Source organism: Terrilactibacillus tamarindi (assembly GCF_009718825.1).
GTDB lineage: Bacteria > Bacillota > Bacilli > Bacillales > Sporolactobacillaceae > Terrilactibacillus > Terrilactibacillus tamarindi.
This window is the reverse complement of the sequence record NZ_WNHB01000016.1, coordinates 1-95,854: the sequence shown is the minus strand read 5'-3', so window position 1 is coordinate 95,854 and position 95,854 is coordinate 1. Positions and strand designations below refer to the sequence as shown.

The window sequence follows — 95,854 nt, the reverse complement described above, 5'->3', positions numbered from 1 at the left end:
TGGCGTATCTGTTGTTCTGTATTTTCACTTACGGTTGCGACAAAGTAACTAGGATTCCACAAATGACCACCCTGCAGTTTCTTTTTTAAGTTCGGAAACTCTTTAAATAATAATCTTGCAGAGACGCCCTTTAATGCTTTGATCATTGTTGGAATGGAATGTTGTGGCGTGCAATCAATAAGAAGATGAATATGGTCACAATCGGTTTCGATTTCTGAAATGGTAAAACCATTATCTGTGGCTATTTGATGCAGCCTCTCTTTTAATCTTACATCTATATCACCCACTAATACTTTATGGCGATATTTTACGCACCAAACAATATGGTACTGAATGGAGTAAACATATCCTCTACCATACTTAACATCTGTCAACGTTTCCACCTCATGTTAACGATAACACATGTTAAGGAATTTTAGTAGAATAAGAGCATTATATCAGTACTTTTTTGTACATATTGACTAAGCATATGTCGGATAGTTAACGTGACATAAGCCACGCCCTATCCGAAGCCGATTCATCTCATGACTAAAGTCACGAGTGTTCTCGGCTATTTCATAAAGAAATGCCCTTTCAAATTATATAGCATTATACTCTATTCGTCATTATCTAAAAAAATATGTACATCTACAAAGTTCCGTCTATATTCTTTTAAAATTCCTTGTTCAAAAAGGGGACATACTAAAAGCAAGAAGATAAGCGCGCACAGTTCCTGAGGACCGACCTTCCACAGGATGTAGTGGCTTTAGGCACCAGCCACAGGACGTGAGCGATTTTAGTTGAAGATCCTCTTAGCCAACACCGAGCATTTGGTGGCTTTTGAACTACCTCTTAATGAATGAAAAAACCAGGAGCTATTATCTCCTGGTTTCAATTAAGATTTTCTTAGTGCCTTGTGGGGGCGATAGGCGCGCGGTTTTGCAATACATTCTGCCAAAATAAAAGATTCAGCAAATTTCTTTTGATTCATAACAAATGGTCGATCTGATCGCACCCTTCGACTTTGTTTAACAGATAATCCTTTTAAAGATCCTATAGGTCTCTCTCTAAGATTTTTCTGTTTCATTTTTTCATATTGTTCTAATAAAGCCTGCCCAGAAGAGTGCTCCTCCATGACGACGGTCATTGCGGGTTGTTCTTGTTGAGGAGCTGTTTCGGAACTAATCGTCGTTACGGGCTTATCACCGGCATCTCTTGTCGTTTGACTTTCATATGTTGAGTCATAACGTTGTCTTTGCCGATTTTGTCTTTCTTTTATTCGTTTCTGCTTTTCCATACGCTGACGTTGCTCTTTATTTTGTTTATCGACTGACCTTGCCACATAACCCACAAGTGAGATAACAGCAAATATAATAAACATCGCAATTTCCATTAAATCACCTTCTTCACATAGGATGTTTATTCATCTAGAATAGGTGGTTATACCGCTGAATTGAAAGTAAAGCCCCCACCTAAAAGGGATTAAGCAATATCCATAGGTGGGGAATAACTGTTTTTAAAAGTTCGTATGATTCAATTACCTAACAGTTGTGTTGAAAAATGACCACCAATTGTTGTTTCACATGTCTCATTCAAAACTTTATTCATTGTTTTCATCGGAATTTTCTAAATTAGCTTTGCCAACCGAATTTCTCATATCTGTATCAGCTTTAATATTGTTGTAGTTCATATAATCTAGGACGCCCATTTTTCCTTCTCGTAGAGCCTGTGCCATAGCAATTGGGACTTCAGCTTCCGATTCTACAACTTTTGCCCTCATTTCTTGAACTCTAGCACGCATTTCTTGTTCTCTCGCCACCGCCATGGCTCTTCGTTCCTCCGCCTTTGCCTGCGCAATATTTTTATCAGCTTCGGCTTGTTCTGTTTGAAGATTGGCACCAATATTGTCACCAATATCAACATCAGCTATGTCTATAGAAAGAATTTCAAAGGCTGTACCTGCATCTAAACCTTTTTTTAGAACCGTTTGTGAGATGAGTTCCGGATTTTCAAGAACCACTTTATGATCCTTTGAAGAACCGATGGTTGAAACAATTCCTTCACCAACACGAGCCACAATGGTATTCTCTCCAGCACCACCAACAAGACGATCTATATTGGCTCTAACGGTAATTCTTGCCTTTGCCTTTACTTCTATCCCATTCATTGCAACCCCAGCTATATAAGGCGATTCAATGACCTTTGGATTTACACTCATTTGAACAGCTTCTAATACATCACGACCAGCTAAATCAATCGCAGCGGCTCTTTCAAACGTTAATTCAATATTTGCCCTGTGTGCAGCAATAAGGGCATTAACGACACGATCGACATTCCCTCCAGCTAGGTAATGGCTTTCAAGCTGATTTGTATTTAAATTAAGACCTGCTTTAACGGCTTTTATCAATGGGTTAATCACACGTCTTGGAACAACCCGTCGTAATCTCATCCCAATTAGCGTAAAGATACCAATTTTTACACCAGATGAAAGGGCTGATATCCAAAGTGTTACCGGTACAAACGTAAATAAAATCGCTAAGACAATAATAATGATGGCCGCTACAATTAATATACCTATGGCACTTGCGTCCATGACATCTCCTCCTCGTAATTATCTTTCGTCGTACTAAGTTTATCCTTCTTGTATACGTCAATAACCATGAAAAGGTTTCAAAGCAAAATGGTTAATCTGTGTATACCTTAATATGTAAAGTAAAATTTGTTTTATGCTTATGAAAAAATGAGCCTTGTTATATACAAGGCTCATTTCACACGAAGCAAATTCTATTATTATAATCTACTCTGAACAAGGCTACTGACTAGTTTACCGTCTGCTTTACCTTTGACTTTAGGCATAAGAGCACTCATGACTTTACCCATATCGGATTTAGACACAGCACCTATTTCAGAAATGGTTTCATCTATGATAGTCTGAAGATCGTCTTTCGACAATTGTTCAGGCATATATAAATTTACAACCTCAATTTCTTTCTGTACACCTTCAATTAAGTCTTGGCGGCCTGCATTTTCAAACTCTTGGAGGGAGTCTTTCCTCTGTTTGAGTTCACGGGATAGCACTGTCAATACATCGTCATCCGAAAGTTCTTTACCGTGTTTGATCGACTCATTAGTGATGGAAGTCTTGATCATACGAATAACAGAAAGCTTGACTTTGTCGCGATCCCTCATCGCTTGCTTTAAATCCTGGTTCAGACGATCCAAAAGGCTCATCGGAACACCCCTTTTTTAGAACTTACGTTTTTTACGTGCCGCTTCAGATTTTTTCTTGCGACGCACGCTTGGTTTTTCATAATGTTTACGTTTCTTAACTTCAGCTAATGTACCTGATTTAGAAACTGAACGTTTAAAACGTCTTAGAGCGTCTTCGATTGATTCATTTTTGCGTACTTTTGTTTCGACCATCTATGTTTCCCTCCCTCCAAAACGCAACAGCTTTAAGAGAGACATAATAATATGTCTTTTGTTATTATATCTGATTCCGCACCTTTTGTAAACTAAATGATTCCTCAATGCAGAGTCAACTCAACGTTCTGATTGAAAAAGTCTATCATTCTTAGTTTTCAATCTTAAAAACCTCGTCTACTAGAATAAACCAAAATTTTTTATTAAATCTATTAATTTGTCATGTTTTGATTCTTTACCTAATAGAATAGAACAAATCGAATAAGTACAAGTCATGGAAAGACATATTCTATTCTATGGAATTAGAGGTGACGTTTTTGACCTTCATTATCCTTACCTTTTTAGCTTACCTTTGCATTTTTTTATTTGGAATGACAATGATGAAAGTGGGTTTTCGCCATTTAGCGGGAAAATTCATTGAAGGGATTATAGAGAAATTAACGAAGCAGCCGATTAACGGATTAATTATTGGAGCCATTGCAACTATGATGTTACAAAGTAGTTCTGCTGTGACAGTTATTGCTATCGGTTTAACGGCTTCTGGATTACTCCGTTTCCCAAATACAGTAGGGATCATTCTAGGAGCGAATATTGGGACAACTGCAACCATTGAAATTGCTTCGTTCCACGTAGGATATATTCAATATATCTTTCTCGTCTTAGGCTTACTCTTAATGATTCATCCAATAAAGAAATGCTTTGCCGTTGGGGCCTGTTTATTTGGCATCGGATGTCTATTCACTTCTATGCACGGTTTTAACCAGATGGCTGAACCTCTATTTAAACTATCGTCTGTTCAGCATATCTTAATCCTATCAGATCAAAACTATCTCATTGCTATTCTAACTGGAACACTTCTTTCCGCTGTATTACAATCTAGTTCCGCTACGACATTAATTACCATGGCCTTTCTTAATCATGGTGCCCTATCGATAGGATCGGCTATTGCTGTTACATTTGGTGCCAATATAGGAACATGTGTCACGGCGTATATTGCTAGTCTAGGCAATCCTTGGGAAGCAAAATGGACGGCTTATACACACTTTCTTTTTAATGTGCTTGGCGTGATTCTTTTTTATCCTTTTATTGATTTACTTGCTGACATCACGATGAAATTAAGTCCTTCAACCGAATTTCAACTTGCTCATAGCGGGGTTTTGTTTAATTTAATAACAGCCCTTCTCGCACTACCTTTTGCTAATGTCTATGGTAGATGGGTCGAAAACAAACAGAAAACGAAGCACGTCATAGAATAATTGTTACATCTTATTGTTTATGCCATTCACTTAGTCTAATCATCAAAAACAGATCTGAGCTTATCCACTCAGATCTTTGTTTTAACAATATTAACACTACTACTTGCACCAATTCGAGATGCACCCGCTGCTACCATCGCTTCCGCCGTTTCTTTATCTCGAATTCCACCTGAAGCCTTCACGCCTTTGGATTCTCCAACAACTTCGCGCATTAATCGAACATCTTCAACCGTAGCTCCACCGCTAGAAAACCCAGTTGATGTTTTGATAAAGTCTGCCCCTGCATCGATAGCTAGTTTACTTGCTCTTTTTATTTCTTCCTTTGTTAATAGACACGTCTCTAAAATAACTTTGACAAGATTATTTTTAGCTGCTTGAACAACTGCTTGGATGTCCTCTTTTACAAGGTCATCTTGTCCATCTTTCATAGCACCAATGTTAATGACCATATCTACCTCAGTTGCTCCATCTTCAATCGCACAAGTTGTTTCAAATGCTTTGACTTTTGAAATAGACGCACCTAATGGGAATCCAATAACCGTACAGACTTTCACATCTGTTCCTTCAAGTAATGATGAAGCTTTACTTACCCATACTGGGTTAACGCAAACTGACGCAAAATGGTGTTCCTTCGCTTCATTGCATAACTTTTGAATTTGATCCAATGTGGTTTCTGGTTTAAGTGCTGTATGGTCGATCAGGTGAGCTAAATTTGTCACGATACTCCCTCTTTTCATGAAGTTTCTGTACATAGATAAGGGAATCTCCGTGAGATTCCCTTTTTTTGTTTCGTTATCCTTGAGCAATTGCTTTTGCTTCCTCAATTTGCTCATCATCCATAACTCGAACAAATTGTCCTTGATTGTATGGGTAACCCGCTTGAGTAATTTTAACTCTAACTAATTTCCCCTCTAATTCAGATGAAGCCGGGAATTTTACTTTTAAGTAATTGTCCGTGTAACCGACATATTCACCCGTGTTAGAATCCTTATTGAAAGGCTCTTCAGGGATAACTTCTAATACTTCGTTCTCATATCTCGACGCATATTCTTTAGAAAGTTGATTCGATAATGAGATAAGACGTGTGACTCGGGCGTGTTTAATTTCATCAGGAACTTGGTTTTCCATTCTAGCAGCAGGTGTTCCTGTTCGTTTTGAATATGGGAAAACGTGTAATTCGGAGAATCTAAGGTCGCGAATAAAAGCATACGTTTCTTCGAATTCTTCATCCGTTTCACCAGGAAATCCAACAATGACATCCGATGTTAAAGCAAAATCAGGTAGGGCTTTCCGTAAACGTTCAATTTTTTCCGCAAAAAAGGCCGTTGTATATTTTCTTCTCATTCGTTTCAAAATAGAATCAGATCCAGATTGCAAAGGAATATGAAGATGTCTTGCAATCACTTTGGACTTATCTATGACTTCAATCACTTCATCCGTAATTTGACTTGCTTCAATAGAGGAGATACGGATGCGTTTGAGTCCTTTTACTTTGGCTTCTAAATCCCGAAGAAGCGCAGCAAAATTATAATCTTTCATATCTTCGCCATATCCTGCTGTGTGGATACCCGTTAAAACAATCTCTTTATAACCAGCGTCAACGAGTTTTTGAGCTTGTTCAATGACAGCCTCAGGTTTACGAGATCTTAATAAACCCCTTGCCCATGGAATAATACAGAAGGTACAAAAATTGTTACATCCCTCTTGAATTTTTAGAGATGCTCGTGTTCGATCTGTGAAAGAGGGGACTTCAAGCTCTTCATAGACTCTAGCTTTCATAATGTCACTAACACCATTAATAGGTTCTCTTTCCTTTTGGTACTGTTCGATGTATCCGATCATTTTCTCTCTGTCTTGTGTGCCGACAACGATATCAACACCCGGTATGGCCATAACCTCAGCTGGTGATGTTTGTGCATAACAACCTGTTACACAAATAACGGCCGTTGGGTTTTTTCGTATAGCACGCCTGATCACTTGTCTACTTTTTTTATCACCGGTATTTGTTACTGTGCATGTATTAATCACATAGACATCTGCAGTCGATTCAAATTCTTTTCTTTCATAACCATTCTTTTCAAAAAGCTGCCAAATGGCTTCAGTTTCATAGTGATTAACTTTACAACCTAAAGTATGGAATGCAACAGATGGCATTTATTTGTTCACCTCATATAATAATTCAAAATGATAAGAAACACATGATAAGAAATAAATAGGTGCAGTCTCAGTTCTTAAAATTCGCTTACCTAAACCACAGCAAATAAAACCTGCCTGTTTGAATTGCTGAACTTCGGCAGTTGACAATCCGCCTTCAGGACCAATTACGATTAATAACTTGTCCTCAACACTTGGCGAAATTGACTTTAACAAGGTTGGCAAACCTTGTTGCTCACCTAACTTAGCCGTTTCTTCATAAGCAATGAGTTTGTTAGAAAATTTTTGACCATAGGCAATCAATTCTTTTAAATCCATTGGCTCACTGATATAGGGCACGATATCCCGATGAGACTGTTCAGCTGCTTCTTTTGCGATTTTCTCAAATCGTGTTTTCTTTTTATCCCATTTAGATGTCCATTTAGCAATCGAGCGCTCAGCTGAAAAAGGAACAAACGCATATGCCCCACATTCTGTCCCCTTTTGTACGATTGTATCAAATTTATCACCTTTTGGAATACCTTGTGCAAGGGTGATTCGGATAGGTAACTCAGCATTGTTACTCTTTTCTTCAACGAGTTTTAGAATCACATTTTGCCCCTCAAACGATTCTACCATACAATTGAATACATGACCGTCTCGATCTGCACATTGGCATAAATCGCCTATTTTCATACGCATCACTTTTTGCATATGCTTGGCATCTTCACCCATTACCGTAACATGTGTTTCTGTAAATTGTTCAGTCGGGATGAAATATTGTTGCATTAGTCTTCCCCTTTTTTGGCAATCAAAGCGACCCAATCTTCTTGCTCGATGACCTCAACAAGTGTAAAGCCTACTTTTTCTAGACATTGTCTAACTTCAAGTTCTTTTTGCTTAATAATTCCTGAAGAAATGAGAATGCCACCATTTGTTAACTTATCATAGGCATCTTCCGCTAATCGTATAACAATCTCAGCCAAAAGATTAGCAACGACAATATCATATTGTCTATCTATTCCATCTGCTAAATTATTTTGTTTTACTGACACCTTGTCTTGAACATGATTTAATTTGACATTAATTTTAGCTGATTTAACCGCCACTTCATCCAGATCAACGGCAAGAACAGACTCTACACCAAGCTTAGCCGCCGCAATAGACAGTACACCAGTTCCGGTACCTACGTCCAAGACATGATCAGAGTCTTTCAAGTACTTCTCTAGGGCTTGAATGCAAAGCACCGTCGTCGGATGAGTTCCTGTACCAAAGGCCATACCCGGGTCTAGTTCTATAATCTTCTCACCTTCAAATTGTGGCTTGTACTCTTCCCATGTTGGTGTAATCGTGATGTGATCAGTTAGCCGCACAGGTTTGTAGTATTTTTTCCAAGCTGTTGCCCACTCTTCTTCATTCACTTCACTGATCGTGATGGTGTTGTCACCTAGGTCAATATCATAGACAAACAAGTTGTTAATCGATTGTTTTATTTCTTCAACCGTTTCTCCTAAAAAACTATTAACAGGCAAATAGGCCTTTATATTAACACCTTCTTCAGGATAATCGGACGGATTAAGATCATACACCTCTGAAAACTCTTGCGGCCAATCTTTTACTAAATCAAGCGGATCTTCAATCACTACTCCGCTTGATCCAGCTTCATGAAGGATATTGGTAATGGCTTCAACAGCTTCCTGTGTTGTATGAATGCAAATTTCTGACCACTTCATGACATCCCCCACATTCTATTCTGCTTTAAATGCACGTTTGACTTTTGAAAAGAAAGTATCGTTGTTTGCATCATCTAATGGTTTTCCACTTAAATCTGCTAACTTTTTATAAAGCTCTCGTTCTTCATCAGAAAGGTTTTTAGGCGTGACAACTTTTACTGTCACATGTTGATCCCCTTGACCATACCCTCTAACATTCTTAATTCCTTTACCTTTTAATCTAAAATGCGTACCGGTTTGTGTACCAGCCGGAATTTTCAGTTTGACTTTTCCACGGAGTGTAGGGACTTCAATTTCATCCCCAAGTGTCACTTGTGCAAAGTTAAGTGGAATGTCAATATGAATATCATCGCCGTCCCGCTCAAAGAATTTATGTGCTTTTACGCGGAATACAACATATAAGTCTCCTGCAGGACCCCCATTGACACCTGGCTCTCCTTGACCTGATAAACGAATTTGTTGACCATCATCAATACCTTCTGGGATCGTTACATGTATTTTACGTCTCTTTTTCACTTTACCCGTGCCGCCGCATGTCGCACATTTATTTTTAATAATTTTACCTGTTCCATGACAATAGTTACATACTCTTCGATTCACAACTCGGCCAAAAGGTGTGGTCTGTTCAACATTTAATTGACCTGAACCGTGACAGTGTGAACATGTTTCTGGTTTGGTACCTGGTTTAGCTCCAGAACCATGACAGGTTTTACACTCTTCTTCTTTTGGTACTTCGATATCCGTTTCTTTACCAAAAGCAGCTTCTTCAAATTCAAGAGTCATTGTATATTGAAGATCTGAACCTTGCTGAGGTGCGTTTGGATCGCGTTGACGACCGCCGCCACCGAAAAACATATCGAAAATATCACCGAATCCACCAAAATCTGCTCCGCCAAAGCCTTGACCACCAAAGCCTTGATTTGGATCCGTATGTCCAAATTGATCATAATGGGCTTTTTTCTGAGGATCACTTAATGTTTCATAGGCTTCTTTGACTTCCTTAAACTTTTCTGGTGCATCTTTATCTTTATTTACGTCTGGATGGTATTTTCGAGCTAGTTTTCGATAAGCTTTTTTTATCTCATCTTTTCCAGCGTTTTTATCTACGCCAAGAACGTCATAATAATCCCGTTTACTCATCAAATCACTCCCGAAATAGCTTTCACATAAATTAAATCATAACATCAATGACTTCATATAAGCAAGAAAAAGCCAAAGCCAAGAATATCTGCCTGACTTTGACTTTTCCCGTCGTTCTACCTATCTTTTTGGGTTAAATAACATCCCACTTCCCAGCTACTAGGACGTGTACTTATTTACCCTCTTTATCGTCTTTTACTTCTTCATATTCAGCGTCAACGACATCATCTGCTTTATTTGATGCTGAATCACCCGTACCTTTTGCTGCCTCGGCATCTTTTGCTGCTTGTTCATATAATTTTACAGAAAGTTGTTGAACAACTTCTTGGAGTTCATCTTTTGCTGATTTAATCGCTTCAGTGTCAGAACCCTCAAGTGCTTTTTTCAATTTATCTTTTGCTTCTTCCGCTTTGGCTTTTTCAGATTGGTCAACTTTATCACCGAGATCTTTGATTGTTTTTTCTGTAGTGAAGATAAGTTGATCAGCTTCGTTACGAAGATCCACTTCTTCCCGGCGAGCTTTATCTGCTTCAGCGTTCTCTTCAGCATCTTTAACCATTTTTTCAATTTCTTCATCACTTAAACCTGAAGATGATTTGATGGTAATGGATTGTTCTTTATTTGTTCCTTTATCGACAGCTTTTACATTTACGATACCGTTAGCATCAATTTCAAATGATACTTCGATTTGTGGGATACCTCGTGGAGCTGGTGGAATATCCGTAAGTTGGAAACGGCCCAATGTTTTGTTATCTGCTGCCATTTCACGTTCACCTTGAAGAACGTGGATATCAACAGCCGTTTGATTATCCGCTGCTGTTGAGAAAACTTGAGATTTACTTGTTGGGATCGTCGTATTACGATCAATCAATCGTGTGAATACGCCGCCCATTGTTTCAATACCAAGAGACAACGGTGTTACATCTAGAAGAACGACGTCTTTTACATCACCAGCAAGTACCCCACCTTGAATAGCTGCCCCAAGAGCAACAACTTCATCAGGATTGACACCTTTATGTGGTTCTTTACCTGTTAAGTTTTTAATTGCTTCTTGTACAGCTGGAATACGAGTTGATCCACCTACAAGGATAACTTTATCGATTTCACTCGACGTAAGATCTGCATCAGATAAAGCTTGACGAACAGGACCCATTGTTCTTTCCACAAGATCACTTGTTAATTCTTCAAATTTAGCACGAGTTAAAGTGACTTCAAGGTGTTTTGGACCCGTTGCATCAGCTGAAATAAATGGCAATGAAATTTGTGTTTGTGTTACACCAGAAAGATCTTTTTTCGCTTTTTCAGCAGCATCTTTCAAGCGTTGAAGAGCCATTTTATCATTTGAAAGATCTATGCCATTTTCATTTTTGAATTCTTGAACAAGATAGTCGATGATGGCTTGGTCAAAGTCATCGCCACCTAAGTGGTTATCTCCAGCTGTGGATTTAACTTCAAAGATGCCATCGCCAAGTTCGAGTACGGATACGTCAAATGTACCACCACCAAGGTCAAAAACAAGGATGGTTTGATCTTCGCCTTTTTCTAGACCATAAGCAAGCGCTGCTGCCGTAGGTTCGTTGATAATACGAAGGACATCAAGACCTGCAATCTTACCTGCGTCTTTCGTAGCTTGTCTTTGAGCATCATTAAAGTAAGCTGGTACTGTGATAACAGCTTGATCTACCGTGTCACCAAGATAAGCTTCTGCGTCAGCTTTTAATTTTTGTAAGATAATAGCTGAAATTTCTTGAGGCGTGTATTTTTTGCCTTCAACTTCAACTTTGTAATCGGTACCCATGTGTCTTTTGATTGAAATAATGGTATTAGGATTGGTTACCGCTTGACGTTTTGCCACCTCACCGACTTGGCGTTCACCATTTTTAAACGCAACGACAGATGGTGTCGTACGATTTCCCTCTGGGTTTGGAATGACGGTCGATTCGCCGCCTTCCATAACTGCTACACATGAATTTGTGGTTCCTAAGTCAATACCAATAATTTTTCCCATGATAAGTTTTCCTCCTATATCCTTATTCTGATCAACTATGAGCTTTCCGAAATCCTATGATACTGCTTCACTTTATTATAAATACCGTATCTTCGAGTATTCTCGAGCGCAGCGCCAAATATGTAGTAGAACTGGCGCTGCGATAGGACTTCGCGTCATAGCCAGTAGTCGTTAAATATTTAATACTCTATAAAATATAAAATTAAGAACTTACCTTGACCATTGCAGGTCGAACAACTCGACCATTTAACGTATAACCTGCTTGGAGCACTTCTACAACGGTATTTGACTCGTGTTCGCTGCTTTCTACTTGCATCACAGCTTGGTGTAAGTTGGGATCAAACGGTTGGTTTGCCGCTTCAATCTCTTCAACACCTTCTTTTTTCAATGCTTCTTGGAGTTGACGTAAAACCATCTCCATTCCTTGCTTAAGGTTTTCTGCGTCAGCTGATTCAGCCTGCACAGACAAGGCACGCTGAAAATTGTCAATAACCGGCAATACCTCTGTAACGAGATCTTGAGAGCGAAATTTTCGAGCTTGTATTTTTTCTTCATTTGATCGACGTTTGAAGTTTTCAAAGTCAGCCTGAGCTCTCAAGTATCGACTATTTAACTCTTCTTTCTCTTTGGCTAAGTTTTCTAATTGTGCTTGTTGTTCAGCTAGTTTTGCTTGCAGAGCCTCTGCATCTTCTTCAACAGTTTCTACTGGCTCCTCTTGGGCAGCGTTCGTTTCCTCATTTTTTACTTCTTCATTGTTTTCTTCAATGATTTCTTCTTTGATATCTTCTGCATTATTTTGGTTAGCCATGTGTTCACCTCCTATAAGGATACAGACAAATTCTAGTTTTAAAAACAACCCTAATAATTTGAATTCAAATTATTAGTTAAGCTTTTTGAAATAATATCGAGCAACGTAACGACTCTTGGATAAGCCATACGTTTTGGCCCAATGACGGCTACTGTACCAACATGTTCAGAATCAACTGAATAGGTCGTCGTAATCACACTGCAATCTTCAATAGCAACAAGTTTATTTTCTTTACCTATCTTAATTTGAATACCCGATTTAGGTGATCTTAACAACCCATGGATGAGGTCTTTTTTCTCTAAAACGTTGAGAAGCGGGATCACTTTATTGATATCACGAAATTCGGGTTGCGATAGAATATTATTTTTCCCACCATAATAAATTTGATCTGGTCCATTTACTGAAAGCGCATGTTCAATTTCTATCATCATGCGTTCATAATGGTGGATGTGTTCATTTAATACAGCATGAATTTCTTGTTGCAGGCGAACTTTCAACTGATACAACGGTACTCCGATTAAGCGTTCATTTAAAATGTTAACCATTCTTTCGATTTCTGATCCATTAACCTCATCTGGAAGTGCTACAACACGATTTTCGACATGTCCTGTATCAGTGACAATGATTAACACCGCGCGATTCTCTGATAGACGAATCATTTGGATATGCTTTAACTTCGTATCAAGCAGTTCTGGACCAAGAACAATGGCCGTACAGTTCGTAAAGTCTGATAAAATTTGAGCTGTCGTTTCAATCAATTTCTCAGCTTCATAATATCGTTCAGTATAGGCTTTCCTAATGTTTCGCATTTCATCGTCGGAAAGCAGAATGGGCGATAATAGATGATCGACGTAGAAACGGTAGCCTTTCTCAGACGGAATCCGTCCAGAGGATAAATGGGTTTTTTCAAGGAACCCCATCTCTTCCAGATCAGCTAGTTCATTACGTATCGTCGCTGGGCTAAAATGGATATCCTCACGCTTAGATATCGATCTGGAACCAATTGGTTCAGCAGAGAGTATATAGTCATCAACAAGAACTTGCAACAAAAACAACTGACGTTCTGTTAACATCTTTATCACCTCTGTTAGCACTCCTTGTTAACGAGTGCTAATTCTACAATAAAATTTATCAATTATTGAACCGTTTGTCAAACGGTTTACCCTATTAAAAATGAACTAAATACATCATTACCTAAAAATAATCCCTCATGGGTCAATGCCACTCTATCTTCATCTTCTTCAAGGAGGCCTTTTTGCTTCAAATCTTTGATCGTTCCATTATAAATACTATTCAATTGACGACCAAACTTTTCATAAAAGTGTTGTTTATTAACGCCTTGTTTCATTCTTAAACCAAGAAACATCTCTTCTTCAATGGCTTCAGTAATGGATACTTGATGTGTCGCTGTACACGCATGTCCGCGTTTATTAACGCGTTGTATATATTTATTGATAGGTCCGCTATTTACCACACGCTGACCATATATATAACCATGAGAACCTGCTCCAAACCCATAATAGGGTTCATTCTGCCAATATATGGAGTTATGTCTGCTTTCAAATCCTGGTTTTGCGAAGTTGCTAATTTCATAATGAGAAAAGCCTTTTTCTTCAAGTGTTCGGATCAATGTTTCAAACATCTGAGCTTCCAACTCTTGGCCAGGCAACGTTAACTTCCCTTTTTTCAACCGGTTAAAAAAAATGGTTTTGGGTTCAATTTGAAGAGAATAAATCGAAATATGTTCCGTTTGTAACTTAAGAGCTTCCTGAATCGACGATATAAGCATATCTTCCGTTTGATTGGGTAAACCAAACATGAGGTCAATGGAGATATTTTCAAATCCGGCCTTTTTTGCCTCTTCAACCGCTTTTGCAGCGTCATCAGGATGATGTATGCGTCCTATGTTTTCTAGTATCTCATCCTGAAAGGTTTGAACACCAATACTTAATCTTGTAACCCCGTTTTCTTTCATCAAATGAAGTTTTTCTGGTGTAACGTTTTCAGGGTTTGCTTCGACTGTATATTCTATAATACTTTCATTTAACAAGTATTTTTTCACTATCTTTAACAATCGATTAAATTGTTGAGTATCTAATGCTGTTGGAGTCCCGCCACCGATGTAAATCGTTTCAAGATTTGGGTGACTCCCAGACCGTGCTATTTCCTTTTCAAGAGCATCTAAATAATCATCGACGGGCTGATTTTTTATAAAAACTTTATTAAAATCGCAGTAATAACAAATGTGTTCACAAAATGGTATATGAATATAAGCGCCTTTAATCATGCAAGACTCCTTCTCTATAAGCCGTGCCATTACAACATAACAGGCTCCCTACTAAAGATACCCGGCGGTAACACTCACCGTCGGGATTTGTGATCGTCTATATCATTCTATCATCAATCAATCCTCATTAATACGAAGGACGGCCATAAAGGCTTCTTGAGGAACCTCAACTCGACCAACTGTTTTCATTCTTTTTTTGCCTTCTTTTTGTTTTTCAAGTAACTTTCTTTTCCTTGAAATGTCACCGCCATAACATTTTGCAAGGACATTTTTTCTTAAAGCTTTAATAGTAGATCTGGCTATTATTTTTTGCCCAATAGCCGCTTGGATAGGAACCTCAAATTGTTGTCGTGGGATCAGTTCTTTCAATTTTTCAACAATCGCTTTTCCTCGCTCATAAGCAAAATCTTGGTGAACAATAAGGGATAAAGCATCGATTTTTTCATTATTTAACAAGATATCCATTTTGACTAATTTCGATGGTCTATTACCTAAAAACTCATAATCAAGCGAAGCATACCCTTTTGTACTTGACTTCAATTGATCAAAGAAATCATAGACAATTTCTGACAATGGCAAATGGTAAATGATATTAACCCGATTTTCACTTAAGTAAACCATATCAATGAAGTCACCCCGTTTTCCTTGACAGAGCTCCATCACTGGGCCTACAAAATCATTTGGCGTCATGATCGTGGCTTTAACAAACGGTTCTTCAATTGATTCTATCTCTTTTTTTTCTGGCATTTTTGAAGGATTGTCGACGCGATGAGACTCTCCATCTACCGTTTCAATTTGATAAATAACACTCGGAGCTGTGGTGATTAAATCGATGCCAAATTCACGTTCAATCCGTTCTTGAATGATTTCCATGTGCAGCAAGCCAAGAAACCCACATCTAAACCCAAATCCTAGCGCTTCAGATGTTTCTGGCTCATATTGAAGAGCCGAATCGTTTAATTCTAAGCGTTCCAATGCCTCACGTAAATCATTATATTTACTCGAATCGATGGGATATAAACCGCAATACACCATTGGGTTCATTTTCCGATACCCAGGTAGCTGTTCAGCTGCCGGTTTTATTGCATTGGTAATCGTGTCACCAACATGAACGTCTTTTACATTTTTGATGGATGCCGTTAGAAAACCTACATCCCCTACCGATAGTTCATCTCTCATCACTATTTTCGGAGTCGATACGCCAAGCTCTATGACTTCAAAGGTTTTATCTGTTGCCATCATCTTAATTTTATCTCCGACCCTAACCGTTCCTTCGACAATTCGAATGTAGGCAACAACACCACGGTATGGATCATACATGGAATCAAAAATAAGGGCTTTTAAAGGTGCATTTGGATCCCCTTGGGGAGATGGAACCTTTTCAACAATTTGTTCCAATATATCTTTAATGCCAATCCCTGCTTTTGCCGAGGCTAAGACACTGTCTGATGCATCAAGGCCAATAACATCCTCGATTTCTTGTCTCACTCGTTCAGGTTCAGCATTAGGTAAGTCAATCTTATTTATAACTGGGATAATTTCCAAATCATTTTCAAGAGCAAGGTATACATTGGCTAGTGTCTGGGCTTCAATGCCTTGCGCAGCGTCTACAATAAGAAGAGCGCCTTCACAAGCAGCCAAACTTCGAGACACTTCATATGTAAAATCGACATGGCCCGGTGTATCAATCAAATGAAAAGTATACGTTTCTCCATCTTTCGCTTTATAAGCCAATTGAACAGCATTTAATTTTATCGTAATGCCACGTTCTCTTTCAAGATCCATTGCATCCAGCATTTGTGCTTTCATTTCCCTTTTTGTTAGGGCACTTGTCTCTTCTAAAATGCGATCAGCCAAGGTAGACTTTCCATGATCAATATGCGCAATAATTGAAAAGTTTCTAATTCTAGATTGGCGGTTATTTGTATTCTCTGACATCTCTATCACTCCTACTGGTATGCAAAACACAATACATAATCGATTATATCAAGGGACATGATTCGTTTCAATATTGGGCTGATCTTTGGTTAATGAGGAATTAAGAAAATGACCTAAGACTACCTAACTTTATTAAACGTCAGTTTTTGTAGAAACTCCTATCTACGTGATGCAAATGCCCCACCATTTTTTCGTTTTTTATTAACATGGTTTTCTGCCTTACATTAACAAATTGGAAATGAAAAAGCTCCCTTTTCATTTGGGAGCTTTACAAGAATAGCTGTGAAAATAAGTGAACCGTACTGCTTGCCACGTTCATCCCTTTCTTTGTAACAGTTGAGATACTATTTGATAGATGATCCCCTAAATGGGGAGATTGATTTCCCTCTTTTTTCTCCAATTGTTTCATTCGATCTGTGACTGATTCACCATTGGCATTTTGAGTCGATGTTGGTAGAGTTGTTGGTATCGTTAGATCTAGATTTATAGGACGCTGATTTTCAGGGACTTTTATTTCTTTCGTTGTGACGCCTTGTTTTGCCGTTACCATACCGTACACAATGCAAAAACTAAGGACCATAGCAGTGAGCATTATTTTAACAAAAAAATGTTTCATGAGCCTCTCCTCTTTAGACATTTTTTATTTTTATTTTATTAAAAATTAAACGTTGGTTAACACATCAAATCAATCATTTCCAAACAGCTTGTCCCACTTACACGTTTGTCTATATCTATGCATAAAACTAAAATTTAATGCGTATAATGGCCCATATTTTCTTGATTTACATCCGTATGCAAAGACGTATTTAATCCGCCAGCAATAATATTAGCCATATCTTCTATAAAATCATCCACTTCTTTTGGTGTGACCATAAGATTATGTCCAGTTGGGCCGAGAACTTCTCGAATAAGTTGCACTTTTTCCTCATCTGGCAATGTCCCAACAACACCTAAAAAAGAGGCTCGGTGTTCTGGACTAGGTAAATCTTCTTCCGTATATTTCTTCTTTTCACCAAAATTAAGCCAAGATGGTGTTAAAGCTTTTGATGGTTTTTGGTTTTTCATTTCATGTCCCAGATGTTTTAATATCAAATCTAGGGCATCACTTGTAATCGTGACCGCATCGACAACTGTCGGTATTCCGATAGCTATGACGGGAATCCCCAGTGTATCTTTGTTCAATTCCTTCCGATTATTTCCGACTCCTGAACCCGGGTGAATACCTGCATCAGATATTTGAATCGTTGTATTTACACGTTCGATTGATCTTGATGCCAAAGAATCAACGGCGATGACAAAATCTGGTTTTGACTTTTCAATAATCCCTAAAATGATGTCGCTTGTTTCAATACCTGTAATCCCCATAACTCCAGGTGATATGGCACTTACGGAACGAAACCCTTCTTTTACATTTTGTGGCTGCAAATCAAATAGGTGTTTTGTTATTAGTATGTTTTCGACCGTACTCGGACCTAGTGCGTCAGGTGTTACGTTCCAGTTTCCTAACCCAACGACAAGACAACTCATTTCTTTGGTAACGTTAATATCTTGTAAAAATTGAGCAAACTCTTTAGCAAATGTTTTTTCCACTTTTTCTTGAAATTCGGTATCTTGATTTCGTAAATTATGAGCTTCCAATGTGAGATATCGGCCAGGTTTTTTACCTAATGTTTTTGAAGCATCTGAATCAATTGTCATATGTGTGATTCGAATGCCTTCAATTTCATTCTCTTTGATCGTCAATCCGTGAATAGGATGTGCGGGTTCTTGTTCAGTGACCATTTCACGAGCTTCAACGGCTAAATCCGTTCTTACTTTATATTGGCTTAAATCAAGTTTTTCAGGCATAATCATTCCCCTTTCGAATAAAACGTGCTATATTTACAACGATCATTTTTATAAAAAAAAGACAATGAGAATTCAGGTTAAACAATCAATCTTAAACTAGTATCATTTTTGCCTTTTTTAACTTTTTTCATTCATATTGCAAAACCCCTATGTGTTTGGTACAATATTCATTGTCAATTAATGTGCCTCAAGGAGGTGAAAGTATGCCTAATATTAAATCCGCAATCAAACGTGTGAAAAAAAGCGATGCTAATCGTCAACATAATATCATGTTCAAATCTGCCATGCGTACATCAATTAAAAACTTTAACGCATCTATAGATGCTAAAGATGTTGAAGCTGCAAAAGAAACTTATCTCGTAGCAACAAAAAAAATTGATAAAGCAGCAACAAAAGGTTTGATTCACAAAAATAAAGCATCACGTGAAAAATCACGTTTAACCAAAAAATTAAACGAATTAACGGCTTAATATGCGTATTTGTTTTCTTAATACAAAAAAGAGGTTTCCCCTTAAATGGAAACCTCTTTTTTGTATTTTAAGTAAGGATAAATGGAACTAGGCCTTTGCCTGCGCCTTATACGCGAGTTTTCTTTATATGTTAAGCACCTTTTGCCGTGCTGTGAATAAACAATTCCAGAGCAAGACGTTTATCCATGCCCCCCGTTTTCATTTGATAATCTGTCTCTGTACACTTCGTAAGTACATATTCTAGCCATTTTAAATCAAAGTGCTTTGCTTGTTGGCTGGCCAGTTTGACAGCGTAAGGATGGACGCCAATTTTAGATGCAATATTTTGTTGTGTGTAACCATCTTTTTGATAAAGACCCACTTGATAGACGATCCTTATTTGTCTGGTTATTAAAGCGAGAAGCTTGATAGGATCTTCTTTTTGTTTGATTAAATCGGATAATAATTGAAGGGCTTCTCTTCTTTTATTTGCAAGGACTTGATCCACAAGAAGGAAAACGTTACTTTCTAGAGATCTAGATGCAAGAGATAAGACCACTCCTTGATCAATCTCCTGATCTGTTCCGTAGCAATAAAAAGCACATTTTTTCACTTCATTTGCTAGTTGCATTAGGTTAGGGCCAATAAAAGCCATCAATTGATCATGACCTTCTTTTGTGTACCTAACACCTAATTTAGATGCTATCGACGACAATAAATCATAGATGAATCGATCTCCAAGTTGGGATAATTCAACGATTTGTCCCTTTTTTTCAATCATTTTAACGATTTTTTTTCGTTTATCCAGTTTTTCATGAAATAGTGGAATAATCATAACTGTATCAGGTGATGGTAATTCAAGGTAAGCTTCAAATCGTTTAAGATCATGCTCTACTTTTACTTTTGGTTTTGAACCTGTTAAGAAATAGGCATTCTCCAAAATAACCACTCGTTTTTCACCAAAAAAAGGGAGAGTTTCGGCGTCTTCAATACCAACTTGTACGGAAGTCTCTAACATATCGTAACTCGATAAGTTAACTTCCATTTCTTCTTCAGATAAAGCTTCCTTTATGATTGTTTTTTTCATATGTTGTATAAGATACTCTTGGCTTCCGAATAATAAGTAAATTGGAGCAAGAGGCTTTTGTATGGATAAATCTTTCTTTGTTATAGACACTCACATTCGCTCCCCTCTTCCCATTCACTTTATCGCAAATTGTCTTAGTGAACAAGGGGCAGTTACGTTAGTTTAAGAAGGGGTTAGCCAGAAAATGGCTAACCCCTACACTTTCATCTATGTTAAACGACATCCTCATATACCCCGGGTCAAATGCGGTGTCGGAAATGGGTTTGTACTCATTATCATAACCTAAAGATACTAAAGTATTGATAGATAGAGCAGGTTCCTCCGTTTAAAATATTGGCAATGCATGAAATAATTAAGCTGACATCTTTTGGATATCCATTCGACATTTATTGCATAACAGCAAAGTCAACTCGAGTAATTTGGTCATTTGTAAAAGTCCATCGTATGGCACCTAGCTGATCTGTCCTCATTATCTTTATATGTGAGCTACTGAGTCTTTGTAGAACTTCTTGATTAGGATGTCCATATCGATTGTTTTTCCCAACTGAAATCATCGCATAGTTTGGTTTTATGACATTCAGAAATTGTTCTGAAGTTGAAGATTGGCTTCCATGATGACCGACTTTTAATACATCAATCGAAAGCCTAGGGTAGTTTTTGATAAGTTGGTTCTCCCCTTCTTCTTCAAGATCACCAGTAAATAGCCAATTAAGTCCACCAAGACGTGTGTGAAGGACAATCGAATTGTTATTTGAATCCTGATTTGTTGTAGGTGATAAGACGTGAAACGCATACGTACTAAAGTTAATGGTGTCTCCTTTTTGGACTTTTTGTATTTTTGTTCCTTGACTAACTGCTTGTTTTAACATGTTCATATCTGCAGGTGATGGATTAAACCATGAACTTATAATTAGTTTGCGAATTGGTATTTGTCCGATAAGATCTTTCACTCCCCCGATATGATCATAATCGGAGTGCGTCAAAATCAACATATCAATTTGACGTATTCCACTACCGCGCAATTCATGTAAAACAACATCTCGTCCCACTTTAAATGGATCTTTTCTCTTTTTCCAAGCTTCTGTCTTATAAGGCACAATCCCGCCCGTATCGATTAAGATCGTGCCTTTTTGATGAGGGAGTTTAATTAAAATACTATCCCCTTGTCCAACATCCAGAAAAACAACATGTCCTTGTGAAAACCATGTTCCGCTTAAAACAACTATCATATACATGAAAACGAACGGAATAATAAGTAAGTACTCCACTCTTTTCAAATGATATTCCCATAAACACAAACAACCATAGATCAATAAGATCATACCAAAAAGTTTTACAGGTGTTAATGAACCATAGGTCATAATAAAATGTGGATGATGATAAAAATAGAGTAAAACTCGATGAGGATAAATTAACAAGGAAGACATAAATTGAGATAAAACGAGGGATAAAGGTGAATAAATATAGCTAACAATATAAGTCGTCATCGACAACGGTAAAATAACGTTGGTCATTAATGGAACGAAGATCATATTCATAACGAAACTAATAAAAGAAAATTGATAGAACGATGGAATGAGGATGGAAAATGTGGCTAGCTCACAAATAACGGATAACCAAAGTAGTTGTTCAAGATAGGAGAAGCCTTTTTTGTAAATGGTATGGGCTGACAATAATATAGCAGATGTAGCTAGAAATGACAGCTGAAATCCCATCTGAAATAAGACCTCTGGATCATAAAAGATCATCACCAAAAATACAATACTAATCAGATCTACCGACGTTAGATGTATTTTTTTTATTAGTGTATAACCTAAAACGAACATACCGGTCAATCCGGCCCGAATAACAGAAGCTTCTGCCCCTGTTAAAATGACATACATGGGGATGAAAAGTAACAATAGAACCAGAACATGTTCTCGTATCATGCCGAGTCGTAAACAAATAAAGTTCACCATGGCTAATAACAGGACAACATGAAGACCAGAAACGGCTAAAATATGGACAATACCAAGGGTTTGGTAGGCTTTCTGAAGTTCTACGGGCATATGGGACTGATCTCCAAAAATGAGGGCTGACATTAAACCATCTATTGGCTCAGGAAACATGTGTTGAATCCTATAAATTTGCTTTTCTCGCCACTGCATGATCTGTTCAATGAACGTTATCGAAGATGGAAGTGAATGGGGCGGCTTTTCTGCTGTTAATATCCAATAAATATGTTTATGATCTAGATATTGTCGATAATTGAAAGAATGAAAATTAGTTGGAAAGTTGGGCTTTTCAAGCTGTCCTATGATCTGATAAGAATTTCCTACATGGAGGTTTTTTTGAAGGGATCGTTTCTCACTAATTGAGGATTGTGTGTACCGAGCAACCACCAACTCACCTTCATCCGTCTTAAATTGAAAACTGACGATATCCCCATCAAAATCTGGAATAGTTATGATTTTACCATGAAACACCGTCTTCTTTGGAGAAAGCTTTGTTTCTTGTTGCGTCACCCATAGGATGTTCATACCAAAAACAACACTTACCACAAGACACCCTATAAACAAGCTGTATGTAGATCTCATGTAGATATATCCCAAGTAGACAATAAGAATGATCAGTGGAATCCATAGATTAGTCCCATAAAACATCCACATGACAAGGCATGAGGCAAAAACAAGATGATGACACTTGCCATACATCATTTAGTTAACCCCAATTAAAAATAATTTACGTAATTGATCATATAAACGGTTAACCTCATCACTATCCACTCCTCGTTCCTCAAGTTGGGCAAACAAATGATCTATAAACGCCTTTTGCTCGTCATTAAAGTCTTTTTTAACATTTAAAAAGTCATTAAAAGGAACTTTTTCGACCTCGACATGCGCTTCTTCAAAGAGCTGAATGGCATATGGGTGATTCTTATAGTCCGTCGCATACAGAACTTTCTTCATTCCACTTTGAATAATGGCCTTACAACAATGCAAACATGGGAAATGCGTCACGTAGATTTCTGCATTATCTGTCGGAACACCAAATTTTGAACATTGCAAAATGGCATTCATTTCAGCATGTATCGTTCTGATGCAATGCCCGTCAACAACATAACATCCATCATCGATGCAATGTGTACCTCCCGAAATAGAGCCATTATAACCGCCAGCTATGATACGTTTGTCTCTTACGATCGTCGCTCCAACAGCAAGTCTAGGACATGTGCTGCGGTTAGCTAATAAATGGCTTTGTGCCATAAAATATTGGTCCCATGATAGTCTTTTCAATTTCACTCATCACCTTTTTAAATATCGTTTATCCAAAAAAACTAACCTCGTGTGGTTCTAAAAAACTACGTTCTATTTTAACACAATCAATGAATGAACTTCTGCCCTTTTCCTTAAAGTCATAATAATTTGCCCATCGTAAGATTTTTAGCTTATTCCACACAAATGTCTGATTTTAACTTTTCAAATGACTTTTCACCTATTCCAGTGACATTCGTCAATTCCTCTGGAGTTTTAAACAGCCCATGCTCCTCTCGGTACGAAATGATCGCCTCTGCCTTTGAAGGACCGATGCCATTTAAATTCTGTAATTCATCCATCGTAGCAGTATTAATGTTAATCAATTTACTATCCTCTGTAGAAGCGGATGAATCACTATTTGCTGTGGAGTTACTTGTTGTCATCACAGCGGAGGAATCCCCTTTTTTTGGAACCAATATCACCATTTCATCCTTAAGTTTTTGTGCAAGATTAATTTTATTTTGATCTGCCTGATTGGTATACCCACCTGATTTTTGAATCACATCACTCACACGACTCCCATTTTCCATTTTATAAACGCCTGGATGTTTGACTTCACCCTTTAAGTCAACGACCAAACTTGTATCGGTCGCTTTAGTTTCTTGACGATTATCTTGCGCTTTGGCCACATTTTTCGTCGTCTCCACAGATTGAAAGGTTTCTTCTTTCAAAGAATCCGATTCAATCGATGATTCGGGATGTTTATTAATAAATAAGATGACGACAAGAATGGCTATCGCAAGACAGGCTCCAATGACTATTTTTAGCTTATTCATGGTTTTACACCTCAATTTTTTACGTATAGATTTTTAAATAAACACATACAGTGGTATAAGGTTTTAGGATTGGGGGAAGAAAAAGTGACAATTGGAGTTATTGGAACAGGCAATATGGGGACATTACTTATTGAATCCTTTATTCGTTCTAAAGCCATACAGCCATCTGAATTTGTTATTACCAATCGTACGTTATCGAAAGCGGAATCATTAGGTAAGAAATATGAGGGTATTCAAGTCGTCCCCAACGCTGAATCTGTATTTAGAGAGGCTAAAACAATATTTATATGTGTTAAGCCATTATCCATTTATCCATTATTAAAAAAAGTAGGCGACGTAACTGAGCAGGATCATCTCGTCATTTCCATAACTAGTCCAATCAGTGTGGAGCAATTAGAAAGTTCCTTGCCATGTCCTGCTGCACGTGTTATTCCAAGTATCGTTAATCAAACATTAAGCGGGTCTACGTTGTTAACATTCGGCAACCGCTGTACAGAGGAAATAAAAACCTCTTTAATCCAATTATTTCAATCAATATCAAATCCGATTGAAATTGACGAAGAGATTACGCGAGTTTCATCAGATTTATCAAGCTGTGGTCCGGCCTTTCTTTCATATCTCTTTGAACGAATGATATCTGCTGCCGTGTCTACAACAGAGATAACAGAAGAAAAAGCAACTCAATTATTGACGGATATGGTGATAGGGGTTGGTAAGTTATTCGAAGAAAAAGCCTACACTCTCGATACCTTAAAGAAAAAAGTCATGGTTAAAGGCGGGGTAACTGGCGTTGGAATTCAAATCTTAGAAGATGAAATAGGTGAAGTATTTGAACATTTATTTGAAGCGACTCAAATGAAGTTTATTGAGGATCACAAGAAAGTTGATCCACAGTTCAGCGTTTAGCCATCATCGAATGTACCTCCTTTTTCATTTTAAGAGGTTGTCATTTTAAGAGCATTAACCTAAAAATAGACTTACTAAAAAAGAGGGATATACCCTCTTTTAACTATTCGATGCTTTATGAATTTTTCCTTCAACTATTCTTCTTTGCAATGAAAAAAATTCGCTCAGAAGTCTTTGTTGGGGGATCATTTGTGAAATCGGCACAAACCCTGAGACATTGAAAACCGGTTTCCTTTAGAAGCATTGAATATGTCTCAATATCAAACGTTCTTTGGTAATGTGTTTCATCATGTCTAGTGAATAGATCATCACCTGTTTTTGTAAAGAACGTAAGATCATGATAAACACTATGTTCTTCTTCCCCAGGAAATGATTCCCATATATAAGCTATATTTTCGTCATTTAAAGCAAAGGTATGATTTATAAAAATTGAATGTATTTTATATAGTGAATGAACATCAAATAAAAGGGCTCCCCCTTCATTTAAATGTTCATAGACACGCTGAAATGTTTGCTTAACATCATCTAAAGTTTCTAGGTAATTTAATGAATCACAAAAAATAAGGACCAGATCAAACGTACTTCCCAGTTCAAGTTCTCGCATATCTTGCTGGAAAAGAGGAAAAGACAGATTCGCATGCTCTGCCTTTTCCTTAGCCATGGCTAACATGTTTTCAGACAAATCGACACCAGTGACATCAAACTTATCTCTTATTAATTTAAGTGCAAGTTCTCCTGTTCCACAGCCGACATCTAATATTTTAGCTGAGGGCAATTGATTATCATTTAATGTTCTATAGAAAAAATCCAGCCATTGATCATAAGGTGCATCATTCATTAACTCGTCATATAATTGAGCAAAATAATCGTAAGCCATAAATATGCCTATAATGGGCGTTTTTCAAGAGAAAATACGGGTGCATCTCCCCAAAGTTTTTCCAATTGATAGTAGTTTCTTTCATCTTTATGGAAAACATGAGCGATAATATCCCCCAGATCAACAAGCACCCATCTTGCTTTGTCAAAACCTTCCATACGTTTAACTTCAATATTTTTCTCTTGAGCAGCTTCTTTTAATGCACGGGCAATAGCTTGGACTTGTTTTTCAGAATTTCCGTGACAGATGATGAAGTAATCAGACATAATTGAAATTCCACTCATTTTTAGCATCACAAGATCTTGCGCTTTTTTATCATCTGCAACTTCAGCGAAATATTTTACAAGTTCTTCATTGTTCATTCAAACAACTCCTTAAGTATTTGATATAAGTATTATATGCATAAATTGTGTCAGGATAGACTTGTTGATGACGTTCAACTAAAAAAGTCACCGTGTTTTGCAAAGACTTCCCAACTGCAGCATCTAAATTTTTTTCAGCTAGATCCCGCACTTCATCTACTCCAGGAAACTCACGACCAGGTTCAATATAATCCGCTAAGAAGACGATCTTATCTAGAAGCGTCATATTCTGTCTCCCAGTCGTATGATAACGTATAGCATCCAATACTTCTTTGTCCGTAATATGATACTCCTCTTCAATATAAGCAGCACCAACAGGGGCATGCCATAATGAATGATGAAAGGTGAGAATATCGTTTGTTATATCATGCCTTCTTTTTATTATGTCTGATAATTCTTCTTTTGAAAAATATTTTGCGATATCATGTAACATCGCAGCAAGTTTCGCTTGCTCAATATTCGCATGATATTGCTCGGCTAATTTCTCTGCCGTTGCTACAACTCCAAGAGTATGACGGTATCGTTTCTCTGGTAAGATCGTTTTCACAGCCTCATTTGCTTCTTCAATCCTCATATAAATGGTTCTCCTTTATATAATCCTTGACTTCCTCATTTAATAAATACATACATGAACGATAATGTTTCAAGCGATTTCGTATGTCACTTGATGAGATTTCTATTTGAGGCATATCAATCATGTGAACTTGAGCCTGCAATGGATGTTTAGCTATATATCCAGGCCTTCTAAATCCAATAAATGATGTCAATTGACATAATTCATCTATTTTATGCCAATTGGGTAGATCACGTATCATGTCAGCCCCAATAATAAAGAAAAATTCGTATTCAGGATAAGCGTGTTTCAGCTGCCTCAAGGTATCTACCGTATATGACTTTCCCCTTCGTTCAATTTCAATTAGTGAAATTTGAAAGGAAGGATTTGTATGAATCGCTTTTCTTACCATTTCAATACGATGATGACTGTCTGTCACCTTTCGATTTTTATGCGGTGGAATGTAACTTGGAAGAAACCATATTTGATCAAGTTCACATCTTTCAAGTGCTTCTTGTGCTATAAGCAGGTGACCAAGATGTGGTGGATCAAACGTTCCGCCTAATAGTCCAATTCTTTTCATTCTATCTTTAGTCCTATCCTATGCTCTAGGTAATTCAATTTTCTTATTATTTTCAGATTCTTTATATAATACAAGAACATTGCCGATCACTTGAACGATTTCAGCACCTATTTTTTCAGCAATTTGTTCACCGGCTTCTTTTGGATCTTCAAGCGTATTTTGCAAGAAATGAACTTTAATTAATTCTCTTGCTTCCAATACAGCATTTAATTCATCGATGACTGTATGATGCAAACCACTCTTACCAATTTGAAATACAGGTTTAAGATGATGGGCTTCCTTTTTTAAAAATTTCTTTTGTTTACTCGTTAGCATGTCTTTCCTCCAATTTATTCCTTAAAAATGCGTCCATGTCATTTAGTTTCGGCAAATGACCTAACCAATGTTTGTAGCTAATCGCTCCTTGAAAAATTAACATGGGTAATCCATCTAACGTTCTCTTTCCTTGTTGTTTGGCTAGACGAAGCCACTTTGTTTCAAAATTATAGATAATATCAACAAAAATGGCACTTGATTTACTGTTTTCAATTGGTATTGGAATTAATGAATCGTGTTCTGATAAACCAATTGAAGTTGCATTGACAATCACGTCATATTTTTCTAATCCATTTTCTGCTTCAGTAAGACTGATGCCATTTGATTCACAAAAGACTTGACATGAGCGACTTAACTTAACAGCTTTTTCTATGGTCCGATTCGTAATGTCTACACATCTTGCTCCATACTTTGCCATTGTTAAAGCGATCGCTTGTCCAGCGCCACCGGCACCAATAACCAAAACCTGGGGATGGTCAGGTAGGTGGTATTTTTGATGATGTTCCAAACTTCTTAAAAAGCCAAGACCATCTGTATTATAACCGATCAATTTTCCATTTTTATTAACAACTGTGTTAACAGCCCCCAGCATTCTTGCTTCATCATCGAGGTCGTCAAGAAATGGAATAATCGCCACCTTGTGCGGTATGGTGACATTACAGCCACTGATGCCCAGTGCTTTAATACCTTGAACGGCCGTTTCAAGTTGATCTTTCGTCACATGAAACACGTGATAATGGTGAGCGACGTGATCCTGATGGTACCAAAATTGATGCATATCAGGTGAAAGAGTGTGTTCGATTGGATCCCCTATTATGCCATACAAACGCTTCATTTCTCATTCTCCTTCTCCAAAAATGCTTCTTTAATTCATGATTATTGGATAATCGTCTTTCTAATCATAACACCGATGCCATCTGGGGCGTATGCAGTTACATGGGCATCTGTGCCTTTAACCGTTATCCATCCTAGACCGGAAAAAACAATATCCATTTCATCATCTTTGATCACAAAGTCGTGTCGTTTCATTTCTGGTAATTTATATGACGGATCACTCGGGGGTTTTAGAAGTTCCCCATATTGGTTTTCATATAATTCATCTGCATTCTCTTGTTTTGTTCGGTGAATATAGAGGTCATTTGAAACGTAGACAACCAGGGATCTTCTCCCACCACGAACATAATCCAAACGAGCCAAACCACCAAGAAATAATGTTTGTGCTTCATTTAGTTGGAATACTTTTGGTTTTATTTCTTTTTTAGGCATGACAATCTTATATTCCCGATCCTGAATATAGTGAGCGACTTGATGGTGATTAACAACACCTGGTGTGTCATAAAGTGAATGACCGTCCTCCAATGGAATATCAATAAAGTTTAAGGTTGTTCCTGGAAAATTAGATGTTGTTATAACTTCTTCCTCGCCCGTTACTTGATGAATAAGTTGATTGATAAACGTTGATTTTCCAACATTTGTACAACCAACAATGTAGACATCTTGTCCCTTTCGATAATAGTCAATCGCTTCAGCGACTTCTTGAATTCCGATCTTTTTTTCGGCACTCATCAATAAAACATCTAAAGGCTTTAAACCTAACTCTTTTACCTCATGCTGCATCCAATTTTTTAATTTATTTTTATTTGTTGATTTCGGTAATAAGTCGACTTTATTGCCCACCAAAAGAATTGGGTTCTTACCAACTAGACGTTGAAGTCCAGGAACCCAACTTCCGCTGAAGTCAAAAATATCAATAATATTAACTACAAGAGCTTTTGTTTGTCCAATCTTGGATAACATCTTTAAAAAATCATCATCTGTGAGCGAAACATCTTGGATCTCATGATAATGTTTTAATCGAAAACAGCGTTGACAAATGACCGTTTCACGCTCGAGAGCCGATGGCGGAGCATAGCCTAATTGCTTTTTATCCAATGTTTGAATGGGTATTCCACAACCTGCACAAAAAATAGCATCTGACATTATTTTTCCTCCCAAGTAATCCAACCTCTACGCCGCATCTTCGTTAGTATAAATCGTTCAATAAGACGGTTAAATCGCGTGGCAATTCCATCTGACTTTGCAACAGGTACAACAAGGATGGTATAAATCCCGAGTCGATTTCCACCAAGAATATCCGTGAGTAATTGGTCTCCTACAACAACAACCTCATCATTTCTTAGATTCATGGCATGAATAGCTCGTGTAAATGAATGAGTCATTGGTTTTCGCGCACGGAATATATAAGGTGTGGTAATAGGATCGGCAAATGCTTTTACACGAAGTTCACTATTATTGGATACGATGGTAATTTTAATTCCACATTCTTCCATATCTTTAAACCATTTAATGAGTTCAGGCGTTGCACCAGGTGTATCCCAAGACACCAAGGTATTATCTAAATCCGTAATAATACCTTTTATTCCACGTTTCTTCAATTCATTAGGGTGAATATCAAAAACACTGTTTACATGTTCATTCGGTAGAAATTGTTTTAACAATAAAGACACCTCATATCTTCATCTATTTTCTCATATAACCATAATTTTACCAAGTCAAATAATTTAAAGTACATAACCTTCTTTTGTAGTATAACCGATCACTCAATTTTTGCCGAAATAGGTTTATGACAAATTATAGTTATCTATACACCCTTTAGAATGACGTGAAACTTTTAACAAGTTCTCACTTGACTATTTGGAAATACAGCATGTGTTGTAGGTTCGTATCTGTTATGTAAAAAGAGGTTGATCGAAAATCAACCTCTACAATACCTTCTCCAAAAATTCTTTTGCCCGATCTGTTTCTGGATGATTAAAAAATTCATTTGGTGAAGCAACTTCGAGAATTTGACCATGATCCATGAAGATCACTTTATCTGCAACCTTATTTGCAAATCCCATTTCGTGAGTGACCACAGCCATCGTCATTCCTTGTTTAGCTAATGACATCATAACATCAAGCACTTCTTTAACCATTTCTGGATCAAGCGCAGAGGTAGGCTCGTCAAAAAGTAAATACTCCGGATCCATGGCTAAAGCTCTCGCAATCGCCACGCGTTGCTTTTGTCCACCTGATAGACGGCTTGGATAACTATCGACTTTATCAGATAAACCGACTCGGTTAAGTAGCTTAATCGCTTTTTCTTGAGCTTCACTTTTTGTAGTCTGTTTTACCTTTATAGGTGCATACGTCAAATTATCCATGACCGTTTTATGAGGGAATAAATGAAAGTGTTGAAATACCATACCCACTTTTTCCCTGATTTTTATGACATTCCGTTGATTGAATGTTGTGATATCATCATTATCAATATAAATCTTTCCTTTGGATGGGAGTTCTAATAAATTAATACACCTTAAAAGCGTTGATTTCCCGGAACCAGAAGGACCAATAATAGCCACAACATCGCCTTTTTTTATTTCTAATGAAATATCTGATAACACTTCATTGTTACCAAAAGATTTATATAAATGATCAACTTTAATCACTTCGGCTCATCCTCCTCTCAAACAGACGTCCCAGTATGGTTAGAATCATAACAAGCACGTAGTACACGGCGAATGAAACGATGAGCGGCGGGAAATAGAGACTATTTTCTGCAGCTACAACTTGAGCACGACGCATGAGATCGAGTACCCCAATGGTTGAAACGATCGCCGATTCCTTTGTGAGTGTAATAAATTCATTCATCATAGCGGGAAGAATTTTCTTAATGGCTTGAGGTAAGATGATATCCTTCATCATTGACCAATATGGAACTCCTAGTGCCCCAGCTGCTTCAAATTGACCTTTGTCTACTGCATTTATACCAGACCGAATGATTTCAGACATATAAGCTCCAGAGTTAAAACCAAAGGTTATTATAGCAGCTAAGAAAGCTGAAATATCATAGCCTATAAGCTGAGGTGTCGCGAAATAAACAAGCGTTAATTGTAAAATTAAGGGCGTTCCTCTGAAAATAGACGTGTAAAAATCAGACAGCCAAGCTAAAATTTTTATATTTCCAATTTTGAACAAAGACAAAATAACCCCAAGGACAAACCCTATAATTGCTGAGACAAGCGCAATCTCTAAGGTTGTCCATACACCATTAATAATGTATGGGATTGAGGAGGCAATTAATGAAAACCCACTAAATATGCCCAAAACCTACATCCTTTCTATTAAAAACCATTCATTATTTATTGTTCTCAAACCATTTTTTCTCAAGCTCAGCCATTTTTCCATTTTCTTTCATTTTTTTAATTTCTTTATCAAATTGTGCCCTTAGTTTACTGTCTTTTGGAAAGGCAATAGCCACATCCGTTGGAGCTTCAAAAGGAACATCGAATTCTACTAAGTTGGGATTATTAGCTACATAACCTCTAGCTACCGTATTTTCAGATAGAACGGCGTTGACACGATTTGATTTTAATAACTCAACAAGCTCATTTAATTTATTCAATTGTTTTTGCTCAATCTTTGTTTTTTTATTAATTTCATCAGCTATTTTTTGTTGGACTGAACCTAGTTGAACACCAATTGTTTTTCCCTTTAAATCCTCAATTGTTTTTATATTACTTTTTTTCGTCGTGAGCACAACTTGTTTTGTACTGTAATAAGGTACTGAAAAGTCCACGACTTTTTTTCGTTTTTCATTCGGTGTCATTCCTGAAATGACGAAATCTGTACGATTCGTATTTAAAGAGGCAACAAGACCATCGAAATCCATATTTTTAATTTCTAATTTGTAACCCAGTTGCTTCGTTATATACTTGGCAACATCAACATCAAAGCCTTGAACGCCGTTTTTACCTTCCTTTGAATTAACAAATTCAAATGGTGGATAATCTGCACTCGTCCCCATTGTTAATGTTTTCTTTTTTGTTGCATCTGTATTTGATTGACCACAAGCACTTAATACAAGAAGCATCATGATTAGTGCAAAAACCATTGTTTTTTTCATGTTGTTAGATTCTCCTTTGGTTTTACTATTAATATGGTTTCATAAAATAATATTATGACGAATTTCGAGTAATATTTCAATGATTATTTGATAAAAATAGCAAAAGATGTCGCTATCCCCCTTAACTCTCTCTTGCTTAATAAAAATTTGTTAGCTTATTATTCCCTTCCCCTTATAAAACTTTCTAACTTTTAGAACAAAAATCGTTCGACAATATTAGACACCACTTTTTCTGTGGATAACTTTATACACATATCCTTTAGTCATTTTTCATTCTTTTTATCAACTTATCAACAAAATAATCACATGATATCCACTTCCCCTGTGGATATCAGAACGGTTGTTCTATATTCTAATTCGTGATAAAGTCAAAGAGTAATAAATAACAAAAGCAAGTTTGATCATTGCCTAGGCAATATCAAAACCATTTTAGCCTTAATTTTTCTTAGAGTGAAAAATAAAAGGAGGTGCGGCTGGAAACAGCATATGTATGGAAAAATTATCAGATGATCTCCTTATTGAATCTTATTGGAAAGCTATTGAACTTGAACTTAGTGCAGAATTTATAAAGCTTATTGAACTAGAAATCCAAAGACGCTCAATTGAACAGAAAATTAAATTCATGAACTGAATATTAAACAGTATAAAAATAAAGTCATCCTTCTCTTTTTGAACAAGTTCCCTCTATTTTTATACTGCTTAGCTGTTAAGTTTAAAAACAAGAAAAACACGTATAGGTTGTTCTTGTTTCAAACTCTATCTAGTCATCTCACCATCACACTGACTACCCTATCCAGTTGATAGAAAAAGGCCCTTCTAAATGAAGGGCCCTTCTTAACCTATTAAAATTAAATCTTAGTAAACGTACGCTGCACCAACAATAATTAAGAGGATAAACAAGACAACGATTAACGCGAAGCCTGATCCATATCCGCCTGCTCCGTAACCCATGATATCAGCTCCTTAAGTTTATTTCTAACTTACATGATTAATATATGAGTCAGTTTCCTAAATGACTGGGCTAACGTATAAAATGAGATAAAAATTCCATTAAATAGTTAATAGTTCTTGATATAACCTAGCTTGCCTAACCAGATGTGTCACTTCTATTTCTCCCCCCTATTTGACAGGACATCGTTGATAAAAATTCACTGGGACAGACACCGTACAGCCCCTCTGGTACATATGATTAAAGAGAAGTGCCTAAGCCCAGAAAAAGGGGGGAGAACATGCTATCCTTATTTGGAGGTATAGTGTACTTATTTAAAGAATTTTGGTTGTTTGTATCTTATGTGAAGAACAATGCCTTTCCTCAGCCTCTTTCAGGACAGGAGGAGCGAGAGTGCCTTGAAAAAATGGCACAAGGGGATCCTGAGGCAAGAAATAAGCTCATTGAACATAATCTTCGTCTCGTCGCTCATATAGTTAAGAAATTCGAGAATACAAAGGAAGACAGCGAAGACCTCATCTCCATTGGCACTATTGGCTTAATTAAAGCGATTGAAAGTTACTCTTCTGGTAAAGGCACAAAACTGGCCACTTATGCTGCTCGTTGTATTGAAAATGAGATACTCATGCATCTTCGAGGTTTAAAGAAAACAAGAAAAGATGTTTCTTTAAATGATCCAATTGGACAGGATAAAGAAGGTAATGAGATATCACTCATTGATATCCTAAAATCCCAAAGCAAAGATATTGTAGATGAAATCACCCTGAATATGGAAAAGAAAAAAGTATATGAATATCTTCATATACTAGATGAAAGAGAAAAGGAAGTTGTGATTGCTAGATTTGGTCTTGACCACCAAGATGAACTTACCCAACGCGAAATTGCTAAAAAATTAAACATCTCAAGAAGTTATGTTTCACGTATCGAGAAAAGAGCCTTGATGAAGCTATTTAATGAATTCTATCGTCAACCACATAAAAGATCGAAAACATAAATAAATCCTGGGATTGACTTGAGTCTACATTTCAAGCAATCCCTATTTTAATGCTGTTTCTTAAATTTGACTTGTCATGCATCATCATTATATTTGGAACATCTTTTTATTAATAGAAGATATGGATTTCACAAATTACACACAGGAAACATTTCTTTTCATGAGCATATTGAGAGATGAATACGATCATCTTCGTTATGATAGATTTAGACCTAAAAAACAGATGATTTCAGGAGGGGTAAACTTATGTATGACATTATTATTGTAGGTGGAGGGCCTGCTGGACAAAGTGCTGCTTTATTTACAAGTAAGGCAGGACAAAAAACACTTTTGTTAGATAATGAAAAAGGATTGACACAACGAGCCCTATTAAAAAATCACTATGGTGCAAAAGAGCTAAGTGGCAAAGAATTGGTCTCAATAGGAAAAGAACAAGCCCAATCTTTTGGAACTAAGATTCAAAAAGCACAGGTCATCTCAATTGAAAACAATAAAGGTGCTTTCCTTCTTCAAACGGAAGACGGAGAAACATTTGAAGGCAAACAGGTAATTCTGGCTACCGGCTCGAATTCAAAACTTGCTGAAAACAGCGGATTAAAGACTATGCCAGGAAAAGAACCTTATGTAAAAACGATTATTGAAGTCGATCAGGATGGACACACCAATATACCAGGAATATGGGCGTGTGGAGTAGCCGCCGGTGTTAGTGTTCATACTATTATTACGAGTGGTGATGGAGCTCGAGTGGCCGTCAATTTACTCAGTGAAATAAAAGGAGAACGTTTTGTTGATCATGACAAACTTTGATCATGAAATATGTTAATAAAGTGATCCTTCCATCAGTGGGGTGCTTACTGCCCGGATAAATTACTTAAGAGACTGATTATTGGCCAATGAAGGTCATAATTAGTCTCTTTATTTAATCTATTATAAAGTCTTACTGTACAACTTCTGTACAAAAAGACTTTCTTTATTCGGCTACGTTATGCACGATTAGTAAAAATTGTGGAAACCATTTTTCAATTGTTTCTGAATAACTTCTTCTTTCAATTCTTTCATTCTTTTATCATCTTCATATCGCTCTGCAGCGTTACGGTGCTTAATAGAAACGGTAAGGGTAACGATAAATAAGTGAAGTTTAAACATACCGATCCCTCCCTTCTTTACTTGAATTTAGTTATAAAAAACTTGTATCCTCTACAAACCATGCTTTCATCCCTTTGGTTAGTTCTTTTATTTTCATCATTTCATTATTTCCTCCTTTATATTTGCTCGATCGGACACGAGTTAAATTAAATATGTGGCATTTGTTTTAAACGTTTTTGAAGCATTTCTTCTTTTAACTGTTTGACACGCTGGTCATGATGATACTTCTTCGTTAGATCCGTCTTTTGTTTATTTACTGTTATCGTGAGGGTTATCGCAAATAGTTGAATTTTGAACACCGAGATCCCCTCCCTTCTTATTAATTTGTCACAAGAATGATTGTTTACCTTTTTTTACTGCAGTTGATAGTCTTGTTACAATTGGTTCCATAGTTATATCCGCTCCTTTATGAAGATTTATATATTTATATAAAAGGAAGGCCGGCTAGGGCTACTTCACTTTATATACTTGGGTAAGAAAAAAACGATCAACGAGAAGTACAACCTCATTGATCGTCTTTTATTAAAATTAGGCATAAAAAGACCACAGGTGTACAACACGACCTGCGGTTATTATATAACAGTTAAATGACTGTATGATTACCGTTCAGTTTGATCACTAATAGTAGCCATCCGCGAGGTCAATGAAAAATGATATTCAGTTGCTAAAAATATAGACATATGGTTTACATTAGTTAATAACATTTTCATTACCTCCTTTAGATGTATTGGTGACCTTTCAATTAAAGTATACCTTTGTCAATTCCGAATGTAAAGCCTATAAATCCACTTTTTCCATTTTTTTCTGAAACCCTTTTTATAATAACATCATGTTGGTTAATACCTAAAGAAATCTTGTCGATTGCAGGACCTATAAGGCGCAGACAGAGGCGTAGTTGCACAAATACTTTATAACTTAAAGTGCAAAAAAGCACTTACTCTAGGGAAAAAGTAAGTGCTTTTATATTTCATTTAATTTATTTTTAGCGACTCTCATACGCCAATATGTGAAAAGGGCCAATATAATGCCGGCTAGACTGATAACCAATAGTATTTCAACTTTACCTTGGGTTTTCCCCTCAAATGGGATAACCGTTCCCGAATATAAAAACGTGCTAAGAAAGGTAAAGATAAAGCTTAGACGTTGGTAATCTAATACTTTTAATTCTAAATTTCGACGCTCTATATTCATGTCTCCACCCCTCCAGTCCTACTTTAACATGATTTTGAAAAGGTTAAAACTAGTAAATGTTACTAGCTTATGTTTCAAACTTTTTAATATCATGGTAACATTAGGTTGGAGTTCAATAATTCGCATACATAACATATGAATAGGTCATAGGTCATTTTATCCCGCCTAAACGGGCAGTAAAGTACCCCCACTGAGGAAGTTTCACTTTATAAGGAGGTTTATCATTTGATCAAGAGAACAGGTGAATTGACGCTCACGATACTAGGTATGGTGATCGCCCTTATGGTCTTTGCTTTTGGAATCTTTGCTAAAACACTTAAAAACACACAAGAATTACAAGACCTGATCAAACAGAGTAATGCGACAAACAATGCATCCATTACAGCTGATGATATGGTTCAAGCTGTACACATGCTAGGCACCTCATTAATTCTATCAGGTATTATCGGGTTTATTATCGCACTTGTTGCTAGTTTCTTTATTAAAGGTAATAAAAAACCCAAACTTGCAGGAACACTACTTATCATCGCTGCTCTTATTACCGTCATCTTATCTGTTGGTATTGGGTTACTGGTTGGAATATTATTTTTGATTGCTGCTATTATGTGCTTTGTTCGGAAACCAAAGACAACCTAAATTTAATCCCTCCTTCAAATGAAGGAGGGATTGCTTTCTACAGAGAGATTAATTTAATGCCTTGGCGAGATCTTCAATTAAATCATCGACATCTTCAATTCCGACGGATATCCGTATGAGGCCATCGGTAATTCCGAGTTTATGACGAATATTCTTTGGGATCGAGGCATGTGTCATTTTTGCTGGTACCGATATTAAACTCTCAACGGCACCTAGACTTTCAGCTAATGTGAAATATTTGAGTTTTTTTAAAACCTGATTAACACGCTCCTCGGATCCAACATCGAAACTGATCATACCGCCATACCCTTGGGCCTGTTTAATCTGGATATCATGACCGATATGATTTTCTAAACCTGGATAATAGACTTTTCTCACTCGGGGATGTTGGTTAAGGTAGGTGGCCAATTTTTTTGCATTCGCTTCAATGGCTTCCATTCGAATACCTAGTGTTTTGATACCTCGAATAAGAAGCCAAGCATCTTGAGGCCCTAAGATACCTCCAACCGAATTTTGAATAAAATGAAGATCCTTACTAAGTTTCTCTGAATTGACGACGACTAATCCTGCAACAACGTCACTATGTCCTCCAATGTATTTAGTCGCACTGTGAACAACAATATCTGCACCATGAACGAGCGGTTGCTGCCAGTATGGTGTACTAAATGTGTTGTCGACAATTAATAGTAAATCTCGTTTATGAGCGAGATTAGAGACAGCCTTTATATCTGTAATTTTTAGTAACGGATTCGTCGGTGTTTCAAGATATATAGCCTTCGTATTTTCTTGAATGGCTGAAACAATAGCTTCTATATCACTTGTATTAACAAATGTTGCATCGATGCCAAATTGACTAAACACTTTTGAAATGACCCTATAGGTTCCTCCATAAACATCATCCGTTAAAATAATATGGTCGCCACTCTTAAAAAGCATCATCACGGCACTTATTGCAGCCATACCAGATGCAAATGCATATCCGGCTTTACCACCTTCAAGGTCTTTTATTAAGGTTTCTAAAGCATACCGTGTGGGATTTCCCGTTCGAGAATAGTCATAACCTTTATGCTTTCCAACTGCTTCTTGTTCGTACGTACTCGCTTGATAAATAGGCACGGATACAGCTCCAGTGTACTCATCTCCCGTTATTCCTGAATGAATCATTCTCGTTTTAGGCCTCATATGATTAGTCTCCTCGGTAAATATTTTGACTTAAATAGCGTTCACTTGAGTCTGGAAAAACAGTGACAATGTTTGTTCCTTTAGGCGATACTTGTGCTTCTTTCCAAGCAGCGTGAAATGCAGCCCCCGAGGAACTTCCCACGAGTAATCCCTCTTTCTTAGCTAATTCATGGACCCGTTTGAATGCATCATCGTCTTTAATCGTATAAATTTTATCGAAATAGTTGGTTTTAAGGTATGAAGGAATAAATTCCATACCAATACCTTCTGTTCGGTGGCTACCTTTTGGTCCACCATTCAATATAGACCCTTCTGGTTCGACGATCATCGTCTTAATGCTTGGATTTCTCTCTTTAAGATATTCAGCAGTACCCATAAATGTACCACCGGTTCCACCACCAGCTATAAAAATATTTATTTTTCCATTAAGATCGTTCCATAACTCTGGACCTAAAGTATTGTAATAGGCTTTTGGATTAGCGGGATTTGAGAATTGCTGCGGAGAATAAGAATTAGGTATTTCTTTCAATAATTCATTTACTTTGTTAATGGCACCTTGCATGCCTTCTGAGGTAGGAGTATGAACAATTTTTGCACCAAGAGCTCGCATAAGTTCTTGCTTTTCAACACTGAATTTCTCTGGAACACAGAAGATAACATTAAGACCTTGACCAATGGCGGCTAGTGCAATACCGATGCCTGTATTTCCAGCGGTAGGTTCGATTATTGTACCTCCAGGTTTTACTTTACCATTCTTTATCGCATCTTTTATAAATGCCAAACCAAGACGATCTTTAATACTACCACCGGGGTTAAACATTTCCAGTTTCGCATAAATATGAACATCTTTTGGAAGTGGAAACGCCGTTATTTCAAGCAACGGCGTATGTCCAATCAGCTCATGTACACGATGATAGACTGTCATTTTCCCTCATCCTACTTTTTTAAGCGAACACTTCCGTCCACTCAGATTTATGTTCAAGCATTTTTTTCGCAATGGCTTGTGCTCCTTCTAAACTATGACTCGCAGCCCAGCCGCATTGAATTTCATTACAAGCAGGTACCTCTGTAGCCGTTAGAACGTCATTTAACGTTTTCTCTATAGCTTGAAGGATAGCTTCATAACTATCATTATTTAGAATTGAAACATAGAATCCTGTTTGACATCCCATTGGACCCACATCGAATATATTATCAATATGATTACGAATAAACTCAGCCATTAAATGTTCAAGAGAATGGAGTCCTGGCATATCCATGTGCTCTTTATTCGGTTGGCAAAAGCGAACGTCGTACTTATAAATCTTATCCCCATGTTCACCTTGAGTAACGCCAACAAGCCGAACATAAGGTGCTTTAACTTTTGTATGATCTAAATTGAAACTTTCTACATTCATTTTTTTAGGCATGTTCTTTCAACTCCTCTAACATAGATAATATCAATTCTGCTGAATGTTTAGCTGCCGTTACTAAATATTGATCAAACGAGATATTAGCCTCTTTTCCCGCAATATCCGAAAGGGATCGAATAATAACAAAAGGAACATGAAACTGGTAACAAACTTGAGCTATAGCTGCTGCCTCCATTTCACAAGCCTGAATCGATGGAAATTTTGATTTTACAAAGTCTACGCGTTCGCCATCAGACATGAATGAATCTCCAGTTGCGATTAATCCTTTAACAACTTGAATAGTGTGATTGTTTTTCGCGGCTTTCTCTGCTATCGAAACGAGTAAAGGATTGGGTTCAAAGCTAGGTGGCATTTGAGGTATCTGCCCATATTCATAACCGAAGACTGTCGCATCAGCATCATGATAACGAACTTCTGAGGAGATGACAACATCACCAACATTTAGGTCTGGATTGAAACCCCCAGCTGAACCCGTATTAATAATGTAATCTGGCTTCTCTTCGTGTATAAGTAATGTTGTACCAATGGCTGCGTTTACCTTGCCGATACCTGATTGTATTAATACAATATCAAAAGGTCCGATCTGGCCTGTATATCGTTTGCTACCTAATAGCTCTTTCTCCGTTCGATTTTGTAGTTTTTGTTTTAGTATTTCAACTTCTTCTTCCATTGCTCCAATAAGTCCTAATTTCATTACAAACCTCTTTTCCATGATTATTATATTACTATGATTTATTCATTATATGGTTACATCTACCTAACATCAAGTCGTAGGATTAAAACATACTTTTTTAAAAGTCCGTGTGTCTCATTCAATGGAAAGGATACAGTGAAACTTCCATCAGTGGGGTCTTTACTTGCCGTTAAGGCGGGATAAAGGATAGATTCATAACTATCTTGATAGCTCATTTTAAAATTAATTAAGCCTTAGCAAAATAAAAATGCCCTCCAAAAGAAGGCATCTTTTCACTTATTCAGAAGGTTTTTTTACACTTTCAGCTTCCCATTTTCCATTTTTATACTCAAGGTGTACAACATATTTTTGACTTGGGGCATCTTTAGGTGCCACGCGACCAAGTGAACTATTTGGGCCTCCTCCGTTACCAAGCCAGTACACCGTCATATTTGATTCAGGTATTCCAGTAGCCTCTGACATGGCTTTAATCTGAGCATTCCAGTCCGCCGTTCCTTTATCATATGATGTGACATGGTCTTCTGTAGATGGATCATTTGATTCATTTGATTCTTCATCGCTGGTGTCTGAACTATTATCTGTCGTTTCATCTGGATTATTTGGTGCTCGATTATCATCATTTTTACTTGACGGATCATTTTTTGTATCTTTAGTATTAGAACTAATGTGTTTATCATTCACTTGTTGGTGTGTAGGAGCAGATTCTTCACTTGATGTTTTTAATAACATGGCTACGAATATACACCCTACAGCTAGAATTAAGATTGAAACAATGGAAATCGACCATTTTAATGCTCGATCAGACGTTCTTTTATGTCTAGAAGAACGCGATGGAGACTTGTCCGTTCTCATAAACGATGTCCTCCTTGAATCATAATAACCTTATTGTACCACTTCTTAAGGCGTACAGACTTAAGATTAATAGTTTAGAATATTAAAGAAACTTTTACTCGATGATTAATTATCGAGGAAATACTTATAAGTTTTTCGTCTCATTTGTATGAATAATGACCGCCAATCATTAAAAACTTCTTTTAATTCCATATGAATCTTTGCTATTACTTTTAATATATGCAGATGAGTTCACTACATTCAAGTTTCTGTTCAAAAAGGTGACAAATTAGAAGCAAGAAAAATTATAAAGTTATTGTCTAAAAAACACTTTTTTTGGCATATAGCAGGAAATAAAGCATATGATCTATAATATGTTATGTACAGGGAGGGAAAATGGTTATGAATTATACCACTTTTAATCGAGCACTTTCCGAATTGACGAGCTTTGATACCATTGGTTACGATCGGAAAACGATGCAATTAAAGGTTTTATTTTTCGATGGGTCAACAAAGATTTTCACAGAAGTCGCAGAGAAAATCATCTATGAATTTCTATTAACAGACGATAAAGAAAACTACTATCAAACTACCCTGAGACAGTTTCCAACGTTATAATTTGTGGTGACTAAATTCATTTACTTTTTCATACAGAGGTTAAACTCTTATGAGACTATTTCGACAACTATATACTGAATTAAAAAAGATCCGTTTAGACTGAATGACCTCCTTTCATCATTCAATGTTAACGGATCTTATTTATTTATAAGCTATAATGGAAAAATCTCCATTTTTGGCTCATCATGTAAAGTAAGATTTACTCGGCTTTTAGCTGAGCTAAAAGGTTGGCTCCATATCAGGTAATGGAATGAGTTAGCTTGCTACCATCCCAAAAACTCGACATGGATAGTTTATCCCGCCTTAACGGGCAGTAAGACCCCCACTGATGGAAGTTTCACTTTATTTGACTGAAACAATTTTCACTCGGATGTCGCCACCAGGAGTGGCTACACTAACTTCTTCACCGACAGAAAGTCCAATTAAACTTCTTGCCATTGGTGAATCATTAGAAATTTTTCCTTCAAAAGGATCAGATTCAGCACTACCGACGATCATGTATGTTTCTTCATCACCATCAGGTAATTCTTTAAATGTCACTGATTTACCAATTTTCACAACATCTGTTGATTCATCATCCTCAATAATAACCGAATCACGAATCATTTGTTCAAGTTGTGAGATCCGTGATTCAACAAAAGCTTGTTCATCTTTTGCGGCATCATATTCAGAGTTCTCTGAGAGATCACCAAAACTACGAGCAATTTTAATTCTTTCAACAACTTCTTTTCTTTTTTCAGTAATTAAATGTTCCAATTCTTGTTCAAGTTTCGCTTTACCTTCAGCTGTCATATAGTGCATTTTTTTTTCAGCCATAATGAAATCCCCTCCTCAGTCTTCTAAGTAACACAGTCTTATCGTTAATTTTTTTAAAAAATGAACCTCTTCTTTGAGTAAAATGTATGTCTGTTTAGTGTAAATCCTTTATGAAAAGGAATCAACTGATTCAAGCACAGATCTTATTTTAGTCACCATTAAATCAATGGCAACCAAATTTTGGCCACCTTCTGGAATGATAATATCTGCATAACGCTTGGTTGGCTCAACAAATTGAAGATGCATCGGTCTAACGACGTTTAAATACTGATCGATAACCGATTGTACGGTACGCCCACGCTCCTCCGTATCACGAAGAATTCGCCTCACAATCCGTATGTCTGAATCCGTATCAACAAAAACTTTGATATCCATTAAGTTACGGAGTCTCTCATCTTCAAGAATGAGAAAGCCCTCCAAAATGATGACATCTTTTGGTTCGACAGGAATAATTTTATCAGATCTTGTGTGTACTGTATAGTCATATATAGGCTTTTCAATGGACTTGAATCGAAGGAGGTTCTGAACATGTTCAATAAGTAGGTCATTGTCGAAGGCAAAGGGATGATCATAATTGGTTAGAAGACGTTCCTCCATGGATTTTTCATCCTGTGCTTTATAATATGCGTCCTGCTCTAGAACAGCGACGGATTGCTCTGGAAAGCTTCGGCATATCTCCCTTGCTACGGTTGTTTTACCTGAACCAGATCCTCCAGCAACACCTATAATAATCGGCTTTCTATCCATTCCGTCCCTTCCTTTCTAATTAATCTTTAAAATCTTTGTCCCTCTTTTTTGTACTGAGAGCAAGTCCATCCCCTAATGTAAGAAAAACAGTTGAATACTCATGCTGTTTGCTTAACCATTGATTAAATTGATTCATCTTTCGCCCAAGCCGTTTTGCACGTCTATTTTCCAAGTTGTCAGGATCAATCACAAGACCATGAAATAAGATATTATCGGAAACAATGGTTCCTCCATCAGCTAAAAGTGGGGAATATAAATCAAAAAACTTTTGGTACTGAACTTTTGCGGCATCAATAAAGATTAAATCGAAAGGTCCGTTATTTTTTATTTCACTGATTAACTCACCTGCATCACCTAAAATAGGGTATATGGCTTCTTCAAGTTTTAAATTCTTTACATTTTCACAAGCTTCTTGATACATAGCCTCATCTCGCTCAATTGTGTAGATCAAGGGCTCTCGATTAGATAAATGCATTTTAATGGCTGAGAATCCTACCGCAGTCCCAATTTCCAAAATACGTTTTGGTTGTAACCAACGAATCAACTGCTGCAAAAAAGCCATGGATTCACGCTGCATAATCGGGATGCCACGTTCTCTGGCCTCTTTCTCAATTCTTTCAATGGATTCATCGTCCTCTGGTACAAAGGAGGCGATGTATCTTGACAACACTTCATAATCCAGTTTTCACTCACCCCTTTCAGGCACAATGGTTATTTTATCCCGCTAAAAGCGGCTAGATAGACCACACACCCTCTAATTAAAATTTCACTTTATTGAGATTCCCATTCATGTTTATACTTATTAACTATGGCTTCATGGTCTTTGTAAGAATTAGCAAATAGAATTTGACCATTCGGTCTAGCATAAAAGAATAATGCCTTTGTATTTACAGGATTTAGAACAGCTTTCAATGAATTTTCACTTGGATTATTGATAGGACCAATAGGAAGGCCTTTAACGTGATACGTGTTATAAGGAGACTCTATTTCTAATTGATGATAAAACACTCGATTCAGGTGCTCTTGGAATGCATAGGCTACGGTTACATCACTCTGTAAATGCATATTTTTTTTGATCCGATTTTCAAAAACACTAGAAATTTGTTGTTGCGCTTTATAATCTCCAGCTTCTGCTTCGACGACAGATGCAAGAGTTAGGGCTTTATGCAAGGAACCTAGATCGCTTTTCTTAATTTGGTCTATGTATGGTTCATAAACAGACTTCGATGCTGATAGCATTTTATTAATGACATCATCGAGTGTGACATTATCTTTCTGAAACCGATAAGTCGCAGGAAATAGGTATCCTTCAAGTGGATATTTAATCCCCTTTTGTAGGATATCTTGTGATAAGAAAGGATACTTCGTCATGTAATGTGTCTTAATATATGTCTTATCACTCATTAAATGAAGAATCTGTTCGCTGCTCTCACCTGTGATTTGAGCAATTTTGGGTGCAATATCTTTTAACCATAAACCTTCAGGAATAGTCAAAACGTACTTGTATTTTTGCTTCCCTTGATGGATATCTGAAATGATTTGTCTAGATGTCATGGAAGGTGACAGAAAATAAGAACCTGCAATAAAACCGTTCACATGTTCATATTTTACATAATATTTGAATAACCACGCATGACGGATAAGCCCCTCCTTCTCAAGGATTTTACCAATATCTTGCGTTGTTGCGCCAGATGGAATGGTGATTAATTTTTCTTTTTTATTAGCCACTTGCATAGGTTTCATGGAATGAAAAAAATAGGCCACCCCAGATCCGATAAGGACCGCAATAACAAAGAAACACGAAAGAATGACTATAATACGTCTTTTACGAAATACTTTTTTTGAATTTTGATCGGCATTCAACAAAACGTGAACTCCTTTCAGCCATACAAGGTAACGAATAGCTCAAATAAAGTGAAACTTCCATCAGTGGGGGTTTTCTTCATCCCCCACTGATGGTTTTAGTTGAACCAATCGGACCTTTACGGGCAGTTGATCCACCACCTATCTTCTTTAAATACTCAGAATCTTGAGGTGGGGATCTCTACTTGGCCGTTAAGGCGGGATAAAAATTAAATGAAACCATAGGAAAAGGCTCCTGTGAGTTCCACAAGGAGGCCTTTCCCTAGCATAAAAAATGTTTAATAGGTCTTGTAACCCACATGTGATGTGATTCTATTCGTCCTCTTCAGAAAATGTATTGATCATTTCTTCGACCATTTCCCATTCAGCGTCCGTTTCTATTGGGAAAAGTTTAAAATTACCATCATTGTCTTCATATCTAAAACCAAAAACTTCTTGTTCGTCATCTTCTTCATCTGTTTCAACAGGGGTAACAACCATGTAAGATTTATCCGTCTCAGTTACGTCAAATGTAAAGAGAATATCAAAGAGATGGTCTTCTCCTGTATCAGGATCTGGAATAATAATTCTTTCCTGTTCTTCTTCGTGTCCATGTTCATGATCATGGTGTTCATGCATATTATTTCATCCTTTCATGCCATGCCGATCGAGATAACTTTGTAGAATCAAGACCGCCGCCATTTTGTCAATTACTTTTTTTCTTTTTTTTCGACTCACGTCTGCTGATATTAACATCCGCTCAGCTGCCATCGTCGTTAAACGTTCATCCCAAAGCTCAACTGGTAAACGGTATTTTTTTTTGATTCGTTCCGCAAAAGTTTGACAAGCTTCACCAGTGGGACCAATCGTTCCATTCATATTTTTTGGTAATCCAACAATCACCTTGTTGACGTCATATGTTTTGATTAAACTCGTTAATCTTTCATCAATGACGTGTTTATTATGTTGTTCATAATGTATTGTTTCAATTCCTTGAGCTGTAAAACCAAGAGCATCACTAATCGCTACACCTATGGTTTTACTGCCGAAATCAAGACCCATCGTTCTCATTGGTTTATCTAAAGTCCTCTCATTTTTCATTAAGGTAAGCTGTAACCAGTTCCTCTATGATCTCATCCCTTTCAATCAAACGGATAAGTTTTCTTGCATCTTTATGCCTTGGGATATAGGCTGGATCACCAGAAAGTAAATAACCTACAATTTGATTAATTGGATTGTATCCTTTTTCTTGAAGGGCATTGTACACTTGAAATAATACGTCACGTGCATCATGTTTATCTTCTTCATTAAAATTGAACTTCATGGTTTTGTCCAATTCATCATCCCCCAGGTGAAACTAATTTTAATTACTGTATCCTAACCTAATCATGTTTTATCATGATCTTGGTTTCCGTCACAATGACTTGGATACTATTACTTAATTTTGGCCGCATCCTTAATGAATTCTGAGACACTATTTAAAGCCTCTTGTATTTTATCCGGGTTTTTACCCCCTGCTTGTGCCATATCAGGACGGCCGCCACCTCCACCGCCGCAACGGGAAGCTGCTTCTTTTATAATTTTACCCGCATGGAAGCCTTTATCAATTAAATCTTTAGATACCCCGCATACAAGACTAACTTTACCTTCGTTGCTTGCAGCAAGCAGGATAATACCCGATTGTAATTTATTTTTTAATTGATCCACCATCGCTCTAAGTTGGTTCATGTCTGATACCGAAACTTTCTTGGCAATATATGGAATACCATCTTGCTCAGTTACAGAATGAATTAAATCACCAGCTTGAGATTGACTGATTTTTGCTGATAAAGCATTATTTTCTTTTTCCAGTTCTTTCACTTGTTTTTGAAGAAGTGTGATCTTATCAGGTACATGCTCTCGATTCGTTTTCAAAAGCTCGGCACCTTCATCAAGCGTGTGAATCTCCTTATTGACAAATTCATAGGCAGCTTGTCCTGTTACAGCTTCAATTCTTCGAGTTCCTGCACCAATGCCGCTTTCAGATACGATCTTAAATTGACCGATGAAGGCTGTATTTCTAACATGACAGCCTCCACATAGTTCTAAGCTGTAATCCCCTACTTGTACGACTCGAACTATGTCCCCATATTTTTCACCAAAGAGAGCCATCGCCCCCATGGCCTTTGCTTCGTCAATCGGTTTCTCAGAAATGTTAACCTGAAGTTGATCCCAAATTTTCTCATTAACAATTCGTTCAATCGTTTGTAGTTCTTCCTCAGTAATTTGTCCAAAATGAGAGAAGTCAAAACGAAGGCGATCAGGTGTCACAAGAGATCCCGCTTGATTGACATGCGTTCCTAACGTATCTTTCAATGCTTGGTGAAGCAAATGTGTGGATGTATGATTTTTTTCTGTATTCATCCGTTTTTTTCGGTCAACGACAGCCTTAAATACATCCCCCGTGTGAACAGAACCTTGTTTCACAATGACCATATGCATATTTTGACCATTAGGTGCTTTGTGCACAGATTTAACTTCTAATATCGCTGAATCATTGACAAATTGACCTTGATCCGCAACTTGGCCACCACTTTCTGCATAAAACGGTGTTTGATCGAAGAAGGCAAGAACTTCCTCACCTTGCTTAGCTGAGTCTACTTTCTGATCACCTTGAATAAGAACATTTAAGGTAGATGAAGCAGTCAAATGATCATATCCTACAAATTGGCTAGGGACATTAATGGACCCAAGAAGTTCATTTTGGACATGCATAGACCCTTGATCTTGTCTAGCTTCTCTGGCACGAGATCTTTGTTGTGCCATTTCATTTTCAAATCCTTCATGATCCACCTCTAGACCTTTTTCTTCTGCATATTCTTCCGTAAGCTCAACAGGAAATCCAAAGGTATCATATAAACGAAAGATATCTTTTCCAGAAAGTTTCGTTTCGTTATTTGCTTTTGCTGTATCAATCATGCCTTCTAAAATAGCTATACCTTCAGTTAGTGTTTCATGGAAGCGTTCCTCTTCAGTACGGACCACTTTTTGAATGAACTCGGTGTTTTTTTCGACTTCAGGGTAGAATGAATTCATGATACGACCAACAATAGCGACTAGTTTATACATAAACGGATCCTTAATATTCAACTGAAGGGCATATCGCACCGCTCTTCGAAGTAACCGGCGGAGTACATATCCTCTTCCTTCATTGGATGGAAGCGCCCCATCACTAATTGCAAATGTCACGGTTCGAATATGGTCAGCAATCACTTTGAAGGCCATGTCATCCGCTTTATTTCCAGCACGATATTTTTTTTTCGACAGACGTTCAACTTCATGAATTATGGGCATGAATAAATCACTGTCATAGTTGGTATCTGCTTCTTGAAGAACACATACCATACGTTCAAATCCCATTCCCGTATCAATATTCTTTTTAGGCAATTCAGGGTACTCACTTCTTGAAAGAGATGGAATGGCATTAAATTGAGATAATACAATATTCCAAATTTCGATATAGCGATCGTTTTCAATATCTTCTTGTAACAGTTTCAATCCTAAATTCTCTGGATCGTAAGCGGGTCCACGATCGAAAAAGATTTCGGTATCCGGTCCAGAGGGGCCTTCTCCAATTTCCCAAAAATTATCTTCCAAGAGAACAATATGATCCGGTGAGACACCAAGTTTAATCCAACAATTATACGAATCTTTATCTTCTGGATAGACCGTCACAAAAAGTTTGTCTTTTGGCATGCTAAACCATTGATCTGATGTTAACAATTCCCAAGCCCAAGTAATGGCTTCTTCACGGAAATAATCACCGATAGAAAAGTTTCCAAGCATTTCAAAAAACGTATGGTGTCTAGCCGTCTTTCCGACGTTTTCAATATCATTTGTTCTAATCGCTTTTTGAGCGTTTACGATTCTTGGATTTTCGGGTATAACAGTTCCATCAAAATACTTTTTCAAGGTTGCAACACCACTATTAATCCAAAGTAGGGTTGGATCATTTACAGGAATCAAAGATGCACTCGGTTCAACTTTATGACCTTTTTGTTTAAAAAAATCGAGATACATTTGTCTAATCTCTGTCGAACTAAAATGTTTCATATTAAAAATACCTCCAAAACCTATTTAACACTACATGATGTAGTCAGTCTTCAAATTTATAATCAAAGGATGATAGTAAAAAAGCCTTCATCCCGTTCTCCAATGAAGGGACGAAAGCATTCTGCTTACGCCTTATCACCTTAAATGTCGTTCACCAAACAGAGAATTTTGATCCTCTTAGTTCTGTTTGGACCCTATGTAGTCATTCCCCGCAAGTATCTATGAAATGCTAATAGATCCTCTATATATAGTGTTATTCTAACATAATTCAACAAGAGTATCCAAACGATATTATAGGTGAGTTGGATTTATTTTGTCAACGCTCTCGTTTGCCTGTAACTCTTAATTATGACACGAAGAACAATGAAAGCTGGAACTGCAAACAGCATTCCAACAACGCCACCTATTTCCCCTCCAATAATTAGCGAAAGTACAATCAGTAACGGATGGACTTCGACACTCTTCCCAACAACGAGAGGTTCAATCACATTCCCTTCTAATAACTGAATGATACCGATTAATAGTAAAACAAAGATCACTTTCTTAACCGAAATCGTAGCAGCCATAAAAACAAGTGGAATAGCGCCTATTAATGGACCAAAATACGGAATGACATCGGTTATACCAACAAACGCTCCAAAAACAATGGGATACGGTATTTTTAAAATCCATAAACCAAAGAACGCAATCCCCGCAAGAATGGCACAAACATAAAGTTGTCCCCGTATGTACTTTCCTAAAGAATCATCAATCTCAAACAGTACTTTTTTTGAAGAATGTACCAATCGTTCAGGTAATAGTGCCTGACAAGTTTCACCAATCCGTTCTATATCTTTTAGAAAATAGAAAGATAAAAAAGGAATAATCAATAACGTAAGAAATGAATGAAAAAACCAAGATAATGCCGATAACGCTTTTTTAACAAAACCATCGAGTTCATGTTCGAGGTTAGCCACAAAATGGTTAACATGATCATGAACAGCTTCTGGCGTTGAGTCATAGACGTGATCCACTTGGTGATGGTACATCGTTCCGTATTGGGATAATTCGTAATCAAAGCCCCTTAATTCTTTAATGAATATGGGAACGCCTTTGTATAATCCAATACCTACTAAACCAAAAAAAACCACATATATTAAAAGAATCGCTATTGTCTTTGGTATGCCATTCCTTTGTAGTAATTTAACAATGGGGTGCAATAAATAACTAATTAAGGCTGCTACGACAAATGGAAAGAGTATTTTAGTTACAAAGTGCAAAATATCGGATAAAAAGGGTATTAAACGATAAAATACATAACAGTTTAAAAATATAAATAGTAAAATAGCGAGACGTTTGAGCCACTCTAGCGATGACCACTTGACCATAGTTGATCCCCTCCATAGCTTATTTTTGCCAAATGACGTCTTTATATGCACGATGACAAAAACGTTTTCACTCATATATGGAGGAAACGCCCAACTACAAAAAGATAGGTTAACTAAGGTAGGTATCGACAAAGCAGCCCTTAACAAAGATATGAACGGTGAATAAACAAAAAATCGGTGTACACACACCGATTTTTCCATCCTAGCTATGTTATTCTTTTTTTAAAAACCATTATTCTCTGCTTTCAATTGATTCTCATCAAACAAATCGTTAAGTGTGGTAAGAGATCCATCCTCTTCGACTTGGTTGAGTGATAGATTTCCTTCGACTAGTGTTAATTCTATGAAACAATTCCAGCAGTAATATTGGTTCATGCCTATTTTTCCAAGATTAGAACTTGAACAGTTTGGACATTTCATCTTGTGATCCACCTCTTTATCTACGTTCCGAATGATAGTAATCACAGGATGTCCAATTTGCTCAAATTTATACATGTTTTGGATTTACATCAGGGGATGAAACGGAAGGTTCAATGTCTTCTATTTTGGATGATAATGGTTCTTTCCTATTTTCATCAGGAAGTGGAAAGGGAATATTATCTTCTTCCAAAGGAAAAGGTAGGTCATCGTCTCCTTTAACGGCCATGTCTGTGTCTACTGATACGTTTAATCTTTCTTTTAATTTATCGGCCAGATGGGAGTTTCTATTCTCATCGGTTCGTTTTTCTATGGCATACGTAAATGCACCGATATCTCCACAAAGAATTAAAAATTCTTTACTTCGTGTGACTGCCGTATAAAGTAAATTTCTTTTCAACATACGTCGATAACTATTAACAACAGGAAGAATGACGATTGGAAACTCACTACCTTGTGATTTATGAATTGAACAACAATAGGCAAGAGTCAATTGACCAAGATCTCGTTTTAAATACGAAACCTCAATGCCATCAAACGAAACAACCACCGTTTCCTCATGATCAGTGGTTTCCTTTGCTGTGAAAATAGCAACAATCTCACCAATATCGCCATTAAAAACTTGGTCATCTGGATTATTCACGAGTTGAAGCACTTTATCACCGATACGAAATAGTCGGTCCCCAAATTGAAGCGTTCGTTTTTGCTCTGATGGAGGATTAAATAATTCTTGAAGCGACTCATTTATTGCTTCAATACCCGCATTTCCCCGATACATGGGCGCTAAAACTTGGATATCTTTTGTCGTATATCCTTTTTTAATCGCACTATCACAAACTTGACGAATGGCGTTGACGATTTGAGATGGTGGACATGAGAAAAAGCTTCTGTCCTCCATTTGTTTTGCTAGATCTTTTGGTACGTGTCCTTGTTTAATTGTATGTGCAAGATCGATAATGGAAGATCCTTCAGATTGACGATAAATGTCGGTTAACCGAACAATTGGAATGGCTTCTGATTTTAATAAATCCTTTAAAACTTGACCGGGTCCCACGGATGGCAACTGATCTTCGTCTCCTACAATGACAAGTTGAATTTTATCTGGCAATGATTTTAACAGTTGATTAGCAAGCCAAATATCAACCATGGACATTTCGTCAACAATAATGAGTTTACCTTGGATGGGGTTATTTTCATCTCGCTCATATCCAGATCCACCTTTCCATCCTAACAATCGGTGAATCGTAACGGCAGGTAATTGTGTCGATTCACTCATGCGTTTTGCTGCACGGCCTGTTGGAGCGACTAATAATACAGGAAATGGATTCTCCTCATCGTAATCTTTTGGATTTAAAGAAATACCATGTAAATCGGCATAAGTATCGACAATACCTTGAATGACAGTTGTTTTTCCCGTACCCGGACCACCAGTTAATAGCAAAATGGGGGATTGAATCGCTTTTTGGATGGCATCCTTTTGGCTAGATGCATATTGCATGCCTAATTTTTCTTCAATGCGACCTAAAGCAGAGAAAAATTCAGCTTCCGAAAATTCATTTTGATAATCGGTTTGTTCCGAGAGACGTTTTATATTTGATACAATACCTTTTTCAGCATAATATAATTCTGGCAAATAGACATTTCCATCCTCTAATACGAGTCGATCTTCTTCTTCTAAGACGCGAATTTCATGCATAAGCTCTGAATCTTCAATTTGATGACCTTGTGTTGAAAGTAATCCTTTTACTGAATCAACTATATCATTTTCGTTTAAGAAAACGTGTCCCTCATTCATCGCATTTTCATTCAGCCAGTATAAACATCCAGCTTGTAAACGATAGGGATGCTTTCCAGAAATACCAAGACTTTTCGCTAATTCATCTGCCCGTTGAAACCCAATTCCTTCAACATCTTGAATGAGTTGATATGGATTATCTTGAACAATGTCTAACGTAACGTCTCCATATGCTTGATATATTTTCATGGCCAGTTGTGAACCAAAACCGTAATCTGAGAGAGCAATAAGGATTTTTTCAAGTCCTTGATTTTTCATTAATGTTTCATAGATAAACATCGCTTTATCTTCAGGCAATTTAGGCACTTGTCTCAAACAATCTGGATTATCTAAGATCATCGATATGGTATTTTCACCGAGTGTATCGACGACCTTTTCGGCTGTTTTTGTGCCTATTCCTGGAAAAAGATCACTGGATAGATATTGAATGATTCCCGCTTTTGTTTGAGGCAGACATTTTCGGAATTGCTGAATTTCATATTGTTTCCCATATCGAGGATGATTCTTTATTTTTCCAACGAATTGATATCGTTCATAGAGGTGGACAGACGGAAAATATCCAACGACACCTATCTCTTTTTCTTGAATCGATTCATTTGTCTCAATAATTTTAACAAGAAGTACAGTGTAACCATTGTCACTATTTTGAAAGATTATGCGTATCGGTTCACCGATAATATATTTTTGATCTTCGGAGAATAGATCCAATGCGGGTTGATTATTATTTTCTACCTTCATGAAAAGCCGTCTATCCCTTCTTCATCTCATTCTCTAATTGTTTCAATCCGTATGATGCAAGCATATGGTCTTTATTATTTTCTAAAGCTTGTCTAAAATGAGTCATCGCCTCTAGATGACTTCCCTTTCGAACGGCTATAACACCAAGGTTATAGTAAGCATCTGAATGAGTGGAATCTTCATGAATCACTTGTTCAAATTGCTCCCTTGCTAAATCAAGTTGATTCATTTGAGCGAGCAGCAGGCCATACTGAAATCTAGCATCAGTGTCTTTTGGATTAAGTTCTGTTGCACGCAGAAACGCAGCTAAGGCTTTTCCATCCTGATCAATATGGTGATATGAAAGACCCAGCATATAATAGAGGTCCCCTTCATGGATGCCATTTTGATTTGCACGTTCGAACAAGAGGGTCGCTTCACGATACTTTTCTAATTCAAATAAAGCATTTCCCAACCCAAAAGCCGCAGAAGCATAATTTTCGTCTAATAATAAAGCTTTATGGAAAAAAGATACAGATTGTTCTGGCTGCTTTGCGGCAAGTAACAGATTTCCAAAATTAGTATAACCAATCGGGTCTTCTGGGTTTTTTTCAATAAAATCATTAAATGTAGAAGCAGCCGCTTCGAATTGATGATTTTTCATCAATTCAATTCCCTCTAAAATTTTATTTTCCATTCGTTGAACCTCCTCACTTACCGTTCAAGTGTCTTTCTTCAGTATAACAAATATAGGGTTAAGATTTCATGGAATTTAATGCAAATCGTGTCGGTTAAAAGAAAAAATTGAGGCGATTTTGCCCCTTAATTGATTCGAATAGTTGGGTTTCTTCGTTTCTGCTGATTGTTAGTTGAAGTAGGCAGTTATCCCCCAACACGCATTACCTTGAGGTGGGTTCAATCTTCGCCGTTAATGCGGGAGAAAAAATGATATATTATGTCATTTTGAATTTTGAATGCTGGCGATAAATGAATAGTTAAAGAAAACTTGCCGATTGCGGGGCTATAAGGCACAGACAAAGGCGTATACTTTATACTTAATACCTAATTTTTCTTAAAGTGTTAAAAAACTCAACAATCAAATGACTGTTGAGTTCACAAAATCAATATCAACTTTTGTTTCTTGATTTAATACTGTGCTAATTGTTCCACCACCGAGACATTTTTCCCCATCATAGAATACAACGGCTTGGCCCGGTGTAATCGCCCACTCTGGTTGATCAAAAATAACTTTAGCCTCTGTATCCGATGTTATGACGACTCGTACTGGATGATCTTCTTGCCTGTAACGGAACTTAGCTGTACAGTTTAATTCCTTCTCTTTTGGAATGCCATTAATCCAGTTTATTTGTTCGGCAAGCAGCCCTTCTGATTTCAATGAAGGGTGATCAATTCCTGGAGCCACATATAATATATTATTTTTTAAATCCTTACCGGAAACAAACCATGGTCCTCCGGGGCCTCCAATACCAAGACCTTGCCGTTGACCGTTCGTGTAATACATTAAACCATCATGCATGCCCTTGTATTCCCCGTCAACGGTCCGAATTTCACCTTTTTGTGCTGGGAAGTATTGGCTCAAGAATTCTTTAAAATTACGTTCGCCAATAAAACAAATCCCTGTGCTATCTTTTTTACCTGCCGTAGCAAGATGGTGTTCTCTCGCAATTTCTCGTACTTCAGGTTTTGTTAAACCGCCTAAGGGGAAGAGAGTTTTCGATAGTTGTTTTTGTGTTAATTGATTAAGAAAATAGGTTTGATCCTTGTTTCGATCAATTCCTCTTAACATATTTACACCATTTTCAGTACGTTCAACTCGCGCATAATGACCTGTTGCAACATAATCCGCACCTAAGTTCATCGCATGGTCAAGAAAAGCTTTGAACTTAATTTCCTTATTACACATGACATCGGGATTCGGCGTTCTACCTGCTTTGTATTCATCTAAAAAGTACGTAAATACTTTATCCCAATACTCTTTTTCGAAGTTAACCGAGTAATACGGAATATCTAGTTGGCTCGCTACTTTGGCCACATCTTCATAATCTTCAGTGGCTGTACATACCCCATTTTCATCCGTATCATCCCAATTTTTCATAAAGATACCAACTACATCGTATCCTTGTTGTTTCAGTAAGAGGGCAGTGACAGAAGAATCAACGCCGCCAGACATCCCTACAATAACCCTTGTTTCACTGGGTGACTTTTCCAAAAGTTAAGCACCACCTTTACTCTTAATTAGTTACAAGATCTTTCACTGATTTGGCAATAATTTGTCCTGCTTCTTCTACTTGATCTGCTGATAAGTCACGACCGAAACTAATTCTAATCGAATGACGACTTTCATCAGCGTCTTTTCCAAACATAGCACTTAATACATGTGAAGGTTCTATTGAACCTGCCGTACATGCCGATCCGCTTGATACAGCGACACCTGCAAGATCAAGTTTTGTTAATAGCGTCTCCACATTAGCACCAGGAAAGTAGACGTTCATGATATGCGGGAGAAAATATTTCGGATGCCCATTTACTTTATATATTATGCCGGATTCGTCGAATATATCTAAAAGACATTGACGAAACTGCATGTATTTCTCTGTACGACGTCCTAAATCCTCTTTAGATAAGAGAACGGCTTTAGCTAAGCCCACAATTCCAGGTACATTTTGCGTCCCAGCACGTCGTTTGCGCTCCTGTTCACCGCCATGCTGATAGACATCAAGTTGAACACCTTTTCGAATATATAAGAATCCAATTCCTTTTGGACCATTAATCTTATGTGCTGTCATGGAAAGTAAGTCTATTGGTGTGTCTTGAACATCAATATCTATTGATCCATACGCTTGTACGGCGTCCGTATGGAAAACCGCTTGATGGGATTCTAATAAATGAGCAATATCACGTATTGGCTGAATAGATCCAACTTCATTGTTACCATACATGATGGAAACTAAAATGGTATCATCTCTGAGCTTTTTCTTCAAATCTTCCATACTGATAACGCCCTGTTCATTGACGTCCAAATAATCAACTTCAAATCCTAACGTCTCCAAATACTCGCACGTTTTTAATACAGCATGATGTTCAATCTTTGTTGTAATTATATGCTTTCCTTTATCTTTTCTCGAAAAGGCTGTACCAATAATCGCCATATTATCCGCTTCTGTTCCCCCACTAGTAAAGACAATTTGTTTACTTTCTGTACCTAGATCTTTTGCAACAAGATCACGAGACCGCTCAATTAATTTTCTTGCATCTCGACCAAATCGATGAATACTTGATGGATTACCTGGCGTTGTTTCATAGACGCGGATCATTTCTTCAAGTACCTTCGGATGAATGGGGGTTGTAGCTGCATGATCAAGATAAATGGGTTCCATTTCGACACTTCCTTATGATAAGCCATATCAAATTGACTGCCTGCTAACTATGATTCATTATTCGTATATTTCATTAAATTGAAATAAGCTAACAACAGATGTTTAATATAGGCATGATTAATTAATTTAACCAGAACTAAGCTAAATACTATATCAAGTCGAATTTTTTCTCAACTTAAAGAATTTTAACCTGCCATTTCATACAATGACAGGTTTCATGGTTTGCTTAATTATATATTGTATATGGATACATTTTGATAATCCAGTGACCCGACTTTTGATGTTTAAATATAAAACATGTAAGGATCTTGAACATGGGGATCATCATCAAAATGAATTAAATCATCTAAAGACGTTCCTTCAAGGACACCTTTAACCGCATCTCTGATTCGAACCCACAGCTCTTTCTTAGCAGGATCATCATCGTCCATAACTTCAACAGGTTGTATCGGTCCTTCAAGAACACGAATCACATCAGCCGCTGTGATTTCTTTAGGATCTTTTGTCAGTACATACCCACCATAGGCACCTCGAATACTTTTTACTAAACCCGCATTTCTAAGCGGTGCGATGAGTTGTTCTAAATAATGTTCTGATAAATGATTAGCCTCTGCGATAGCTTTGAGAGAAAGGGGGCCCTGACCTACATTTCTACCTAAAGCCATCATAATGGTTAGCCCGTATCGGCCTTTTGTGGATATTTTCAATGTGTGCACCTCTTCTCAAGATATGTTTCACTATATTTTCGCATATCGGAAGAATTTTTCCTACTACCGACCCAATAAACAAACCGAAAAGAATCGTTCCTACAGATACTGGGCCACCTAAAAACCACCCGATAATTAATACTAAGAGTTCCATTAATCTACGCGTTGTTGAAAGCTTCAGACCTGTAACCTCTGTTAAGTATAACATTAAAGTATCTCTAGGACCCGCACCGCGCTTAGCCGATATATAAATACTAATACCAATACCATTAAACGCTAATGCTATGCTAAGCATAATTATTTGATCACTTAAGAGAGACGGGGTTTTCATAAAAGGTAAAGATAGGAAGAAATCTAGCATGACCCCTCCTATAAACATATTTGCAAAAGCCCCTATTTGTGGTCTCTCTTTTTTTAATATGGCTGTAAGTCCAAGAATAAACAAACCGACGATAATCGACCATGTGCCAATAGTAAGACCTAATTTCTGAAATAACCCAATATGAAAAACATCCCATGGGGCGCTTCCTAAGCTCGCAGTGATCATAAGTGCAATTCCAAAGTTCATAATAACAATACCGATAAAGAAAACTGTCCAATAGACCAATTGTTCATACAAAAAACGATGACGTGCAATAAAACGAGCTTCCAATTAAAGATGCGCCTCCATTAATAATGTTATAGAATGAAATAATGAGTGAGCTTTGATCAGTTAGAAAATTTATTATTTTTTAATCAACAAAGAGCTCAATTTTATACCTGATTGCAGCTGTTAACCTCACATTAATGCCGTTGTTTTTTAGAAATTTTGAGATTGACTTTTTCTTTCTAGGATAAACTTTTGCTATTATAGCACGAAAGAATAGGAACGTATATGGGAAAAGAAAACTTTAACAAAAAAGTTTGATCATCATCTATTGAATTAAAAAAGTTGATTATATTCACACAATAATCAGGCGAATTTTTAAACAAAGGATGACTAATTTTTATAATAACTTTAGATAAAAGTGGCAAATGGTAGATAATATCTAACTTCACTATGAATTCCCATAAAAAATTAACTCTGCTAAAAAACAGATTGAAAGGTTGATAATATGGATTTATTTGATTTCTCTGATAGATCAAAAACGAATCGTGGACCTAGACCACTTGCTAGCCGTATGCGTCCAAGGTCCTTAGATGAATTTATTGGACAAGAGCATATCATTGGTCATGGGCGGTTACTTCGTCGGGCGATACAAGCCGACAAGCTCACACCGATGATTTTCTTTGGACCACCTGGAACGGGAAAAACGACACTCGCTCAAATTATTGCCGCATCAACTAAAGCGTATTTCACTAAATTAAACGCTGTGACGTCGGGAGTCAATGATATCCGAAAAATAATTAATGAGGCAAAAGATCGACTTAAATATGACGAGCAACGGACCATCTTATTTATAGATGAAATACACCGTTTTAATAAAAGTCAGCAAGATGCCCTCCTCCCTTCTGTAGAAGAAGGCACCATCATCCTAATTGGTGCGACGACAGAGAGCCCGATGTTTGAAATTAATGCTGCGTTACTCTCGAGATCACGATTATTTCGTTTTTTACCTTTAAGTCATGACGATATAAAACAAATACTTAAGAATACCCTTGAAGACAAAGAAAGAGGCTATGGCCATTATCATATCAAAGTGGATGAGGATGCGATGGAGCATATTGTTCAAGTTGCGAGTGGTGATAGTCGGACGGCGCTACATGCCCTAGAATTAGCTGTATTAACGACTCCACCTGACTCTGACGGAACCATTCATATCAATAAAGAAGTAGCCGAAGAATCGATTCAAGAGAAAATGCTTCAATATGATAAAAATGGTGATAATCATTATGATACCGTTTCTGCTTTTATTAAAAGCATGCGTGGATCAGATCCTGATGCAACGTTATATTGGCTTGCAAAAATGATCGTTGCCGGCGAGGATCCTAATTTTATTGCGAGAAGAATTTATGTCCATGCCGCCGAAGATGTTGGACTTGCTGATCCAAATGCTCTTCTCATTGCACAAGCCGCTGCGTACGCAGTTCAATATGTCGGTTTTCCAGAAGCTCGCATCCCTCTTAGTGAAGCCGCTCTTTACATTGCTACTGCCCCAAAAAGTAACAGTGTGATCACGGGGATAGACCAAGCTATACAAACCGTAAAAAATGAAAAAAATGGTGAAGTGCCTCGTCATTTACGAGATGCTCACTACAAAGGGGCGAAAAAGTTAGGTCATGGGATTGACTACCAATATCCTCATAACTTTAAAGATGGGTATGTTCCACAAGACTATTTACCTCGGCATCTTAAGAATCGAAGCTTTTATAAACCTGTCAATAGAGGTTATGAGAAATCGATACAAAAACGACTTGACTATTTTACCCAACGAAAAAACGAAAAAAAGTGAGGAATAAAGTGCGTGTTCAAAAAGGGGACAAATTAGAAGCAAGAAGGTCAAGGCGGCGCCGTTTTGAGGACCGGAATGTAGGTGTTTACTACATGAGGACCGGAAAAACAAGCCAACGCCGAGATTCGCAACTTATCATTTGGTAGCTTTTTGAACAACCTCTAAATCTTGTTTATAAACTCTTTTAAACACCAAATTTACCAATACAGTGTATAAAACTCTCTTCTTTTGTCAATATTTCTAGCAAAGACAACAGAAGGAGCGGTCAGAATGACAAAAGTAAGACAAGATGCATGGTCACATGAGGATGACCTCCTATTAGCAGAAACCGTATTAAGACATATCCGAGAAGGTGGGACCCAACTTGAAGCTTTTGAAGAAGTTGGCGACCATCTTAATCGTACTGGAGCCGCTTGTGGTTTTCGGTGGAATGCTATTGTTAGAAGAAAATATGAGCAAGCGATTGCGATTGCAAAAAAACAAAGAAAGCAGATGAAGCGGGCTGAATTAAAACAGGCTAAAGCCGCTCGAAAATCAACTGGGCTTCGCCGTCAACCTGAATTTTATACAGAAAGTCTTAATCTCGACGTTGAAAATAAAAGTACGTCAATTCAAAATACATTAACAGATTCTCAAGTAGTAGAAACGGAGTCTTATCCTGTTGAACCTACTTCAATACAGTTACATGACGTGATTCATTATTTACAAACACTAGATTTGCATGGCCAATCAAGTGATAGATTAACAAAAGAAAATCAGCAATTAAAAGAAGAAAATAGCAAGCTAACCAACAAGATAAAAGACTTAGAAACTCAAATAGTCAAATTAAAAGAAAAACAGTTAACCATAGAAGAAGATTATCAATCACTCATTGGTATTATGGATCGTGCAAGACGGATGGTTGCTTTGAAGGACGATGAGGATGAGTTAATGGGATCCACCTTTAAAATGGACAAAAACGGTAATCTTGAAAAAATTGCCCGTTAAAGAGTCTTTATTAAATTAACTCATATTGGAAAGCTTTCAGAGTTGTTTGGCCTTAAGCCATCGACAAAAATATTTAAACCGAAATAAAAAAACTCCCTTAATTTTGGGAGCTTTTTTAGTGTTCACATCATTGAAGATACTATTTTTAATTTCAGATTGTCGACAAAAGGTATCGAGAGCACGCTCTTAGGTGCTTTTGTTTAATTTCTGTATATGAATGGTAGGAGAAAAGCTTGATTTCCGCTCCACTTGCTTTCCGGGGGCGTTCGCCGAGCCTCCTCGTCGCTAGCTCCTGCGGGGTCTCGTCTGTAACGCTAATCCCCCAGGAGTCAAGCGCCTTCCGCTCCGATCAACTAGTAATCAAACAACTTGCCATGTCCAAGTTGCTAGTTTCTTTAAATTTATGGTAGTAAAAGTAAGCGTCTCCTGCATAGACAATTTAATTAGCCGCCCGCGGAAAGCATCCAACCGCAGCGGCTTACCAGACTGATTCTTTTACACCTTATTTTAAAGTAAAAAAGACTGTAGACATACTCGAAATTCTCGAGATTGTCTACAGTCTGAATTTATATCTTTACTATTAGATTTACGTATTTATAAGTAATAGAAAAACAAAAGTCCCATTATGTGCCGTCTTTAACAACCGTTGTTTTGAAACCCGCACTCAGCAGGTGGGTGCCCTGTCCCATCATTCATACGTCCTCGTAGTTCAAGGCATGTATTCCTGATGAAAACACAAGCTCCCGATCAAAAATATGTTCGGTCAAAACATAGCGGTCTCTGGCGAACACTACAGGACTCTTGTTGCTTGAATAAAGCATAGCACATGCAATCTTGCATATCAAGGGAATACCCTTAGGTAAAAATGGCTATTTTTATGGATTCAATTGATGAAAATTTGTCCCTTTTGCTCATATTAGTAAAAGATGATCATTTGGTTATTTTAGGTTTGTCTATTTCCAGGCTCAATTCTTTGAGTTGATCTGGACTCACTTCACTTGGTGCATTGGTCAATAAGCATGATGCACTTGCTGTTTTAGGGAAAGCAATCGTGTCACGCAAGTTCGAACGACCAGATAAAATCATCACTAGACGATCTAGGCCTAAAGCAATGCCGCCATGTGGAGGCGTACCATATTCAAAAGCATCGAGCAAAAAACCAAATTGTTCAGTTGCTCTTTCTTTTGTAAAGCCAAGTGTTTTAAACATTAATTCTTGAATATCACGTTGATAAATCCGCTGTGAGCCTCCACCAAGTTCGTAACCATTTAAGACAAGGTCATACGCTTGCGCTCTTACTTCACCTGGTTTTGATTCTAATTTTTCGATGTCTTCCATCATTGGCATTGTAAATGGATGGTGTTCAGCAACGTAACGTCCCGCCTCTTCGTCATACGATAGCAACGGGAATTCTGTTATCCAAAGGAAACTTAAAACCGATTCGTCAATAAGACCAAGATCTTTCGCTAATTTCACTCGAAGAGCACCAAGGCTATCAGCAACGATTTTTGCCTTATCAGCAACAAATAATAAGAGGTCGCCATTTTCTGCTTGAGTTTGAGCGGCCATCTTCTCAGCCGTTGATTCATCAAAGAATTTACTGATAGGTCCTTTGAATCCTCCCTCATCAACTTTGAGCCAAGCAAGTCCTTTCGCTCCATAAGTGCTAACAAACACCGCAAGTTCGTCTATCGCTTTTCTAGAATAAGCCTCAGCCTGCCCTTTTACATTAATAGCTTTTACTTGCCCTCCTCCGAGTACCGCTTGTTGAAAGACTTTGAACGAGGAATCCTTTACGATATCTGATAGGTCCTTCAATTCCATGTCAAAGCGAATATCTGGTTTATCACTGCCATATCGTGCCATAGCCTCTCTGTGAGTCATTCTTAAGAATGGGGAAGTCACTTTTACCCCTTTTACTTCATCTACAAGTTCAACCATCAGTTGTTCCATCATAGACATAAAGGGTTCTTGTTCAAAGAATGACATCTCGATATCGACCTGAGTAAATTCTGGTTGACGGTCCGCACGTAAGTCTTCGTCACGGAAACAACGAGCAATTTGATAGTATTTTTCCATACCTGATACCATGAGCAATTGTTTAAATAGCTGTGGTGATTGAGGAAGGGCATAAAATTCGCCAGGATGTACGCGACTAGGCACTAAGTAATCACGTGCCCCCTCTGGTGTACTTTTTGTCAAAATAGGCGTTTCAATGTCTAGAAATCCTTTTTCATCAAGATATTTACGGATTTTCTGTGTAATCCGATGTCTCATTTTTAATGTTTCAACCATTTCTGGACGTCGTAGATCCAAATAACGATATTTCAATCGGACATCATCAGCCGTATCGACTTGATCTTTAATCGCAAATGGTGGGGTCTTCGCTTTGTTAATGATAGCCATTTCTTCCACCAAGAGTTCGATCGTCCCTGTCGACATTTTTTCATTAACAGACTGTGGATCACGTTTAACAACATGTCCGGAAACAGATATGACATACTCACTTCTAACTGTGTCAGCAATGATAAAGGCATCCGGAGCCGTTTCCGTATTAACGACAATTTGAACAAGTCCGGAACGATCTCTTAAATCAATAAAGATGACGCCACCCAAATCTCTTCTTTTCTGAACCCATCCAGCTAATTTAACTGACTTTCCAACGTGTGCTTCGGTTAACTCACCGCAATTCTCTGTACGATACATCTACGTCCACCTCATTTAAGAAATATGTTCTTTTATATAGCTAGCTAATTGCTGAATCTCAACTTCCTGTTGATTTCCAGTTTCCATTGTTTTAACGTTAACAACGCCTTTTTCAATTTCTTCATCACCTATAACAACCACGAAAGGCACGTTTAATCGGTCTGCTTGTTTAAACTGTGCTTTAATTTTCCGATCCATATAATCTTGATCACAAGATATTCCTTCTCGTCTCAAATTATATATAATGACGGGAACTTCTTGTTTCGCCCGCTCGCCAATCGTGGCTATAAAGCAATCGATTGGCTTCGGTTGACCAATTTCTACCTTTTCTGCTTGAAGAGCAAGAATAAGTCGTTCGATACTAAGTGCAAACCCAATTCCTGGAGACTCTGGACCACCTAGTTCGCTAACAAGACCATTGTAACGTCCACCACCCATTAATGTTGTAATGGCACCAAATCCCTCACCCATGACTTCAAACGTTGTGTGATTGTAATAATCAAGACCTCTGACAAGAGTTGGATCGACTACATAATGAATTTCCATAGCGTCAAGGTATTGACGAACGTTCGCAAAATAGTCTTTCGATTCATCATTTAAAAAATCTAAGATGGATGGTGCCGTACTCATTAGTGGATGATCGTGATCGACTTTACAATCCAAAATTCGCAGTGGGTTTTTCTCTAATCGAGCTTGACAATCACTGCAAAATTCATTTATCGATGGTTTAAAGTGATTGACTAAGGCTTCTTTATGTGCCTTTCGACTTTCAGGATCACCTAAGCTATTGATCACTAATTTTAGTTTTTTTAAACCGAGACCTTGATAGAACTGCATGGCAAGTGAGATGACTTCAGCATCAATAGCTGGATCCTTACTCCCGATCGCTTCAACACCAAATTGTGTAAATTGGCGCATTCTGCCTGACTGAGGGCGTTCATAGCGAAACATTGGACCATTATAGAAGAATTTAGCCGGTTGATCAGGAAGACCGTAGCGCTTATTCTCAACAAAAGAACGAACGACTGATGCTGTTCCTTCCGGCCGTAACGTTAAACTACGTCCACCTCGATCTTCAAATGTATACATTTCTTTTTGTACGATATCAGTCGTGTCCCCAACGCCTCTTTGAAATAAATCCGTTGATTCAAAAATAGGTGTCCGAATTTCTTGATAGTTGAATAAGTGGCATAATGCTTTAGCGTGTTCTTCTATCTTATGCCATAATTCGACTTGTTCAGGTAATATATCTTGAGTACCTCGCGGGATTTGAATCATTATTACTTCCTCCTTCATGACTTAAAAAATAAGCATCACCTAGGGTCTTAGATAACTTAGACTGTCTTGTTAGCCAACCTGCGATGAATTGATTCTTCATTCGTCACCGCCTTCTTATCAAAAAAGCCTTTAAATTAAAAAATCCCTTGCTTATCACGCGTGTGACAAACAAGGGACGAAAGGTCGATTCGTGGTACCACCCTAATTCAAAGCTTGGTAGAGCAAGCTTCCTTCCTCAGTTAACGCCTGATCACGGCCCCCCCTACTTTATTCAGGAAAGCACCTCAAAGAGTGTCTTTTCACTAGAACTGATCGGAACTGCTCTCAACCTATGGCATTCCTCTCTTGTGATCAGTTTATCCTAGTTACTTTTCTCTATCATCGGTATTAAGTGTTGTCTTAAAATAAGTCATTTTTTTCATCATACGAATGTTAACGAATCTTGTCAAGGGGGATAAAATGATCTCCCTTGAATAAACACTATTTTATATAATGATATAGCCGTTAAAAACGATGACTTTTTCTTTTTATCGTTCTGATATCCTCATATTTATGCTGACTTGGATCTATGACGGCATTATTTTCAACAAAAAGGGCCATTTTTTCTATTAGGGAGGCATTGATCCCCATATGATTCAATTGTTTATCATTACATCTCATAAAAACGATCCCTTCTTTATTACTTGATAATAAATTAGGATCGCCAAATCATCGGTTATTTAATCACTTTTTCTTTACTTTCAACAATTAACGTAAGAGGACCTGAATTAGTAAACGAAACATCCATCATAGCTCCAAAAACACCTGTTTCAACAGGAATCTTTTTCCCTCTTAAATAGTCATTAAAGGCATCATAGAGAGGTTCTGCGACGTGTGGTTTAGCGGCTTCCATAAAATTTGGACGTCTTCCCTTTCGTGTATCCCCGTATAAAGTAAACTGAGACACTGATAAAATGCTTCCTTTAATATCTATCACGGAATGATTCATTCGCTCATCTTGATCTTCAAAAATACGTAAACCTGCAATCTTATCTGCTACATACTTTATATCTTCTAATGTATCATCTTGTTTTATACCAACAAGAAGGAGTAAGCCTTCTTGAATTTGGCCAACTGTTTCTTGATTTACAATCACCTTGGCTTCCGTTACTCGTTGTACTACCACTCGCATAGTGTCACCTCATAAAATCTTTCTCTTTATCCCGCCTTAACGGCAAGTAAAGACCCCCACCTCGATTCTGAGTAGTCAAAGAAGATAGGTGGGGGATGAAGGAAACCCCCACTGATGGAAGCTTCACTTTATTGCATCATCCGTTTAACTGAATAAATTTCAGGTATCCGTTTAATTTTTTCGACGACCCGTCTTAAATGACTCGTATTATTGATCGCAATCGTCATATGAATATAAGCGACTTTGTTTTTATCTGCTTTTCCAGATACGGCATTAATCAATGTATGAGTCTCTGAAACCGTTTGAAGGACCTCATTTAATAAGCCATTTTTATCAAAACCGATAATTTCAATATCCACATTATACTGTTTTGATTTCTCGTCCACAATTTCCCATTCAACGTCAATTAAGCGCTGATCATTCTCTTCACCATGCGTAATGTTTGCACAATCCACTCGGTGAATCGAAACGCCTCGACCCTTTGTGATATATCCAACAATCGCATCACCTGGAACTGGATTGCAGCACTTTGATAATCGAATGAGGACATTGTCTACTCCTTTAACCTTGACACCGGATGTTGCTCTGCGGTGATTGGTATACGTGCTGACATCCGGAAATGATTTTAGGATTTCGTCAGGATTTGTCTCTTTCTCTTTACGTTCTTTCTCTGTCAAACGTGAGACCAATTGCTTTAAAGGTACTCCATTATAACCGACAGCGGCATATACTTCATCTTCCGTTGTAAAGCTATATTTACTTGCTACGTCTAATAAATTTTCTTCGGTTAAAATTGTTTTAGGATTGAATCCTTGTCCTTTTAGTTCTTTTTCAATAAGTTCTTTCCCTTTGATGACATTTTCTTCACGTCGCTGTCGTTTAAACCACTGTTTAATTTTTGCTTTTGCTTGTGAACTTTGGGCTATCTTGATCCAGTCTTGACTTGGGCCATAAGAGTGCTTTGAAGTTAAAACTTCAACAATGTCACCTGTTTTAAACTTGTAATCTAAAGGAACCATTTTTCCATTAACTTTGGCTCCTACCATTTGATTTCCAATTTCTGTATGAATGCGGTAAGCAAAATCTATAGGAACAGATCCTGCTGGCAATTCAAAGACGTCACCTTTTGGTGTAAAGACAAACACCGTATCTGAAAAGAGATCAACTTTTAATGATTCCATAAATTCACGGGCATCAACAGTTTCATTTTGCCATTCAAGAATTTCTCGGAACCAGGTTAATTTATCCTCAAAATTGTTATTGACGTTCTTTGTCTTACCTTCTTTGTATGCCCAGTGAGCTGCAATTCCATATTCAGCAATTTCATGCATTTCTTCTGTTCTTATTTGAACTTCTAAAGGATCACCTTTTGGACCAATGACGGTCGTATGAAGGGATTGATACATATTGGCCTTTGGCATCGCGATATAATCTTTAAATCGTCCAGGCATCGGTTTCCAATGTGTATGAATAATCCCTAAAACAGCATAACAATCTTTGATACTTTTAACCACAATTCTTACGGCTAACAGATCATATATCTCATTAAATTGTTTATGTTGATGAACCATTTTCCGATAAATACTATAAATATGCTTAGGACGTCCCGAAATATCAGCTTCAATATGAACATCCTTCACCATATTTCTGACATCTTTAATGACTTCTAGAACGTAAGCTTCTCGTTCATTTCTTTTTTGCTTCATGAGATTAACAATTTTGTAATATTGTTGAGGATTTAAATAGCGCAAAGAGATATCCTCTAGTTCCCACTTTATAGCAGAAATCCCTAATCGATTTGCTAGTGGAGCAAAAATTTCTAACGTTTCATTGGCTTTTTGAATCTGTTTTTCTTTTCTCATATACTTTAATGTCCGCATATTGTGCAAGCGATCCGCAAGTTTAATAAGGACGCAGCGTAAATCACGTGCCATGGCTACGAACATTTTCCGATGGTTTTCCGCCTGTTGATCCTCTTTTGATGTAAATTCAAAATGTCTAAGTTTTGTTACGCCATCGACAAGAAGAGCCACATCATCACCAAATCGTGCTTTTATATCATCAAGCGTTACAGCTGTATCTTCAACCACATCATGGAGAAATCCTCCAATAATTGTTTTAACATCCATGTTAAGATTTACTAAAATTCCAGCCACTTCGACTGGATGATAAATGTAAGGTTCACCAGACTTTCGATATTGTCCAGTGTGCGCTTTTTTTGCATATTGATAAGCCTCTTCAATTTCATCCACATTTTCTTGAGTTAAATAGGTTTTGGCTTTATCCAATATTTCTTCAATTGTCATATACACATCACCTTATAGGAAACTTTAGAAAAACATCATTTTTCAGTCTTATTATTTTTCTATATAGTAAAGATCTTCATTGCTTAGTGAATCACTTCACCGAATCGATGGTTTTTAACTAAAATCGACATTGAAAGCAAGAGCTATTCGGTAATAGTTAATTAAAACGATGGACTACTGTGATCAAATGAAGAATTAACAATCATAGGAAAAGAGTCCAATGATAAATGGACTTACTCGTTTAAGAAAAAACAGACAATTGCATTAAGTTTTGAAAGTAATAATGTTTATATTATCAAAGAAAAAGATATAATTGTAAAGTTTTTTTCATTGATATTACTTTATAATATTTTCCAAGACCTTTAGATTCAACATTAAAATGACGAATGCTCATCAAATGGGTAAAATAGTACCGAAAAGAGTGCTCTAAGCGAGCACTCTTTTTTTGCTTTACAATCTTAATTTTCCATTAAAGTAAATATTTCATAGTTTTGAAGCTTTTCTCTGCCGTTTAAATCGGTTAATTCAATTAAAAAGCAAAGACCGACAACAATACCACCCAATTTCTCTACAAGTTCAATCGTTGCTGAGATGGTGCCACCTGTTGCTAATAAATCGTCAGCAATAACCACTTTTTGGCCAGGCTTTATCGCGTCTCGATGAAGACATAACACATCTTCACCGTATTCTTTCCCATATGTAGCTTCAACTGTTTCCCGAGGCAGTTTCCCTTTTTTTCTTACTGGTACAAAGCCAATCTTGAGTGACGTCGCAATTGGACACCCTACAACAAATCCTCTTGCTTCTGGTCCAACGATGACATCCGCATGTAAACGATTAGCGTAATTAGTGAATTCTTCAATAGCGGATTGATAAGCTGGGCCATCTTGAAGCAACGGGGTAATATCTTTGAAAACAATGCCTTCTTTAGGAAAATCTTTAACAATTGCAATATAATCCCTATAATTCATATTTTTATGGTCTCCTTTTCGGAACTATCTTGATAAAGTTTATTATCAAACCACTCTTTTAACGATAGATATGAAGAATAGCTAAAGAGTTCTTCTACTTTGATTTGTTCACTATTACGTTGATAATATTTAGACTCCGTTAGAGGTTTTTTTTGAGGTTCCTTGTTTATAGTTAGGATTCCTTGTTCTATTCTAACAAAATCTAAATCACAAAACACGTTTATCATGAATTTCAATGTAGAAACGGACCATCCTTTATATTTTGCCACTCGTTCTATCGTTCCATTCAATGGAAAACGTTCTTCTTGACTGATATAAGCATATAGCCATTTAAACTGATCACGCGACGGTAAAGCTGAAAAATAATGTTCCTCTTTATGATGGAAAACAGCATAAATTCTTTCCACGCCTTTTGCCCAAAGGACTAATTCTTCCATTTGCTTTAGGCTGTCAGGAAGGTCGAGTAAGACTAAGTACTTCCCTTTTTTCGATGTAGTCTCTTTCTCGGCTAATATATCGGTTATTGTTATAATATCTTCTGCATAATCCTGCAAGCCAACTTCATTTATTGACTTTTTATTAAAAACCAAACAGATGCGCTTTTCAGCTGGTAATTCCTGAAGCCGTTGATGGAGTCGTTGTTCATTACGCCAATCAAACAGTTGCCATTCATCAATCTTCATGTCACGAATCATAAACTGTGGTTTTCTAAACCCGTTCCACTCATTAATTGTTAATTCACCGATGGCAGACACATTGGCTATTGGTGAGATTTCAGTCGAAATCCCGCCTAACCCAAAACCAATTCCATCTAGATTTGCCTCGACTCCATTAAAAACACATTTTAAATGATTTTTTGCCTTACCAATGGTCCTCAATTGTGATAGTTTCGTTTGCTCAAGTTGAAAAAAAGGTTTGGGGTTACTCACACCAAATGGACTTAGTTTATTGATCCATGTTATTAAGTCGAGGTTAATATCCTCAACTTGAAGCCTACAATCAATGTCTACTTGTGGAAGTAACATATCACTTGTTAAAACTTGTTCTGAATAATTGTTTAATTGATGCCTTAATTCATTTATTCGGCTAATTTGGATCGTCATCCCTGCCGCCATTTCATGACCACCAAATTTTTCAAAGAGGTCACCACATGAACTTAGCGCTTCAAACAGATTAAAGCCAGGAATACTTCGCGCTGATCCTTTTGCTAATCCTGTTGTTTCATCCATACTAAGGACTAGAGTTGGACGGTAGAATTGCTCTACCATTCTTGATGCAGCAATACCAATCACACCTTCATGCCAGCCTTTTCCTGCTATGACAAAAACCTGTTGATGTTTTGCCTGCTGCTTAATGGCCTCTATTTCTGCCTGAACCGTAATTTCATCAACGGCTGCCTTTCTTTCGATATTTAATTCATCTAATTCATGGGCCAGCTTATCTGCCTCACTTGGATTATCTGAAAGCAATAGTTCAACGGCTATTTTGGCATGTGCCATTCGACCAGCCGCATTTAACCTTGGCCCAATGCCAAAACCAATACTATCACTATCACATCCATCTTCAAACCCACAGATTGACCTGAGAGACTCGATCCCATGAAATGTGCCGCCATTGATCTGTTTAATTCCTTCTTTAACAATCCATCGATTTTCATCGGTTAATGGAACAAGATCACTAACCGTTCCAATAGCTGCCAAACTAAGCAACTTCTCTGGAAGTCGTCCATATAGCCCATGAACAAGTTTTAAAGCCACCCCAACGCCTGCAAGCGACGAAAAAGGATAAGTACACATTGTTTTTTTAGGATTAAGAATACAATAGGCTTCAGGTAAATTTTCTGGAGGTTCATGATGGTCTGTGACGATATAATCAAGACCAAGTGATTTTGCAAAGACAGCTTCATCATGAGCCGCAATTCCTGTATCTACCGTAATAATTAGTTTGATTCCATCTTTAGCAGCTTTTTCGATAGCCGGTTTATTCGGTCCATAACCTTCTCGAAAACGATCAGGTACATAATACGAAACATGAGCCCCTAAATTTTTCAAGCCTCGAACCAAAAGGGCTGTTGAGGTCACCCCATCGGCGTCATAGTCACCAAAGACTAAAATAGACTCTTCTTCTTTAATGGATTGATGGATTCGATCAACAGCTTCTTTCATGCCGTTCATCAAGAATGGATCATGGTACATTGAAGCTGGATTTTCTAGAAATCGTTTTGCTGCATCGACTTCCGTCATTCCACGAGCAAATAACAACTGTCCAATAATCTCAGGTACATGTAATTCATTAGCAAGCTTATTTGCTTTGACTATATCGATTGTTTTGGTATTCCATTTTGCACGTGAAATAAGCACGTTTTCATCCACCTTTACTTCCAAATATCAAGATTCGTAAATAACTATATTAAAAGGGATTGTTAAAAACTGTATTTTACGCGTGAACCGTTCTTAATCTTCTTGATCCTTGACTGGTTCATCCGTCTTTTCTTGAGATAAATAGGACCTATTCTTTAACTGGCGAATCTTTTTTTGCAATTGAATAATTCGAAGAGAACTGATGATGCCAACAAGTAATGCCCCAATAAGTAAAGATACTATGATCACAACAATCAATGGTAAGTCAACCATACCAAATAGATAGTTTACAGAAACAGGATCAACATTTGCAACTGACAAGAGGGTGATAATTAAGACAAGAATTAATGCAAACAGAATTCGCCATTGTTTATTCATTGTAACACGACCTTTTCGTATTTTATGATAGTTAAATCGAAATAGTTTGCTGATTCGTATCAAACACAGATATCTCTAAACAGACAATTAAACGTGGAATAGGTATGGTTTATTTAATTTATACCTAATCCAATGTCTGCTAAAACAGAAAAACAAAACAAAAAAGCGGTAAAATAGATGCCGCCTTTTTGTTCATAAGCTTTTTTATTTAGGCTTGAGGTTGAACGGTTCTTTTTTTCTTTCTTCTTGCAAGATGCTTCACTTTAAGCACGGCCCATAGCGGACAGGCAATAAAGATTGAAGAATACACGCCACAAAGAAGTCCAATAAATAAAGCAATTGTAAAGGTACGAATCGATTCACTACCAAAAATCAGTAAAGTAATAACCGGGAAAAGAACCGTTAATACCGTGTTAATTGATCGGGTAATGGTTTGGTGAATACTTTGGTTGACAATATGGCCAAAGTCGCTAAGTGTCGTCAGTCTTTTCTTACTTAACTTTACATTTTCACGTACACGGTCAAATGTAACAATCGTATCATTGATGGAATAACCAATGATGGTTAACACAGCTGAAATAAACAAGATATTCACTTCAATGTGCAATAAACTAAATACCGTAATAATAAAGAAGGCATCATGTAATAAGGCAATGACCGCCGTTAAGCCTTGTAAAAATTCAAAGCGGATCCATACATAGGCAATAATGAACAACGAAGCTATTATCACTGCATATAGCGCTTTTTTCGCAAGATCACGTCCGACTTGAGGTGAGACAGTACTCATACTAACATCCACATTCCCAAAGTCTTGTTTTAAGCGATCGCTAATGGTTGCTGATTGTGTCCGGTTTAATTCCCTGTTTAAACGAATGGTTGTGACTCGATTATTTTGTCCGGATTGAACCGTTTGTTCAGTATGATAACCCAAATCTGTAAATGTTTGTTCAACTTTTGTCGTTGATAACGCTTGGTTAGCTGTTACATCAATCCGTGTTCCACTTGTAAAATCAATGCTTAAATTTAATTTAAATATAAACAAGGAAAGAATCCCGAGTAGCGTTATAACAATGGATATCGTGAAAAATATGTTGCGGTGTTTAATAAAATCAAAATGTTTAAGAATCATGAACATCACCCTTTTTTACACCGAGTAATCCTGGTTTTTTATCTAATGCACGTCCATGAACCCATAGACCTAATAGCCATCTAGCGCCAAATACTGAAGTAATAAAAGTAACAACATTACTGATGATCAGCATAATAGCGAAACCTCTAACCGCACTTGTTCCAAATACGAATAACACAGCAGCAGCAATAATGGTTGTTAAGTTGGCATCTAGAACCGTACTAAACGAACGGTGATTCCCCGCTCTAAACGCAGATAAGACACTTTTCCCGCTCCGAAGTTCATCCTTAATCCGCTCTAGAGTAATGATATTGGCATCAACAGCCATCCCTATCCCCAGGATCAACGCCGCTATACCCGGTAACGTTAATACAGCTTGAAGTCCGACGAAAATAGCGATAACGACATAAATATAAACACACAAGGTAATATTAGCTATTAACCCGCCAAAACGGTAAAAAACAAGCATGAAAAGGAAAATAATCGCTACCCCGATTGTTCCTCCATACAGGGTTTCAACCATGGAATTTTTTCCAAATTGTGCGCCTACCGATTGTGAATAAATTTCATCCATTTTAACAGGTAATGAGCCTGCATTTAAAAGTTCTGCTAAATTTTTAGCTTCTTGAGTAGTGAAATCACCTTGGATCATTACATTTTTTCCTAGTTCTTCATTAACTGAGGGGGCAGAAATATAAGCAGGTTTTGCCTTCTTTGATTCAGCTTTATAAGTCTGACCTTTGTGCCAGTCGAGCCAAATGACAAGAACATTATCCGGCATGGGTTTTTTCATTATTGTACGTGTGACTTGTTCCATTTTTTTAGAACTCTTCAATTGCAACGTAACAATGGGCTCGTTGGTCGTACTATGAAATTCCATTTTTGCTTTTCCAGGTTCTAGTTCCGATCCATCAATCATCAATTTGTCATTTGAATCTCTAAATGTGAGGTTGGCTGTTGTTGATAACAATTTTCTTGCACTTTTTTCATCTTTAACGCCTGGCAACTGCACACGAATACGGTCATTGCCTTCAATTGAGATACTTGGCTCACTAACACCAATCACATTAATCCTTTTTTCAATGGCGGTAACCGCATTATGTAATGTATCAGGCGTTATTTTATCCCCTTGTTTTAATGGTTTTACTTGATAAAGAACTTCAAAACCGCCTTTTAAATCTAGTCCAAGTTTCATATTATTGACAATAGGCTTAGCTGTAAACCCAATAATTATGGCTAATACGACTAGAATTACAAAAAAGGAAATGATCCTTCCTTTTTTAACCATGCTGCACTTACTCCCTTCTCAATAAACCATCTTATACCCTTTTTTGTGTACATTGGCCATGTTATAAAATAATGTTAAAAATTAACATTGCCAATTAATTAAATGACGAAAATAAATCATCAGTCAATTGGATCTCTGTTCCTTTAAACATATCGACACGTAGTTTATTCATGTAATCATTTACAGACAAAGACATCACATGATTGACCAATTGATATAGTCTTGAGGGCTTGTCCGCTTTTTTCTTTTCAATTGTAAAAAGAACAAAGTCCCATAGATCATCTATTGATAAACGTTCTATTCCTAATAATTGAAATTCCTCATGCTTACTTCTAAGAAATGGTTCTATGTAATCACGCATCTCGACATAATTAAAGTTCTCAGACATCGCTCTATCACTCCCATAAAACCTATCATAGCATAATACGACGTGTTAATAAAACAGAAAATAGGGAACATAAGGGAAAACTATCCCGCCTTAACAGTATGTAAAGACCCCTACCTCAGGATTCTGAGTATTCAATGAGGATAGCCGGGGAATCAACCGCCGATAAAGGTCCGATTGGTTCAGCTAACCATCAGTGAGGGGTTGAAAGAATCCCCCACTGATGGAAGTTTCAACTTAACAAACAATGCTTGTCATGCTTTGTCCACCCTTTTGCATATATATCTTATTAATAGACACAATCAATGATGGGATCACTATGTAAAGGCGGGAAAAGTATGTCAAAACAATCCTTCTTAAAAGGTTCATTTATACTCATGCTAGCAGGTTTGGTGACGAAAATTCTTGGAATGATAAATAAAATTGTCCTCTCTCGCGTTATTGGGAATGAAGGCGTTGGAATTTATATGATGGCTTATCCAACCCTTTTATTAACTGTGACACTCACTCAATTGGGACTCCCTGTTGCTATTTCAAAAATGGTAGCAGAAGCAGATGTACTCGGAGATAAGAAGAAAATAAAACGAATCCTAGTCGTTTCGTTTACCATCGTAACCGTTCTTTCTATCGTACTTGCTACCGTCATGGTTATTCTTGGACCATTGCTTTCACATACCGTCTTTACTGACTCACGTACCTTGTATCCACTAATTGCCATTAGCCCCGTTATTCCAATAGTGGGTATAGCTTCAGTTTTAAGAGGTTACTTTCAAGGAATGCGTCATATGACGCCGTTTGCTTTTTCAGAAGTGATAGAACAAATTGTCCGTATTTCTCTTGTCGCTTTTCTAGCGACCATGTTAATGCCGTATGGAATCGAGTATGCGGCGGGTGGTGCGATGATTTCAGGTGTTATTGGCGAATTCATCTCACTTCTTTATATGCTTTCCATGTTTAAAAAAAGTATTGGCAAACCAATAAAGTTAGATTATATGAAAACATTAAAAAGTGGAAAAAAAACTTGTCGAGAGCTGATGGATATCGCATTACCATCTATGGGAAGTCGACTTATTGGTTCCATCTCAAGTTTTCTAGATCCAATTATTACAGCTCAAAGTTTACTTATAGCAGGAGTGTCCACGGTGGTCGCAACGAAGCAATATGGAGAGCTGGCAGGTTACGTAATTCCTTTTTTAACATTACCAAGTTTTATCACCCATGCTCTCTATGTGTCATTAATTCCGACCATTAGCGAGGAACATGCTAAAAAAAATTACCATATTATTCATTTCAGATTGAATCAGGCTTTAAAAATGTCGATGCTATCCGGAGGCATTTCAATTGTTATTTGTTATGTATTTGCTGAACCACTCATGGCACTTTTGTATCATTCACCTGGGTCGAGCCACTATGTCTATCTCATGGCACCCTTTTTCATTGTTTTTTACCTTCAGGGACCTCTCCAAGCTGTCTTACAAGCCTTGAATCTTGCCAGGGCCGCATTAATTAATAGCTTTTTAGGTGCGGTTGTTAAGCTTGTGATGATTTGGGCCCTTGCATCAAAACCCGAGTTTGGCATTAATGGGGTTGCACTAGGGATAGTGATTAGTATGCTTCTTGTTACTTTACTGCATTTGGCTACAGTCATCAAAGTCATTGGTTTTTCACTTGAAATAATGGATTTCGTCAAGGAAATGTCGATTATTATTGCGTCTGGAATGCTGGCAACTTACCTGTTAAATTCCGTTTTTACAGATTGGGCCATGCTACCACGCACATTAACCTTGATCTTTATTGTATTTGCTTTTTATCTCTTATTGGCGTTTTGGCTGGAGCTTATTTCAAGAGAAGAGTTATCCAACCTGCCTATCATCGGCAAATGGATTAAAATTGAAGATTAATCGTGATTAAGATCCATATAAAAAGTCCCTTTATCATCCATCACTAGATAGGCTATTTCCTTTATATCTCTGTAACCGAGTTTTCTAAGTTCTTGCCTGAGCCATAAAGAGGTCTGATGAATCTTTTTCAAATTGTCCTCTTGAACTTTTCCGTTGATAATAAGAGGAAAAGGCATTGTATCTTGCTGTTTATTGGATGATTGACGTGAATTTGGCGTGATCGACAATTGACCATTTGGTTCAAGTATAGCAAATTCAACATCTTGAATGTTTCTGATATTATGACGTTGCAATTGAGTCATTAAATCATCAAACGTCATTTTCTGGCGTGAAAGTTCTTTTGAATTAACTTCTCCATGATCAACTAGAACAGCTTCTTTAAAACTTACTTTTTTTGAGAAAACGAAAAGGATCACACTACGTAAAAGAATGATGATAAAAATAGGTGCAATCATCGTGAGAAGAGGTTGTAATGGGTTTGTTATGGATATGATAGCAAGTTCTGTAACCATTAAAACCATGACGAGATCCAACAACGAACAATCTTTTAACTGTTTTTTACCTGAAAAACGAATCACTATGGCGATCATTATAAACATAAAAACAGTTCTTAAAATGATTGTAGGCATGTTAGATCTCCTTTCTTATAACTCGATTAGGTTCAAAGATTAGTATGAGCAAGTTGTGAGTGATTCATGTACGCATTTTGTCTTGAAACATTTTGTCCAAATTAATATTTGTTTAAGATTCTATTTATGACAAGCTCGAAATAAGATGTAATAAAACATGTTTTCGAGGTGAAGTTAAATGTCAAAACGTTTTATTACAGCCGCTAGCTATGGAACCATTGGATCATTCATTGTTATCCTATTTTGCACCTTAGGTTTATCGTCTATACTTAGATTTACATCGGCTACAGAAGAATCTATTTCAATGGCGCCCATGATAATTTCATTTGCAGCTTTATTTGTTGGCGGCGTTATTGCAGGGACAAAAATGCAGGAAAAAGGCTTGATTATTGGTGTTGTCACAGGGGTTACTTATTGTGTGCTCGTCCTTTTAATCCAGTTTCTTGGATATAATCACACGGGGTGGGCGGGTAAATTTCTCTATTATGGTGAAAATATTATTGCGTCAACCATTGGTGGAATTATAGGAGTGAATTTTTTCTCGCGCAGCTATAAAAAATAACTTCAATTGATCCAGTCATATCTAAAGCGGCGCAATTCATGTCTGGAGTGGCGCAATTCCTCTCGAAGTTGCTCAATTATGGTTCAGAGTGGCGCAATTTCTCTTCGAAGTGGCTCAATTATGGTTCGAAGTTGCTCAATTATGGTTCAGAGATGAGCGGCGAGCCGAAACCCCCACCCCAAAGTATTGAGTATAAACGAGCCTTTCTAGACGGTGGGTAACGGCGCGCATGAGCCTGATTAATGGGGATGATGAAACCCCCACTGATTGTAGTTTTACTTAATAAAAAAAGGGGCTGCCTTTATCGACTTTTCGATAGGCAGCCCTTTTACATTACTCTTCAGATTTATCTTCGACTTTTTCAACAACTTCTTTCTTAGCTGTTGATTTAGAAACGTCACGAATAGCTCCACGGTCGAATGTGAGACGTGCATTTCCTGCTTTAAGTACGATTTCAGCATCCGTAATGGAATCGATCGTCCCATGTAAGCCACCAATCGTTACAATTTTGTCCCCTTTTTGTAAACTTGATTGCATTTGACGCGTTTCTTTTGTTCGTTTCATCTGTGGTCTGATTAACAAGAAATAGAAAATCGCAACAAACACTATTAACATAATAACTTGTGTAGGCATGGTCTTGTTTCCTCCTTATGTATCAAAAGTTTTTGGCATTTGGTTTATTAAAGCCGTATGATTCAAAGAACTCCTCTTTAAAATCAAGCAGGCGATCTTCCCAAATAGCAGCGCGTACACGCTCCATTAATTTTATCAGAAAATAGAGGTTATGGTAAGAGGTTAAACGAAATCCAAATGTTTCGTTTGCCTTTACCAGGTGTCTGATATACGCTCTTGTATACGTTTTACAAACATGGCAATCACAGTTGTGATCGAGCGGTGTAAAATCTCTTGCATATTTAGCATTTCGAATAACAAGTCGACCCTCGCTTGTCATACAAGTCCCGTTACGTGCAATACGCGTCGGTAAAACGCAATCAAACATATCAATTCCTCGTATAGCCCCGTCTATCAGTGAGTCAGGCGATCCAACCCCCATAAGATAACGCGGCTTATCTGAAGGCAATAATGGAGTGGTATATTCAAGTATACGATTCATAATGTCTTTAGGTTCCCCAACAGATAAACCACCAATTGCATAACCAGGAAAATCAAGAGACGTAAGTTCAGATGCAGATTGTTTACGTAGGGCTTCAAACTCCCCACCCTGTACAATTCCAAATAAAGCTTGTCTTTCTGGATTTTCATTGGCTGTAAGGCATCTTTCAGCCCACCTGCTTGTCCGTTCAACAGAATCTTTCATATAATCATAGGTTGCTGGGTATGGGGGACATTCATCAAATGCCATCATAATATCTGATCCTAATGAATTCTGAATAGCAATGGATTTTTCAGGACTTAAGAAAAGTTTTTCGCCATTTAAGTGGTTACGAAAATGAACGCCTTCTTCTTTTATTTCTCGTAAATCACTCAAACTAAAAACTTGAAATCCACCAGAATCCGTTAATATACCTTGGTCCCAATTCATAAATTGATGAAGCCCACCCGCTTCTTCAACAATATCTTCACCTGGCCGTAGCCAAAGATGATAGGTATTACTTAAGATGACACCTGCTCCCATCTCTTTTAGTTCTTCCGGGCTCATTGTTTTAACAGTTGCTAGAGTTCCAACTGGCATAAACATCGGTGTATCAAATGTACCATGTGGTGTATGCAATTTTCCAAGTCTCGCCCCAGATTGCTTACAAACCTTAATCAACTCATAAGTTACAGCACTCATACTTTCCTAATCCCTTCTGTAATAAACATCGCATCTCCAAAGCTGAAGAAACGGTATCTTTCTTTGACGGCGACTTGATACGCGTGTAAAATAAAATCTCGTCCCGCAAACGCACTAACAAGCATGACCAAAGTCGATTTTGGTAAATGGAAGTTTGTAATCATGCCATCAATCGCAAGATAAGTATAACCAGGATAAATAAAAATATCCGTCCAACCTGAATCTGCTTGAAAGGTCCCATCAAATTTAGCTGTAATTGTTTCTAACGTCCGTATAACTGTTGTACCTACGGCGATAATTCGATGACCCGATGCTCTCGTTTGTTTTAGCAGCTTAGCTGTTTCCTCTGACATTTGATAGAATTCAGCATGCATCTTATGTTCTTCAATGTGGTCTACTTTTACAGGTCTAAACGTCCCAAGGCCAACATGTAGTGTTATATAGGCAATGTTAACACCTTTTTCTTTTATTTTTTCGAGAAGTTCTTCTGTAAAATGAAGTCCTGCGGTAGGTGCTGCTGCTGAACCTCGATGTTTTGCATAGACCGTTTGGTAGCGTTCACTGTCTTCTAATGTTTCCCTTATATAAGGGGGGAGCGGCATCTTCCCAAGTTCGTCGAGAATTTCATAAAATACACCTTCATACGAAAAGGTCATCAGACGTCGACCTTCATCTAATTCCTTTGTACATACGGCTTCTAACTTCCCATCACCAAAGGATACAGCAACATCAAGGTGAACACGTTTCGCTGGTTTGACAAGACATTCCCACGTATCTCCCTCAACTTGCTTTAATAACAAAACCTCGATATGAGCCCCTGTCTCTTTTTTTTGACCAATAAGGCGTGCCGGAAGGACTCGAGTATCATTTAGTACGAGACAATCTCCTGGATTAAGATAATCGAGGATATCTGAAAAATAATGATGTTGGATCGATTGTTGATTTGGATTTAGTACCATTAATCGAGAAGCTGCTCGATCTTTTAATGGGGTTTGAGCAATTAATTCTTCAGGTAATTCATAATCAAATGATGAAACATCCATAATTTAAAACACACTCTCTTTCGAAAATTAAACAATTAAAGACCGTCCATTTATGTTTATTAACAGATTCTACGATCAAGAGAACCGATGGCCTATCTTTTAAAAAAGACATTGACAATATAAAGAAGGAGGGATATTCCAATACTAAGGATAATAGATGTTACTATCGGAAAAAAGAAGACTGTATTTCCTTTTTTTAAAACGATATCCCCTGGGAGTTTTCCAATAAATCTCCAGAGAAGTCCAATGAGAAAGAGAATGGCACCAACAACCATCAACATTTTCCCTACAGAACTCATTTACCTATCCCTTTCTTTCTAAATTAAAATGATGATAGCCAGCATTTGTCACTATACGACCTCTTGGTGTCCTTTGAATAAAACCAATTTGAAGTAAATAAGGTTCATACACATCCTCAATCGTATGTCGTTCCTCACCAATTGTCGCTGCAATCGTATCGAGTCCAACTGGACCACCGTTGAATTTTTCAATAATACCTAATAGTAACTGATGATCAACATGATCAAGACCTAAATCATCAACTTGTAAGCGAGATAATCCTTTCTTCGTCACTTCTTGATCAATAACTCCTTTATTTGCCACTTGGGCAAAATCTCTGATACGACGAAGTAACCGATTCGCAATTCGCGGGGTTCCTCTTGAACGTCTCGCCATTTCGCTAGCTGCTTGTTCATCCAACTCTGTATTCAACACTTGCGCCGTTCGTTTCAGTATTTGTGCAAGTTCATCCACATCATAAAATTGCAAACGACTCATCACACCAAATCGATCTCGTAAAGGCGGAGATAGAGCCCCCGCTCTTGTTGTTGCTCCAACTAAAGTAAATGGTGGCAAATCGACACGAACGGAATGTGCCGTTTCTCCTTTACCTAAAATGATATCGAGGCAAAAGTCCTCCATTGCAGGATACAATACTTCCTCTACATGGCGGCTTAGACGGTGAATTTCATCAATGAAAAGGACGTCTCCTGGCTCAAGCGCCGATAATACTGCCGCTAAATCTCCTGGTCTTTCAATGGCTGGCCCAGACGTTGTCCGTATGTTGACCCCCATTTCGTTTGCAATAATCATGGATAGAGTGGTTTTCCCAAGGCCAGGAGGACCATATAATAAGACGTGATCAAGTGGTTCACTTCGCTGTTTTGCAGCTTGAATAAAGATGCGTAAATTTGCTTTCACCTGTTCCTGACCAATATAGTTTTCTAATGTATGTGGACGAATCGTGGTTTCTTCAAATTCATCATCGGCTATTGTACGACTTGAAACCATCCGATCGTTATCCATAGGCTTCCCCCTCCTATCTTATCCATTTAGCATGAGTTTCAATGCCTCTTTGATATATTGCTCGGCCGTATAGTCTTTATCTTTGAGTTTTGGAACAACACGTTTAACCTCTTTATCTGAGTATCCCAAGGCTTTCAGAGCTTCTAACGCTTCATCCAATCCATCGTTTTGAACACCATGATCATTAAATAGGCCTGTTTTCGTTTGATCGAGTTTGCCTTTTAAGTCTAATATAATTTGTCTTGCTGTTTTTTTACCAATGCCAGGGAATTTTGTTAAATAGGATTCATTTTCTGAATCAATCGCTTGAATAATACTTTCTGGCCGACCTGATGCCAGTATTGCGAGTCCACCTTTGGGCCCGATACCTGAAACACTTAACAGTTGGATGAAAAGTTCTCGTTCTTCTCTACTCTTAAATCCATAAAGTGCCATCAAATCTTCTCGAACGTAATGATATGTAAAAATCGTGGTTTCTTCACCAAATACATCTTGATACAAAAAAGGATTGGCACATAGAACTTGATAGCCTACTCCATGAGTTTCAATGACAATGCATTTGCTTGAAATATGTGATATTTTCCCTATTATATAATCAAACAATTTATTTCTCCTCAATCTTGACGAATTAAAAAAAGACAAGAAGTACGCTATATTGTCTCACCACCATCATACCATAAAAAGCCTCAAGCATGATAACGGCTTAACTTTCATGTCCAAAAAAAATAAGAGGGCCCAAACCATCGCCCTCACATGTCCATTACTTACTCTTCTTCTAAATTATGGTAGATATCTTGCACATCATCGTTGTTTTCAAGCATATCTATGAGACGGTCCATTTTCGCTTGATCCTCATCAGATAATGTTGTTGTCGTTTGTGGTATATTGGTTACTTCGGCTTCTTCAATTGAATACCCTTTTTCTTGAAGGGCATTTTTCACATCAGAAAAAGCTTCGGGGCTTGTTAAAATCACAAAACCTTCTTCTTCTGTTTCGAGTTCATCAGCGCCTGCATCTATCGCGTCAAGCATGAGTTCCTCTTCATCTATAGTATCAGATGCAAGAATGGTGATGACACCTTTTTTTTCAAACATAAAGCCGACACAACCGGTTTCACCAAGATTACCACCATTTTTTGAGAAGGCATGTCTGATCTCAGAAGCAGATCGGTTTTTATTATCTGTTAAAACTTCTACAATAACAGCCACCCCTCCTGGGCCATACCCTTCGTACGTAATTTCTTCGTATGTGACACCATCCAAGTTCCCAGTGGCTTTTTTAATTGCACGGGAAATATTGTCATTAGGCATGTTAGCAGCTTTCGCCTTTTCTACCGCTAATCTAAGAGATGCATTCATTTCCGGGTCGCCTCCGCCCGTTTTGGCTGCAAGAAAAATATCTTTGGCTAGTTTCATAAAAATTTTTCCACGCTTAGCATCTTTTGCATTTTTTTTATGTTGAATGGTTTTCCATTTGGAATGTCCTGACATTTTTTGACCTCCCCATTGTTGATATCTCTAGAAGGATGAACCCATTATATTATACATGTATTTAAACCATAAAAAAAGGGCAAGGAATGCCCTTGCCCTTTTTTTGTGATTATGTCTATCTTATCTTGCATTATTTTGAAATGGTCTTTGTACAGCATTCCCTATATCACTGAGAATACCGGCAATATCATTGCCCACTTCATTCGTTACATTACCGCCATCATTCAAAATTCTATTATTGACATTGGTGATACGATCAACTGTTCGACGATCGGTAGCAACTCTTACGCGTTTATTCGGTGTAATTGATTTAGCTTTATCATATACATGCTCACGTAATTTACCTAAATTTCGATTGTTCTCTGCATTAATACCAATAAGCACATCATTATTATAAACCACGACATTTGCGTTACGAACGCCGTCAATTTTTCCAACTGCTCGTGCAATTTGTCTAGCGTCCCTTTGGTCATTTGTTGGGTCATATGCCATATTGTTGTTATTATTAGCGTTATTGTTATAACCAAGGTTATTGTCACGTGCTACACGGTTATTAAAGTTATCCGTGTTTTGCATATTTCTTCCGTTTCGTCTAGTAACATCGTTGTAGTCAGCATTTCGATCTGTGTAATACCCTACATCTCGCATATTATTTCGCCCGTTATTATCAAAGGCTGCGTTACGATCATTATTAGCTCCACACCCTGCAAGTACACCCGTCATCATTAACGCTGTAGAAAATGTTAAAATCGTTTTTTTCATTTTAAATAAATACCCCCTTTCACACACTATCTTGTGTAAAAGGGGATTATCTTAGTCAGTTATTGATAGGATACATAGTTAAAATTTAGGAGGTGCCGCTGCAAGTGAACGTTTATGTTCTGTTCTCGCATGCATTTCTTCAATTATTTTCTTATCTTTTTCAGGAATTTCTTTTCCTTCTAAGTAAGCATCAATCATATTATAGGTTGTACCCATTTCATTTTCATCTGTTTGTCCTTCCCATAAACCTGCAGATGGTTTTTTGTTAAGAATGGATTCTGGTACACCAAGTTCTTTAGCCATTTGACCAACTTGTCCTTTTGTAAAGTTAACTAAAGGAACAAGATCCACACCACCATCACCGAATTTTGTGAAATAGCCCGTATACCATTCGTCGGCATTATCAGTTCCTACGACTAGATAATTTTTTTGAGACGCAACGGTATATAACGTACTCATTCTTAGACGGGCTCTTAAATTTCCATCCCCTAATTTAGCTCTTGTTTCATCCCAATTTTCGCCAAATTGTTTTTTTACTTGATTAAAGAGTACTTGATGTGTTTCAGTTAAATCAACTTCAATAAAATCGATACCCGCACTATCAATAACTGCTTTGGCGTCTTTTTTATCTTGAGGGTTACTTTTACAAGGCATAATGACACCCAGACTATTTTCTGGAAAAGCTCGTTTGATTAAGTGAGTAACTGTTGCCGAATCGATACCGCCACTTACTCCAACAAGAAGGCCATCAACATGGGCTTCGTTTGCTTTTTCTCTAAGCCAAGAAATCGTATTGTCGATTGCTTTTTCAATATTCAAATGATTTCGCTCCCTTCTTCATCTTTCTTAGTTTATCACAATCAACAAATGAAAACCAAAAAAAAGAGTGACGATTTCGCATCGTCACTCTTTTGATTTATCTTCGCTATCCTTTGTTAAAGAAGGTTGTAAAGGCTGTTCTGAGTGGTTATCATAACTATACCATCGCTCTTCAGGAGATTTTGTTTGACCATCCCAATGGGTATATGAACCAGCTAACTGTGTTTCTTTGCTTTCGTTTGAAGGACTTACTGGCTTAGCGTCTGCTTTCCCATAATAAGGTTGTTGATTGGGGTAAGATGGAAAAGGTGTTAAAATCGGTTTAATTCCTTGATCTCCACATCCGCAGGGCCGTTGTGGTTGAGCATATCCTCGATATAAATCAGGACTTGGATACGGTGACATCGTACCTTGATAAGCCGGACCTGCACTGCCTGGTTTTCCTCCTTTTGGTGGCATAGGCGACTGGTAGGCCGGGCTCACACCGTTTGGATATCCTGGATTTGGTGCTACCGGGCCTTGATATGCTGGACTTACACTGCTTGGATATCCTGGATTTGGTGATGCCGGGCCTTGATATGCTGGGCTTACACCGCTTGGATAACCAGAATTTGGCGATGCTGGTCCTTGATACGCCGGGCTTACATCGCTTGGATATCCTGCATTTGGTGATGTTGGACCTTGATACGCCGGGCTTACATCGCTTGGATATCCTGGATTTGGCGATGCCGGACCTTGGTACCCTGGACCTATACTATCCGGTTTTCCTCCTTTTGGTGGCATAGGCGACTGGTAGGCTGGGCTCACACCGCTTGGATATCCTGGATTTGGTGATGTCGGACCTTGATATGCCGGACTTACACTGCCTGGTTTTCCTCCTTTTGAAGGTATAGGCGGCTGATACGCTGGACTTACACTGCTTGGATATCCTGGATTTGGTGATGTCGGACCTTGATATGCCGGACTTACACTGCTTGGATATCCCGGATTTGGTGATGTCGGACCTTGATATGTCGGACTTACACTGCCTGGTTTTCCTCCTTTTGGAGGTATAGGTGGCTGATACGCTGGACTTACACTGCTTGGATATCCTGGATTTGGTGATGCCGGACCTTGATATGCCGGACTTACACTGCTTGGATATCCTGGATTTGGTGATGTCGGACCTTGATACGCTGGACTTACACTGCTTGGATATCCTGGATTTGGTGATGTCGGACCTTGATATGCCGGACTTACATTGCTTGGATTAGCAGGACTTACATCCGTTGAAGGCATTGTAGGCATTGGACTTGAAGATATGGGACTTTCCATTGGTTGACCTGGACTTAATTGGGTTCCAGAATATTCTCCCCGTTTCATCCCACTTATTAATGGAGAAGGCGTAGGATATGGAGCTGGATAAGGTAGATTCCAAGGTGCACCTTGAGTTATTGATTTAGGCGAATTTACTGAATTATCTTGATCGTTACCTTCTGAGCCAATTGGATAAACTTGAGCTGCATTAGCTTCATCATTCCAACCACTAAGATAGGATGGTTCTTGATAAGTATTAGGAAGACCTTGGTTAGGCTCATTCGGAGCCTCTGTTGATGGATATAACATTTCATTATCAACAGGTTGTGTATAGAACGGGTTTGTTTGAGGCAGTTGATTTGTATTTGATAATTGTTCTGGCATTGTTTGATTAGTTGAAGGCATATCTTGATTAGCTGGTGACGAAACATTTGGCCATTGATACATTGGTACTTGCTCTTGATCAGGCTCAAGCATTGGATAATTTGTCGATTGATTAGGTGCAGGACTAGATGAAGGTGGTGCTAGGTTGGTTGGGCTTTGTTCTGTTATGGGACTTGTTTCAATACTAGGCTGTGTTTGGCTTCCTTGTTGGACTTCTGAACGTGTTTCTACTTCTTCAACTTTTTCTTTGGTTACTTTTTTTACACCTAAAGGAACTTTTACTTTTGAACCTGGAATAAGCTCATCAGTCTCATTGAGTGAAGGGTTTAATTTTTTTAAATCTTCAATCGTCGTCCCTTGTTTTTTAGCGATGATCGCTAGCGTATCACCTTTTTGCACGACATAAATTTTCACGACATCTATACCTCCTAGGAAAATTTCATTTATCATTATATGTGTACATGGGCAGATTGCCACACTTTCACAAATAAAGAAATCTTCATTAAAGCCTCTGTCTTGAGCTGGCCCCGCAATCGGCAATTTTTCTTTACACTGATTTTATCTGCGCCTACGGCTTGCCAATCGGCAAGTTTTCTTTATAATGAAAGTGTGTTTGTTCGTGTGAGTCGATGATGTTTCTTCCTCACCTCGAGCATCCTTTTCCATTATATTGTTTCAGGGGTTGTTTATATGCGTGATCATGTAAAACAAAATGGTTCTGATCGAAGAGCTTATTTATTAAGGTTATTAAAATCTAATCGTGAACCGATAACCGGTAGTGAACTTGCCAAACGTACGAATGTCAGTCGCCAAGTAATTGTTCAAGATATTTCTTTACTTAAAGCCAAGAATCATCCCATCATTGCAACCTCACAAGGATATCTTTTTTTATCTCAATCCGATTCTACAACCAAACAACGTGTCATTGCTTGTCAGCATCAGCTTGAAGATACACAAAAAGAACTCAACATTATGGTTGATTGTGGAGCCGTTGTAAAAAATGTGACCATTGATCATCCCATCTACGGTGAATTAACTGGATCTCTAATGATAAAAAACCGTTTGGAAGTAGCCCATTTTATAGAAAAATTAAAAGAGACAAACGCTCCTCTCCTATCAACATTAACAGAAGGCGTTCATCTCCATTTGATTGAAGCTCCAACCGAAGACATTCTTAATACTGTATGTAGTGCTTTGGCAGAAGCGGGTTACTTATTGTAGCCCCCTGTGCCAATTATATTGACTTGATCCACAGAATCTAAGTTCTTCAGTTCTTCGATAAATTGATTAAAATTCCAAACTACAGCACTCGTATCAAGTGATAAGGTTACATTAGCCGATCCTTGTAAGGGTATCGTTTGATGGATCGTTAAAATATTACACCCTGCTTTTGCAACAACTTCCAATAATTGTGTCAAACTCCCTTTTTGATCTTCTAAATGAATTAATAAAGTGACAATATTTTCCTTCATAATTTGATGAAATGGAAAAATTCCATCACGATATTTATAATAGGCGCTACGACTTAAACCTACCATCTTCACCGCTTCCGTTACGTTTTCAGCTTGCTTTCTTTCGATTAATTGCTTAACTTGCAACACTTTTTGCATGGATTCGGAAAGAACATCTTCACGAACTAAATAAAATTGTTGCTTCTCTTTCATTGTACAAGTCCTCTAATCCATAAATTCAAACTCATAATCTAAAATACGTACGATATCTCCATCTTCTATTCCCTTTTCACGAAGAGCATCGTCAACGCCCATCCCTCTAAGTTGACGGGCAAAACGCCTGATCGCTTCATCGTGACTAAAGTCTGTCATTTTAAACAGCTTCTCAATTTTCGGACCACTGATCACATAGGTTCCTTTATCATCCCTATTAATAATAAAAGGTTTTTCTTCTTCCTGCATCCTATAGACCACTCGTTTTTTCTCGTTTTCCTCTTCATCATATATAGGAAAGACTGGTGCCGTTTTTAGAGCTTCAGATACAGCATGAAGTAAATTGTCCAAGCCTGCTTTTGTTAGAGATGAAATTGGAAAGATCGGAATATCTTCATTTAATTGAGATTTAAATTTTTCCAAGTTCTCTTCACTCTCTGGCATGTCCATTTTATTGGCTGCTATAATTTGAGGTCTATCTAGCAAGCGCCATTGATATTCTTTTAATTCATCATTAATTTTCACAAAATCTTGGTAAGGATCTCGGCCTTCACTTGCAGACATATCAATGACATGCACAATGACACGTGTTCGTTCAATATGTCTTAAAAATTGATGTCCTAAGCCAGCCCCTTGGCTTGCTCCTTCAATTAATCCCGGTAAATCAGCGATGACAAAGCTTTCTGTCTCACTTACGGAAACCACTCCGAGATTCGGCTTAATCGTCGTAAAATGGTATGCGGCTATTTTCGGCTTGGCTGCGGATACAACCGATAATAGAGTGGATTTTCCTACACTAGGAAACCCAACGAGGCCTACGTCCGCTAATAATTTTAATTCCAAACGGATTTCCCGTTCCTCACCAGGTTCTCCATTTTCGGCAATATACGGAGCAGGATTTTTAGGTGTCGCAAAGCGTGTATTTCCACGACCGCCACGGCCACCTTTTGCTATAACAGCTTCATCCCCTTGTTCTATTAAATCAGCTATCACGCTGTCTGTTGCTTTGTCTTTCACTATTGTTCCCGGTGGAACTCTCACGATCATTGGTTTTGCTTTTCTACCATGCTGATTTTTTGATGCGCCATTTTCTCCTCTTGGTGCTTTAAAATGACGTTGAAAACGAAAATCCATTAATGTACGTAATCCTTCATCCACACGAAAGATCACATCTGCTCCGTTTCCGCCATCGCCACCAGCGGGTCCACCATCTGGCACATATTTTTCTCGCCTAAAAGCAACCATGCCATTTCCGCCATCGCCACCTTTAACATAAATATTGACTTGATCTACAAACACATTGAAACACCTCATTTATTCTAATTCTAAAACGATATTTGCTTTTGTCTCATTGATATAATGTTCAACAAATCGAACTAAACCATACATTTCGGATGAATGAATCGAATTCTCTATAACCTTAACATTCTCAATTTCGCCTGTAAAATCAAAGATTATAATTGGTTTTTTTTGACTTACATCGAACGTTAGAAACATCCGATTGTCCTTGTATTTTAAAACATGTTTATCAAATTGACGAAGCGTCTTTTTTATGACTTGGACCATTTTACGATCATACTTTGATAAATCATTGTCATTTCTCCCAATAACTTGAAAAGAAAGATGAAGATGATGGTCCAACCAGTTATATGTCATGATATATGTCGTTAGTATAGGAACTTGTAAATTCGATAATTTTGATTCATTTTTAGCTTTCGTAATAATTTGATCGATGATTCGATCAACTTCATGATAATTTTCAAGCGATAAGTAGCCTTTAATGAGTTGAACATCATTTAACCAATCGTGCCGCATATGACGAAAATAGTCGATTAATTTCTTTTCGTTAATCATCACAAAATCCCCTAAGGTATCACTTTTTTATCGTAAATATAAATATAACAGAAAGGAAAATCAAATTGTGTATGCGTTAACATAATTTTAGATTCATTATTCTAAGATAAACACGTATTAAAATTAGAATATTCCAATCTATTAAGGCAAACTAAGCCCTTATGGCTTTCATGTCTCATTTATTTATAAGCTATAGCTAGAATAACCATTGCTACATATTCTTCCAAGTGTGATCGAATATGTATAAAAAAACAGTGGATGCATTATCCCGTTATAAAGGAAAACATCCACTGCCTACCATTTGACATTATAATAATGGAAATGGGCTTATGCTTCTTTCACTTCTGGATATACACTTACTTGTTTGCGGTCACGACCAACGCGTTCAAATTTAACAACGCCAGCTACTTTAGCAAAAAGAGTGTCATCTCCACCACGACCTACGTTAACGCCTGGATAAATTTTTGTTCCGCGTTGACGGAAAAGAATAGATCCACCTGTAACGAATTGTCCATCGGCACGTTTAGCACCAAGACGTTTTGAGATAGAGTCACGACCGTTTTTTGTGCTACCTACACCTTTTTTAGATGAAAAGTATTGAAGATTTAATTTTAACATGCAAAAGCACCTCCTTAAGAATGAATTTGAATATGTTGACCGTAGGATTCTTCAATCGTTTTAAGAGAAACAATCATGCCTTCTAACAAAAGTTGAACCTTCATCCAAGCATCTTGATCAATATCTTCAGGAAAATGGCAACTTAGAAAACCACCATTCTCAGTGTCTTGGATATCTGGAGTAATTCCTGTCAAAGCTTCGATGGCATTTAGTGATCCAAAGGATACAGCCGAAACACCCGCACAGACAAGATCATATCCATAAGGACCGCTATCAGCATGTCCTTTTATCGTGAAGGATAAAATATCTCCTGTATGGTTACGCTTGATATCTACCTTAATCACGAATGAAAACTCCTAGGCATTAATTTTATCAATCGTTACTTTAGTAAAAGGTTGACGATGGCCTTGTTTTTTACGATAATTTTTTCTTTTTTTGAATTTAAAAACGACAACTTTTTTATTGCGGCCATGAGCATCAACTTTTGCTGTAACTGTAGCTCCTTCTACTGTTGGGGCACCAACTTTAACATCTTCACCACCAACGAAAAGAACTTTGTCAAAAGTAACCGTTTCTCCAGCTTCAGCTTGAAGTTTTTCAATGTAAAGAACTTGACCTTCTTCAACTTTAAATTGTTTTCCACCAGTTTCAATAATTGCGTACATCTCTGCACCTCCTAATATCTCAGACTCGCCAAACTCTAAGGTAGCATTTTATTTATGCATTTATAAGACCTCGTTTGCGCGGTTGGAGCGGGGGCTCCATGTAGGTGTCATGAGTAAAAGACAGACCTTTACCTTTAAACACTACCAAAATAGATTACCATAGTATGGGCAGACTGTCAATTATCTATTTTAATGTTTCTTCTCTATGACAGCATCTTGAATTCCATATCTCTTTTTCTTTCTTGTAAGTTCCATAAGCCCAAGGTTAGAGTAGCCAAGAACTTTTGTGGTCATAAAATCATTTTGAAAACAAGATTTAACGTATTGAAGTAATTTTTTTTTATGATCTTCGTTTGTTAAACGGATGAAATCGATAAGAATCATTCCACCAATTTGTCGCAATTTAATTTGATTTACTATTTCAGTTGCCGCCTCTAAGTTAATAGCATAAGCTGTTTCTTCCCAGTTTCTCTTGGGTGATACGCCAGCTGAATTAATATCTATAATGGTTAATGCCTCCGTATAATCAAAGATACAAACAGCACCTGAATGAAGAACTAATTTTCGGTTGATTGCCGTCGCATAAGCCCTATCAATGATTCTTCTTTGCTCTAACCCAACTTTTCCTCTACTGATAATAGTGACCTTTGGTAGGATAGCTTCACTTATTTTCTGCGGATGATCGGTATATAGATTTATGATACCTGAGATATGATGCTCAGAAATAATGTCTTGAAGCAGTTGATTCTCTTTTTTATGGATAGCCCCCAGACGATCCATGTCGATTGTCTTCGTCAGTTCGATCCACCTCTGCTTTAAGGTTTCTAACTCGCAGATGAGATCACTTTTTTCTATATTAGCAGCAGATGTCCGTATAATGACGCCTTCAGGGGCATGACATTGGTCTTGAAGAAATGATTTTAGTTTTTCACCTTGATCGATCGAGAGTTGATGTGAAACAGCTATATAATGACTATAAGGTAAATAGATGAGATGCTCGCCGCGGATTTGAATATGTTGGGTTAGTCTAGGGCCCTTACTGCGAACAGCTTCTTTTTCAACTTGAACAATCATTTTCTGTCCTTTTTGAATATTCCCCTGTTGCAAGGGATTCATCTTCACATCATAAAGAAGATCTTTTTGGTGAATAAACCCCTTTTGGGGAGATCCTAACTCAATAAACACGCCTTGTAACCCTTTGACCATATTGGTCACCTGTCCCAATAAAATATCCCCTATGTGATCGGTGGCATCCTTCGGTTTCAAATAAAACGTTTGAACGTTATCATCAATAAGGACCGTCCATTTCTCAAATTCTTTAGTATTTTCCACCACAATTGTGTATGTATGTGTTTCCATTTATGAATCTCCCATCAATCCGAAGAGGCGCCGCTCTTGTCTTCTTGCTTTTCACCTTTTTGAACACATTCTGTAAGTATTATTTCAAAAAAAAAGACAGGAGGCAACTCAAGTTACCACCCCGTTTTTTATATCATTCAATGTCTTACCATTATATTGCCCATTAAAATAAGCATTTAAAATATCTCGTTCCTCTATTTCGTTTATTTCATTGTGAGACATACCCATAATCCGGTATCGACTTTGCGAACTTTTATAAAGAAGATGAAGAGCTTTTACAATGGACAGGTTACCTTGTATATACCGTGTACGAACTTTCTTCGTTCCTACCGTATTGTTCCATTTCGATAATAAAAAGCGTATAAAGATAAACCGTCGCTCGATCCAATCCCGATAGATGGAAATTAAAATAAAACCACTTATAACAAAGTAATTTAATGTGAAAGGGAAATTCAAAAGGACAAATGTCGATAAACAACCTAATTGTAGACACGATAAGAGGAGGGTCCATGTATAAGCTTTCATAAAAGGAAGATATTTCTGCAAGATAATACGCAAAATTTTTCCTCCATCTAAAGGCCATATTGGTAACAAGTTAAATACTAGAATCATTTTATTATAAAACAAAAAAAGTTGATGATTTTCAGAGTTCCAAACGCCCGTATTGAGCAGTAAATAAGAAACTAACGGTAACCACAAATGCTGAATGGGACCTGAAATGGTCACAATTAATTCCTGATAGGCCGGCTTATCGACATGATTATCTACTTTCGCAACACCGCCAAAGGGCAATAATTGAATGGATTCTACATGCCACCCAAAAATTAAGGCTGATATACCATGACCGCATTCATGAATAAAAACAATAAAAACGATGGTACAAACTTCCCAAAAATGACCTGTAAAAAGGCCTATCCCAACGACTATCCAAAAAACTGGATGAATCCTGATTTTTAAGAATAAATGGCGCATGATAGCCATCATTGAAATAAGGTTGCTGGATCAACAAATTTTCCGTCTTCTTTCAGTGCAAAATAGAAAGAACCATGTTTATCATTTGTATCATCAGAGACAATCCCAAGATCCTGCCCTTTCTTCACATTATCATATATTTTTACGTGAACTTTATTTAACCGCCCATACCAAGATTCAGCTCCATTTTGATGTTGAACAATAATGGTTTTTCCGGTTTCTTTTTTTTCTCCAACAAAAACCACTATGCCATCTTTCACTGCTTCAACTTTTGATTTTGGGGTTGTTTGGACTAAAATACCTTGTTTTAAATCTGAAAACTGCTCTTTTACCTCACCAGCTACAGGTTGAGAGAAAGCAATAGCGTTTGAACTGGTGCTCTTGGTTGTCTTTTGTTCAGACCGATTATCTGTTTTCGTCTGACTTGGGAAAAAGGCTAATGGTTGTCCAAATTTGGACTCATACCATTTTGATACTTCGGTAAATTGAAAATCATTTGCAAATGATTTTTCCATCACGCTTCTTACGGTATTAAATCGACTATCCATCGATCTCTCTGAAATTATGGCTACTAATATGAGTAAAGCTGCCACTATACATTTGAATAAAAAGCGATTGGTTTTAAAAAGTGGATATGATTCACCTGTTTTTTGACATTCTTTCCCATAAGGAACCCTTCCTGATGCAACAGGATCATTCAATCTTATAGGTCTCATGTCGCTCTTCATCTTTTTTCGATCTAGGTGACGCTTTTTAATTTCGTTGAGACGACTCATATGCACCCTTCCTTTAGCAATATATCTAAAAGTACGACTAGTGATTGATATAGTGTATGAGGAAAAGGGACGAGTTAGAACTCATACTAAGAGGATGTTCAAAAAGCCACCAAATGATAAGCTACGAATCTCGGCGCTATCCAAGAGGATCTTCAACTAAAACCACTCACGTCCTGTGAGTAACGTTGAAGCTACCACATCCTGTGGAATGCCGGTCCTCAGGAACTGCGCCGCTCTTATCTTCTTGCTTCTAATTTGTCACCTTTTTGAACAAGTACTAATAGATAGAATAGAATAGAATAGAATAGAATAGAAT

At 37.5% G+C, this 95,854-nt stretch carries 100 protein-coding genes, 1 other RNA gene, 1 pseudogene and 2 other annotated features; of the genes and pseudogenes, 14 read left to right on the top strand and 88 right to left on the bottom strand.

What is annotated here, in order from left to right:
• The 5 genes from tnpA to rpsU all read right to left on the bottom strand — a co-directional run.
• On the bottom strand, positions 1-374 hold a 374-nt coding region (tnpA, locus tag GMB86_RS10895; protein ID WP_155219736.1), incomplete at its 3' end, for an IS200/IS605 family transposase.
• 500 nt (positions 375-874) lie between these two features.
• Positions 875-1,372: a hypothetical protein gene (locus tag GMB86_RS10890; protein WP_155219733.1), complete on the bottom strand. Its 498-nt coding sequence runs from the start codon at positions 1,370-1,372 to the stop codon at positions 875-877.
• 207 nt (positions 1,373-1,579) lie between these two features.
• Positions 1,580-2,572, bottom strand: a complete 993-nt coding sequence (gene floA, locus GMB86_RS10885) for a flotillin-like protein FloA (RefSeq protein ID WP_155219729.1) — start codon at positions 2,570-2,572, stop codon at positions 1,580-1,582.
• Between the two features lie 197 nt (positions 2,573-2,769).
• Positions 2,770-3,210, bottom strand: a complete 441-nt coding sequence (locus GMB86_RS10880; RefSeq protein ID WP_155219727.1) for a GatB/YqeY domain-containing protein — start codon at positions 3,208-3,210, stop codon at positions 2,770-2,772.
• A 15-nt stretch (positions 3,211-3,225) separates the two neighbouring features.
• A complete protein-coding gene (gene rpsU / locus GMB86_RS10875; RefSeq protein ID WP_132742901.1) occupies positions 3,226-3,402 on the bottom strand; it encodes a 30S ribosomal protein S21 in 177 nt (58 codons plus the stop codon).
• A 317-nt stretch (positions 3,403-3,719) separates the two neighbouring features.
• Between rpsU and GMB86_RS10870 the strand changes: the two genes are divergently transcribed.
• Positions 3,720-4,658: a Na/Pi symporter gene (locus GMB86_RS10870; protein WP_155219724.1), complete on the top strand. Its 939-nt coding sequence runs from the start codon at positions 3,720-3,722 to the stop codon at positions 4,656-4,658.
• Positions 4,659-4,726: 68 nt separating this feature from the next.
• On the opposite strand, the gene deoC is transcribed toward GMB86_RS10870, so the two are convergent.
• The 12 genes from deoC to gpr all read right to left on the bottom strand — a co-directional run bounded on the left by deoC (position 4,727) and on the right by gpr (position 18,553).
• On the bottom strand, positions 4,727-5,395 hold the full coding sequence (gene deoC / locus GMB86_RS10865; RefSeq protein WP_155219749.1) for a deoxyribose-phosphate aldolase: 669 nt from the start codon (positions 5,393-5,395) through the stop codon (positions 4,727-4,729).
• A gap of 55 nt (positions 5,396-5,450) precedes the next feature.
• Positions 5,451-6,812, bottom strand: a complete 1,362-nt coding sequence (mtaB, locus tag GMB86_RS10860; protein WP_155219721.1) for a tRNA (N(6)-L-threonylcarbamoyladenosine(37)-C(2))-methylthiotransferase MtaB — start codon at positions 6,810-6,812, stop codon at positions 5,451-5,453.
• Positions 6,813-7,580, bottom strand: coding sequence for a 16S rRNA (uracil(1498)-N(3))-methyltransferase (locus GMB86_RS10855; protein ID WP_155219719.1), 768 nt, complete (start codon positions 7,578-7,580; stop codon positions 6,813-6,815). It abuts the gene before it with no gap.
• On the bottom strand, positions 7,580-8,524 hold the full coding sequence (prmA, locus tag GMB86_RS10850) for a 50S ribosomal protein L11 methyltransferase (RefSeq protein ID WP_155219715.1): 945 nt from the start codon (positions 8,522-8,524) through the stop codon (positions 7,580-7,582). The genes GMB86_RS10855 and prmA overlap by 1 nt, the downstream gene beginning before the upstream one ends.
• Positions 8,525-8,539: 15 nt before the next feature.
• Positions 8,540-9,664, bottom strand: a complete 1,125-nt coding sequence (dnaJ, locus tag GMB86_RS10845) for a molecular chaperone DnaJ (protein WP_155219712.1) — start codon at positions 9,662-9,664, stop codon at positions 8,540-8,542.
• Between the two features lie 172 nt (positions 9,665-9,836).
• The gene (gene dnaK, locus GMB86_RS10840; RefSeq protein ID WP_155219710.1) at positions 9,837-11,672 is read right to left on the bottom strand and encodes a molecular chaperone DnaK; all 1,836 of its coding nucleotides are present in this window, start codon (positions 11,670-11,672) and stop codon (positions 9,837-9,839) included.
• Positions 11,673-11,874: 202 nt separating this feature from the next.
• The gene (gene grpE / locus GMB86_RS10835) at positions 11,875-12,480 is read right to left on the bottom strand and encodes a nucleotide exchange factor GrpE (protein ID WP_155219707.1); all 606 of its coding nucleotides are present in this window, start codon (positions 12,478-12,480) and stop codon (positions 11,875-11,877) included.
• Between the two features lie 50 nt (positions 12,481-12,530).
• On the bottom strand, positions 12,531-13,553 hold the full coding sequence (gene hrcA / locus GMB86_RS10830) for a heat-inducible transcriptional repressor HrcA (RefSeq protein WP_155219746.1): 1,023 nt from the start codon (positions 13,551-13,553) through the stop codon (positions 12,531-12,533).
• 86 nt (positions 13,554-13,639) lie between these two features.
• A complete protein-coding gene (gene hemW, locus GMB86_RS10825) occupies positions 13,640-14,764 on the bottom strand; it encodes a radical SAM family heme chaperone HemW (RefSeq protein WP_329602883.1) in 1,125 nt (374 codons plus the stop codon).
• 120 nt (positions 14,765-14,884) lie between these two features.
• On the bottom strand, positions 14,885-16,705 hold the full coding sequence (lepA, locus tag GMB86_RS10820; RefSeq protein WP_155219702.1) for a translation elongation factor 4: 1,821 nt from the start codon (positions 16,703-16,705) through the stop codon (positions 14,885-14,887).
• A 268-nt stretch (positions 16,706-16,973) separates the two neighbouring features.
• Positions 16,974-17,297 carry a hypothetical protein gene (locus tag GMB86_RS10815; protein WP_196220198.1) on the bottom strand — a complete coding sequence of 108 codons (324 nt, stop codon included), beginning with the start codon at positions 17,295-17,297 and terminating at the stop codon, positions 16,974-16,976.
• 158 nt (positions 17,298-17,455) lie between these two features.
• Positions 17,456-18,553 carry a GPR endopeptidase gene (gpr, locus tag GMB86_RS10810; protein WP_155219697.1) on the bottom strand — a complete coding sequence of 366 codons (1,098 nt, stop codon included), beginning with the start codon at positions 18,551-18,553 and terminating at the stop codon, positions 17,456-17,458.
• Between the two features lie 203 nt (positions 18,554-18,756).
• Between gpr and rpsT the strand changes: the two genes are divergently transcribed.
• Positions 18,757-19,023 carry a 30S ribosomal protein S20 gene (gene rpsT, locus GMB86_RS10805; protein ID WP_155219694.1) on the top strand — a complete coding sequence of 89 codons (267 nt, stop codon included), beginning with the start codon at positions 18,757-18,759 and terminating at the stop codon, positions 19,021-19,023.
• Positions 19,024-19,153: 130 nt separating this feature from the next.
• On the opposite strand, the gene holA is transcribed toward rpsT, so the two are convergent.
• The 4 genes from holA to GMB86_RS10785 form a co-directional block, all read right to left on the bottom strand.
• Positions 19,154-20,179, bottom strand: a complete 1,026-nt coding sequence (holA, locus tag GMB86_RS10800) for a DNA polymerase III subunit delta (protein WP_329602879.1) — start codon at positions 20,177-20,179, stop codon at positions 19,154-19,156.
• A 296-nt stretch (positions 20,180-20,475) separates the two neighbouring features.
• Positions 20,476-22,785 carry a DNA internalization-related competence protein ComEC/Rec2 gene (locus tag GMB86_RS10795; RefSeq protein ID WP_155219691.1) on the bottom strand — a complete coding sequence of 770 codons (2,310 nt, stop codon included), beginning with the start codon at positions 22,783-22,785 and terminating at the stop codon, positions 20,476-20,478.
• Positions 22,786-23,364 carry a ComE operon protein 2 gene (locus GMB86_RS10790; protein WP_155219689.1) on the bottom strand — a complete coding sequence of 193 codons (579 nt, stop codon included), beginning with the start codon at positions 23,362-23,364 and terminating at the stop codon, positions 22,786-22,788.
• A 152-nt stretch (positions 23,365-23,516) separates the two neighbouring features.
• Positions 23,517-24,161: a helix-hairpin-helix domain-containing protein gene (locus GMB86_RS10785; protein WP_155219687.1), complete on the bottom strand. Its 645-nt coding sequence runs from the start codon at positions 24,159-24,161 to the stop codon at positions 23,517-23,519.
• Positions 24,162-24,245: 84 nt separating this feature from the next.
• On the opposite strand from GMB86_RS10785, the gene comER reads away from it, so the two are divergent.
• On the top strand, positions 24,246-25,067 hold the full coding sequence (gene comER, locus GMB86_RS10780; protein WP_329602878.1) for a late competence protein ComER: 822 nt from the start codon (positions 24,246-24,248) through the stop codon (positions 25,065-25,067).
• 130 nt (positions 25,068-25,197) lie between these two features.
• On the opposite strand, the gene GMB86_RS10775 is transcribed toward comER, so the two are convergent.
• From GMB86_RS10775 to GMB86_RS10725, 11 genes are all read right to left on the bottom strand, one after another.
• On the bottom strand, positions 25,198-25,944 hold the full coding sequence (locus GMB86_RS10775; RefSeq protein WP_155219684.1) for a class I SAM-dependent DNA methyltransferase: 747 nt from the start codon (positions 25,942-25,944) through the stop codon (positions 25,198-25,200).
• Positions 25,945-25,952: 8 nt separating this feature from the next.
• Positions 25,953-26,306, bottom strand: a complete 354-nt coding sequence (gene rsfS, locus GMB86_RS10770; protein WP_155219681.1) for a ribosome silencing factor — start codon at positions 26,304-26,306, stop codon at positions 25,953-25,955.
• Complete coding sequence (yqeK, locus tag GMB86_RS10765; RefSeq protein ID WP_155219678.1) at positions 26,296-26,880, bottom strand: bis(5'-nucleosyl)-tetraphosphatase (symmetrical) YqeK; 585 nt, start codon at positions 26,878-26,880, stop codon at positions 26,296-26,298. Before yqeK ends, rsfS begins: the two co-directional genes overlap by 11 nt.
• Positions 26,870-27,442 carry a nicotinate-nucleotide adenylyltransferase gene (locus GMB86_RS10760; protein ID WP_155219675.1) on the bottom strand — a complete coding sequence of 191 codons (573 nt, stop codon included), beginning with the start codon at positions 27,440-27,442 and terminating at the stop codon, positions 26,870-26,872. Before GMB86_RS10760 ends, yqeK begins: the two co-directional genes overlap by 11 nt.
• Positions 27,443-27,460: 18 nt before the next feature.
• Positions 27,461-27,757, bottom strand: a complete 297-nt coding sequence (gene yhbY / locus GMB86_RS10755; protein WP_155219672.1) for a ribosome assembly RNA-binding protein YhbY — start codon at positions 27,755-27,757, stop codon at positions 27,461-27,463.
• Positions 27,744-28,592 carry a shikimate dehydrogenase gene (aroE, locus tag GMB86_RS10750; protein WP_155219669.1) on the bottom strand — a complete coding sequence of 283 codons (849 nt, stop codon included), beginning with the start codon at positions 28,590-28,592 and terminating at the stop codon, positions 27,744-27,746. Before aroE ends, yhbY begins: the two co-directional genes overlap by 14 nt.
• Before the next feature lie 41 nt (positions 28,593-28,633).
• Complete coding sequence (gene yqeH / locus GMB86_RS10745; RefSeq protein ID WP_155219666.1) at positions 28,634-29,737, bottom strand: ribosome biogenesis GTPase YqeH; 1,104 nt, start codon at positions 29,735-29,737, stop codon at positions 28,634-28,636.
• Entirely contained in the window at positions 29,737-30,255 is a 519-nt protein-coding gene (locus tag GMB86_RS10740; RefSeq protein WP_155219663.1) for a YqeG family HAD IIIA-type phosphatase, read from the bottom strand. The genes yqeH and GMB86_RS10740 overlap by 1 nt, the downstream gene beginning before the upstream one ends.
• Positions 30,256-30,519: 264 nt before the next feature.
• Positions 30,520-31,245 carry an amino acid ABC transporter ATP-binding protein gene (locus tag GMB86_RS10735; RefSeq protein WP_329602877.1) on the bottom strand — a complete coding sequence of 242 codons (726 nt, stop codon included), beginning with the start codon at positions 31,243-31,245 and terminating at the stop codon, positions 30,520-30,522.
• Complete coding sequence (locus GMB86_RS10730) at positions 31,238-31,903, bottom strand: amino acid ABC transporter permease (protein WP_155219660.1); 666 nt, start codon at positions 31,901-31,903, stop codon at positions 31,238-31,240. The genes GMB86_RS10735 and GMB86_RS10730 overlap by 8 nt, the downstream gene beginning before the upstream one ends.
• 31 nt (positions 31,904-31,934) lie before the next feature.
• Positions 31,935-32,702: a transporter substrate-binding domain-containing protein gene (locus tag GMB86_RS10725; protein ID WP_155219657.1), complete on the bottom strand. Its 768-nt coding sequence runs from the start codon at positions 32,700-32,702 to the stop codon at positions 31,935-31,937.
• Between the two features lie 490 nt (positions 32,703-33,192).
• Here GMB86_RS10725 and sda point away from each other — a divergent pair, with 490 nt between their 5' ends.
• Positions 33,193-33,333 (top strand): sporulation histidine kinase inhibitor Sda, encoded by a 141-nt coding sequence (gene sda, locus GMB86_RS10720; protein ID WP_155219654.1) that lies wholly within the window; start codon positions 33,193-33,195, stop codon positions 33,331-33,333.
• Between the two features lie 224 nt (positions 33,334-33,557).
• On the opposite strand, the gene GMB86_RS10715 is transcribed toward sda, so the two are convergent.
• Positions 33,558-33,653, bottom strand: coding sequence for a YjcZ family sporulation protein (locus GMB86_RS10715; RefSeq protein WP_155219651.1), 96 nt, complete (start codon positions 33,651-33,653; stop codon positions 33,558-33,560).
• A gap of 278 nt (positions 33,654-33,931) precedes the next feature.
• On the opposite strand from GMB86_RS10715, the gene sigK reads away from it, so the two are divergent.
• Both sigK and GMB86_RS10705 read left to right on the top strand, forming a co-directional pair.
• Positions 33,932-34,645: an RNA polymerase sporulation sigma factor SigK gene (gene sigK / locus GMB86_RS10710; protein WP_155219648.1), complete on the top strand. Its 714-nt coding sequence runs from the start codon at positions 33,932-33,934 to the stop codon at positions 34,643-34,645.
• Positions 34,646-34,891: 246 nt separating this feature from the next.
• The gene (locus GMB86_RS10705; protein ID WP_155219645.1) at positions 34,892-35,452 is read left to right on the top strand and encodes an NAD(P)/FAD-dependent oxidoreductase; all 561 of its coding nucleotides are present in this window, start codon (positions 34,892-34,894) and stop codon (positions 35,450-35,452) included.
• 186 nt (positions 35,453-35,638) lie between these two features.
• Here GMB86_RS10705 and GMB86_RS10700 read toward each other — a convergent pair whose 3' ends face one another.
• The 3 genes from GMB86_RS10700 to GMB86_RS10690 form a co-directional block, all read right to left on the bottom strand.
• On the bottom strand, positions 35,639-35,791 hold the full coding sequence (locus tag GMB86_RS10700) for a hypothetical protein (RefSeq protein ID WP_155219643.1): 153 nt from the start codon (positions 35,789-35,791) through the stop codon (positions 35,639-35,641).
• A 146-nt stretch (positions 35,792-35,937) separates the two neighbouring features.
• Positions 35,938-36,090, bottom strand: a complete 153-nt coding sequence (locus GMB86_RS15815; RefSeq protein ID WP_155219640.1) for a YrzI family small protein — start codon at positions 36,088-36,090, stop codon at positions 35,938-35,940.
• Between the two features lie 661 nt (positions 36,091-36,751).
• A complete protein-coding gene (locus GMB86_RS10690) occupies positions 36,752-36,982 on the bottom strand; it encodes a YrhC family protein (RefSeq protein WP_155219637.1) in 231 nt (76 codons plus the stop codon).
• Positions 36,983-37,207: 225 nt separating this feature from the next.
• Between GMB86_RS10690 and GMB86_RS10685 the strand changes: the two genes are divergently transcribed.
• A complete protein-coding gene (locus GMB86_RS10685; RefSeq protein ID WP_155219634.1) occupies positions 37,208-37,618 on the top strand; it encodes a DUF4064 domain-containing protein in 411 nt (136 codons plus the stop codon).
• A gap of 48 nt (positions 37,619-37,666) precedes the next feature.
• On the opposite strand, the gene GMB86_RS10680 is transcribed toward GMB86_RS10685, so the two are convergent.
• The 5 genes from GMB86_RS10680 to GMB86_RS10660 form a co-directional block, all read right to left on the bottom strand.
• On the bottom strand, positions 37,667-38,800 hold the full coding sequence (locus GMB86_RS10680) for a bifunctional cystathionine gamma-lyase/homocysteine desulfhydrase (RefSeq protein ID WP_155219631.1): 1,134 nt from the start codon (positions 38,798-38,800) through the stop codon (positions 37,667-37,669).
• Positions 38,801-38,804: 4 nt separating this feature from the next.
• A complete protein-coding gene (locus GMB86_RS10675) occupies positions 38,805-39,725 on the bottom strand; it encodes a PLP-dependent cysteine synthase family protein (protein ID WP_155219628.1) in 921 nt (306 codons plus the stop codon).
• 19 nt (positions 39,726-39,744) lie between these two features.
• Positions 39,745-40,209 (bottom strand): S-ribosylhomocysteine lyase, encoded by a 465-nt coding sequence (locus GMB86_RS10670; protein ID WP_155219626.1) that lies wholly within the window; start codon positions 40,207-40,209, stop codon positions 39,745-39,747.
• Positions 40,202-40,906, bottom strand: coding sequence for a 5'-methylthioadenosine/S-adenosylhomocysteine nucleosidase (gene mtnN, locus GMB86_RS10665; protein WP_155219623.1), 705 nt, complete (start codon positions 40,904-40,906; stop codon positions 40,202-40,204). Before mtnN ends, GMB86_RS10670 begins: the two co-directional genes overlap by 8 nt.
• 276 nt (positions 40,907-41,182) lie before the next feature.
• Positions 41,183-41,758: a YrrS family protein gene (locus GMB86_RS10660; RefSeq protein ID WP_155219620.1), complete on the bottom strand. Its 576-nt coding sequence runs from the start codon at positions 41,756-41,758 to the stop codon at positions 41,183-41,185.
• Between the two features lie 381 nt (positions 41,759-42,139).
• Between GMB86_RS10660 and GMB86_RS10655 the strand changes: the two genes are divergently transcribed.
• Entirely contained in the window at positions 42,140-42,355 is a 216-nt protein-coding gene (locus GMB86_RS10655; protein ID WP_196220197.1) for a KTSC domain-containing protein, read from the top strand.
• A gap of 342 nt (positions 42,356-42,697) precedes the next feature.
• Here the strand turns inward: GMB86_RS10655 and greA are convergent, their stop codons facing one another.
• The 16 genes from greA to GMB86_RS10575 all read right to left on the bottom strand — a co-directional run bounded on the left by greA (position 42,698) and on the right by GMB86_RS10575 (position 58,905).
• Positions 42,698-43,171, bottom strand: a complete 474-nt coding sequence (gene greA, locus GMB86_RS10650) for a transcription elongation factor GreA (RefSeq protein ID WP_155219613.1) — start codon at positions 43,169-43,171, stop codon at positions 42,698-42,700.
• Between the two features lie 108 nt (positions 43,172-43,279).
• Complete coding sequence (gene udk, locus GMB86_RS10645) at positions 43,280-43,918, bottom strand: uridine kinase (RefSeq protein WP_155219611.1); 639 nt, start codon at positions 43,916-43,918, stop codon at positions 43,280-43,282.
• Positions 43,919-43,937: 19 nt separating this feature from the next.
• Complete coding sequence (locus GMB86_RS10640) at positions 43,938-44,585, bottom strand: O-methyltransferase (protein WP_196220196.1); 648 nt, start codon at positions 44,583-44,585, stop codon at positions 43,938-43,940.
• Between the two features lie 104 nt (positions 44,586-44,689).
• Positions 44,690-45,781 carry an endolytic transglycosylase MltG gene (gene mltG, locus GMB86_RS10635; protein ID WP_196220195.1) on the bottom strand — a complete coding sequence of 364 codons (1,092 nt, stop codon included), beginning with the start codon at positions 45,779-45,781 and terminating at the stop codon, positions 44,690-44,692.
• A gap of 312 nt (positions 45,782-46,093) precedes the next feature.
• Complete coding sequence (locus GMB86_RS10630) at positions 46,094-46,399, bottom strand: DUF1292 domain-containing protein (protein WP_155219602.1); 306 nt, start codon at positions 46,397-46,399, stop codon at positions 46,094-46,096.
• A gap of 6 nt (positions 46,400-46,405) precedes the next feature.
• The gene (gene ruvX, locus GMB86_RS10625; RefSeq protein WP_155219599.1) at positions 46,406-46,831 is read right to left on the bottom strand and encodes a Holliday junction resolvase RuvX; all 426 of its coding nucleotides are present in this window, start codon (positions 46,829-46,831) and stop codon (positions 46,406-46,408) included.
• Positions 46,832-46,850: 19 nt separating this feature from the next.
• Positions 46,851-47,084 carry an IreB family regulatory phosphoprotein gene (locus GMB86_RS10620; protein WP_155219741.1) on the bottom strand — a complete coding sequence of 78 codons (234 nt, stop codon included), beginning with the start codon at positions 47,082-47,084 and terminating at the stop codon, positions 46,851-46,853.
• Positions 47,085-47,194: 110 nt separating this feature from the next.
• The gene (gene alaS / locus GMB86_RS10615; protein ID WP_155219596.1) at positions 47,195-49,852 is read right to left on the bottom strand and encodes an alanine--tRNA ligase; all 2,658 of its coding nucleotides are present in this window, start codon (positions 49,850-49,852) and stop codon (positions 47,195-47,197) included.
• Positions 49,853-50,160: 308 nt separating this feature from the next.
• Positions 50,161-51,219, bottom strand: coding sequence for an AI-2E family transporter (locus GMB86_RS10610; protein ID WP_155219593.1), 1,059 nt, complete (start codon positions 51,217-51,219; stop codon positions 50,161-50,163).
• 222 nt (positions 51,220-51,441) lie between these two features.
• Entirely contained in the window at positions 51,442-51,639 is a 198-nt protein-coding gene (locus tag GMB86_RS10605) for a hypothetical protein (protein ID WP_155219590.1), read from the bottom strand.
• 67 nt (positions 51,640-51,706) lie between these two features.
• Complete coding sequence (recD2, locus tag GMB86_RS10600) at positions 51,707-54,169, bottom strand: SF1B family DNA helicase RecD2 (RefSeq protein WP_155219586.1); 2,463 nt, start codon at positions 54,167-54,169, stop codon at positions 51,707-51,709.
• A gap of 10 nt (positions 54,170-54,179) precedes the next feature.
• Positions 54,180-54,845, bottom strand: a complete 666-nt coding sequence (locus tag GMB86_RS10595) for a tetratricopeptide repeat protein (RefSeq protein ID WP_155219583.1) — start codon at positions 54,843-54,845, stop codon at positions 54,180-54,182.
• A gap of 399 nt (positions 54,846-55,244) precedes the next feature.
• Positions 55,245-56,378: a tRNA 2-thiouridine(34) synthase MnmA gene (gene mnmA, locus GMB86_RS10590; RefSeq protein WP_155219580.1), complete on the bottom strand. Its 1,134-nt coding sequence runs from the start codon at positions 56,376-56,378 to the stop codon at positions 55,245-55,247.
• Positions 56,379-56,400: 22 nt separating this feature from the next.
• Positions 56,401-57,546: a cysteine desulfurase family protein gene (locus tag GMB86_RS10585; protein WP_155219579.1), complete on the bottom strand. Its 1,146-nt coding sequence runs from the start codon at positions 57,544-57,546 to the stop codon at positions 56,401-56,403.
• Between the two features lie 284 nt (positions 57,547-57,830).
• On the bottom strand, positions 57,831-58,253 hold the full coding sequence (gene cymR / locus GMB86_RS10580; protein ID WP_141190017.1) for a cysteine metabolism transcriptional regulator CymR: 423 nt from the start codon (positions 58,251-58,253) through the stop codon (positions 57,831-57,833).
• Positions 58,198-58,905: a YczE/YyaS/YitT family protein gene (locus GMB86_RS10575; RefSeq protein ID WP_230459085.1), complete on the bottom strand. Its 708-nt coding sequence runs from the start codon at positions 58,903-58,905 to the stop codon at positions 58,198-58,200. Before GMB86_RS10575 ends, cymR begins: the two co-directional genes overlap by 56 nt.
• 442 nt (positions 58,906-59,347) lie before the next feature.
• Here GMB86_RS10575 and GMB86_RS10570 point away from each other — a divergent pair, with 442 nt between their 5' ends.
• From GMB86_RS10570 to GMB86_RS10560, 3 genes are all read left to right on the top strand, one after another.
• The gene (locus tag GMB86_RS10570) at positions 59,348-60,685 is read left to right on the top strand and encodes an AAA family ATPase (RefSeq protein WP_155219576.1); all 1,338 of its coding nucleotides are present in this window, start codon (positions 59,348-59,350) and stop codon (positions 60,683-60,685) included.
• A gap of 8 nt (positions 60,686-60,693) precedes the next feature.
• Entirely contained in the window at positions 60,694-60,831 is a 138-nt protein-coding gene (locus tag GMB86_RS10565) for a hypothetical protein (RefSeq protein WP_155219573.1), read from the top strand.
• 124 nt (positions 60,832-60,955) lie between these two features.
• Positions 60,956-61,672 (top strand): RsfA family transcriptional regulator, encoded by a 717-nt coding sequence (locus tag GMB86_RS10560; RefSeq protein ID WP_155219570.1) that lies wholly within the window; start codon positions 60,956-60,958, stop codon positions 61,670-61,672.
• A 613-nt stretch (positions 61,673-62,285) separates the two neighbouring features.
• On the opposite strand, the gene ssrS is transcribed toward GMB86_RS10560, so the two are convergent.
• From ssrS to GMB86_RS10505, 11 genes and pseudogenes are all read right to left on the bottom strand, one after another.
• Positions 62,286-62,474: non-coding RNA, 6S RNA (gene ssrS / locus GMB86_RS10555), on the bottom strand.
• Between the two features lie 128 nt (positions 62,475-62,602).
• Positions 62,603-64,378, bottom strand: a complete 1,776-nt coding sequence (gene aspS / locus GMB86_RS10550) for an aspartate--tRNA ligase (protein WP_155219567.1) — start codon at positions 64,376-64,378, stop codon at positions 62,603-62,605.
• A gap of 15 nt (positions 64,379-64,393) precedes the next feature.
• Positions 64,394-65,659, bottom strand: coding sequence for a histidine--tRNA ligase (hisS, locus tag GMB86_RS10545; protein WP_329602881.1), 1,266 nt, complete (start codon positions 65,657-65,659; stop codon positions 64,394-64,396).
• Positions 65,660-65,824: 165 nt separating this feature from the next.
• Positions 65,825-66,047: a binding site (T-box leader), on the bottom strand.
• A 113-nt stretch (positions 66,048-66,160) separates the two neighbouring features.
• The gene (locus tag GMB86_RS10540; RefSeq protein ID WP_155219562.1) at positions 66,161-66,316 is read right to left on the bottom strand and encodes a hypothetical protein; all 156 of its coding nucleotides are present in this window, start codon (positions 66,314-66,316) and stop codon (positions 66,161-66,163) included.
• 55 nt (positions 66,317-66,371) lie between these two features.
• Complete coding sequence (dtd, locus tag GMB86_RS10535; RefSeq protein ID WP_155219559.1) at positions 66,372-66,827, bottom strand: D-aminoacyl-tRNA deacylase; 456 nt, start codon at positions 66,825-66,827, stop codon at positions 66,372-66,374.
• 128 nt (positions 66,828-66,955) lie between these two features.
• Positions 66,956-69,133: a RelA/SpoT family protein gene (locus GMB86_RS10530; RefSeq protein WP_155219556.1), complete on the bottom strand. Its 2,178-nt coding sequence runs from the start codon at positions 69,131-69,133 to the stop codon at positions 66,956-66,958.
• Positions 69,134-69,591: 458 nt separating this feature from the next.
• Positions 69,592-70,104 (bottom strand): adenine phosphoribosyltransferase, encoded by a 513-nt coding sequence (locus GMB86_RS10525; RefSeq protein WP_155219553.1) that lies wholly within the window; start codon positions 70,102-70,104, stop codon positions 69,592-69,594.
• Positions 70,101-72,464, bottom strand: a complete 2,364-nt coding sequence (gene recJ, locus GMB86_RS10520) for a single-stranded-DNA-specific exonuclease RecJ (protein WP_155219550.1) — start codon at positions 72,462-72,464, stop codon at positions 70,101-70,103. The genes GMB86_RS10525 and recJ overlap by 4 nt, the downstream gene beginning before the upstream one ends.
• 93 nt (positions 72,465-72,557) lie before the next feature.
• Positions 72,558-72,842 (bottom strand): LapA family protein, encoded by a 285-nt coding sequence (locus tag GMB86_RS10515; RefSeq protein WP_155219547.1) that lies wholly within the window; start codon positions 72,840-72,842, stop codon positions 72,558-72,560.
• A gap of 208 nt (positions 72,843-73,050) precedes the next feature.
• A pseudogene (gene secD, locus GMB86_RS10510) lies at positions 73,051-75,259 on the bottom strand (protein translocase subunit SecD).
• A 94-nt stretch (positions 75,260-75,353) separates the two neighbouring features.
• On the bottom strand, positions 75,354-75,647 hold the full coding sequence (locus GMB86_RS10505; protein WP_155219546.1) for a post-transcriptional regulator: 294 nt from the start codon (positions 75,645-75,647) through the stop codon (positions 75,354-75,356).
• A gap of 335 nt (positions 75,648-75,982) precedes the next feature.
• Here GMB86_RS10505 and spoVB point away from each other — a divergent pair, with 335 nt between their 5' ends.
• Positions 75,983-77,545 carry a stage V sporulation protein B gene (gene spoVB / locus GMB86_RS10500; RefSeq protein WP_155219543.1) on the top strand — a complete coding sequence of 521 codons (1,563 nt, stop codon included), beginning with the start codon at positions 75,983-75,985 and terminating at the stop codon, positions 77,543-77,545.
• Here spoVB and GMB86_RS10495 read toward each other — a convergent pair.
• Positions 77,542-78,174 (bottom strand): YetF domain-containing protein, encoded by a 633-nt coding sequence (locus tag GMB86_RS10495; RefSeq protein ID WP_155219540.1) that lies wholly within the window; start codon positions 78,172-78,174, stop codon positions 77,542-77,544. The genes spoVB and GMB86_RS10495 overlap by 4 nt on opposite strands.
• Positions 78,175-78,352: 178 nt before the next feature.
• Here GMB86_RS10495 and GMB86_RS10490 point away from each other — a divergent pair, with 178 nt between their 5' ends.
• Positions 78,353-78,736, top strand: a complete 384-nt coding sequence (locus tag GMB86_RS10490) for a TIGR04086 family membrane protein (protein ID WP_155219537.1) — start codon at positions 78,353-78,355, stop codon at positions 78,734-78,736.
• 333 nt (positions 78,737-79,069) lie between these two features.
• On the opposite strand, the gene yajC is transcribed toward GMB86_RS10490, so the two are convergent.
• From yajC to GMB86_RS10440, 10 genes are all read right to left on the bottom strand, one after another.
• Positions 79,070-79,369 carry a preprotein translocase subunit YajC gene (gene yajC, locus GMB86_RS10485; RefSeq protein WP_155219534.1) on the bottom strand — a complete coding sequence of 100 codons (300 nt, stop codon included), beginning with the start codon at positions 79,367-79,369 and terminating at the stop codon, positions 79,070-79,072.
• Between the two features lie 22 nt (positions 79,370-79,391).
• Entirely contained in the window at positions 79,392-80,531 is a 1,140-nt protein-coding gene (tgt, locus tag GMB86_RS10480) for a tRNA guanosine(34) transglycosylase Tgt (protein WP_155219532.1), read from the bottom strand.
• Positions 80,528-81,574 carry a tRNA preQ1(34) S-adenosylmethionine ribosyltransferase-isomerase QueA gene (gene queA, locus GMB86_RS10475; RefSeq protein WP_155219529.1) on the bottom strand — a complete coding sequence of 349 codons (1,047 nt, stop codon included), beginning with the start codon at positions 81,572-81,574 and terminating at the stop codon, positions 80,528-80,530. Before queA ends, tgt begins: the two co-directional genes overlap by 4 nt.
• 92 nt (positions 81,575-81,666) lie before the next feature.
• Positions 81,667-81,873, bottom strand: a complete 207-nt coding sequence (locus GMB86_RS10470) for a DUF2905 domain-containing protein (protein ID WP_155219527.1) — start codon at positions 81,871-81,873, stop codon at positions 81,667-81,669.
• Positions 81,874-81,877: 4 nt separating this feature from the next.
• On the bottom strand, positions 81,878-82,864 hold the full coding sequence (gene ruvB / locus GMB86_RS10465; protein WP_408033837.1) for a Holliday junction branch migration DNA helicase RuvB: 987 nt from the start codon (positions 82,862-82,864) through the stop codon (positions 81,878-81,880).
• 33 nt (positions 82,865-82,897) lie between these two features.
• Complete coding sequence (gene ruvA, locus GMB86_RS10460) at positions 82,898-83,482, bottom strand: Holliday junction branch migration protein RuvA (protein ID WP_155219521.1); 585 nt, start codon at positions 83,480-83,482, stop codon at positions 82,898-82,900.
• A gap of 161 nt (positions 83,483-83,643) precedes the next feature.
• Positions 83,644-84,369 carry a YebC/PmpR family DNA-binding transcriptional regulator gene (locus tag GMB86_RS10455; RefSeq protein ID WP_155219518.1) on the bottom strand — a complete coding sequence of 242 codons (726 nt, stop codon included), beginning with the start codon at positions 84,367-84,369 and terminating at the stop codon, positions 83,644-83,646.
• Positions 84,370-84,489: 120 nt separating this feature from the next.
• On the bottom strand, positions 84,490-85,158 hold the full coding sequence (locus GMB86_RS10450) for a YhcN/YlaJ family sporulation lipoprotein (protein ID WP_196220194.1): 669 nt from the start codon (positions 85,156-85,158) through the stop codon (positions 84,490-84,492).
• Positions 85,159-85,209: 51 nt separating this feature from the next.
• Positions 85,210-85,944 carry an NAD(+) synthase gene (nadE, locus tag GMB86_RS10445; RefSeq protein ID WP_329602880.1) on the bottom strand — a complete coding sequence of 245 codons (735 nt, stop codon included), beginning with the start codon at positions 85,942-85,944 and terminating at the stop codon, positions 85,210-85,212.
• Between the two features lie 90 nt (positions 85,945-86,034).
• A complete protein-coding gene (locus tag GMB86_RS10440; protein ID WP_196220193.1) occupies positions 86,035-88,044 on the bottom strand; it encodes a LysM peptidoglycan-binding domain-containing protein in 2,010 nt (669 codons plus the stop codon).
• A 276-nt stretch (positions 88,045-88,320) separates the two neighbouring features.
• Between GMB86_RS10440 and GMB86_RS10435 the strand changes: the two genes are divergently transcribed.
• Positions 88,321-88,851, top strand: a complete 531-nt coding sequence (locus tag GMB86_RS10435) for a transcription repressor NadR (protein WP_155219506.1) — start codon at positions 88,321-88,323, stop codon at positions 88,849-88,851.
• Here the strand turns inward: GMB86_RS10435 and GMB86_RS10430 are convergent.
• The 9 genes from GMB86_RS10430 to GMB86_RS10390 all read right to left on the bottom strand — a co-directional run bounded on the left by GMB86_RS10430 (position 88,839) and on the right by GMB86_RS10390 (position 95,538).
• Positions 88,839-89,294 carry an ACT domain-containing protein gene (locus tag GMB86_RS10430; RefSeq protein ID WP_155219503.1) on the bottom strand — a complete coding sequence of 152 codons (456 nt, stop codon included), beginning with the start codon at positions 89,292-89,294 and terminating at the stop codon, positions 88,839-88,841. The genes GMB86_RS10435 and GMB86_RS10430 overlap by 13 nt on opposite strands.
• 12 nt (positions 89,295-89,306) lie before the next feature.
• Positions 89,307-90,593 carry a GTPase ObgE gene (obgE, locus tag GMB86_RS10425; RefSeq protein ID WP_329602875.1) on the bottom strand — a complete coding sequence of 429 codons (1,287 nt, stop codon included), beginning with the start codon at positions 90,591-90,593 and terminating at the stop codon, positions 89,307-89,309.
• A 15-nt stretch (positions 90,594-90,608) separates the two neighbouring features.
• A complete protein-coding gene (locus GMB86_RS10420) occupies positions 90,609-91,148 on the bottom strand; it encodes a Spo0B C-terminal domain-containing protein (protein WP_155219497.1) in 540 nt (179 codons plus the stop codon).
• A gap of 327 nt (positions 91,149-91,475) precedes the next feature.
• Positions 91,476-91,766, bottom strand: coding sequence for a 50S ribosomal protein L27 (rpmA, locus tag GMB86_RS10415; protein ID WP_155219494.1), 291 nt, complete (start codon positions 91,764-91,766; stop codon positions 91,476-91,478).
• Positions 91,767-91,780: 14 nt separating this feature from the next.
• Positions 91,781-92,110: a ribosomal-processing cysteine protease Prp gene (locus GMB86_RS10410; protein ID WP_329602874.1), complete on the bottom strand. Its 330-nt coding sequence runs from the start codon at positions 92,108-92,110 to the stop codon at positions 91,781-91,783.
• Between the two features lie 12 nt (positions 92,111-92,122).
• Positions 92,123-92,431 carry a 50S ribosomal protein L21 gene (gene rplU / locus GMB86_RS10405; protein WP_155219491.1) on the bottom strand — a complete coding sequence of 103 codons (309 nt, stop codon included), beginning with the start codon at positions 92,429-92,431 and terminating at the stop codon, positions 92,123-92,125.
• Between the two features lie 11 nt (positions 92,432-92,442).
• Positions 92,443-92,525, bottom strand: a sequence feature (ribosomal protein L21 leader region).
• Positions 92,526-92,620: 95 nt separating this feature from the next.
• Positions 92,621-93,790 carry a ribonuclease E/G gene (locus GMB86_RS10400; protein WP_155219489.1) on the bottom strand — a complete coding sequence of 390 codons (1,170 nt, stop codon included), beginning with the start codon at positions 93,788-93,790 and terminating at the stop codon, positions 92,621-92,623.
• 108 nt (positions 93,791-93,898) lie between these two features.
• Positions 93,899-94,771 (bottom strand): M50 family metallopeptidase, encoded by an 873-nt coding sequence (locus GMB86_RS10395; RefSeq protein ID WP_230459083.1) that lies wholly within the window; start codon positions 94,769-94,771, stop codon positions 93,899-93,901.
• The gene (locus GMB86_RS10390; protein WP_155219484.1) at positions 94,771-95,538 is read right to left on the bottom strand and encodes a M23 family metallopeptidase; all 768 of its coding nucleotides are present in this window, start codon (positions 95,536-95,538) and stop codon (positions 94,771-94,773) included. Before GMB86_RS10390 ends, GMB86_RS10395 begins: the two co-directional genes overlap by 1 nt.
• Positions 95,539-95,854 lie beyond the last annotated feature (316 nt).

Bases quoted from the DNA above. Each gene is read 5' to 3' on its own strand.
- GMB86_RS10585 (WP_155219579.1), bottom strand. From the start codon at position 57,546: ATGGAACCCATTTATCTTGATCATGCAGCTACAACCCCCATTCATCCG.
- GMB86_RS10530 (WP_155219556.1), bottom strand. From the start codon at position 69,133: ATGACAATTGAAGAAATATTGGATAAAGCCAAAACCTATTTAACTCAA.
- mtaB (WP_155219721.1), bottom strand. From the start codon at position 6,812: ATGCCATCTGTTGCATTCCATACTTTAGGTTGTAAAGTTAATCACTAT.
- GMB86_RS10470 (WP_155219527.1), bottom strand. From the start codon at position 81,873: ATGAGTTCTGTAGGGAAAATGTTGATGGTTGTTGGTGCCATTCTCTTT.
- grpE (WP_155219707.1), bottom strand. From the start codon at position 12,480: ATGGCTAACCAAAATAATGCAGAAGATATCAAAGAAGAAATCATTGAA.
- udk (WP_155219611.1), bottom strand. From the start codon at position 43,918: ATGGATAGAAAGCCGATTATTATAGGTGTTGCTGGAGGATCTGGTTCA.
- GMB86_RS10855 (WP_155219719.1), bottom strand. From the start codon at position 7,580: ATGCAACAATATTTCATCCCGACTGAACAATTTACAGAAACACATGTT.
- GMB86_RS10395 (WP_230459083.1), bottom strand. From the start codon at position 94,771: ATGGCTATCATGCGCCATTTATTCTTAAAAATCAGGATTCATCCAGTT.
- rpsT (WP_155219694.1), top strand. From the start codon at position 18,757: ATGCCTAATATTAAATCCGCAATCAAACGTGTGAAAAAAAGCGATGCT.
- GMB86_RS10400 (WP_155219489.1), bottom strand. From the start codon at position 93,790: ATGGAAACACATACATACACAATTGTGGTGGAAAATACTAAAGAATTT.
- GMB86_RS10670 (WP_155219626.1), bottom strand. From the start codon at position 40,209: ATGCCTAAAAAAATGAATGTAGAAAGTTTCAATTTAGATCATACAAAA.
- dnaK (WP_155219710.1), bottom strand. From the start codon at position 11,672: ATGGGAAAAATTATTGGTATTGACTTAGGAACCACAAATTCATGTGTA.
- GMB86_RS10420 (WP_155219497.1), bottom strand. From the start codon at position 91,148: ATGATTAACGAAAAGAAATTAATCGACTATTTTCGTCATATGCGGCAC.
- GMB86_RS10570 (WP_155219576.1), top strand. From the start codon at position 59,348: ATGGATTTATTTGATTTCTCTGATAGATCAAAAACGAATCGTGGACCT.
- aspS (WP_155219567.1), bottom strand. From the start codon at position 64,378: ATGTATCGTACAGAGAATTGCGGTGAGTTAACCGAAGCACACGTTGGA.
- prmA (WP_155219715.1), bottom strand. From the start codon at position 8,524: ATGAAGTGGTCAGAAATTTGCATTCATACAACACAGGAAGCTGTTGAA.
- GMB86_RS10705 (WP_155219645.1), top strand. From the start codon at position 34,892: ATGTATGACATTATTATTGTAGGTGGAGGGCCTGCTGGACAAAGTGCT.
- GMB86_RS10675 (WP_155219628.1), bottom strand. From the start codon at position 39,725: ATGACAGTCTATCATCGTGTACATGAGCTGATTGGACATACGCCGTTG.
- gpr (WP_155219697.1), bottom strand. From the start codon at position 18,553: ATGCCTGAAAAACTTGATTTAAGCCAATATAAAGTAAGAACGGATTTA.
- ruvB (WP_408033837.1), bottom strand. From the start codon at position 82,864: ATGGTTTCAAGTCGTACAATAGCCGATGATGAATTTGAAGAAACCACG.
- queA (WP_155219529.1), bottom strand. From the start codon at position 81,574: ATGGATGTTTCATCATTTGATTATGAATTACCTGAAGAATTAATTGCT.
- GMB86_RS10680 (WP_155219631.1), bottom strand. From the start codon at position 38,800: ATGAGGCCTAAAACGAGAATGATTCATTCAGGAATAACGGGAGATGAG.
- GMB86_RS10760 (WP_155219675.1), bottom strand. From the start codon at position 27,442: ATGAAAAGAATTGGACTATTAGGCGGAACGTTTGATCCACCACATCTT.
- GMB86_RS10655 (WP_196220197.1), top strand. From the start codon at position 42,140: ATGAATTATACCACTTTTAATCGAGCACTTTCCGAATTGACGAGCTTT.
- greA (WP_155219613.1), bottom strand. From the start codon at position 43,171: ATGGCTGAAAAAAAAATGCACTATATGACAGCTGAAGGTAAAGCGAAA.
- rpsU (WP_132742901.1), bottom strand. From the start codon at position 3,402: ATGGTCGAAACAAAAGTACGCAAAAATGAATCAATCGAAGACGCTCTA.
- dtd (WP_155219559.1), bottom strand. From the start codon at position 66,827: ATGCGAGTGGTAGTACAACGAGTAACGGAAGCCAAGGTGATTGTAAAT.
- sda (WP_155219654.1), top strand. From the start codon at position 33,193: ATGGAAAAATTATCAGATGATCTCCTTATTGAATCTTATTGGAAAGCT.
- GMB86_RS10610 (WP_155219593.1), bottom strand. From the start codon at position 51,219: ATGGTCAAGTGGTCATCGCTAGAGTGGCTCAAACGTCTCGCTATTTTA.
- yajC (WP_155219534.1), bottom strand. From the start codon at position 79,369: ATGCCTACACAAGTTATTATGTTAATAGTGTTTGTTGCGATTTTCTAT.
- GMB86_RS10595 (WP_155219583.1), bottom strand. From the start codon at position 54,845: ATGGAAAATAAAATTTTAGAGGGAATTGAATTGATGAAAAATCATCAA.
- GMB86_RS10435 (WP_155219506.1), top strand. From the start codon at position 88,321: ATGCGTGATCATGTAAAACAAAATGGTTCTGATCGAAGAGCTTATTTA.
- ruvX (WP_155219599.1), bottom strand. From the start codon at position 46,831: ATGAGAACGATGGGTCTTGATTTCGGCAGTAAAACCATAGGTGTAGCG.
- rsfS (WP_155219681.1), bottom strand. From the start codon at position 26,306: ATGAACAATGAAGAACTTGTAAAATATTTCGCTGAAGTTGCAGATGAT.
- GMB86_RS10890 (WP_155219733.1), bottom strand. From the start codon at position 1,372: ATGGAAATTGCGATGTTTATTATATTTGCTGTTATCTCACTTGTGGGT.
- recD2 (WP_155219586.1), bottom strand. From the start codon at position 54,169: ATGAAGGTAGAAAATAATAATCAACCCGCATTGGATCTATTCTCCGAA.
- GMB86_RS10525 (WP_155219553.1), bottom strand. From the start codon at position 70,104: ATGAATTATAGGGATTATATTGCAATTGTTAAAGATTTTCCTAAAGAA.
- floA (WP_155219729.1), bottom strand. From the start codon at position 2,572: ATGGACGCAAGTGCCATAGGTATATTAATTGTAGCGGCCATCATTATT.
- GMB86_RS10700 (WP_155219643.1), bottom strand. From the start codon at position 35,791: ATGTTTAAACTTCACTTATTTATCGTTACCCTTACCGTTTCTATTAAG.
- tgt (WP_155219532.1), bottom strand. From the start codon at position 80,531: ATGAGTGCTGTAACTTATGAGTTGATTAAGGTTTGTAAGCAATCTGGG.
- GMB86_RS10515 (WP_155219547.1), bottom strand. From the start codon at position 72,842: ATGAATAAACAATGGCGAATTCTGTTTGCATTAATTCTTGTCTTAATT.
- GMB86_RS10690 (WP_155219637.1), bottom strand. From the start codon at position 36,982: ATGAATATAGAGCGTCGAAATTTAGAATTAAAAGTATTAGATTACCAA.
- GMB86_RS10390 (WP_155219484.1), bottom strand. From the start codon at position 95,538: ATGAGTCGTCTCAACGAAATTAAAAAGCGTCACCTAGATCGAAAAAAG.
- GMB86_RS10630 (WP_155219602.1), bottom strand. From the start codon at position 46,399: ATGCATGAACACCATGATCATGAACATGGACACGAAGAAGAACAGGAA.
- GMB86_RS10775 (WP_155219684.1), bottom strand. From the start codon at position 25,944: ATGGCTTACGATTATTTTGCTCAATTATATGACGAGTTAATGAATGAT.
- alaS (WP_155219596.1), bottom strand. From the start codon at position 49,852: ATGAAACATTTTAGTTCGACAGAGATTAGACAAATGTATCTCGATTTT.
- deoC (WP_155219749.1), bottom strand. From the start codon at position 5,395: ATGAAAAGAGGGAGTATCGTGACAAATTTAGCTCACCTGATCGACCAT.
- yqeH (WP_155219666.1), bottom strand. From the start codon at position 29,737: ATGTCAGATGCTATTTTTTGTGCAGGTTGTGGAATACCCATTCAAACA.
- rplU (WP_155219491.1), bottom strand. From the start codon at position 92,431: ATGTACGCAATTATTGAAACTGGTGGAAAACAATTTAAAGTTGAAGAA.
- GMB86_RS10880 (WP_155219727.1), bottom strand. From the start codon at position 3,210: ATGAGCCTTTTGGATCGTCTGAACCAGGATTTAAAGCAAGCGATGAGG.
- GMB86_RS10455 (WP_155219518.1), bottom strand. From the start codon at position 84,369: ATGTCAGGACATTCCAAATGGAAAACCATTCAACATAAAAAAAATGCA.
- GMB86_RS10505 (WP_155219546.1), bottom strand. From the start codon at position 75,647: ATGTCTGAGAACTTTAATTATGTCGAGATGCGTGATTACATAGAACCA.
- GMB86_RS10715 (WP_155219651.1), bottom strand. From the start codon at position 33,653: ATGGGTTACGGAGCAGGCGGATATGGATCAGGCTTCGCGTTAATCGTT.
- spoVB (WP_155219543.1), top strand. From the start codon at position 75,983: ATGTCAAAACAATCCTTCTTAAAAGGTTCATTTATACTCATGCTAGCA.
- GMB86_RS10785 (WP_155219687.1), bottom strand. From the start codon at position 24,161: ATGAATAAGCTAAAAATAGTCATTGGAGCCTGTCTTGCGATAGCCATT.
- GMB86_RS10725 (WP_155219657.1), bottom strand. From the start codon at position 32,702: ATGAAAAAAACAATGGTTTTTGCACTAATCATGATGCTTCTTGTATTA.
- GMB86_RS10795 (WP_155219691.1), bottom strand. From the start codon at position 22,785: ATGATGTATGGCAAGTGTCATCATCTTGTTTTTGCCTCATGCCTTGTC.
- yqeK (WP_155219678.1), bottom strand. From the start codon at position 26,880: ATGAGGATTGAAGAAGCAAATGAGGCTGTGAAAACGATCTTACCAGAG.
- GMB86_RS10495 (WP_155219540.1), bottom strand. From the start codon at position 78,174: ATGCCTACAATCATTTTAAGAACTGTTTTTATGTTTATAATGATCGCC.
- GMB86_RS10605 (WP_155219590.1), bottom strand. From the start codon at position 51,639: ATGAAATGTCCAAACTGTTCAAGTTCTAATCTTGGAAAAATAGGCATG.
- GMB86_RS10490 (WP_155219537.1), top strand. From the start codon at position 78,353: ATGTCAAAACGTTTTATTACAGCCGCTAGCTATGGAACCATTGGATCA.
- yhbY (WP_155219672.1), bottom strand. From the start codon at position 27,757: ATGCTAACGAGTAAACAAAAGAAATTTTTAAAAAAGGAAGCCCATCAT.
- GMB86_RS10660 (WP_155219620.1), bottom strand. From the start codon at position 41,758: ATGAGAACGGACAAGTCTCCATCGCGTTCTTCTAGACATAAAAGAACG.
- GMB86_RS10540 (WP_155219562.1), bottom strand. From the start codon at position 66,316: ATGAGATGTAATGATAAACAATTGAATCATATGGGGATCAATGCCTCC.
- GMB86_RS10620 (WP_155219741.1), bottom strand. From the start codon at position 47,084: ATGAAGTTCAATTTTAATGAAGAAGATAAACATGATGCACGTGACGTA.
- hrcA (WP_155219746.1), bottom strand. From the start codon at position 13,553: ATGTTAACAGAACGTCAGTTGTTTTTGTTGCAAGTTCTTGTTGATGAC.
- GMB86_RS10560 (WP_155219570.1), top strand. From the start codon at position 60,956: ATGACAAAAGTAAGACAAGATGCATGGTCACATGAGGATGACCTCCTA.
- rpmA (WP_155219494.1), bottom strand. From the start codon at position 91,766: ATGTTAAAATTAAATCTTCAATACTTTTCATCTAAAAAAGGTGTAGGT.
- sigK (WP_155219648.1), top strand. From the start codon at position 33,932: ATGCTATCCTTATTTGGAGGTATAGTGTACTTATTTAAAGAATTTTGG.
- mtnN (WP_155219623.1), bottom strand. From the start codon at position 40,906: ATGAAATTAGGACTTATTGGAGCAATGGAAGAAGAAGTTGAAATACTA.
- lepA (WP_155219702.1), bottom strand. From the start codon at position 16,705: ATGTCAGAGAATACAAATAACCGCCAATCTAGAATTAGAAACTTTTCA.
- aroE (WP_155219669.1), bottom strand. From the start codon at position 28,592: ATGAAGCGTTTGTATGGCATAATAGGGGATCCAATCGAACACACTCTT.
- dnaJ (WP_155219712.1), bottom strand. From the start codon at position 9,664: ATGAGTAAACGGGATTATTATGACGTTCTTGGCGTAGATAAAAACGCT.
- GMB86_RS10815 (WP_196220198.1), bottom strand. From the start codon at position 17,297: ATGCTCACTGCTATGGTCCTTAGTTTTTGCATTGTGTACGGTATGGTA.
- GMB86_RS10430 (WP_155219503.1), bottom strand. From the start codon at position 89,294: ATGAAAGAGAAGCAACAATTTTATTTAGTTCGTGAAGATGTTCTTTCC.